The sequence below is a fragment of the Actinoplanes sp. NPDC020271 genome, from assembly GCF_044388125.1.
Classification (GTDB): domain Bacteria; phylum Actinomycetota; class Actinomycetes; order Mycobacteriales; family Micromonosporaceae; genus Actinoplanes.
The window spans coordinates 1-115,343 of record NZ_JBIRWQ010000003.1 but is presented as its reverse complement, the minus strand read 5'-3'; the positions used below and the strand labels follow the sequence as shown (position 1 = coordinate 115,343).

General features: G+C 70.9%; 102 protein-coding genes (1 of these 102 running past the window's edge). 66 read left to right on the top strand and 36 right to left on the bottom strand.

Translation table 11 applies throughout. The features are described from left to right. On the top strand, positions 1–517 hold the 3' portion of the coding sequence (locus ACH442_RS07865; protein WP_396337182.1) for a RecX family transcriptional regulator. 488 nt of this gene lie to the left of the window's left edge; only the last 517 of its 1,005 coding nucleotides appear in the window; its start codon lies off the left edge, out of view; the stop codon is at positions 515–517. Between the two features lie 1,496 nt (positions 518–2,013). Then, positions 2,014–3,738, top strand: a complete 1,725-nt coding sequence (rny, locus tag ACH442_RS07860; RefSeq protein WP_396337181.1) for a ribonuclease Y — start codon at positions 2,014–2,016, stop codon at positions 3,736–3,738. A 250-nt stretch (positions 3,739–3,988) separates the two neighbouring features. Here the strand turns inward: rny and ACH442_RS07855 are convergent, their stop codons facing one another. The 4 genes from ACH442_RS07855 to ACH442_RS07840 all read right to left on the bottom strand — a co-directional run bounded on the left by ACH442_RS07855 (position 3,989) and on the right by ACH442_RS07840 (position 7,391). Then, entirely contained in the window at positions 3,989–4,846 is an 858-nt protein-coding gene (locus ACH442_RS07855) for an amino acid ABC transporter permease (RefSeq protein WP_396337180.1), read from the bottom strand. 73 nt (positions 4,847–4,919) lie between these two features. After that, entirely contained in the window at positions 4,920–5,576 is a 657-nt protein-coding gene (locus ACH442_RS07850) for an amino acid ABC transporter permease (RefSeq protein ID WP_396337179.1), read from the bottom strand. Positions 5,577–5,640: 64 nt separating this feature from the next. Beyond that, positions 5,641–6,579, bottom strand: coding sequence for a glutamate ABC transporter substrate-binding protein (locus ACH442_RS07845; RefSeq protein WP_396337178.1), 939 nt, complete (start codon positions 6,577–6,579; stop codon positions 5,641–5,643). Between the two features lie 68 nt (positions 6,580–6,647). After that, positions 6,648–7,391, bottom strand: coding sequence for an amino acid ABC transporter ATP-binding protein (locus ACH442_RS07840; RefSeq protein WP_396337177.1), 744 nt, complete (start codon positions 7,389–7,391; stop codon positions 6,648–6,650). 135 nt (positions 7,392–7,526) lie between these two features. Between ACH442_RS07840 and ACH442_RS07835 the strand changes: the two genes are divergently transcribed. The 3 genes from ACH442_RS07835 to miaB all read left to right on the top strand — a co-directional run bounded on the left by ACH442_RS07835 (position 7,527) and on the right by miaB (position 12,081). Then, on the top strand, positions 7,527–7,982 hold the full coding sequence (locus ACH442_RS07835) for a hypothetical protein (protein ID WP_396337176.1): 456 nt from the start codon (positions 7,527–7,529) through the stop codon (positions 7,980–7,982). A gap of 120 nt (positions 7,983–8,102) precedes the next feature. Then, positions 8,103–10,511, top strand: coding sequence for a carbohydrate binding domain-containing protein (locus ACH442_RS07830; RefSeq protein WP_396337175.1), 2,409 nt, complete (start codon positions 8,103–8,105; stop codon positions 10,509–10,511). Between the two features lie 82 nt (positions 10,512–10,593). Further along, on the top strand, positions 10,594–12,081 hold the full coding sequence (gene miaB, locus ACH442_RS07825) for a tRNA (N6-isopentenyl adenosine(37)-C2)-methylthiotransferase MiaB (protein WP_396337174.1): 1,488 nt from the start codon (positions 10,594–10,596) through the stop codon (positions 12,079–12,081). Positions 12,082–12,133: 52 nt separating this feature from the next. On the opposite strand, the gene ACH442_RS07820 is transcribed toward miaB, so the two are convergent. After that, positions 12,134–13,030, bottom strand: coding sequence for a LysR family transcriptional regulator (locus ACH442_RS07820; protein WP_396337173.1), 897 nt, complete (start codon positions 13,028–13,030; stop codon positions 12,134–12,136). Between the two features lie 55 nt (positions 13,031–13,085). Between ACH442_RS07820 and ACH442_RS07815 the strand changes: the two genes are divergently transcribed. From ACH442_RS07815 to ACH442_RS07805, 3 genes are read left to right on the top strand one after another with little or no spacing between them, the layout of a single operon-like run. Continuing rightward, positions 13,086–14,075, top strand: coding sequence for a threonine/serine dehydratase (locus ACH442_RS07815; protein WP_396337172.1), 990 nt, complete (start codon positions 13,086–13,088; stop codon positions 14,073–14,075). Positions 14,076–14,122: 47 nt separating this feature from the next. Further along, positions 14,123–15,898 (top strand): NAD-binding protein, encoded by a 1,776-nt coding sequence (locus tag ACH442_RS07810; RefSeq protein WP_396337171.1) that lies wholly within the window; start codon positions 14,123–14,125, stop codon positions 15,896–15,898. A gap of 46 nt (positions 15,899–15,944) precedes the next feature. Then, positions 15,945–16,445, top strand: coding sequence for a hypothetical protein (locus tag ACH442_RS07805; RefSeq protein WP_396337170.1), 501 nt, complete (start codon positions 15,945–15,947; stop codon positions 16,443–16,445). On the opposite strand, the gene ACH442_RS07800 is transcribed toward ACH442_RS07805, so the two are convergent. Further along, complete coding sequence (locus ACH442_RS07800; RefSeq protein WP_396337169.1) at positions 16,376–17,407, bottom strand: SCO2521 family protein; 1,032 nt, start codon at positions 17,405–17,407, stop codon at positions 16,376–16,378. The genes ACH442_RS07805 and ACH442_RS07800 overlap by 70 nt on opposite strands. Before the next feature lie 213 nt (positions 17,408–17,620). Here ACH442_RS07800 and ACH442_RS07795 point away from each other — a divergent pair, with 213 nt between their 5' ends. Both ACH442_RS07795 and ACH442_RS07790 read left to right on the top strand, forming a co-directional pair. Continuing rightward, positions 17,621–17,758: a hypothetical protein gene (locus tag ACH442_RS07795; RefSeq protein WP_396337168.1), complete on the top strand. Its 138-nt coding sequence runs from the start codon at positions 17,621–17,623 to the stop codon at positions 17,756–17,758. Further along, a complete protein-coding gene (locus ACH442_RS07790; protein ID WP_396337167.1) occupies positions 17,755–21,954 on the top strand; it encodes a HEAT repeat domain-containing protein in 4,200 nt (1,399 codons plus the stop codon). Before ACH442_RS07795 ends, ACH442_RS07790 begins: the two co-directional genes overlap by 4 nt. On the opposite strand, the gene ACH442_RS07785 is transcribed toward ACH442_RS07790, so the two are convergent. From ACH442_RS07785 to ACH442_RS07770, 4 genes are all read right to left on the bottom strand, one after another. Continuing rightward, a complete protein-coding gene (locus ACH442_RS07785) occupies positions 21,920–22,849 on the bottom strand; it encodes an SCO2522 family protein (RefSeq protein WP_396337166.1) in 930 nt (309 codons plus the stop codon). The genes ACH442_RS07790 and ACH442_RS07785 overlap by 35 nt on opposite strands. 74 nt (positions 22,850–22,923) lie before the next feature. Then, positions 22,924–23,844, bottom strand: a complete 921-nt coding sequence (locus tag ACH442_RS07780) for an SCO2523 family variant P-loop protein (protein ID WP_396337165.1) — start codon at positions 23,842–23,844, stop codon at positions 22,924–22,926. Further along, positions 23,844–25,868: an SCO2524 family protein gene (locus ACH442_RS07775; protein ID WP_396337164.1), complete on the bottom strand. Its 2,025-nt coding sequence runs from the start codon at positions 25,866–25,868 to the stop codon at positions 23,844–23,846. The genes ACH442_RS07780 and ACH442_RS07775 overlap by 1 nt, the downstream gene beginning before the upstream one ends. Before the next feature lie 281 nt (positions 25,869–26,149). After that, positions 26,150–27,361: a DUF349 domain-containing protein gene (locus ACH442_RS07770; RefSeq protein WP_396337163.1), complete on the bottom strand. Its 1,212-nt coding sequence runs from the start codon at positions 27,359–27,361 to the stop codon at positions 26,150–26,152. A gap of 179 nt (positions 27,362–27,540) precedes the next feature. On the opposite strand from ACH442_RS07770, the gene miaA reads away from it, so the two are divergent. Together miaA and dapF are read left to right on the top strand one after the other, a co-directional pair. Continuing rightward, positions 27,541–28,452, top strand: a complete 912-nt coding sequence (miaA, locus tag ACH442_RS07765; RefSeq protein WP_396337162.1) for a tRNA (adenosine(37)-N6)-dimethylallyltransferase MiaA — start codon at positions 27,541–27,543, stop codon at positions 28,450–28,452. 8 nt (positions 28,453–28,460) lie between these two features. Further along, positions 28,461–29,315 (top strand): diaminopimelate epimerase, encoded by an 855-nt coding sequence (dapF, locus tag ACH442_RS07760; RefSeq protein ID WP_396337161.1) that lies wholly within the window; start codon positions 28,461–28,463, stop codon positions 29,313–29,315. 353 nt (positions 29,316–29,668) lie between these two features. Here dapF and ACH442_RS07755 read toward each other — a convergent pair whose 3' ends face one another. Further along, positions 29,669–31,129, bottom strand: coding sequence for an NAD-dependent malic enzyme (locus ACH442_RS07755; protein WP_396337160.1), 1,461 nt, complete (start codon positions 31,127–31,129; stop codon positions 29,669–29,671). A gap of 151 nt (positions 31,130–31,280) precedes the next feature. Between ACH442_RS07755 and hflX the strand changes: the two genes are divergently transcribed. Then, a complete protein-coding gene (gene hflX / locus ACH442_RS07750) occupies positions 31,281–32,693 on the top strand; it encodes a GTPase HflX (RefSeq protein ID WP_396337159.1) in 1,413 nt (470 codons plus the stop codon). 103 nt (positions 32,694–32,796) lie between these two features. Then, positions 32,797–34,659, top strand: coding sequence for a hypothetical protein (locus ACH442_RS07745; RefSeq protein WP_396337158.1), 1,863 nt, complete (start codon positions 32,797–32,799; stop codon positions 34,657–34,659). 291 nt (positions 34,660–34,950) lie between these two features. Here ACH442_RS07745 and lexA read toward each other — a convergent pair whose 3' ends face one another. Next, the gene (gene lexA, locus ACH442_RS07740; RefSeq protein WP_396337157.1) at positions 34,951–35,715 is read right to left on the bottom strand and encodes a transcriptional repressor LexA; all 765 of its coding nucleotides are present in this window, start codon (positions 35,713–35,715) and stop codon (positions 34,951–34,953) included. 687 nt (positions 35,716–36,402) lie between these two features. Between lexA and nrdR the strand changes: the two genes are divergently transcribed. Next, positions 36,403–36,924, top strand: coding sequence for a transcriptional regulator NrdR (gene nrdR / locus ACH442_RS07735; RefSeq protein WP_396337156.1), 522 nt, complete (start codon positions 36,403–36,405; stop codon positions 36,922–36,924). A 41-nt stretch (positions 36,925–36,965) separates the two neighbouring features. After that, on the top strand, positions 36,966–39,848 hold the full coding sequence (locus tag ACH442_RS07730) for a vitamin B12-dependent ribonucleotide reductase (protein ID WP_396337155.1): 2,883 nt from the start codon (positions 36,966–36,968) through the stop codon (positions 39,846–39,848). 46 nt (positions 39,849–39,894) lie between these two features. On the opposite strand, the gene ACH442_RS07725 is transcribed toward ACH442_RS07730, so the two are convergent. Continuing rightward, entirely contained in the window at positions 39,895–40,416 is a 522-nt protein-coding gene (locus ACH442_RS07725) for a hypothetical protein (protein ID WP_396337154.1), read from the bottom strand. A 127-nt stretch (positions 40,417–40,543) separates the two neighbouring features. Here ACH442_RS07725 and ACH442_RS07720 point away from each other — a divergent pair, with 127 nt between their 5' ends. Then, the gene (locus ACH442_RS07720; protein ID WP_396337153.1) at positions 40,544–41,722 is read left to right on the top strand and encodes an MFS transporter; all 1,179 of its coding nucleotides are present in this window, start codon (positions 40,544–40,546) and stop codon (positions 41,720–41,722) included. 612 nt (positions 41,723–42,334) lie between these two features. Here the strand turns inward: ACH442_RS07720 and ACH442_RS07715 are convergent. Together ACH442_RS07715 and ACH442_RS07710 are read right to left on the bottom strand one after the other, a co-directional pair. Then, positions 42,335–43,240: an alpha/beta fold hydrolase gene (locus ACH442_RS07715; RefSeq protein WP_396337152.1), complete on the bottom strand. Its 906-nt coding sequence runs from the start codon at positions 43,238–43,240 to the stop codon at positions 42,335–42,337. Next, positions 43,237–43,824, bottom strand: a complete 588-nt coding sequence (locus ACH442_RS07710) for a hypothetical protein (protein ID WP_396337151.1) — start codon at positions 43,822–43,824, stop codon at positions 43,237–43,239. Before ACH442_RS07710 ends, ACH442_RS07715 begins: the two co-directional genes overlap by 4 nt. Before the next feature lie 145 nt (positions 43,825–43,969). On the opposite strand from ACH442_RS07710, the gene ACH442_RS07705 reads away from it, so the two are divergent. Continuing rightward, positions 43,970–44,524: a hypothetical protein gene (locus tag ACH442_RS07705; protein WP_396337150.1), complete on the top strand. Its 555-nt coding sequence runs from the start codon at positions 43,970–43,972 to the stop codon at positions 44,522–44,524. Positions 44,525–44,553: 29 nt separating this feature from the next. Here ACH442_RS07705 and ACH442_RS07700 read toward each other — a convergent pair whose 3' ends face one another. Then, positions 44,554–45,243: a metal-dependent transcriptional regulator gene (locus ACH442_RS07700; RefSeq protein ID WP_396337591.1), complete on the bottom strand. Its 690-nt coding sequence runs from the start codon at positions 45,241–45,243 to the stop codon at positions 44,554–44,556. Between the two features lie 128 nt (positions 45,244–45,371). Between ACH442_RS07700 and ACH442_RS07695 the strand changes: the two genes are divergently transcribed. Together ACH442_RS07695 and ACH442_RS07690 are read left to right on the top strand one after the other, a co-directional pair. Continuing rightward, on the top strand, positions 45,372–46,556 hold the full coding sequence (locus ACH442_RS07695) for an acetoin utilization protein AcuC (RefSeq protein WP_396337149.1): 1,185 nt from the start codon (positions 45,372–45,374) through the stop codon (positions 46,554–46,556). A 5-nt stretch (positions 46,557–46,561) separates the two neighbouring features. Then, entirely contained in the window at positions 46,562–49,108 is a 2,547-nt protein-coding gene (locus tag ACH442_RS07690; RefSeq protein WP_396337148.1) for a GNAT family N-acetyltransferase, read from the top strand. A 5-nt stretch (positions 49,109–49,113) separates the two neighbouring features. Here ACH442_RS07690 and sigB read toward each other — a convergent pair whose 3' ends face one another. Beyond that, positions 49,114–50,067 carry an RNA polymerase sigma factor SigB gene (gene sigB / locus ACH442_RS07685; RefSeq protein WP_396337147.1) on the bottom strand — a complete coding sequence of 318 codons (954 nt, stop codon included), beginning with the start codon at positions 50,065–50,067 and terminating at the stop codon, positions 49,114–49,116. 234 nt (positions 50,068–50,301) lie between these two features. Here sigB and ACH442_RS07680 point away from each other — a divergent pair, with 234 nt between their 5' ends. After that, positions 50,302–51,087, top strand: a complete 786-nt coding sequence (locus tag ACH442_RS07680) for a sporulation protein (RefSeq protein ID WP_396337146.1) — start codon at positions 50,302–50,304, stop codon at positions 51,085–51,087. 38 nt (positions 51,088–51,125) lie between these two features. Then, positions 51,126–52,433: a phospholipase D-like domain-containing protein gene (locus ACH442_RS07675; RefSeq protein ID WP_396337145.1), complete on the top strand. Its 1,308-nt coding sequence runs from the start codon at positions 51,126–51,128 to the stop codon at positions 52,431–52,433. Here ACH442_RS07675 and dtd read toward each other — a convergent pair whose 3' ends face one another. Together dtd and ACH442_RS07665 are read right to left on the bottom strand one after the other, a co-directional pair. Continuing rightward, positions 52,434–52,856: a D-aminoacyl-tRNA deacylase gene (gene dtd, locus ACH442_RS07670; RefSeq protein WP_396337144.1), complete on the bottom strand. Its 423-nt coding sequence runs from the start codon at positions 52,854–52,856 to the stop codon at positions 52,434–52,436. It lies immediately after the preceding gene. A 36-nt stretch (positions 52,857–52,892) separates the two neighbouring features. Next, positions 52,893–53,231 (bottom strand): hypothetical protein, encoded by a 339-nt coding sequence (locus ACH442_RS07665; protein WP_396337143.1) that lies wholly within the window; start codon positions 53,229–53,231, stop codon positions 52,893–52,895. Positions 53,232–53,472: 241 nt separating this feature from the next. On the opposite strand from ACH442_RS07665, the gene ACH442_RS07660 reads away from it, so the two are divergent. From ACH442_RS07660 to ACH442_RS07595, 14 genes are read left to right on the top strand one after another with little or no spacing between them, the layout of a single operon-like run. Continuing rightward, on the top strand, positions 53,473–55,416 hold the full coding sequence (locus ACH442_RS07660; RefSeq protein WP_396337142.1) for a methyl-accepting chemotaxis protein: 1,944 nt from the start codon (positions 53,473–53,475) through the stop codon (positions 55,414–55,416). A gap of 2 nt (positions 55,417–55,418) precedes the next feature. Further along, entirely contained in the window at positions 55,419–56,969 is a 1,551-nt protein-coding gene (locus ACH442_RS07655) for a chemotaxis protein CheW (protein ID WP_396337141.1), read from the top strand. A 4-nt stretch (positions 56,970–56,973) separates the two neighbouring features. Beyond that, positions 56,974–58,020: a chemotaxis-specific protein-glutamate methyltransferase CheB gene (cheB, locus tag ACH442_RS07650; protein ID WP_396337140.1), complete on the top strand. Its 1,047-nt coding sequence runs from the start codon at positions 56,974–56,976 to the stop codon at positions 58,018–58,020. A gap of 15 nt (positions 58,021–58,035) precedes the next feature. Beyond that, positions 58,036–58,650, top strand: coding sequence for a HEAT repeat domain-containing protein (locus tag ACH442_RS07645; protein ID WP_396337139.1), 615 nt, complete (start codon positions 58,036–58,038; stop codon positions 58,648–58,650). Further along, positions 58,650–59,519: a CheR family methyltransferase gene (locus ACH442_RS07640; RefSeq protein ID WP_396337138.1), complete on the top strand. Its 870-nt coding sequence runs from the start codon at positions 58,650–58,652 to the stop codon at positions 59,517–59,519. The genes ACH442_RS07645 and ACH442_RS07640 overlap by 1 nt, the downstream gene beginning before the upstream one ends. Continuing rightward, positions 59,519–59,899 (top strand): response regulator, encoded by a 381-nt coding sequence (locus tag ACH442_RS07635; RefSeq protein WP_396337137.1) that lies wholly within the window; start codon positions 59,519–59,521, stop codon positions 59,897–59,899. The genes ACH442_RS07640 and ACH442_RS07635 overlap by 1 nt, the downstream gene beginning before the upstream one ends. Beyond that, complete coding sequence (locus ACH442_RS07630) at positions 59,896–62,274, top strand: chemotaxis protein CheA (RefSeq protein WP_396337136.1); 2,379 nt, start codon at positions 59,896–59,898, stop codon at positions 62,272–62,274. The genes ACH442_RS07635 and ACH442_RS07630 overlap by 4 nt, the downstream gene beginning before the upstream one ends. Further along, on the top strand, positions 62,255–62,530 hold the full coding sequence (locus ACH442_RS07625) for a hypothetical protein (RefSeq protein ID WP_396337135.1): 276 nt from the start codon (positions 62,255–62,257) through the stop codon (positions 62,528–62,530). Before ACH442_RS07630 ends, ACH442_RS07625 begins: the two co-directional genes overlap by 20 nt. Continuing rightward, positions 62,527–62,898: a response regulator gene (locus tag ACH442_RS07620; protein WP_396337134.1), complete on the top strand. Its 372-nt coding sequence runs from the start codon at positions 62,527–62,529 to the stop codon at positions 62,896–62,898. The genes ACH442_RS07625 and ACH442_RS07620 overlap by 4 nt, the downstream gene beginning before the upstream one ends. Positions 62,899–62,933: 35 nt before the next feature. Beyond that, a complete protein-coding gene (locus ACH442_RS07615; RefSeq protein WP_396337133.1) occupies positions 62,934–63,980 on the top strand; it encodes a methyl-accepting chemotaxis protein in 1,047 nt (348 codons plus the stop codon). Positions 63,981–64,009: 29 nt separating this feature from the next. Further along, on the top strand, positions 64,010–64,273 hold the full coding sequence (locus tag ACH442_RS07610; RefSeq protein WP_396337132.1) for a hypothetical protein: 264 nt from the start codon (positions 64,010–64,012) through the stop codon (positions 64,271–64,273). Further along, positions 64,270–64,788, top strand: coding sequence for a GAF domain-containing protein (locus ACH442_RS07605; RefSeq protein ID WP_396337131.1), 519 nt, complete (start codon positions 64,270–64,272; stop codon positions 64,786–64,788). The genes ACH442_RS07610 and ACH442_RS07605 overlap by 4 nt, the downstream gene beginning before the upstream one ends. A gap of 4 nt (positions 64,789–64,792) precedes the next feature. Next, positions 64,793–65,368, top strand: a complete 576-nt coding sequence (locus tag ACH442_RS07600) for an HhH-GPD-type base excision DNA repair protein (RefSeq protein WP_396337130.1) — start codon at positions 64,793–64,795, stop codon at positions 65,366–65,368. Between the two features lie 59 nt (positions 65,369–65,427). Then, on the top strand, positions 65,428–65,802 hold the full coding sequence (locus ACH442_RS07595; protein WP_396337129.1) for a DUF3099 domain-containing protein: 375 nt from the start codon (positions 65,428–65,430) through the stop codon (positions 65,800–65,802). A gap of 337 nt (positions 65,803–66,139) precedes the next feature. Here ACH442_RS07595 and ACH442_RS07590 read toward each other — a convergent pair whose 3' ends face one another. Next, positions 66,140–67,108 (bottom strand): carbohydrate kinase family protein, encoded by a 969-nt coding sequence (locus tag ACH442_RS07590; protein WP_396337128.1) that lies wholly within the window; start codon positions 67,106–67,108, stop codon positions 66,140–66,142. 12 nt (positions 67,109–67,120) lie between these two features. Next, the gene (locus tag ACH442_RS07585; protein WP_396337127.1) at positions 67,121–68,071 is read right to left on the bottom strand and encodes a pseudouridine-5'-phosphate glycosidase; all 951 of its coding nucleotides are present in this window, start codon (positions 68,069–68,071) and stop codon (positions 67,121–67,123) included. A gap of 116 nt (positions 68,072–68,187) precedes the next feature. Here ACH442_RS07585 and ACH442_RS07580 point away from each other — a divergent pair, with 116 nt between their 5' ends. The 4 genes from ACH442_RS07580 to ACH442_RS07565 all read left to right on the top strand — a co-directional run bounded on the left by ACH442_RS07580 (position 68,188) and on the right by ACH442_RS07565 (position 72,492). Next, complete coding sequence (locus ACH442_RS07580; protein ID WP_396337590.1) at positions 68,188–68,412, top strand: DUF3039 domain-containing protein; 225 nt, start codon at positions 68,188–68,190, stop codon at positions 68,410–68,412. A 7-nt stretch (positions 68,413–68,419) separates the two neighbouring features. Further along, positions 68,420–69,034 carry a trimeric intracellular cation channel family protein gene (locus ACH442_RS07575; RefSeq protein ID WP_396337126.1) on the top strand — a complete coding sequence of 205 codons (615 nt, stop codon included), beginning with the start codon at positions 68,420–68,422 and terminating at the stop codon, positions 69,032–69,034. 99 nt (positions 69,035–69,133) lie between these two features. After that, the gene (locus ACH442_RS07570; protein WP_396337125.1) at positions 69,134–70,864 is read left to right on the top strand and encodes a DEAD/DEAH box helicase; all 1,731 of its coding nucleotides are present in this window, start codon (positions 69,134–69,136) and stop codon (positions 70,862–70,864) included. Positions 70,865–70,914: 50 nt separating this feature from the next. Beyond that, the gene (locus ACH442_RS07565) at positions 70,915–72,492 is read left to right on the top strand and encodes a diguanylate cyclase domain-containing protein (protein ID WP_396337124.1); all 1,578 of its coding nucleotides are present in this window, start codon (positions 70,915–70,917) and stop codon (positions 72,490–72,492) included. A 481-nt stretch (positions 72,493–72,973) separates the two neighbouring features. Here the strand turns inward: ACH442_RS07565 and ACH442_RS07560 are convergent, their stop codons facing one another. Further along, positions 72,974–73,216, bottom strand: a complete 243-nt coding sequence (locus ACH442_RS07560) for a hypothetical protein (protein ID WP_396337589.1) — start codon at positions 73,214–73,216, stop codon at positions 72,974–72,976. A 244-nt stretch (positions 73,217–73,460) separates the two neighbouring features. Continuing rightward, positions 73,461–75,017: an RNA polymerase sigma factor gene (locus ACH442_RS07555; RefSeq protein WP_396337123.1), complete on the bottom strand. Its 1,557-nt coding sequence runs from the start codon at positions 75,015–75,017 to the stop codon at positions 73,461–73,463. 251 nt (positions 75,018–75,268) lie between these two features. Between ACH442_RS07555 and ACH442_RS07550 the strand changes: the two genes are divergently transcribed. Then, on the top strand, positions 75,269–76,090 hold the full coding sequence (locus ACH442_RS07550) for an inositol monophosphatase family protein (protein ID WP_396337122.1): 822 nt from the start codon (positions 75,269–75,271) through the stop codon (positions 76,088–76,090). 65 nt (positions 76,091–76,155) lie between these two features. On the opposite strand, the gene ACH442_RS07545 is transcribed toward ACH442_RS07550, so the two are convergent. Next, complete coding sequence (locus tag ACH442_RS07545; RefSeq protein ID WP_396337121.1) at positions 76,156–76,704, bottom strand: LytR C-terminal domain-containing protein; 549 nt, start codon at positions 76,702–76,704, stop codon at positions 76,156–76,158. A 347-nt stretch (positions 76,705–77,051) separates the two neighbouring features. On the opposite strand from ACH442_RS07545, the gene ACH442_RS07540 reads away from it, so the two are divergent. Beyond that, positions 77,052–77,348, top strand: coding sequence for a DUF4193 domain-containing protein (locus tag ACH442_RS07540; protein WP_067689470.1), 297 nt, complete (start codon positions 77,052–77,054; stop codon positions 77,346–77,348). Between the two features lie 89 nt (positions 77,349–77,437). Next, positions 77,438–78,268, top strand: coding sequence for a hypothetical protein (locus tag ACH442_RS07535; protein ID WP_396337120.1), 831 nt, complete (start codon positions 77,438–77,440; stop codon positions 78,266–78,268). Here ACH442_RS07535 and ACH442_RS07530 read toward each other — a convergent pair. Further along, complete coding sequence (locus tag ACH442_RS07530) at positions 78,234–78,731, bottom strand: DUF3093 domain-containing protein (RefSeq protein WP_396337119.1); 498 nt, start codon at positions 78,729–78,731, stop codon at positions 78,234–78,236. The genes ACH442_RS07535 and ACH442_RS07530 overlap by 35 nt on opposite strands. Positions 78,732–78,822: 91 nt before the next feature. Here ACH442_RS07530 and dut point away from each other — a divergent pair, with 91 nt between their 5' ends. From dut to ACH442_RS07510, 4 genes are read left to right on the top strand one after another with little or no spacing between them, the layout of a single operon-like run. Then, on the top strand, positions 78,823–79,275 hold the full coding sequence (gene dut / locus ACH442_RS07525) for a dUTP diphosphatase (protein ID WP_396337118.1): 453 nt from the start codon (positions 78,823–78,825) through the stop codon (positions 79,273–79,275). Between the two features lie 30 nt (positions 79,276–79,305). Continuing rightward, a complete protein-coding gene (locus ACH442_RS07520; RefSeq protein ID WP_396337117.1) occupies positions 79,306–79,953 on the top strand; it encodes a DUF3710 domain-containing protein in 648 nt (215 codons plus the stop codon). 25 nt (positions 79,954–79,978) lie between these two features. Next, positions 79,979–80,356 (top strand): OB-fold nucleic acid binding domain-containing protein, encoded by a 378-nt coding sequence (locus tag ACH442_RS07515; protein WP_396337116.1) that lies wholly within the window; start codon positions 79,979–79,981, stop codon positions 80,354–80,356. Then, positions 80,353–81,111: a DUF3159 domain-containing protein gene (locus ACH442_RS07510; protein WP_396337115.1), complete on the top strand. Its 759-nt coding sequence runs from the start codon at positions 80,353–80,355 to the stop codon at positions 81,109–81,111. The genes ACH442_RS07515 and ACH442_RS07510 overlap by 4 nt, the downstream gene beginning before the upstream one ends. Here the strand turns inward: ACH442_RS07510 and ACH442_RS07505 are convergent. After that, entirely contained in the window at positions 81,108–81,779 is a 672-nt protein-coding gene (locus tag ACH442_RS07505) for a potassium channel family protein (RefSeq protein ID WP_396337114.1), read from the bottom strand. The genes ACH442_RS07510 and ACH442_RS07505 overlap by 4 nt on opposite strands. 1 nt (position 81,780) lies before the next feature. Then, positions 81,781–82,446 (bottom strand): potassium channel family protein, encoded by a 666-nt coding sequence (locus ACH442_RS07500; RefSeq protein ID WP_396337113.1) that lies wholly within the window; start codon positions 82,444–82,446, stop codon positions 81,781–81,783. Positions 82,447–82,560: 114 nt separating this feature from the next. Between ACH442_RS07500 and ACH442_RS07495 the strand changes: the two genes are divergently transcribed. After that, positions 82,561–84,606: an APC family permease gene (locus ACH442_RS07495; RefSeq protein WP_396337112.1), complete on the top strand. Its 2,046-nt coding sequence runs from the start codon at positions 82,561–82,563 to the stop codon at positions 84,604–84,606. Positions 84,607–84,782: 176 nt separating this feature from the next. Further along, positions 84,783–86,063: a class I SAM-dependent RNA methyltransferase gene (locus ACH442_RS07490; protein WP_396337588.1), complete on the top strand. Its 1,281-nt coding sequence runs from the start codon at positions 84,783–84,785 to the stop codon at positions 86,061–86,063. A 587-nt stretch (positions 86,064–86,650) separates the two neighbouring features. On the opposite strand, the gene ACH442_RS07485 is transcribed toward ACH442_RS07490, so the two are convergent. Then, entirely contained in the window at positions 86,651–87,520 is an 870-nt protein-coding gene (locus ACH442_RS07485; protein ID WP_396337111.1) for a bifunctional 5,10-methylenetetrahydrofolate dehydrogenase/5,10-methenyltetrahydrofolate cyclohydrolase, read from the bottom strand. A gap of 459 nt (positions 87,521–87,979) precedes the next feature. After that, positions 87,980–89,380, bottom strand: a complete 1,401-nt coding sequence (locus tag ACH442_RS07480; RefSeq protein ID WP_396337110.1) for a cation:dicarboxylate symporter family transporter — start codon at positions 89,378–89,380, stop codon at positions 87,980–87,982. A 147-nt stretch (positions 89,381–89,527) separates the two neighbouring features. On the opposite strand from ACH442_RS07480, the gene dxs reads away from it, so the two are divergent. From dxs to ACH442_RS07450, 6 genes are all read left to right on the top strand, one after another. Continuing rightward, positions 89,528–91,456 carry a 1-deoxy-D-xylulose-5-phosphate synthase gene (dxs, locus tag ACH442_RS07475; RefSeq protein WP_396337109.1) on the top strand — a complete coding sequence of 643 codons (1,929 nt, stop codon included), beginning with the start codon at positions 89,528–89,530 and terminating at the stop codon, positions 91,454–91,456. A gap of 162 nt (positions 91,457–91,618) precedes the next feature. Further along, positions 91,619–92,944: a PQQ-binding-like beta-propeller repeat protein gene (locus ACH442_RS07470; protein ID WP_396337108.1), complete on the top strand. Its 1,326-nt coding sequence runs from the start codon at positions 91,619–91,621 to the stop codon at positions 92,942–92,944. Between the two features lie 23 nt (positions 92,945–92,967). Further along, complete coding sequence (locus ACH442_RS07465) at positions 92,968–94,314, top strand: PQQ-binding-like beta-propeller repeat protein (protein ID WP_396337107.1); 1,347 nt, start codon at positions 92,968–92,970, stop codon at positions 94,312–94,314. A gap of 10 nt (positions 94,315–94,324) precedes the next feature. After that, positions 94,325–95,614, top strand: coding sequence for a hypothetical protein (locus ACH442_RS07460; RefSeq protein ID WP_396337106.1), 1,290 nt, complete (start codon positions 94,325–94,327; stop codon positions 95,612–95,614). Between the two features lie 47 nt (positions 95,615–95,661). After that, entirely contained in the window at positions 95,662–96,324 is a 663-nt protein-coding gene (locus tag ACH442_RS07455) for a response regulator transcription factor (protein ID WP_396337105.1), read from the top strand. A gap of 44 nt (positions 96,325–96,368) precedes the next feature. Then, a complete protein-coding gene (locus ACH442_RS07450; protein ID WP_396337587.1) occupies positions 96,369–97,553 on the top strand; it encodes a sensor histidine kinase in 1,185 nt (394 codons plus the stop codon). Between the two features lie 11 nt (positions 97,554–97,564). Here the strand turns inward: ACH442_RS07450 and ACH442_RS07445 are convergent, their stop codons facing one another. The 4 genes from ACH442_RS07445 to ACH442_RS07430 all read right to left on the bottom strand — a co-directional run bounded on the left by ACH442_RS07445 (position 97,565) and on the right by ACH442_RS07430 (position 103,587). Then, positions 97,565–98,518: a hypothetical protein gene (locus ACH442_RS07445; RefSeq protein ID WP_396337104.1), complete on the bottom strand. Its 954-nt coding sequence runs from the start codon at positions 98,516–98,518 to the stop codon at positions 97,565–97,567. Between the two features lie 108 nt (positions 98,519–98,626). Continuing rightward, on the bottom strand, positions 98,627–100,690 hold the full coding sequence (locus tag ACH442_RS07440; protein WP_396337103.1) for a 3-hydroxyacyl-CoA dehydrogenase NAD-binding domain-containing protein: 2,064 nt from the start codon (positions 100,688–100,690) through the stop codon (positions 98,627–98,629). Then, complete coding sequence (locus ACH442_RS07435) at positions 100,687–101,883, bottom strand: thiolase family protein (protein WP_396337102.1); 1,197 nt, start codon at positions 101,881–101,883, stop codon at positions 100,687–100,689. The genes ACH442_RS07440 and ACH442_RS07435 overlap by 4 nt, the downstream gene beginning before the upstream one ends. 411 nt (positions 101,884–102,294) lie before the next feature. Then, a complete protein-coding gene (locus ACH442_RS07430; RefSeq protein ID WP_396337101.1) occupies positions 102,295–103,587 on the bottom strand; it encodes an HRDC domain-containing protein in 1,293 nt (430 codons plus the stop codon). Between the two features lie 176 nt (positions 103,588–103,763). Here ACH442_RS07430 and ACH442_RS07425 point away from each other — a divergent pair, with 176 nt between their 5' ends. Beyond that, positions 103,764–104,864 (top strand): trypsin-like peptidase domain-containing protein, encoded by a 1,101-nt coding sequence (locus ACH442_RS07425; protein ID WP_396337100.1) that lies wholly within the window; start codon positions 103,764–103,766, stop codon positions 104,862–104,864. 312 nt (positions 104,865–105,176) lie between these two features. Here the strand turns inward: ACH442_RS07425 and ACH442_RS07420 are convergent, their stop codons facing one another. Beyond that, entirely contained in the window at positions 105,177–105,749 is a 573-nt protein-coding gene (locus tag ACH442_RS07420; RefSeq protein WP_396337099.1) for a DUF3000 domain-containing protein, read from the bottom strand. A gap of 82 nt (positions 105,750–105,831) precedes the next feature. Between ACH442_RS07420 and hemE the strand changes: the two genes are divergently transcribed. From hemE to hemQ, 3 genes are all read left to right on the top strand, one after another. Further along, positions 105,832–106,863, top strand: a complete 1,032-nt coding sequence (hemE, locus tag ACH442_RS07415; RefSeq protein WP_396337098.1) for a uroporphyrinogen decarboxylase — start codon at positions 105,832–105,834, stop codon at positions 106,861–106,863. A 199-nt stretch (positions 106,864–107,062) separates the two neighbouring features. After that, a complete protein-coding gene (hemG, locus tag ACH442_RS07410) occupies positions 107,063–108,508 on the top strand; it encodes a protoporphyrinogen oxidase (RefSeq protein ID WP_396337097.1) in 1,446 nt (481 codons plus the stop codon). Beyond that, positions 108,505–109,206, top strand: coding sequence for a hydrogen peroxide-dependent heme synthase (gene hemQ / locus ACH442_RS07405; protein ID WP_396337096.1), 702 nt, complete (start codon positions 108,505–108,507; stop codon positions 109,204–109,206). Before hemG ends, hemQ begins: the two co-directional genes overlap by 4 nt. 446 nt (positions 109,207–109,652) lie before the next feature. On the opposite strand, the gene ACH442_RS07400 is transcribed toward hemQ, so the two are convergent. Then, positions 109,653–110,099, bottom strand: a complete 447-nt coding sequence (locus ACH442_RS07400) for a GNAT family N-acetyltransferase (RefSeq protein WP_396337095.1) — start codon at positions 110,097–110,099, stop codon at positions 109,653–109,655. A gap of 83 nt (positions 110,100–110,182) precedes the next feature. Between ACH442_RS07400 and ACH442_RS07395 the strand changes: the two genes are divergently transcribed. The 4 genes from ACH442_RS07395 to ACH442_RS07380 all read left to right on the top strand — a co-directional run bounded on the left by ACH442_RS07395 (position 110,183) and on the right by ACH442_RS07380 (position 112,384). Then, complete coding sequence (locus ACH442_RS07395; RefSeq protein ID WP_396337094.1) at positions 110,183–110,437, top strand: isoamylase early set domain-containing protein; 255 nt, start codon at positions 110,183–110,185, stop codon at positions 110,435–110,437. Between the two features lie 63 nt (positions 110,438–110,500). Continuing rightward, positions 110,501–111,109, top strand: a complete 609-nt coding sequence (gene wrbA, locus ACH442_RS07390) for an NAD(P)H:quinone oxidoreductase (RefSeq protein WP_396337586.1) — start codon at positions 110,501–110,503, stop codon at positions 111,107–111,109. A gap of 13 nt (positions 111,110–111,122) precedes the next feature. Continuing rightward, the gene (locus ACH442_RS07385; protein ID WP_396337093.1) at positions 111,123–111,920 is read left to right on the top strand and encodes a thymidylate synthase; all 798 of its coding nucleotides are present in this window, start codon (positions 111,123–111,125) and stop codon (positions 111,918–111,920) included. Beyond that, a complete protein-coding gene (locus ACH442_RS07380) occupies positions 111,917–112,384 on the top strand; it encodes a dihydrofolate reductase (RefSeq protein ID WP_396337092.1) in 468 nt (155 codons plus the stop codon). Before ACH442_RS07385 ends, ACH442_RS07380 begins: the two co-directional genes overlap by 4 nt. Here the strand turns inward: ACH442_RS07380 and msrB are convergent. After that, positions 112,370–112,774: a peptide-methionine (R)-S-oxide reductase MsrB gene (msrB, locus tag ACH442_RS07375; protein WP_396337091.1), complete on the bottom strand. Its 405-nt coding sequence runs from the start codon at positions 112,772–112,774 to the stop codon at positions 112,370–112,372. The genes ACH442_RS07380 and msrB overlap by 15 nt on opposite strands. A gap of 63 nt (positions 112,775–112,837) precedes the next feature. On the opposite strand from msrB, the gene ACH442_RS07370 reads away from it, so the two are divergent. From ACH442_RS07370 to ligD, 3 genes are all read left to right on the top strand, one after another. Next, positions 112,838–113,323, top strand: a complete 486-nt coding sequence (locus ACH442_RS07370; RefSeq protein WP_396337090.1) for a hypothetical protein — start codon at positions 112,838–112,840, stop codon at positions 113,321–113,323. A gap of 100 nt (positions 113,324–113,423) precedes the next feature. Beyond that, entirely contained in the window at positions 113,424–114,131 is a 708-nt protein-coding gene (locus ACH442_RS07365) for a hypothetical protein (protein ID WP_396337089.1), read from the top strand. An 89-nt stretch (positions 114,132–114,220) separates the two neighbouring features. Continuing rightward, positions 114,221–115,252 (top strand): non-homologous end-joining DNA ligase, encoded by a 1,032-nt coding sequence (gene ligD, locus ACH442_RS07360; protein ID WP_396337088.1) that lies wholly within the window; start codon positions 114,221–114,223, stop codon positions 115,250–115,252. The last annotated feature ends 91 nt before the right edge of the window (positions 115,253–115,343 follow it).

Here is a 115,343-nt window from a genome sequence, read left to right as displayed (position 1 = left end):
CGCGCGGGAGATCTGCCTGCGCCAGCTGGCGGCCCGTCCACGCACCCGGGCCGAGCTGGTCAGGGCGCTGACCCGCAAGGAGATCTCCGAGGAGGTCATCGCCGAGGTCCTGGACCGGTATGACGAGGTCGGCATCATCGACGACGCGGCGTTCGCCCGGGCCTGGGTGTCCAGCCGGCATCACGGTCGCGGTCTCGCCCGCCGTGCGCTCGCCAACGAGCTGCGGCAGCGCGGGGTGGACGCCGAGGTGGCAAGCGAGGCTCTGGAGTCCGTGGACGACGAGTCGGAGGCGGAGACCGCCCGGGCTCTCGTCGACCGCAAGCTGCGCACCGCGACCGGCACCCCGGAGGCGGTCTTCCGGCGGCTCGTCGCCATGCTCGCCCGTAAGGGCTATCCGGCCGGCATCGCCATCCGTGCGGTGAAGGACGCTCTGGCCGCCCGCGACGCGGAGGCCGCCGAGTTCGCCGACAACGTGGATGCCGACGCGCTGGCCGATCAGTCTGACCCGCTCTCCTGAGAGCGCGTGGAGCCCCGGTCGATGACGCGAACCCGACCACACTTCACTCACCCGGGCTATGTGCACGTTCCCACCCGTATGAGCAAAGATTGTCCATGGTTGCGCTTCGTAACAAGTGCCCGTGAGCGGAACGAAACCGATCCCGATCCTCTCGGACCCGGCCAAGCCGGCGCCCGCCACTGCGTCCGCGACCCCGGGCACCCGATGCCGGGCCGCGGCGAGCCCATCGGCACGGTGGCTTTGGTCACGTTCGCAAGCCTTCAGGCCGGTATAGTCCTGATCTGAGCCGGTCCACCCGGCTTCGCGGAGAACCTCCGAATTGCCGTCGGTAAACCCGGTGATCATCACGCTCGGTGGACCCGCCGCCCGCCGCCCGGGGCGCGAAACAGTGGCTTGGGGGCCGGCTCCAGAAGTGCCCGATGTTACGGCACGTCGGAAATATCCGGGCGTTATCGTGAGCTGGGCGTAAGCGGGTCTGTGCCCTACGTCCTATCCGCTGCCGAATCATGAGTCCTTGACCGAAGCGGTACTTGCGACCTAGCCTCGCGTTACACAAGGTTTGCTCGACCATCGCAAGCAACACACACAACATAGATCGCATTACATTACGGCATCACTTGACGGGTTCGCCCGCCGCCGGATGCCGCAGACGTCGCCTACCGCTGACCGCGCGGCAGGGCGGTGATACATAACAGCGGTCGACCCCACAACTCCACACACTCTGATCCGATGCCATCAGCAACCGACCCGATGCGGGCCGCGACGGGGCCTTGACGACCGACAGATCGCCTAAGGCATTGTCACCCTCCGTCAACAGTGGGCCGCAAAATCGCAAGGTTGCAAGGGTGCAGAACGGCGAGTGACGCCATCGGTAGCCGCGGAACTCACGGCACCGGCCGGGGTCGCGATCCGTCGAGCACCGACCAGGCAGGCTTCGGACCGGGCAGAGCGGATCGGCCTCCACCGACCAGCCAGGCGGACCTCCGCAGGGCCGGCCGATCAAAGGTCGAGGCCAACCGAGGCTCGAGGCCGACAAAAAGGTCGAGGCTGACCAGAGGCCGAGGCCGGCCAAAGGTCAAGGCCTGGGCCGGCCGAGGGTCCGGACTGACCAGAGGTCAGCCGGGACGACCCGAGGCCGACGGCCGGCGACCGCCCCGCCCGGACCCCCCGAAGCCAGCGGGGAGCCCCCGAGTAGGAACGCCCCACCAGGGCGAACCCGCCCGGGCACTGAAGGCAAGCCGGAAACGGCCGCCCCGGCGCACGAAAAGTGCCGTGGCGACCCCGACGACACCTCCATAAAAGCGGACCCAGAGGAACGACGCCGTACCGGAATCCCGGTCCGGAAGCCGGAACCGGCGGCAACCGGCCTCTCCGAGAGGCGAAGCTGGTAGTCGTTAGGGCGGAGCGTGTGAGCCGGTCATCTGCCTTGGTCGGGCATCCCGCAGAGAGCCCGCGCGCGTGCACACCGCGCCGGCGGCGAAGGGAGACGCGGCGAGATGGCCCCCCAGTACTGGGTGCTCGTAGTAGCGATCGTCGTGCTCGCCGTGTCGATGATTGTCGGCCTGACGCTGGGCGCCCGTGCGCTGCGTCAGTTCCGGACCGACCGGCAGGACGCCCAGGATCGGCAGGATCAGGAGGTCGGCGTCGCTCAGGCGAAGGTCGCCGACGCGAACGCCAAGGCCGCCACGGTGCGCGCCGAGGCGGCTGCCGCGAAGGCCGAAGCCGCCGCCGCCCGGGCCGAGGCCCGCCGGGTGCTGGAGAACGCGCACAGCGAGGCCGACACGATCCTCGAGCACGCCCACCGTCAGGCCGAGGCCGATGTCGAGCAGCTGCGCACCGCCGCCCGCCGGTCCGGGGAGCGCGAGATCGCCCTGCTCAATGCCACGGTGAAGGAGCAGGCGGCGGAGGTCGAGCGCCGCGCCGCCCGGATCGACGAGCGGGAGCGGCTGCACTCCGAGGAGGTCGAGCGGCTGGTCGAGCGGGAGCGCCGGCTCGGCACGCTGGAGTCGGAGCTGACCAAGCGCGAGGCGATTCTCAAGAACCGTGAGGCCGAGATCGAGGCCGCGGAGAACACCAAGCGCCGCGAGCTGGAACGCATCGCCGGCCTCACCGTCGACACCGCCCGGACGGAGCTGATCGAATCGATCGAGGGTCAGGCGAAGCGCGAGGCCGCGATCCTGGTCCGCGACATCGAGCAGGACGCGCGGAACACCGCGGACACCCGGGCCCGGCACATCGTGGTCGACGCGATTCAGCGGATCGCCAGCGAGCAGACCGCGGAGAGCGTGGTCAGCGTCCTGCACCTGCCGAGCGACGAGATGAAGGGCCGGATCATCGGCCGCGAGGGCCGCAACATCCGGGCGTTCGAGTCGACCACCGGCGTCAACCTGATCATCGACGACACCCCGGAGGCGGTGCTGCTCTCCTGCTTCGACCCGGTCCGCCGCGAGGTCGGCCGGCTCACGCTGGAGAAACTGGTCCTCGACGGCCGGATCCACCCGCACCGGATCGAGGAGGTCTTCGACAGCGCGAAGAACGAGGTGGAGCGGCTCTGTGACCGCGCCGCCGAGGAAGCGCTGGTCGACGTCGGCATCACCGACATCCACCCGGAGCTGACCAAGCTGCTGGGCCGTCTGCGCTACCGGACCAGTTACGGCCAGAACGTGCTCAAGCACCTGGTCGAGACCGCCCACATCGCCGGGATCATGGCCGCTGAGCTGGGGCTGGACACGAAGACGATGAAGCGCGCGGCGTTCCTGCACGACATCGGCAAGGCACTGACCCACGAGGTCGAGGGCAGTCACGCGCTGATCGGCGCCGACGTGGCCCGCAAGTACGGCGAGCACGAGGACATCGTCCACGCCATCGAAGCGCATCACAACGAGGTGCCGCCGCAGACCATCGAGGCGGTGCTGACCCAGGCGTCGGACGCCTGCTCGGGCGGGCGTCCGGGCGCCCGGCGGGAGAGTCTCGAGGCGTACGTCAAGCGTCTGGAGCGGATCGAGGAGATCGCCGGCGGCAAGCTCGGCGTCGAGAAGGTCTTCGCGATGCAGGCCGGCCGCGAGATCCGCGTCATGGTCCGCCCCGACGACATCGACGACATCGGCGCCGCGGTCCTGGCCCGCGACGTGGCCAAGCAGATCGAGGAGGAGCTGACCTACCCCGGCCAGATCCGGGTCACGGTCGTCCGCGAGTCCCGGGTGACCGAGTTGGCCCGCTAAAACCCTCAAAATCCAGATTTAGTACGACGGGTGCCAAGCCCCCGCGCCCCGGACGACGCGCCCGTGCCCCGACTCCCGTGACAACGCGAAGTTCAGGGGGGCTCACAACGCCCGCGTCACTCACCCGCGAGCGCCGGCCCACCCTGTCAGCTGGCTCTTCGGGGCGCCTCACCGGCCCGGAAGAGCGCCCCGGACAGCCAGCCCAGCCCGGTGAGCCGGCTGCCAGAGGTGCCTGAAACCCGCCGGGTGTCTAAACCTGCCGGTCCACGTCGTTCACGGGGAGCGGCTTGGCCGCGGTCGTCCGCACCCGCGTCAACCGCCGCTGCAGCCACCACGCGAAGATCGACAGCAGTCCACAGATCCCGATGTAGATCGCCGCCACCACGAGGTACGCCGGCACGTACGGGAACCCGAACGCCAGCCGCCCGCCGATCGTCTTCCCGACCGTCAGCAGCTCCGGGTACGTGATGATGAACCCGAGCGCGGTGTCCTTGAGCAGCACCACGATCTGGCTGACGATGGCCGGCAGCATCGACCGGATCGCCTGTGGCAGCAGGATCATGCGCAGCATCTGCCCCTTGCGGAGCCCGATCGCGTACGCCGCCTCGGACTGCCCGCGCGGCACCGCGTTGATCCCGGCCCGGAAGATCTCGGCCAGCACCGACCCGTTGTAGAGCGTCAGACCGACGACCAGCGCCCACAGGTTGCTGATCGACCAGCCGTACTGCAGGGGCACGTAGTAGCCGAAGAAGATCAGGACGAGCAGCGGGATGGCCCGGAACAGCTCGACCACACCGGTCGACGGCGCCCGCAGGATCCGGTGGTCGCTGAGCCGCCCGGCCGCGAAGACCGCCCCGAAGAGCAGCGCCAGCACGGCCGCGATCCCGGCCGCCTTGAGTGTCGCCAGCAGGCCGTTGAGCAGTTCCGTCTGCACGGCCTGGTACTCGAACTGGGCCCACCGCCGGTACTCGAACTGCCCGGTCTCGTTGAACCGGTAGATCACCCAGGCGATCAGCGCCAGGATCCCGACCGTGGCCAGGACACCGATGATCAGATTCCGCCGCTTGCCACGCGGGCCGGGCAGGTCATAGAGAACCGAGGAGCTCATCGTGTCACCTCCGCTTCGCTCCGGCGTCCCGATGAGTTGATGACTGTGTTCATGGATTCGCTCGCAAGCTCGCTCATCGGGTCACCGCCAACTTGCGCTCGAGGACCCGCTGCAGCACGACCAGCGGAGTGATCAAAACGAGGAAGCCGATGACGATCCAGAGCAGCACGTAGAACTGCGGCTCGCCGAACTCGGCCATGTAGGCCGGGATGGCCCCGGCCTCGACCACCGAGAAGCCGGCCGCCACGGTGGTGTTCTTCAGCATCGCGATCAGGACGCTCATCAGCGGCGGGACCATCGCCCGCAGCGCCTGCGGCAGCACCACCTGGGTGAGCACCTGGGCGAAGGAGAGGCCGAGGGCCCGGGCCGCCTCGGCCTGCCCGGGGGCAACCGTGTTGACGCCGGAGCGGACCACTTCGCAGATGAAGGCGGCGGTGTAGACGGTGAGCGCGACCGTCGCGGCGGTGAAGTAGTCGAAGTTGATGTCGAGCTTCGGGGCGGCGAAGACCAGGAACGCGAAGACCAGCGTCAACGGCGTGTTGCGCACGATGTTGACGTAGGTGGCGCCGAACCAGCGCAGCGCCGGGATCGGCGAGACCCGGAACGCGCCGAGCAGGACGCCCAGCATCAGGCAGCCGACGGCGGCGATCAGGAACAGTTTCACCGTGTTGCCGAAGCCGTGGGCGAACAGGCTCCAGTGGTCCGTCAGTACGTGCAGGAAGTCCGACATTCCCCGTCCCTTGTGAAACGGCCGCGGCCGGGCGGTGGCCCGGCCGCGGTCACAGCGATCTGGATCAGTACCGCTCGAGGGTCGGCGGCGTGGCCGGCGAGCCGGACTTGCCCAGCGTGCCGTCGTAGATCTTCTGCCAGGTGCCGTCCTTGAAGGCGGCCTCCAGCTGGTTGTTGACGTAGTCGCGCAGTGCCTTGTCGTCGTGCGACAGGCCGATGCCGTACTTCTCGGTGCTGAACGGCTGGCCGACGACCTTCAGGTCGGTCGAGTTCTGCGCGGCGTAGCCCTTGAGGATCGCGTCGTCGGTGGTGACCGCGTCGACCTTCTTGTCGAGCAGCTGCGAGACGCACTCGGAGTAGGTCTTGAACTCGACGATGTTCTCCGGCTCGGTCAGCTTCTCGTCCTTGACCCGCTGGATCGGGGTCGAGCCGGTGGCCGAGCAGACCTTCTTGCCCTTGAGCGTGTCCTTGCCGGTGATCGCCGACTCGTCCTTGCGGACCAGCAGGTCCTGACCGGCCACGAAGTACGGCCCGGCGAACGCGACGTCAGCCTTGCGCTTGTCCGTGATCGAGTAGGTGCCGACGTAGTAGTCGATCTCCCCGCCCTTGATCGCGGTCTCGCGGTTGGCCGACGGGATCTCCTTGTACTCGATCTTCGCCGGGTCGACGCCCAGCTTGGACGCGATGTACTGGGCGATCTCGATGTCGAAGCCGCAGCGCTTGCCGGCGGTGTCCTTGTAGCCCAGGTTCGGCTGGTCGAACTTGACGCCGATGACGACCTTGCCGGCCGACTTGATCTTGTCGAAGGTGGGGCTGCCGGCGACCGCCGCGGCGGTGTCCGCCGTGAAGGTCGTGCCGGAGGACTTGCAGGTGTCCGAGATCGGTGCGGCGCCGCTGGCGCCACTGTCACCGCTGGCCGTCGGGGTGCCCTCCTTGCCGCACGCGGTCAGCGTGAAGGCGAATGCCGCAGCGGTGGCGAACACCGCTACCCGCTTCATGCCCATGATCAACTCTCTCCTCTGCATCCAGTGGTGACTGGAATCGGCTTGGGGGCCGGTCAACGGGGGATTACTCAGTGCGTCAAGATCTTGGAAAGGAAGTCCTTGGCCCGGTCGCTCTTCGGGTTCGCGAAGAACTCGGCCGGGGGCGCCTGCTCGACCAGCTGGCCGTCGGCCATGAAGACCACGCGGTTCGCCGCGTGCCGGGCGAAGCCCATCTCGTGGGTGACGACCACCATGGTCATCCCCTCCTTGGCCAGCGACATCATCACGTCCAGCACCTCGCCCACCATCTCCGGGTCGAGCGCACTTGTCGGCTCGTCGAAGAGCAACGCCTTGGGCTGCATCGCGAGGGCGCGGGCGATCGCGACGCGCTGCTGCTGGCCACCGGAGAGCTGGGCCGGGAACTTGTCCGCCTGGCTGGCGATGCCGACCCGCTCCAGCAGCGACATCGCCCGTTCCCGGGCGACGGCCGGCTTCTCCTTGCGGACCTTCACCGGCCCGAGCATCACGTTCTGCAGGATGGTCTTGTGCGCGAAGAGGTTGAACGACTGGAAGACCATGCCGACCTCACTGCGCAGCCGGGCCAGCGGTCGGCCCTCGGCGGGCAGCGGCCGGCCGTCGAACGTGATCGTGCCCGAGTCGATCGGCTCCAGCCGGTTGATCGCCCGGCAGAGCGTGGACTTGCCGGAGCCGGAGGGTCCGATCACGACGACGACCTCGCCGCGCTCGACGGACAGATCGACATCCTGCAGCACGTGCAGTGGACCGAACCACTTGTTCACGTTTTCGAGAACGATCAGTGCCTCGCCCGTCACTCGTGTCCACTCCGCTCGTCAGGTACGTCGTTGGCAGACACAGTAGGGGGACATCGGTATCGGAAGGTGACGAGATTGGTCACGGAGCGGTAACGCAGCCATCGCAGGGCGAAAGGTACGGGAAAGATGACAGGTATGGCTGGCCTCTGGAACTGGTCCGCCGCCGGGCTGATCGAGCCCGAGCGCGTACGGAATGCCCTGGCAGGCGCACTGGAGACGCCGGTGACGGAGTTGCCCATGGGTGTGCCCGGCGGCCTGCTGTGCGACGTGTATCACGTCGGTGGCGACTTTCCGACACTGATCGACGTATTTCTTGCTCCCGACGAAATTGCCGAGGAGACGGTTGCCAGCGCGGTGGCAGTTCGGCTAGGCGTCTCGCTGCTGCTTCCCGACGACACCCTCAACCCCACCCGGTACGTGCTGGCCGAGCCGGACGGGACGCTGCGGGCCGTCCACGTCGACGAGGAGGAGACCGACGACGGCGTCGAGCGGCGGCACGCCCGTCCGTGCACCGGCGCCGACCCGGCCTGTGCCACCGGGCCCGGCTGTGGCCGTTCCCGGTTCGATCCGGGCCGCCCCGCGGCCGCCTGAGGAAAGTTAACTCCCGGAGTACTCCGCGTGAAAGTACCGTCCACGACGGACATCGTTTGACCTGCGTACAAGCTATATCGTGCCTGATCCGGCACAGATTCCATTGCTATAAGTCACTGCGTGAGATCATTCTTGCGGGCCACGGCATCCGTGGCTCTTCTCAGCACCGTTCTCCTCATTCCGAGCACCCCGGCCCCGGCCGCGGCGAGCAGCGCCACCCGCCTGCCGGCCAACCCCGGCTTCGAGTCCGGCCTCACCTCGTGGACCGCCGACAGCGGCGCGGCGACCGCGACCACCACCACCGTCCACAGCGGCTCTGGCGCTCTGCAGATCACCGACGCCAGTACGACCACCGGCGTCAGTGTCCGCGGTTCGGCCCTCGCCGTGGTGCCGGGCGAGCGGCTCACCGCCGGCATCTGGGTCAAGCAGGCCGTGGCCGGCGCCGGCGGCTTCCTCTACCTGGAGTTCCGCCGCGCCGACGGCTCCCGCACCACGCCGGTGCTGTCCCGGGCGGCCGCCTCGTCGACCGCCTGGCAGCAGCTGACCGTGACCGGCGACGCGCCCGACGACGCGGTGACCGCGAACGTGCTGGCCTACTCCAGCCTGGCCGGCTCCGGCACGACGTACTGGGACGACGCGACCGTCAGCGCGCTGCCCGCGCCGCTGCGCAAGGTGCCGAACGCCGGCTTCGAGGAGCAGCGCGACACCGCGTACCCGACCCAGTGGGCGACCGACAAGACCGGCGTCAGCCTGGTGCGGGACGCGTCCGCGTTCGAGGGTGACACCGCGGTCCGGATCACCGACAACAGCACCACCGACGCCGTCTCGGTGCTCAGCAAGGCCGTGCCGGTCGCGGTCGGCGAGACGATCACGGCGTCGGCCTGGGCGAACCCGCTCAGCGGCGAGGGCGCGACCCTCTATCTCGAGTTCCGGGACGCCGGCGGCGACCGGCTCGGCGCCACTACTGCCGGCCCCGGTTCCGCGGGGAGCGGCTGGCAGCGGGTGAGCGTGACGGCCACCGCCCCGGCGTCGACCACCACGCTGACGGTGCGGCTCTACAGCCTGCTCGGCTCGGAGGGCACCACCACCTGGGACGACGTACGGCTGCGGTCCAGCGCGGACACGTCGTACGCCCCGGCGCTCGCGGCCGGCCAGCCGGTGCTCTTCGCCGGTGACCAGCGGATCGAGTCCTACACCGGGGTGACCCACCAGGTTTTCGCGGGCACCAAGGCGAACACGACCGGCATCGTACTCGGCAAGGGCACCGCGGCGTACACCGCGAACCCCCGCTGCAGCTGCACGGTTCTGCCCGGCGGGACCGGCGAGCCGAAGTGGAAGCTGTGGTTCTCCGGCAGTCCGCAGGACGGGCTCAACGCCGGCTACGCGACCAGCGAGGACGGCTTGACCTTCCAGCACGTCGCGATCGTCACCGGCGCCCCGTCCCTCGGCGGCGTGGTCGCGAATCCGGCTTGGACCAGCGGCAGCGGCGTGCCCCGCTACTTCGGCCTCGCCAAGCGCACCACCACCTCCGGCAACCAGTACTACTGGGTGCAGTCGGCGGACGGCATCGCCTGGACCGAGGTGCCGGACTCGACGCCGCTGGCCGGCTTCGACGTGGCGAACGTGACCTACGACCCGATCGCCGGGCTCTTCGTCGCCCAGATCAAGAAGCACCTCAGCATTCCGCTCGGCCCGCGCACCACCTGGGTCTCCACCAGCACGAACTTCGTGCGGTGGAGCACGCCGCGCCCGTCGTTCGCGACCGACGGACTGGACGACGAGCTGATCACCGGCGCGGGCCGGCACGGGCAGACGCCGTGGAGCGAGGTCTACGGCATGCCGGCGATCCGTTACGGCGACCAGTACCTGGGTACGCCGTGGATCTTCGACATCACGTACAGCCCGAACCGGGACGACGGCGACAACGGCCCGGACAAGGGCCGCGGCCACCTGGAGCTGGCCACCTCGCAGGACCTGGTCAACTGGAGCCGTCCGAGTCGCGGTGACCTGGTCACGCCCGGTGCGGCCGGCAGCTGGGACTACGGCTTCCAGCTCGGCGGCACCACGCTGACCACCGTGACCACCGCGGCCGGCGAGCGGGAGACCCGGTTCTACTACGGCTCGTTCGCGGGCGAGCACAGCTGTTCGGCGGCGAACGTCACGGCCGGCGACTGCACCTACGCCGCGGGCAACTCCAACGTCGGCATGGTCTCCTGGCCGGCCGACCGGTTCGCCTCGTTCCACGGCGCCGGCACCGTCACCACCCGCCCGCTGACCCCGGCCGGGTCCACGCTGACGGTCAATTACGCCCCGGGCGCCGGCGGCGACAACCTGAAGGTCGAGGTGCTCGACACCAACGGCACCGTCATCCCCGGGTACGGCGCAGCGGCCGTCACCCCGATCACCACGGACGCCAAGGCGCCGGGCGTCCAGGTCACCTGGGGTGCGAACACCACGCTGCCGAGCGGCCGGATCCGGCTGCGCTTCACCCAGACCGGTGGCGATCTGTTCGCCTTCACGGTGAACTGAATCCCTGAGTGATCGGGCGGGTGGTCACGGCCACCCGCCCGATCCGTTTCCGGAGCGGATGGCAGTACCCTGGTCAATTGCCATGACTACCGAGATGCAGGGCACCCCGCGCACCTACGACGTGCGCACCTACGGCTGCCAGATGAACGTGCACGACAGCGAGCGGATCTCCGGCCTGATGGAGGACGCCGGCTATGTGCGCGCCGCTGACGCCGACGCGGCTGACGTGGTCGTCTTCAACACCTGCGCGGTCCGGGAGAACGCCGACAACCGCCTTTACGGCAACCTCGGCCACCTGCGCCCGACGAAGGTGAAGAACCCGGGCATGCAGATCGCGGTCGGCGGCTGCCTGGCGCAGAAGGACAAGGGCGACATCGTCAAGAAGGCGCCCTGGGTCGACGTGGTCTTCGGCACGCACAACATCGGCTCGTTGCCGGCCATGCTCGAACGGGCGCGGCACAACGAGGAGGCGCAGGTGGAGATCCTCGAGTCGCTCGAGGTGTTCCCGTCCACGCTGCCCACCAAGCGCGAATCGACGTACGCGGGATGGGTCTCGATCTCGGTGGGGTGCAACAACACCTGCACGTTCTGCATCGTCCCGTCGTTGCGCGGCAAGGAGAAGGATCGCCGCCCGGGCGACATCCTGGCCGAGGTGCGCGCGCTCGTCGCCGAGGGTGTGTCCGAGGTCACGCTGCTCGGGCAGAACGTGAACTCCTACGGCGTCGAGTTCGGTGACCGGCTCGCCTTCGGCAAGCTGCTGCGCGCCTGCGGCGAGGTGGCGGGCCTGGAGCGGGTGCGGTTCACCAGCCCGCACCCGAAGGACTTCACCGACGACGTGATCGCCGCGATGGCCGAGACGCCGAACGTGTGCCACTCGCTGCACATGCCGCTGCAGTCCGGCTCCGACCGTGTGCTCAAGGCCATGCGCCGCAGTTACCGCCAGGAGAAATACCTGGGCATCATCGAGAAGGTCCGCGCCGCCATGCCGGACGCCGCGATCACCACCGACATCATCGTCGGCTTCCCCGGCGAGACCGACGAGGATTTCGAGCAGACCCTCGAGGTGGTCCGCCAGGCCCGTTTCTCCAGCGCCTTCACCTTCCAGTACTCGAAGCGCCCGGGCACCCCGGCCGCGACGATGGAGGAGCAGATCCCCAAGAAGGTCGTCCAGGAGCGTTACGAGCGCCTGATCGCCCTCCTCGAGGAGATCACCTGGGCCGAGAACAAGAAGCTCGTCGGCGAGAAGGTCGAGGTCCTGGTCGCGGTCGGCGAGGGCCGCAAGGACGAGCGCACCGGCCGGATGAGCGGCCGCGCCCGCGACGGCCGCCTGGTCCACTTCGACACCGGCTCGCTCCGGCCGCGCCCCGGCGACATCGTCGAAACCGTGATCACCTACGCCGCGCCGCACCACCTGAACGCCGACGGCGCCCCGCTCAGCCACCGCCGCACCCGTGCCGGCGACGCCTTCGAGGCCGGCATCACGCCGAAGCTCAAGGGCGTCTCGCTCGGCCTGCCGACGATCGGCGTCCCGGCCCCGCTGCCCCCGGCCGCCGAGGGCTGCGCCCTCTGAGCGGCATCAACCGGCCCGGCGTTCCGGCGCCGGGCCGCTGCCACCTCAGGTTTCAGGCGATTTTCCCGTACGAGGGTGAGCCCGCGACCGTCCGCAGCTGACGCAACAGGGCGCCGGTCCCCGGTGGATCGGGCGGATCACCGTAGGCCGCCGCATAGACTTTTCGGCTCGTCGCGGGCAGCTGCACCGTGCGTACGCCCGAATTGTGGTGTGCGGCAAGCGCGAGCCAGGGCAGAACCGTGACCCCCAAGCCGGCCGCGACCAGCGCCTGCACCGCGACGTAGTCGTCGGTGGTGAAGCGGATGTCCGGCTGGAAGCCGGCCGCCGCGCACGCCCGCAGCAGCTCTCCCCGGCAGCGCTCACACCCGGAGATCCAGGGCCGGTCGCGATGGTCGGCGAGCGTGTCGCCGGTCCACCCGGCCGGCGTCACCAGGTGCAGCGGCTCCTCCAGCAGGAGTTCGTGTCGCAGGCCCTCGAGGTCCGGCGCGGGCTCGTCCGGATAGGCGAACATCAGCGCGACCTCGACCTCGCCGTTGCGCAGCAGCCGGACCGCCTCGGGCGGCTCGGCCTCGGAGAAGCGCAGGTCGACGCCGGGATGCGCAGCGGCGAACCCGGCGGCCGCGGCCGGCACGAACGTTCCCAGCGCGGACGGGAACGCGGCGAGCCGCACCCGGCCCGAGCGCAGCCCGGTGTGCGCCGCGAGCTCCGCCTCCGCGGCGTCCAGCCGGCCCAGGATCTCCTCGGCGCGCTCGGCCAGCATCCGGCCCGCGTCGGTGAGCCGGATGCCGCGCCCGGCGCGCTGGGTCAGCCGGCTGCCGGTCTCCGCCTCCAGGCGTGCGAGGTGGTGGCTGACCGAGGGCTGGGCGTAGTGCAGCGCCTGCGCGGCGGCGGTCACGGAGCCGTGCCGGGCGACCGCGACCAGCACTCGGAGACGGGACACGTCGAGCATGGCGGCAACCTATCAACGCAGTCTATCGCTCCGCCAGGAATCCGGCATTGGACCGATGAGTCCTGCCGGGCCGACGATCGACGGCATGGAGTTGACCTTCGCCGACATCCGCGCCGCGCACGACGTCGTCCGCCGGCACCTGCCGCCCACGCCACTGTGGAACCACCCGCTGCTGGACCGCGCCCTCGGCACGACCGTGCTGGTCAAGCACGAGAACACGCAACCGGTCGGCGCGTTCAAGGTGCGCGGCGGCCTGACCCTGCTCGACGCCATGCCGGCGCACGAGCGGGCCCGCGGCACGGTCACCTGGTCCACCGGCAACCACGCGCAGTCGATCGCCTACGCCAGCCACCTGTACGACGCGCCGTGCACGGTCGTCATGCCGTCGACCGCCGGCCCGTCGAAGGCCGCCGCGGTCGAGGCCCGGGGCGGTCGCGTGGTGCTGACCGGCGACACCCTGGAGGACGCCCAGCAGCACGCCGGGAAATTGGCCGCCGAGACCGGCGCGCGGCTGGTCAGCCCGGGCGACACCCCGGAACTGCTGGCCGGGGTCGGCACCCTCTACCTGGAGATCCTCGAGAAGGCCCCGGCCGTGGACACGATCGTCGTCCCGGTCGGCAGCGGCACCGGCGCGGCCGCCGCCTGCCTGGTCACCGCGGCCCTGGCCGCGGACTGCGCGGTGATCGGCGTGCAGTCGGCCGCGTCACCGGCCGCGCACGACTCGTGGCGCGCCGGCGAGCCGCTGGCCCGTCCCAACCGGACCTCGGTCGCCGGGCTGGCCACCGGCCGCGGTTACGCCCTGCCGCAGCGGATCATGCGGGCCGGGCTGGCCGACTTCGTGCTGGTCGGCGACGACGAGATCGGCGCGGCGCGGCGACTGCTCGCCACCGCCGCGCACACCCTGGCCGAGGGCGCCGGGGCGGCTGCCGTCGCGGCCGTGCTGAGCCGTCCGGACCTGTTCGCCGGCCGTTCCGTCGCGGTGGTCTGCACCGGTGGCAACGCCGACTCGGCCGAACTGGGCACACTGGTCGATGGCCGGGAGTGATTGCCTCGTGACACACTGAAGGCCGTCGACGTGCTGCCGAGGTGACGATGGCCAACTTTCCCCGGGCGCCGCTGTCGTCCTGGAGTGAGCAACGCCAGCCGGGCGTGACCGCGACCCGTGTGCTGTTCACCCTGGCCGGCCTGACCGCGCTGGTCCTGGGATACGTCGGCCTCGATCAGTACCTGGCGACCGCGTCCGACCCGCACAGCCGCGACCCGCTCAACCTGACCTACAACACGCTCCAGCTCTTCGTGCTCGGGTCGGATCCGCTGCAGGACGCGGTGCGCATCCCGCTCGCCCTGCAGATCGCCCGGTTCGTCGCGCCGGCCGTCACGCTCTACGCGCTCTTCGAGGCCGGACGGGTGCTGCTGGCCACCGAGATGCGCCGCTGGCGGGCCCGCCGCGCCCGCGGCCACGTCGTGGTCTGCGGGGACACCGCGGTCGCCCGCACCCTGGCCGAGCGGCTGCACCTGGCCGGCCGCCGCGTCGTGCTGGTCCGGACCAGACCGATCGGCCCGCTGGAGCTGCGCAGCCACGGCCTGCTCGGTGTGGAGGGCGACGCCCGCGAGCCCGACGTGCTGCGCGGCGCGTCGGCGGGGCGCGCCGCGGTGATCTACGCCTGCACCGAGTCGAGCGCGATCAACCTGGCGATCGCCGCCGGCGCCGCCCGGGTGGCCGGTGAGGGCCACCGTGACCTGGCGATCTACGCCCAGATCCACGAGCCCGACTGGGCCCTCACCCTGCAGGCCCGCCGCCTCGGGGTGCCCGACGTGCGGGCGCAACGGCTCGACTTCTTCCAGATCGACCAGCTCGCCGTCCAGGTGCTGCTGGCCCAGCAGCCACTGACCGCCCGGACCGACGAGGTGCCCCGGGTGCTGCTCGCCGGCGACTCGCCGCTGATCCGGGCGATGCTGATCGAACTGGCCCGGCACTGGCGGCTGCGGCGGGGCCGGCCCGGCCGCCGGATCGAGGTGGACTTCGTCGCCCCGGACGCGACCCGCTTGCTGGAGCGCATCGCCCGGCGCCATCCCGGGCTGCGCGACGACTGCCGTGTCACGCCGTACGAGTCGACCGTCGAAGACCTGCTCGCCGACCGCCCCGACCTGCGCTACGACCGCGCTTTCGTGTTCTTCGCCGACGAGAAGTACGGGTTGCAGCTCGCCCTCACGGAGTACCGGTTGTGGCACCGCGTCGCCGGTGACGTGGTGGTCGCCGTCGAAGGCCTCGCCGACTTCGCCGACGCGTTCAGCCCGAAGCACCCACCACCGCTGCTGGACCCGCTCAACGGCCGGCTCAAACTGTTCTCCCCGGCCGCGGCCGGCTGCGACCCGGAACTGATCGCCGAGGACCTCGCCGAGCGCCTGGCCCGCCTGATCCACGAGCGGTACATGATCGCCGCCGGCCCGGCCGGTGACGACCGGCCCGCCGTCCTCTCCTGGTCCGACCTGCCCGAGTCGCTGCGCCGGTCGAACCGCTTGCAGGCCGCCGACATCGGTCCGAAACTGCACCAGGTGAACTGCGCGATCGTGCCCAGCGACGGCTCGGGCGACGTCTTCCGCTTCCGCGACGACGAGATCGAGTCCCTGGCCCGCCGCGAGTCGCGTCGCTGGATCGAGGCGACCCGGGCCGAGGCGCGGGAACGGGGCGTGCCGGTGCCCCCGCAGGCGGCTCGCTATGTGCGCGACTGGGAGGATCTGCCGGACGACGGCCGCGAGAAGTGTCGAGCGGCAATCCGTGACATTCCGGACATTCTAGGCGAGGCTGGCTTTCAGGTCGTCCGCTTGGCGGAGACTGGAACGACCCGGGCACTGTTCCCGGCATGAACCGACCGCATCATGATCAGAACGCCGACGGCGGCAAGGGGGAACGATGATTCGCATCGGGGTGACGGGCCACATCGGGCTCGAACCGTCTTCCCATCGCCTGATTCACGCGGCGATCAAGGCCGAGTTGCGCCGGCACCGCCGGGTCCACGGGGTGACCTGCCTGGCCGACGGTGCGGACCGGATCTTCGTCCGGGCGATCCGAGCGTGTCGCGGCACCTTCGAGGCGGTGTTGCCGGTGCCCGAGATAAGCGCCGCCCCGGAAGAGGATCCCGTTCTGCGTGAGCTGATCAAGCGGGCCACCGACGTCACGCGGATCACCGTGCCGGGGCCGCCCGAGTTGTCGTACGAGGCGGCCAGCCGTGAAGTGGTCGACCGCTGTGACCTGCTGCTGGCCGTCTGGGACGGCAGCACGGCCGGAACGCGCGGCGGCACCGCCGAGACGGTGGCCTTCGCCGAGGCCTGCGGCAAGCGGGTTCAGCGCATCTGGCCCGACGGCGCCCGCCGGTTACCCATGTCGCCCGCGGTCCCGGTTCTGGTCGGCTGACTCAGGCCCCGCTGCTCGGCGTGGCCGTTCGACGAGGCCGGCGGCTGACGGTGGGCGAGCCCGGCCAGCGCGATCTGATCCCGGATGCGGGTCGTGGTCGCCGCCCACTGCGGGGTGAAGCCGGGCCGCCGGTCCAGCGCCGCCCAGATCGGCACCAGGTGGTCGGGAACGTGGGCGGCCGGCATCCACAGGTGCAGAAGATGCTCCACGATCGGGCGCAGCCGCGCCGACCGGATCTCCGGGTCGCGGCTGAAGGCCAGCGCCGAGGTGAGGTGCGCGGTGACCGTCGACAGCAGCCAGTCGTGCAGCGCCAGGTCGCCGCAGAGCGTCACGACGGCTTCCAGATCGTCGTCCGGGACCCGCAGCCGGACGGTGCGCAGCTCGTCCGAGACGAGCGTGAACGTCGCGCTGATCGTGGAGATGTCCTTGTCCAGCTCGGCCGTCCAGCGCAGCCGGGTGCGCTGAGCCAGGACCGGTGGCAGGTTGTCGAGCGACCGGGACCGCTGGACCAGATCGAGCATCCGCCCGGCGATCGCCTGCATCTCCACCGCCTCGGCCTGGTGCAGGCCGGTCAGCACCCCGTTCTCGACGTCCTTGTCGTCGAGCTTGCCGATCGCCTCGATCTGGCCGGGGCTGGCCAGATAATGCGACCAGGACGGGTGGCGGCGGGACTTGCGGGCCTTGGCCGTGTACGCGAACGCGGAGCCCTGGGCCACGTGGCCGCCGACGACGACGGCGCGGGACACCACCGTGCCGATGCCCCGGGTCTGCCGGCCGGTGGTGCTCGGCAGCTTGCAGTCCACACCCTCGAGCCGGTCGGCCGAGACGGAGCGGGCGATCGGGCGCTCGATCGAGTGGACGACGTCGTCGGGCCCGAAGGCGAGCACGGCGCGGACCGATCGGCGTGACATCGCGGCGGAGTGCTGCAACAGTCCGGTCTGGACCTCACCGAAGGCCAACATCGTTCCTCCGCGTACGGCGTTGTGTGCCGGGCAAGCGGCCGCCGTTTACCCGTTTCTTATCCTGACGGCCCCGTAGGGTGCCAGGCAAATCCGCGGCGCCGCATGTCTCGCGGCGGACCGTCCGCGGAAGAATAGCGGGAGCGTCGCCGCGCTTGTCGGATGCCACGATTCCAGGCAGTTCTACGTCCGGGAGTCACCCGCTAGTGTCATGTAGTGACCGTTGTCGACATCGATGCCCGCAGCCCCGGCCGGGGCGCTCGTGGCTCGATGGCGCCGTCGGCCGTGGCCCTGGCACGCGCCGCCTACGCTGAGGCCTCGGTGAGCCGCCCCGGCGACGGGAGTGACGGGTGACCAGCGCCTACATCTCAGCCACGTTCAAGGACCTCGAGTACCAGCGCGAGGCGATCCGCAATGTCCTCATGCAGTTGCACGTGGACATCCGCATGATGGAGGGGTATGTCGCGGATTCCAGCGCGCCCCTCGCGCGCTGCCTGGCCGACGTCGAGGCATGCGACATCTACATCGGCATCTTCGCCTGGCGCTACGGCTACCAGCCGCCGAAGCAGACGAAGTCCATCACCCACCTGGAGTACGAGCAGGCCGTCGCCACCGGTAAGACGTGCCTGATCTTCCTGCACGACGAGGACGCCTCCTGGCCGGTGTGCTACGTCGACCGCGGCGCCGACTCGGATCGCGTCGCCGACCTGCGCCGGGTGCTCCAGCGTGACCGGACGTGCAGCTACTTCGACACCATCGACAAGCTCAAGCTGGAGGTCTACATCGCGGTCAGCGCGGTGCTGACGACCCGGCGCCGGTCCCGCCGGGCGCCCCGGGCCCTGGTGAGGTCGCACCCCCGGGTGCCGACCGGGCTCAGCCCGGACGTGACCCAGCGCTACTTCGAGCGCATCTCGCAGCAGTACGGCACGCTCGTCTGGGACGCCCTGGTCGAGGAGGTCCGGTCGGGCAACGCGGCCGAGCTCGCCGACGTCTTCGTCGAGCCGTTCGTCCAGGCCGACCAGCGGTCCGGGCCCGGTCCGGGCACGCCGATCGCCCCGGCGGAGAGCTCGCTCGACCGCGGTGACCTGGCGATCTCCTGGCCGGCCCGCCCGGTGCTGGACGTGCTCGGCGCGGAGCCGGAGAAACGGCTGGTCCTGGTCGGCGACGCCGGCACGGGTAAGTCCGCCGTCGTGCGCTACCTGACGCTCGGGCTCGCCCGGGCGCACGCCGACGACCGGCTGGCCGGGCTGGCCGGGCATCTGCCGGTCATGATCGAGCTCCGGTCGTACGTGGCCGCGCTCGACGCCGGGCGCTGCACCGCCTTCTCGGAGTACCTGGTCGGCCGGGCCGCCCGCGACGGCTACCAGGAGGAGCCGGACGGGATCAACCGGCACCTGGCCCACGGCGACCCGGCCGTGGTCGTCTTCGACGGCCTCGACGAGATCTTCGACCGCCACCGCCGGGAGGAGATCGCCGGGCAGATCGCCACGTTCGCCGCGAGCTTCCCGCACGCCCGGGTGGTGGTGACCGCCCGGTCCGCCGAGCACTCCCGGCGAGCGCTGTCCCCGGCCGGCTTCACCCATTACACCCTCCAGCCGTTCGCCGAGGAGCAGACGATCGAGTTCCTGCACCGCTGGTACCGCTCGGTGCCCGGCGCGGAACCCTCGGAGGCCGTGCTGAAGGGCGACTCGCTGGTCAGCGCGATCCAGCGCCTGCCCGAGCTGAGCGAGCTGGCCGGCAACCCGATGCTGCTGAGCATCCTGGCCGCCGTCGACCGTCCGCGGATGTTGACCAAGCAGCGCTGGCGGCTCTACGAGCAGGCGGCCCGCACCCTCGTCGAGGCCTGGGACGACACCCGTGAGCTGCGCCCCACGTCCGACCGGACGCGGGTGCTGCGCGGCTCGCAGAAGCGGGAGCTGCTGCGCCGCCTCGCCTTCGACGTGATGTCGGAGAACGTGCCCACCGACGGCGGCTACCTCAGCGGTGAACAGCTCCAGCGGGTCTTCGCCGGGTATCTGATCGAGGCGTACCAGACGCCGGCGAGCGAGGCCGACAACGTGGCCGCCTCCATGATCGAGCAGCTGTGGCAGCGCAGCTTCATCCTGGTACGCCGGGGCGCCGACGACTACACCTTCGCCCACCGCACGTTCCTGGAGTTCTTCTGCGCCTGGTCGATCTCCCTGCGGTTCCAGGGCCACGACTCCACGGTGGAGGAGCTGCGCACGCTGTTCCGGGAGCGCTGGACCAATCCGGGGTGGCGGGAGACCCTGCGACAGGTGGCCGGCCGGCTCAAGTCGCAGGCTCGCGCCGGTGAGCTCATCGAACTGCTCGTCGAGGTGGATCAGGGCTGGACCGCGTTCGTCGAGTCCGGCGAGGGGCGCGTCGGGCCGGACGCGGACCCGCCGTGGAACCTGGCCCTGGCCGTGCAGTGCCTGGCTGCGGTCCGCCCGCTCGCGCCCGCCCGGCGCGCGGCCGAGCTGGCGTTGCGCCACGTCGTCAGGCTCATCGAGTACTGCGTGGCGACCCAGGACCCGGAGCACGCCGCCCTGCTGGTCGACGAGATCATTCCCGCGGTGGAGGAGATCGGCCCGGAGTGGCCGGGCCGCGAGGCCTACATCGAGTGGTACCGGGCCACCGGGATGACGATCGTGGCCAACCCGGCAGCGGCCGCGGCCGCCCGGATCATGGCACTTCTGGCCCTCCCGGCCGAACAGGTCGAGGGCCTGTTCGCCGCCCGGATGACGCCGGAGGCCGACGTGCGGGTCGTCTGCGCCGCGGTGGCCGCGCTGGGCGAGTTGATCCACAAGGCGGTGCGCCGCGACGTCCCCGAGGAGGTCGAATCGGCCGCGGGCCCGCTGATCGGAGCCTCCGGCGATCCCCGGGCGGTGGTCCGGCTGGCCGCGGTGCAGGCGTTGGGCGAGCTCGTCGCGGTGCACCAGGGTGCCCGCGAGGTGGTCCTCCGGGCGGCCGAGTTCGACCGTTTCTCCGAGGTGCAGCTGTCCGCCGTCCAGATCATCGGCGATCGGCTGCACGCCTCCCCGGAGGCCATGCGGGTCCTGCTGGCCTGCCGGTCGCCGCAGACGCAGACGTCCGGCACGGTCCGGGCCGCCGCGCTGCGTGTCCTGGCCCGGGGCCGCCAGCTGTCGCCCGACGTGGAGCGGATTCTGGTCGATGCCTGCGGCTCCGACCCGGCGCCCGAGGTCGTGGAGACCGCGGCCGGGCTGCTGCTGCCCCGCGCCGACGGCGGGATCGAGGCCCGTGAGCTGCTCATCCAGCGGCTGGAGGCGGACGCCGACGCCCGGGTGCGCCGGGTCGCGGTCCGGCTCCTGGCCCGCACCGGCCCGGCCCGGGTGCTGCTCGACCGGGTCCGCAGCGATCGGGACGGCGGCGTGATCCGGTATGCCGCCGCCGCGCTGGCCGGCCGGGGCGCCGAGTTGCGTACGCGCCTGTCCCAGACGCTGGTCAAGCGGCTGAACACCGAGCCGGACGAGGTGGTCCGGCTGTCCCTCGTGCGGGCGATCGGCGAACTCTGCGCCGAGGTGCCCGGGGCCGAGGACGTCCTCGCCCAGTTCGCCGTCGGCGACATCGAGCCGACCGTGCGGCAGGCGGCGCTGCAGACGATGCCGAAGCCGGCGGGGAACGGGCGGCGCCGGGCCCTGCTCGGGCAGATCCTGCGGACCGACAAGGCCCCCTCGGTCAGCCGGGCGGCCGTCGAGATCCTGGCGCAGGACACCGATCCGGCGGTCATCCCGATGCTGGCCGAGGCGGCAGCCGAGGGCCGTGATCTGGACACCCGGCTCGGAGCGCTGCACGGGCTGGCCGGCCGGACCCTGCCGGACGAGGTGGGGGAGCGCCTGCTCGGGCTGACCGGTGCCGGCAACCACCCGCAGATCCGGTTGACCGCCCTGCGGGCACTGATCCTCGCGGTGTGCCCGGGCGTCGATCGTTCGGCGGTACTGCTGGACCGTCTCGCCGAGGACGCGGTGGACGAGGTCTTCGCCGCGGCGGCCGACGCGGCGCTCGCCGACGCCGCGATCCGGGAACGCGCCTGGCGGATCATCGCGGATCGCGCGGAGAGGGACTCCTCCGCGGAGATCCGCGCGCTGGCAGTGTCGCGGCTCGGATCCGCCGGCACTCACCCTGGCGCGAGCGAAGTGATCCGGCGGGTGCTCCGCCGGGACCCGAAGCCGGCCGTGGTCGCCGAGTCCGCCCGCTCAGCCGCCGAGCTGGGCCTCGCCGACGGCGAGAGTCTCCTGCTGAACCGGATCGACGACCCGGACCAGCTGATGCAGCGCGCCGTCGTGGAGGCGGCCGCGCTGTGGGTGGCCGACGGCGAGCGGATCCGGAACGCGCTGCTGGCCCGGGCCCGATCGGCCCGGGGCGCAGCGGTCCGCCGGGCCGCCGTCACGTCACTGGCCGCGGTCGTGCATCTCCCCGAGGTGCACGCTGTCCTGACGGAGTGCCTCCACGACACCGACCTGCGGGTCAAGGACGCGGCTCGTGCCGTCCTGGAGATCAATCCCCGGTGGAAGGAGCATCCCACTCGTTGATGAAGGCGTAATCGATACGGTTGAGGATGTCCGCGGACAGGGTGATGCCCTCGTTGTCGGCGCGGGTGATGAGGTCCCGCCCGGCGTAATCGTCGATGCGCACGCGCTGCAGCACGGTGCGGGCCGCCAGCTCGACCTCCATGAACCCGGCCGGGAGGATGGAGACGGTCCGGTACGCACAGAACGGCCTCGGCCGTGGGGTCATCTGGATCACCGGAGGCATCTCGGCCCAGGTGTCCGGATAGGTGCTGATCGAGACCGGCTGCATCAGCCCCGCGTTCTTCGGCCGGATCAGGCCGAGCCGCAGGAGCTGCCAGACCGCGGCCAGGAAGGCGCAGGACCACTTGTCCCGGTCACGGATCTCCACGTCGACGAAGACGGAGTGCCGGGCGGCCGCGGTCTGGATCGGCGGCTCCCACGCCGACATGGCCAAAGCGGGAGCCGCACTGACGTTGGGTGACCGTTTGCCGTTGGAGAGCCAGCCGCTCTCCTTGACCGTCGGACGCGCGCCGGTGGTGCCCGGGTGCGGTTCCGGAACGATCTGTTCGAAGACCTTGCGTGCGAGGCTGACGCCTTCCATCTCGGCGCAACTCGACTCGCGCGCGATGTAGTCGATGGTGAGGTTGTTCAGCTCCGCCGCTCGCAGGACCTTCTTGATGATCTCCTCGGGGCCGCCGAGCTGGCTGAAGTAGTCGTCGATCAGGAAGCAGGTGCTGATCCGCTGGGCGTTCCGGCCCGAGCCGGCATTCCCGGTGATCGCCTTGAACCACGGCTCGACGTTGGCGAAGTAGTCGACGAGGTAGTTCTCGTCGGCCAGATCCTCCATGTAGAGGTGGCCCAGCTCGAGGGAGGTATGGGACAGCGCGACCGAAGGGGCTGGCTTCTCCGATGTCATCGTCTCTTCGTAGTCGACCTCGACCGAGGCCGGCATGCCAGCGCCCGACCGCGCTGTGGAAGAGAAAGCTGTCGTCATAGGATCCCCCAGGCAGCGTCATCGACGAGGCGCTCCGCCAGCGCGTTGAACGCGTTCCTGGTTTCCTCGTTGGCGATGCCCTTGGCTACGTCGCTGTCAGTGATGAGTTGCTCTTGCCATTGGAGCACGGGGTCCAGAGGGATGGATCCCAATAGCAAATTCTTGCCGACCTGGCTCTCTCCTGCCAATCCGGCCAGGCGTGTATTGCACTGTCTGAGCCAACTCCCCTGCGCGGCCGTCAGCCCGCGCTGCGTCGAGGACGCCGGATCGATCACCGCCGTGCGCACATAGCGAAGATTCGCCCTGAACTGCTCGGGGTCGTGACCGTACTCCTTGGCGCTGCCCAGTAGCCCTCGCGGGCCGTTCACCAGACCACCGGCCGCCATCACGTGCTGACGCGTCCACCGGTGGAAGACCAGCCATCGACTCTGGACGTTCTGCATCTGGGGCATCGCCGTCACCTTGAGCGCGGTTTCCACGGCCAGGTTGCGGCCCGCGCTGAGGTCGACGATGCAGAGCTTGAACTCGGACTTGAGCTGGAGGAAGAGATCGAGGCACTGAGCCGTCAGGTCCTCGCTCCGGTTCTGGAAGTCGCTGCCACCGAGATCACCGGGAAGCAGGACGAGACGTCCGGCGCTGTCCGGGCGGTCACGGACGGCCTTGCTGTCCGTGTCGGTCCACACGTCGATCCGCTCCGGGCTGGGAACGTGATGCAACAGGTACCGGTGGAGTCCCGAGCCACTGTCGGTGCCGGTCTCGGCCCGTTCGATACCGAAGATGGCCCCGGCCGTGGGCGAGCCGAAGTCGAAATCGACGTAACAGACGTCATTTCCCTGCAGTGCGCTGCGGTACAGCAGGTTGCAACTGGTCACGGAGCGACCCGTGCCGCCCTTGTCGGACGCGGCGAAAACAAACATCAGGAGACCACACTGTCGGATTCTCGGGCGGCGTTGAGTTCATCGAGCAATGTCAGAACGGTCATGCAGAGAGCTCCGGCCGTTCCGGGCCGGCTGGTGACCAGAGTCCGCGCCCGCTGGAGCTTGATGCGGATCTTGGTCAGTACGTCTTTCTCCTGCTGACTGGCCCCGAAGGAACCCCTCATCAGCTCGGTGTCGTACAGATGCTCGGCTTCGGACAGCAGGCGCTCGGCCTCGCGCACCTGCTGATCGTCGACGAGTGGTTCCTGGCTGACCAGGTTGGCGGTGCTGATGAGGCACTGGATCACGCGTTCGGTGTAGTACCAGGAGGGCTCGGTGAACTCCTCGAGACCCTCGAAGACGTTGGCCGGCTGATCCCACAGGCGGGCGCCCCGGCCCGAGGCGAGTCGCCGGCGGGTGAGGTGATCCCACACGCGGTCGGCCAGGTTCAGCAGTCTCGCGCGCTCCTCCACGTCGTGGAGCAGGCCACCGATCATGATGCTGCGCTGGAGGAGCAGGGAGGCGAACTCGCCGATCCGCCACACCTGCTTGGACTTGCTCTCCGTCGCGTCGTCCGGCACCTCTGTGGCCTCCGGTGGCGGGCTCGCCGATGCGTCCTGATCAGCGGCCGCACTGCCATCGTTCTCCGGTTCCGGTTCTGGTTCCGGCTCCTCGAGCACCACCTCGAGGCCGGGTGCGTGCAGCCGGATCCCGGAGTCGCCGGGCCGGTGCTGCCGGGTCACCCGGCCCTCGTTGGCGAGGTCGGCGAGGACGGCGCCGATCCGGATCAGGTCGGCGTCCGACCCGCGGCGCCGGACCAGGTCCTTCACCACGATCGAGGTCACCAGCAGCGTGTAGTACTCACTGCGCTGGAGGTCGGTGGTCTGCCAGGGCGGATCCTCGAGGGGCCACTGGCCGCCGTTGCCGAACGTCGCCACGGTGGCCCAGTAGGTGAGGGTCAGGTCCCAGCGGAGCTGGAGTGCGCGGGCGAGGCGCTGCTGCTCCGAGTTCAGTAGACCGAGCACCCGGGTACGCTCGGAGAAGAGGTCCTCGATCGCGTCGACCGCGACCACGGTGAAGTACAGGTACGGCTTGTTCTCGGCGACGCCCTCCGGCTGGTTGCCGATGTTCTCGATGCCGTCGATGACCGGCCGGTACTCGAACAGCTTGCCGGCCGGGCCCTGGAGCTTGATGGTGTTGTGCGTTTCCTTCAGCTCGGACGCCGGCTCCAGCGCGATGGCCGGCGCTCCCCGGACGATCCCCCACGACCAGCCGCACTCGAACAGCTTGGTGCTGCCCTGCAACCGGCCGGTCTGGCCGGACCCGATGAGCACCTCGTTGAACGATGCGATGGTCTCCTGCAGCGAGGCTCGGAAGTCGCTGATCACCTGCCGCGACGGCTGGCCGCCCTTGTTCAGCGTCTTGACCAGGATCCGCCCCGGCTCGCTGGAGGCCTCGAAGACGTGGGTGGAGAAACTGCGGAGCAGCCCGACCATGGCCGCGGTGAGCCTCACGCTGGCCAGCTGCTCCAGCTCGCGCAGTCTCGCCCGCAGCTCCGGGCCGGTGACGGCCTGCCGGAAGATGCGGACGAAACCGATCGTCGACAGGGACAACGTCACCGAGATGGCGAACGAGTCCACGATGTCGCGGCTCATCTGACTCTCGTTCAGCTGACCGCCGTCGTCGCTCTGGAAGTAGCTGCCGCCACCGAAGACCGGCCGGCCGTGAACGTCCATGTAGCGCTTGAAATAGGCGGTGGCGATGTCCACCAGCCGCTGCGGGATGTCCTGCTCGTTGCCGAGCAGGGCCAGCGCGTCCACCATCTCGATCGCCGTGGTGTTCGGACGGTCCAGTGCGAACGTCGGCACCTTCGTCGCGGGCAGCAGGATGCAGAGCAGTTGCTCCGCGTCACTGATGGAGTTCGAGCCACCCCGGCCGCCCCACTGCCACGTGTCGTTGCGCCACGAGGCCGCGACGGTCGCCTTCCAGGTCGCCAGCAAGTGCTGTCGCGGTTCGATCCTCACCGGTCGTACACCACCATCTCTGCGGACGGGCCCGAGGGCGACAGGACGCTCATTCTGCCCGCCGAGAATCGATACGGAAATGCCCGACCGTCCGGTTCATGATCAAAAGGAACCGAAAGTCGTGTGTTTCGGGTTGATGCCTCGGTGCCCGGCTGGCCCTCCCATCATGGCGCATCCGTCAAATAAACCGAGAACCTGGCGGGTGGGTCGCGACCTCGTTGGTGGGAATGCGAAAAGGGCGGCGGATCGATAGATCCGCCGCCCTTTTCGGTCGATTTGCGTCAGCTGGCCTGCTCCGCCAGAGCCAGGAACTGCTTCTTGGAGGCGAGCGCCTGCTCCGCCTCCTTGATCCGGCGGTTGTCGCCGGCCGCCTTGGCCCGCTCGAGACGCTGCTCCGCCTCGGCGACCTGGTCGCGCATCTGGCGCAGCAGCGGGTTGTCCTGCGGGCTGGTCTTGCGCCAGGCCGAGTCCATGGCGACCCGGATGCGCTCCTCGGCGGCCCGCCAGCGGCGGTCGAGCCCGGCGGCGGCTTCGCGCGGCACCCGGCCGGCGTCGTGCCACGCGGCCTGCGCGTCACGCAGCTTGTTCTGCGCGCCGCGGGCGTCCGCGTCGACGTCGACCGCTTCCAGCTCGGCCAGGATCGCCTGCTTGCGCTCCAGGTTGCCCTGGTATTCCGCGTCGCGGGCGGAGAAGACCTCGCTGCGCCGGGTGAAGAACGCGTCCTGCGCGGCCCGGAACCGTTCCCAGAGGCGCTGCTCGGCCTCCTTGGCGGCGCGGGGTGCGGCCTTCCACTCGGCCATCAGCTCCTTGAGCCGGTTGGCCGTGGTGTTCCACTCGTCGGAGCCGGAGATCGCCTCGGCTTCCTTGACGAGCTCCTCCTTGGCGGTCTGGGCCTGCTTGCGCTGCCCGTCCAGGGTGGCGAAGTGCGCGCCCCGGCGCCGGGTGAAGCCGTCGCGGGCGGCGGCGAACCGCTTCCACAGCTCACCGTCGGTCTTCTTGTCGACGCCGCGGATCGTCTTCCACTCGTCGAGGATCTCCTTGAGCCGGTCGCCGGCCGACTTCCAGCCGGTGGCCTCGGCGGCGAGCTTCTCCGCCTCCTCGACCAGCGCGGTCTTGCGGGCGAGAGCTTCGGTCCGGGCGACCTCGCGGGCGGCTTTGGCCTCGCCCGCCTTCTCGTCCGCGAGGGCGGACAGTTTCTCCAGCCGGGCGGCGAGACCGTCGATGTCACCCACCACATGGGCCTCGTCGAGCTGCGTGCGCAGACGCTTGACGCTGCTCAGCGAGTGGGCCGCATCCGCGGCGCCGGACTTGAGGCGAGCCTCGACGAGGTCGACCTCGGTCACCAGATCCTCGAAGCGCCGGGCGAAGTGGGCGAGGCCCTCCTCAGGCGTCCCGGCCTGCCACGAGCCGACCACCCGGTCGCCCTCGGCGGTCTTCACGTACACGGTGCCGTCGGCATCCACGCGCCCGAAGGCAGTCCAGTCGGTTGTCATGAGCTCATCCTCGTTCTCCCGGCGCCGTCGGACCACTCCGGTCCCCGGCCACCGCCACAGCGCAGCGAAGTGCCAACCTTCTCAGTGGCATTCTTTCTCGCGCATTGTCACAGGTCCAACCCGGTCAGGGGAAAGCTCCCACCGACGACCGTGACACAACCTTGTCCTACGGTTGCTTTGTGCCGTCGAGTCCGAGTCTCCGCGTGGTCACCGTCGTCGGCCCGACCGCGGCGGGAAAGTCCGCGTTGAGCATCGCCCTCGCCCAGGAACTGGGTGGTGAGGTGATCAACGCGGATTCGATGCAGCTCTACCGCGGGATGGACATCGGGACCGCGAAGCTGACCGTGGCCGAGCGTGCGGGCGTGCCGCACCACCTGCTCGACATCTGGGACGTCTCGGTCACCGCCGCGGTCGCCGAATATCAGGCGCTCGCCCGGGCCGCGATCGACGACATCCTCGCCCGGGGAAGGGTTCCGCTGCTGGTCGGCGGCTCCGGGCTGTACGTGCGGGCGGTCCTGGAGGAGTTCGAGTTCCCCGGCACCGATCCGGAAATCCGGGCGCGCCTGGAGGCGGAGCTGGCCGAGGCCGGCCCGGCGCCGCTGTTCGCCCGGCTCGGCGAACGTGACCCGGTCGCCGCCGCGAAGATCCTGCCGTCGAACGGTCGCCGGATCGTCCGCGCTCTCGAGGTGATCGAGTTGACCGGGCAGCCGTTCACGGCGGCGCTGCCCGATCCGCGACCGCATTACCCGTCGGTGCAGATCGGCGTCGACCGGGACGCGGCCGAGCTCGACGAGCGGATCGCGCTGCGGGTCGACCTGATGTGGGCCGCCGGCCTGCTCGACGAGGTGCGTGAGCTGGACAAGGCCGGCATCCGGGACGGGCGGACGGCCTCCCGGGCGCTCGGCTACCAGCAGGCGCTCGCCGAGATCGACGGGGAGTTGACCGAGGCCGCGGCCAAGGCGGACACGGTCCGCGGCACCCGCCGGTTCGTCCGGCGGCAGCGTTCCTGGTTCCGCCGCGACCGGCACATCACATGGCTGGACGGTGGGTCACCGACGCTCGTGGCCGATGCCCTGACTCTTGCGCGATGATGGACCGCGTGTTTTTCACCAAGGGCCACGGCACCTCGAACGACTTCGTCATCCTCTCCGACCCGGACGGCGAGCTGGAGCTGACGCCGGCGCTGGTCGCCGCGCTCTGCGACCGGCGGCGCGGCATCGGCGGCGACGGCGTGCTGCGGGTGGTGCGCGCCGCGAAGCACCCGGCGTCGGTGGAGCAGGCGGCCGAGGCCGAGTGGTTCATGGACTACTGGAACAGTGACGGTTCGATCGCCGAGATGTGCGGCAACGGCGTCCGGGTCTTCGCCCGTTACCTGGTGGAGAACGAGCTGGCCACGGCCGGCCCTGCGGGCCTGCCGGTGGCGACCCGCGCCGGGATCATGCACGCCGTGGTCCGGGCCGACACTATTTCGGTACGGATGAGCACCCCTCGCGTGTTCGCGGCCAGCACCGCCACGGTGGGCGCGCTGACCGTTCCCGGCATCGCCGTCGACTGCGGCAACCCGCACCTGGTCTGCGGCCTGCACGACGGTGTCGCCCTGGGTGGTCTCGACCTGACCACCGCCCCGATGGTCGACAAGGCGCTGTTCAGCGCCGGGGTGAACGTCGAGTTCGTCGAGCCCGCCGAGGATCTGGAGGGGCGGGACCGGCACGTGAGCATGCGGGTGCACGAGCGTGGCTCCGGCGAGACCATGTCCTGCGGCACCGGCGCGCTCGCGGTCGGCGCTGTCGCCCTGCGCGAGGCCGGGCTCACCAGTGGTTCCGTCGCGGTCGACGTGCTCGGCGGCCGCCTCGTGATCACCTGCGACGACGAGGGCGCGTGGTGGCTGGCCGGCCCGGCCGTGCTGGTCGCCTCCGGCGAGATCGACGTCGCCGCTCTCCCGCTCCCCGCCTGACCGCCGCCGTTGCGGCTGACTCTCACCGTGGTCGTGGAGCAGGAACGACCACGGTGAGAGTCAGCCGGGGACCGGAGCGCGGCCGTGACCGGACCAACCGCCGATCTTGCGGACTGAGCCGAGTGGGACCCCGCGGCCGGCTCGAACCCCCTGACGGGACCGGGGCCGTGGACGGGTTTGTTGCTCTGAGCGGGACCACCCACGGACGTCGCCCTTGCGGGCCTCGCGTTCTGGGCCGGCCACGGCCCTGCGAGGCCCGGAAGGGTCCCCGCGGGAGCGGCGGAGAAGGACCACAGCGGACGTAGGACATGAAGGTCTTGACTTTGATCTTCATGTCCTACGTCCGCGACGGATCAGAAGATCCCCTCGGGTGCCTTGTCGAGCTCGGATTCCGGGGTCGCGGCCGGGTTGGCCGGGGCCGGGACGCCACGGACGACCGCGCGGATGGCCGCCGCGACCGCCGGGGTGACCCGGGGGTCGAACACGCTGGGGATGATCACCGTGGGGTTGAGCTTGTCCTCACCGACGACGTCGGCGATCGCCCGGGCCGCGGCGAGGGCCATCTCCTCGGTGAACTCCTCGGCGGCGGCGTCGAGCATGCCGCGGAAGACGCCGGGGAACGCCAGCACGTTGTTGATCTGGTTGGGCTGGTCGGAGCGGCCGGTGGCGACGATAGCGGCGTGCTTGCGGGCCTCGCGGGGGTCGACCTCCGGGTCCGGGTTGGCCATCGCGAAGACGATCGACTTGTCGGCCATCTTGGCGATGTCGTCGCCGGTGAGCAGGTTCGGCGCGGAGACGCCGATGAAGACGTCGGCACCGGCGATCGCGCCCGGCAGGTCGCCCGAGTAGTTCGCCTTGTTGGTGTGGTCGGCCAGCCACTGCATCGACTCGTTGAGGTCGGGCATGCCGCGATGCAGGGCGCCCTTCCGATCGTAGGCGATGATGTCGCCGACGCCCTGGCGCATCAGCAGCTTCATGATCGCGGTGCCGGCCGCGCCCGCGCCGGAGACGACGACCTTGACGTCCTGCATCCGCTTGCCGACCACACGCAGCGCGTTGGTGAGCGCGGCCAGCACGCAGATCGCGGTGCCGTGCTGGTCGTCGTGGAAGACCGGGATGTCGAGCTGCTCACGCAGCCGCGCCTCGATCTCGAAGCAGCGCGGGGCGGCGATGTCCTCCAGGTTGATGCCGCCGTAGGCCGGGGCGATGGCCTTGACGATCTTGACGATCTCGTCGGTGTCCTGGGTGTCCAGCACGACCGGCCAGGCGTCGACGCCGCCGAACCGCTTGAAGAGCGCGGCCTTGCCCTCCATCACGGGCATCGCCGCGGCCGGGCCGATGTTGCCCAGACCCAGCACGGCTGAACCGTCGCTGACCACGGCCACCGTGTTGCGCTTGATGGTCAGCCGGCGTGCGTCGGCCGGGTTCTCCGCGATCGCCATGCAGACCCGGGCAACCCCCGGAGTGTACGCCCGGGAGAGCTCGTCGCGGTTCCGCAGAGCGACCTTCGAGTTCACCTCGATCTTGCCGCCCAGGTGCAGGAGGAACGTGCGGTCGGAGACCTTGCGCACATCGACGCCGTCCTGGTCCTCGAGCTGCTTGACGACCTGATCGGCGTGCGCCGAGTCCGCGGTGTCACAGGTGAGGTCGACGACGACGTGGCTGGGGTCGGAGTCCACCACGTCCAGGGCCGTCACGATCGCACCTGCCTCGCCGACGCAGGTGGTGAGGCGGCCGATGGACGACGCGTCCGCGGTAACGGCGATGCGGATCGTGATCGAGAATCCTGCGCTCGGCAGGCGGGTGGTCACCACGGTGTTCCCTCCGACGTTGGTGGGTGAGCAAAGGAATTGTCGCTCGATCGGGATGATCGATTGCTTTGCGGTGGTTACTCATGAGTCAGCCCCGGTTATGTGGATGCGCTCGCTCTCGTGACGTGCCACGATCGGGCGTAGGAGGTCACTTTTGCGAAACACGTACCAGACACCCGTTCTTGACGAGCCGGATCTGACTACCGGCGATCTCGAGCTCGAGGAGCGGCACTCGCTCAGGCGGGTGGCCGGTCTCTCCACCGAGCTCACCGACATCACCGAGGTCGAGTACCGGCAGTTGCGACTCGAGCGAGTCGTCCTGGTCGGCGTCTGGACCGAGGGCAGCGTCGACGACGCGGAGAACTCGCTGACCGAGTTGGCCGCGCTCGCCGAGACCGCTGGGTCCCAGGTCCTCGAGGGCCTGATCCAGCGGCGCCGGCAGCCCGACGCGGCGACGTTCATCGGCCGGGGCAAGGTCGACGAGCTGCGTGACGCGGTCATCGCCAGTGGCGCTGACACCGTCATCTGCGACGGCGAGCTGTCACCGTCCCAGCTGCGCAACCTGGAGCAGCAGGTCAAGGTGAAGGTGGTCGACCGGACCGCCCTGATCCTGGACATCTTCGCCCAGCACGCGAAGAGCAAGGAGGGCAAGGCCCAGGTCGAGCTGGCCCAGCTGCAGTACCTTCTGCCGCGACTGCGCGGCTGGGGTGAGTCGCTGTCCCGGCAGGGCGGCGGCGCCGGCGGTGGTTCCGGTGGCGGCGGCGTGGGCACGCGCGGTCCCGGTGAGACCAAGCTGGAGACCGACCGCCGGCGGATCAATCAGCGCATCGCCAAGCTGCGCCGGGAGATCAAAGCCATGCGGACGGTACGGGAGACCAAGCGCTCCCGCCGGCAGGCCAGCGGCACGCCCGCGGTGGCGATCGCCGGTTACACCAACGCCGGCAAGTCCAGCCTGCTCAACCGGCTGACCGAGGCCGGGGTCCTGGTGGAGAACGCGCTGTTCGCCACGCTGGACCCGACCACCCGGCGCACCTCCGCGGAGGACGGCCGGGTCTACACGCTCTCCGACACCGTCGGGTTCGTCCGGCATCTGCCGCACCAGATCGTCGAGGCGTTCCGCTCGACGCTGGAGGAGGTGGCCGAGGCCGATCTGGTCGTGCACGTCGTGGACGGCTCGCACCCGGACCCGGAGGGTCAGGTCAGCGCGGTCCGCGAGGTGCTCGGTGAGGTGGAGGCCGATCGGGTCCCCGAGCTGCTCGTCATCAACAAGATGGACGCGGCGGACGAGGAGACGGTTCTCCGGCTCAAGCGGGCCTGGCCGGACGCGGTGTTCGTCTCCGCGCGCAGCGGCTCGGGCATCCAGGAGCTGCGCGCGGCCATCGCCGAGCGGCTCCCGCGGCCGGCGGTCGATCTGCGGATCCTGTTGCCTTACTCACGTGCCGATCTGGTCGCCCGGGTGCACCGGACCGGGCAGGTGCTGCAGTCCCGTCATCTCGACGACGGTACGGAGATGCAGGTCCGGGTCGACGAGCGGCTGGCCGCCGAGTTGGAACCCTTTGGTTGCTGAGAGTTACCTGTGCCCAGGCACGAAATCAGACACCTGGTGACCTTTGACCAGGGTTGATCCACGCGTTACACCGTTGGGTGACGCCGCATGCGACACTGTGCGGATGCGGCGTCTCGTGTTCTCCATCGTGCTGGGTGTGGGCCTGGTGGCGATTGGTGGCACCGGCGCGTTCGCCGCTGACCCGACGCCGACGGCGACGGTCAGCGCTAAGGCGACGCCCGGTAGGCAGATCTGTCAGATCAAGGACAAGAAGCTCGACGAGCTGTCCGGCCTGGTCGCCACCAGCACCGGCTTCATCGTGATCAACGACAGCAGCTTGGAAGACGCCAAGAAGAAGATCTTCTTCCTGGACAAGAAGTGCACCATCAAGAGCACCAGGAATTTCGCGAGCCCGCCGCGTGACACCGAGGACATGATCCTCTCGTCCGACCAGAAGACCTTGTGGATCGCCGACACCGGTGACAACGAGGTCCTCAAGGCCGGTGACGTCCGCACGTCGGTGGTGCTGTGGAGCATGCCGCTCACCGGTACCAAGGACGCGACGATGCACCGGTTCACCTACCCGTCGGGGGACCTGCACGACGCCGAGGCGCTCCTGCTCGACGGTGACGGCACGCCGATCATCGTGACCAAGGAACTGGGCAACGCCTACATCTACAAGCCGGCCGCCGCGGTGAAGAACGGGGACGCCGCCGTTCCGCTGAAGCGGGTCGGCGAGCTGGCACTCCCGGCCACCGAGACCACCAGCAACCCCTTCGCCAAGATCTTCAACCGGGTGATCACCGGTGGGTCGGTCGCGCCCGGGGGGAAGAAGGTCGTGCTCCGGACGTACACCGACGCGTCCGAGTGGGACGTGACGAACGGCGACGTGCTCGGAGCGCTGAAGAACAAGCCGCGCACCACGGGCCTGCCGAACGAGACGTTCGGCGAGGCGATCTCGTACAGCGCGGACGGCAAGACGTTCTACACCGTGTCGGACCTGAACGGTGAGGACAACGTCGACAACTGGATCCTGCAGTACACGCCGGCCACCGAGGTCGCGGTCGTCTCCAAGAACCAGGCGGGCGACGGCGCCGCGGACGCCTCGTGGTACTCGAACCTCAGCATCGGCGACATCACGAAGCTCGTCGGCGGAGTCGGCGTCATCGGCCTCCTGCTCGTCGCGGTCGGGGTCATCGGCATCGTCCGGTTCCGTAAGCGGAACCCAGCCGGGCTGGCGGTCGACGAGGCACCCAGCGGCGGCATCGACAAGGACGCGCCGGAGACCGAGTTGATCGGCGTGGGCAGCGGTGCTGCCCTCGGCGGCGGTGGTGGCGGCCCGGTGTACGGCGCGAAGAACGGTGGCGGGCAGCAGCCGCGGCCCGCCGTGTACGGCGGTGGCCCCGGCCCCGGCCCCGGTGGCCCTGGCCCCGGCCCCGGCCCCGGTGGCCCTGGCCCCGGCCCCGGCCCCGGTGGCCCGGGTGGTAAGTCCGGTGGCGGTCCGAGCGGCGGGCAGTACGGCCGGCCCGCCGGTGGTCCGGGTGGCTCCGGCGGTGGTCAGCCGCCGCGTGGGCCGCAGCGGGGTCCCGGCGGTCCGCAGCAGAAGCCGCAGCAGAAGCCGCAGCAGCGCCCGCAGGGACAGCCGGCCCGTTCGCAGCCGCAGCGGGGTGCCCCGCAGCAGCAGCCTCCGCGTGGCCCGCAGCCCCCTCGTGGCCCGCAGCCGGCGCGTGGTCCGCAGCAGCCGCAGCGTGGACCGGGTGGTGGGCAGCAGCCGCCGCGCGGTCCCGGTGGTGGGCAGCAGCCGCCGCGCGCTCCCGGTGGTGGGCAGCAGCCTCCCGGCCGTGGTGGTGGCGGTGGTGGTGGCGGGGTCTATGGCGGTCAGCCGCGTCCGCCTCAGGGTGGTGGGCAGCAGCCGCGCCAGGGCGGGAACTATGGGGGCGGGCGGCCGCCCCAGGGTCGCGGTGACGGCGGGTTCGACCGCCGCTGATCCTCTGAACTGAACGGCAGGCCGGTGCCCTTCGCGGGTGCCGGCCTTTCCGCGTCCTGACCCGGGCCGGCAGCGGCGGGGTGTCGGCCCGGCTGGTTCGTTGTTCGGGGAGTCGGATCACCATGGTGAGAACCAGGTCCGGGGGTGCGGCGCGCCGGGGCCGGGAGCAGTGGTTCAGCTCGTGCGGTGAGTGGCTGCCCATGCGCTCGGCGCGGCCGGACCCGGAGGGACAGCCGCGCCGCGGCGCGTGGGGACGGGCGTGGGCTCGCCACGAACTCCCCCGGAAGGGTTTCAGACGCGGCGCAGGACCGCGACCACCTTGCCCATGATCGTCGCGTCGTCACCGGGGATGGGGTCGAACGCCGGGTTGGCCGGCATCAGCCAGACGTGCCCGTCACGCTGCCGGTAGCTCTTGACCGTCGCCTCGCCGTCGATCATGGCGGCCACGATGTCACCGGCCTCGGCGGTGGGCTGCTGGCGGACGACGACCCAGTCACCGTTGCAGATCGCGGCGTCGATCATCGAGTCGCCCTTGACCTCGAGCATGAAGACCTCGCCCTCGCCGACCAGCTCGCGCGGCAGCGGGAAGAACTCCTCCACGGACTGCTCGGCGAGGATCGGGCCACCGGCGGCGATCCGGCCGACCAGCGGCACGTAGGCCGGCTGCGGCCGGGCGGCCCGCAACGTCTCGTCGTCGACCAGCTCGCCGGGGGAGCGGACGTCGACGGCGCGCGGACGGTTCGGGTCGCGGCGCAGGTAACCCTTGGTCTCCAGGGCCTTCAACTGGTAGGCCACGCTGGAGGGGGAGACCAGGCCGACGGCCTCGCCGATCTCCCGCACGCTGGGCGGGTAACCGTATTTCTCGCCCCACTCGCGGATGAACTCGAGGATCCGCCGCTGGCGGGCGGTCAGATCGTTGGTGACGGGCTCGGTCACGCTGCCGACGGCTGTCACCGAGCGCAGCTGCGGAGCGTCGGCGGAACGAGCCCGGCCCGGTGTGCGGCGGCGAATGGCGGCGTCCTGCCTGATCGGTTGCTTGCGGTCGTCGGTCGACACGTCCGCCCTCCCTGTCGGCCAGTGCCTTGTCGGCACGTGGTGCGTCGCGGAGCCGGACGCGCCGTGGGGATGGCGTTTGTCCGGCTGACCCCTCTTGACAGGAAACCGTAGTGGGCGGGTCCGACATATTCAAACATCTGTACGAGGTTTCACCGGCGTGTCGCCCCGGAAGACTGGATTTTCGTACTCCCGTTCTGATACACCGTCGTACGGGCGTTCTATCGAACGCGTGTCCGAGAGAGGGGAACGTGTCATGGTGGTCACCGGTGGGGCTCGGCACACGGCGCCGCCCCTGCGACTGACCCGGCGTGGCCGAGTGGTCCTTCTCGGTCTCTTCTTCGCGTTGGCGGCCCTCGCGAGTGTTGTCCTGTTCGCGACTGCCTCGCACGGCTGACCGTGCGGCAAACGGTTTCTCGACGCGCCCGGTGATCGTGCCGTCACCCCAGCGTGTTGAGGTGCAGAATACGGCGCGTCGGCATGTCTTCGAACTTGCATCGGCGTCTGCCGCGGCATAGCGTCTTCCCCAACATCTAGTGGTTACAGAGATGTAAGTCGTCCACAGGTTGGGTTTCTCCTCCCCGGTTTTCCACAGGTTCGGCCACAGCTGCGCGATGGTTGAGATCATGGCGTGGCTGCGTTTCGGCGTGTCTGGATATCGGCCGGGGCGGGGTGGAGGGGGAGATCGCGGTGCGTTGCCCGTATTGCCGGCACGCCGACTCGCGGGTCGTCGACTCGCGGGAGGCCGACGACGGTCAGCTGATCCGTCGTCGTCGGTCGTGTCCTGAGTGCGGCAAACGCTTCACCACGGTCGAGGAGGCGGTGCTCGCGGTGGTCAAGCGCAGCGGCGTCACCGAGCCCTTCAGCCGGACGAAGATCATGAGTGGGGTCCGCAAGGCCTGTCAGGGCCGGCCCGTCGACGAGGACTCGATCGCGCTGCTCGCGCAGCGGGTGGAGGAGGCCGTCCGGGCTCGCGGGGCCGCGGAGATTCCGAGCCACGAGGTCGGTCTGGCGATTCTCACGCCTTTGCGTGAACTCGATCAGGTCGCCTATCTGCGGTTCGCCAGCGTCTACAAGTCCTTCGACTCGCTCGACGAGTTCGAGCGGGAGATCGCCGCGCTCCGCGACACGCCGCCGGTCCGCGAAGCCGGGACGCGACACGCTGTCGCGCCGCGGTCCACGACAGCGCGTCTTCCCAAGCCCACTTCCTGAGCTACACCTGTCAGCGGTACTACGAGGGGGAGCACATTCTTATGGCCGGAGACGGCGTCACAGCGGGTCGCCAGCGCAGCCGGGCGAGCGCGAACGGCAGCAACGGTGCGGCGGCCGGGGGGCTGCGCGTGGAGCGGGTGTGGACGACGGCGGGCGTCCACCCGTACGACGAGGTCGAGTGGGAGCGCCGCGACGTCGTCATGACGAACTGGCGGGACGGCTCGATCAACTTCGAGCAGCGCGGCGTCGAGTTCCCGGGGTTCTGGAGCGTCAACGCGGCGAACATCGTCACGACGAAGTACTTCCGGGGTGCGGTCGGCACGCCCGAGCGGGAGACGTCGCTGCGCCAGCTGATCGACCGCGTGGTCCAGACCTACCGCAAGGCGGGCGAGGAGTTCGGCTACTTCGCGAGCGCGGCTGACGCCGAGGTCTTCGACCACGAGCTGACCTGGATGCTGCTGCACCAGGTGTTCAGCTTCAACTCGCCGGTCTGGTTCAACGTCGGCACCAAGTCGCCGCAGCAGGTCAGCGCGTGCTTCATCCTCTCCGTGGACGACTCGATGGACTCGATCCTCGAGTGGTACAAGGAGGAGGGCCTGATCTTCAAGGGCGGCTCCGGCTCGGGCGTCAACCTGTCCCGCATCCGCTCGTCCAAGGAGCTGCTGTCGTCCGGGGGAACGGCGAGCGGCCCGGTAAGCTTCATGCGCGGCGCCGACGCCAGCGCGGGCACCATCAAGTCCGGTGGCGCCACCCGGCGCGCGGCCAAGATGGTCATCCTCGACGTGGACCACCCGGACATCGAGGAGTTCGTCTCGACGAAGGCGCGCGAGGAGGACAAGATCCGCGCGCTGCGGGACGCCGGCTTCGACATGGACCTGGGCGGCGCCGACATCGTCTCGGTGCAGTACCAGAACGCCAACAACTCGGTGCGGGTCTCCGACGAGTTCATGAAGGCGTATGAGGAAGGCGCCGAGTTCGGTCTCCGCGGCCGGCTCAACGGCGAGGTCATCGAGACCATCGACGCCAAGAAGCTGTTCCGTGACATCGCCCGGGCCGCCTGGGAGTGCGCCGACCCCGGCCTGCAGTACGACGACACCATCAACGACTGGCACACCAACCCCGAGACGGGCCGGATCACCGCGTCCAACCCCTGCTCGGAGTACATGTCGCTGGACGATTCGTCCTGCAACCTGGCCTCGCTGAACCTGATGAAGTTCCTCAAGGCCGACGGCGGCTTCGAGGTGGAGAAGTTCGTCAAGAGTGTCGAGTTCATCATCACCGCGATGGACATCTCGATCTGCTTCGCCGACTTCCCGACCGAGCGGATCGGGATCACCACCCGGGCGTACCGGCAGCTCGGCATCGGTTACGCCAACCTCGGCGCGCTGCTGATGGCCTCCGGCCTGCCGTACGACTCCGACGGTGGCCGCAGTGTCGCCGCCGCGATCACCTCGCTGATGACCGGTACGGCGTACCGGCGTTCCGCCGAGCTGGCCGGCGTCGTCGGGGCGTACGAGGGCTACGCCCGTAACGCCGACGCGCACCAGCGCGTGATGCGCAAGCACGCCGCCGCCAACGACGAGGTCCGCGCCCAGGGCCCGGTCGCCACCGAGATCCTCCGTGAGGCCACCAAGCAGTGGAAGAACGGCAACAAGATCGGTGAGAAGCACGGCTGGCGCAACGCCCAGGCGTCGGTGCTCGCCCCGACCGGCACCATCGGCCTGATGATGGACTGCGACACCACCGGCATCGAGCCCGACCTGGCCCTGGTCAAGTTCAAGAAGCTGGTCGGCGGCGGTTCCATGCAGATCGTCAACCAGACCGTCCCGCGCGCGCTGCGCCGCCTCGGCTACCCCGAGGAGCAGGTCGAGGCGATCGTCGAGCACATCTCCGAGCACGGCAACGTGGTGGACGCGCCCGGCCTGAAGACCGAGCACTACGCGGTCTTCGACTGCGCCATGGGCGAGCGGTCGATCGCCCCGATCGGCCACGTCCGGATGATGGCGGCGGTGCAGCCGTTCATCTCCGGCGCGATCTCGAAGACGGTCAACATGCCGGAGTCGGCGACCGTCGAGGAGATCGAGGAGATCCACTACCAGGGCTGGAAGCTGGGCCTGAAGGCGCTCGCGATCTACCGCGACAACTGCAAGGTCGGCCAGCCGCTGTCGGCGGGCAAGACCGCCAAGGCCGCCGCCCCGGCCGCCGTCGAGGAAAAGACGGTCGAGAAGGTCGTGGAGAAGGTGGTCGAGTACCGCCCGATCCGCAAGCGCCTGCCGAAGAAGCGCCCCTCCGAGACGGTCTCCTTCTCGGTCGGCGGCGCGGAGGGCTACCTCACCGCGTCGTCCTACCCGGACGACGGCCTCGGCGAGGTCTTCCTGAAGATGTCGAAGCAGGGCTCGACCCTGGCCGGCGTGATGGACGCCTTCTCGGTCGCCATCTCGATAGGCCTTCAGTACGGCGTCCCGCTGGAGACGTACGTCAGCAAGTTCACCAACATGCGCTTCGAGCCGGCCGGTATGACCGACGACCCGGACGTGCGCATGGCGTCCTCGGTGATGGACTACATCTTCCGTCGCCTGGCGCTGGACTTCCTGCCCTACGACACCCGCGCCGAGCTGGGCATCTTCACCGCGTCCGAGCGCACCGCCCAGGCGCAGGCCGAGGCGCAGGCCGAGGCGGCCGCGGCCGACCTGGCCGTGACCAACATGGCCGAGTCGGCGCCGTCCGCGTCGATCGTCACGGTCGCCGAGGTCAAGGCCGCGACCACTCCGGAGAAGAAGGCCGGCTCGTCGACCGAGGTCCTCGAGCTGGTCACCGGGCACGCCGCCGACGCGCCGCTCTGCTTCACCTGCGGCACGAAGATGCGCCGCGCCGGCAGCTGCTACGTCTGCGAGGGCTGCGGCTCGACCTCCGGCTGCAGCTGATCGGGTCGTCGTGTGACGGGCGGTGCGCCGCGAAGCGCACCGCCCGTCAGCGCTTGTCGCGCAGCCACACGCCGAACTCGACCGCGGTCCGCACCCCGTCCTCCAGCACCGCCCGGTAGATGTCCCATCCGCAGACCTCGTCCGGGTACTCCGGCCGCTGGTGCCATATCGTCTTGATCGCCAGGATCGCCTGCCGCTCCTCGTCGGACAGTCGCCCGGCCAGCTCCCGGTGCCAGTCGCTGACGTCGGCGTGGTCGTCGTGGAGCCAGATCGACAGGTCGACGCGCCACTCGCCGAGCGTGATCGTCACGTGGTAGCGCTCGTCCCGCTTCTCCCCGCCGCGCTCGTCCCGGTAGGCGAAACCGGTCACGCCCGGGATCGTGACCGCTTTGCCGAGCAGCGCCAGCACGTCGGCCGGGTTGAACTGCGGGCCGCCGAGCAGCATCACGTCGAGCTCGCGCCAGACCATCAGCCCGGACACGTAGCTGCCCGTGGGGACGATCGGCCCCAGCGGCTCCAGCAGCTTCAGGACGGACTGTGCCTCCGCCTGCAGTTCCTCGGGCCGCATGTCGCTCTCCCTCCGGTTTCCGCCGATGCGCCGATGCCCATTGTGGGGCGTGCCCGGAGCGCGCTCGCTCCCGGCCCTACGGCGAATGCCCGGTGACCGGGGCGGCTTTAACGTGTAAGTTGAGCTGGTGAGCAGCGTTGACGTCGCACCCTCCCGGGTGAACTCGGCCAAGATCGCGGTGGGCGTCACGTTCGCCATGAACGGCCTGGCCCTCGCCGGCTGGCTGTCCCGCGCCCCCGCGATCCGGGACGGCCTGGAACTCTCCGTCGCCGGTTTCGGCCTCCTGCTGCTCTGCATGTCCGGCACCTCGGTCGCGTCGATCCCCCTCGCGGGCCCGCTGGTGCAGCGCTTCGGCCCGGCCCGCGCGGTCCTGATCGCCAGCATGGCCGAAGCGTTCGGCCTGGCCCTGCTCGCCACCGCGACCCTGCTCAGCTCGGTCCCGCTGGCCGGGATCGCCCTGCTCTTCTGCGGCTTCGGCACCAGCACCTGGGACGTCGCCATGAACGTCGAGGCCGCCGACGTCGAACGCCGCATCGGCCGCACGATCATGCCCCGCTTCCACGCCGGCTTCAGCCTCGGCACGGTCGCCGGAGCCGGCGTCGGCGCGGCCGCCTCCGCCGTCGGCGTGCCGATCTGGGTCCAGCTCTACGTCACCACCGTGATCGTCGTCGCCGTCCAACTCGCGGTCGTCCGCCGCTTCCTCCCGCACGTCGAACCCGAGCCCGGCACGAAACCGGCGATGACCGCCGGCCAGGTCTGGCGCGAACCGCGGACGATTCTGATCGGCCTGATCCTGCTCGGCTTCGGCTTCACCGAGGGCAGCGCCAACGACTGGCTCGCCATCAGCCTCGTCGACGGATACCACGCCGGTGACACGCTCGGCGCCATCGGCTTCGGCGTCTTCGTCACCGCGATGACTCTCGGTCGCATGTATGGCGGCGCCGCCGCCGACCGCTGGGGCCGCGTCCCGGTCCTGCGCCTGACCGCGGTCTCCGCCGCCGCCGGCGTCCTGCTGGTCGTCTTCGGCGGCTCGATCGAGTTCGCCCTGGCCGGAGCGCTCCTCTGGGGGCTCGGCGCCTCGCTCGGCTTCCCGATCGGCATGAGCGCCGCCGCCGACGACCCGTTGCACGCCGCCATGCGCGTCTCGGTCGCCGGCTCCATCGGTTACGGAGCGTTCCTGGCCGGGCCGCCGCTGATCGGCTTCCTCTCCGAGCACTTCGGGATCCTGCACGGCCTGCTCTGCGTCTTCGGCGCTCTGCTGCTGGGCCTGGCGGCCTCCCATGCCGCCAAGCCGCTCCGCGCCTGAATCTGCGCCGAACGCCGCCGTGTCCGCTTCTGATCGGACCCTTTGAAGATCAACTTCAAGATCTTCATGTCCTACGTCCGCTGTGGTCCTTCTCCGCCGCTCCCGCGGGGACCCCTCCGGGCCGAGCAGGGCGCAGGGCGCCCAGAACGCTCACCCTCCAGGGCGACCTCCGTGGCCGGTGGCGCTCACCCCGAAAACCCCTCGCTCCAGTCGCCCCTGATTCACGCCTGCCCACCCGCGCGGGCTCATGCCGACCCGCCCCTCGCGTCCGCGTCCGCCCGCCGGGGGCGCCGTTCCACGTTGACAACAGCTCTGTGGCGAGGCCGGCTCCTGGTGAGTGGCGCAGCGCGGTGGTGGCGGAGCGGCCAGTGTGATGGTGGTGAGGCGGCGCGTCCAGTGAGGCGGAGCGTGGTGGTGAGGCGGCGGGCGGCCGGTGAGACAGAGGGCGGGTGAGGCGGCGGGCGTCCGGTGAGGCGGAGCGTGGTGGTGAGGCGGTGAGCGGCTGGGCGAGGCAGATCGTGTGGTGAAGCGCCGAGCGCCGTGGCGGGAGTGCGGCCGAGCGGTGGGCGGCGGGTATGGGGTGTGGCCGCGGTGGGCAGCAGCGGAGACGGGTCAGCGGTGTTCGCTGAGGAAGCCGGTGATGAGGGACGCCAGCTGGGCCGGCTGCTCGGCCACCATCGCGTGTGACGCCCCGGCCAACTCGTGGTGGAGCAGACCCGGCGCCGCCTGGGCCTGTGCCAGCAGGAAGCGGCGATGAGCCGCATACAGCTCCGCGAACGGCTCCTGTTCCGGCAGCGACCGAGTCGCCAGCACGAGCAGCGCCGGGCAGGTGATCGCGGCGTAGACCGGGGTCAGGTCCAGCGAGTTCAGCAGTGCGCGCAACTGGGTGGTGGTCTCGAACGACGGGCGGAACGTGGCTCGTCCGTCCTTGCCCTGGATCACGTTGCGCCGGAAGCCTTCGATCCACACCTTCTCGTCGGCGCCGAGGTTGCGGGCGACGGTCCGCTGACGGTCGACCAGGGCGGCCAGTTCTGCGGAGCCGACGGTCTGGCCGGCGGCGGCTTCCACCATGTCGAAGGCCGCAGTGAGTCGTTCCAGTTCGGCCGCGGCTCGCTCCGTGCCGAGGCCGGGGAGCTGGGCCGGATCGTTGGGCGGCGGGTTCCCGTCGAGGCTGATCACGCCGGGTGACTCCGGGTGGCGCTCGCCCCAGTAGGCGGCCAGCATCCCGCCGAGGGAGTGCCCGACGACCGCGGGCCGTTCCAGTTCGAGCTCGACGCAGACCGCGGCCAGGTCGCCGAGCGCGGCGTCCCAGCTCCACGGGCCGTCGGCGGATCGGCCGTGCCCGCGCAGGTCGACGGTGACCACGCGATGGTGTGGTCGTAACGCCCGGGCGAGCGTGGTCATGTGCGCCAGGTTGCCGCCGGCGCCGTGCACGAGGAGCAGCGGGGGCTGCTCACCCCCGAAGTCGCGGACGGCGATCTGCACGTTCCCCACGTCGACAAGACTGTCGTGAATCATTGGCCCTCATCGTCATCGTCGAAGTTGTCGGCGAGGCGTTCCGCCTGCCGCCCGTGGCCGAAATCCTCGGCCACGCGAATGTCGTCGGCCGGCCCCGCGAAGTCGGCCGTCAAGCCCGGGCCGGGAGGCGATTGACCGGCCGCCAGCAACCTCGCCCGCACCGCGCTGACCGGCACCCCACCGTCGGGGTGCCGTGGCAGCTTGCCCCGCCGCACCAGGTCGTGCACCCCTTGCCGGCTGATGCCGAGCATTGCCCCGGCCATCGCCAGTGACACCGACTCGGCGAACGGATGCCCGACCCGCCGCGCCACCGCCTGCCCGAGCGGCGTCCGCCACCACTCCACCGGCGGCGCGAACGCGTGGTCGTCGGGGTAGAGCGTGCCGATCAGTCGCGCGAGGACGTGCACCGCCTCCGGCCCGGGGCCGGACGAGATGACGAACGCCCAGTCCAGCGCCTGCCGGTGGAGTCGCCGCCGCACTTCCTCCACGCTGTGGTGGCCGTCGAGCAGGATCTCCAGCGGGTCGGTCAGGCGGATGTCGAGCAGTCTCACGATCTGCTCGGCCAGTGCCTCTGTCTCCCGCATGCCCCGATCCTCCCGCTACTTGACAAGCCCCGTCAAGTAGCGTGCGACGGACCACACGATCACGGTCCGTACGCGAAGAAGTTCCGGCTTCCGTCAGGCGCCTCCCGGGCAATAAGGTGTGCCCCGAAACCCGGGAGGAGCCCTCGTGCGTAGAGTCGGAGCCGCGCTCGGCGTCGTCGCGTTGCTCGCCGTCTCCGGCTGCAAGGAGAAGGCGGAGGCAACCGTCGAGGAGCCGCCTCCGGTCACCATCGAGGTGGCTCCGGCCGCGTCCGCGGGTGGCGCCTGCATCCTCTGGGACTGGGCGTTGATCAAGGAAAAGGTCGGGGTCGACTTCTCCGTGGCGGCGTCCGGCCAGGTCGACGACACCTCCACGTGCGTGGTGCAGACGGTGGAGGCCTCGTGGCCGGACCTGTCGATCTCCGTGGTCGACCAGACGAAGGCGGACGCGAAGATCTTCATGGCGACCCGGGCGCCGAAGAAGTCGGTCGCGCTCAAGGGGCTGGGCAAGGCCGGCTATCGGCTGAACACCGCGGCGGGCTCCGGGCACGGCCCGTCGGTGGAGATCGGCTGGCTGAGTGAGGCCGCCCAGCTCCAGACGTTGAGGTTCACCTTCGCCAAGGGGGCGTCGAACTCGGCCGTGACCAGGATGAACAGCGGCCTGCTGGAGCTGGCCAAGGCGATGGACACCACCGACGGCTGAGAAGCCGCCGGCGGTTCACCGGGCAGGAGCTAACGAGCGGCGACGAACACCCGGGACGCCACCTCACGCGGCAGCCGGATCTTGTCGCCGGACTTGTCGATGGTGACCCCGTCCCGCTCCTGGGCGACCGTCACGGTCGTCCCCGGGTCGATGCCGGCGGCGTGCAGCTGGCGCAGCACGTCCGCGTTCGTCTGGACGCTCTCACAGATGCGGGACACCACGACGCTGCCGGTCAGCCCGGGGAACGCCAGGTTGCGCTCGCCGTGACCGAGCGGGTCGGTGCTGTCGTCCTCGAGCAGGCCGAGCCGCTCCAGGCCGGGGATCGGATTCCCGTACGGCGAGCGGGTGGGCTTGTTCAGCAGCTCGTAGACCCGGCGCTCGACCGAGTCGCTCATCACGTGTTCCCACCGGCACGCCTCCTCGTGGGCTTCTTCCCACGGCATGCCGATGACGTTGACCAGTAGTAGTTCGGCAAGGCGGTGCTTGCGCATGACGGAGACGGCGGTGCTCCGCCCCTCCTCGGTCAGCACCAGGTGACGGTCACCCTCGACGGTGAGCAGACCGTCCCGCTCCATGCGGGCGACCGTCTGACTGACCGTGGGGCCGCTCTGGTGCAGGCGCTCGGCGATGCGAGCCCGAAGCGGAGGCACGCCTTCTTCTTCGAGTTCGAGAATGGTCCGGAGATACATCTCGGTGGTGTCGACAAGGTCGTTCACGATGCGGTCCTCCCAGCAGCGATGTTACCGCGCGGCGGGGGGTTGACATCCGCCCCGAGCAAGTGCCAGGAGACCCTACCGGAGGAGGCGCTACGAGTGCCTCCCCAGACACCCCGTGGGAGCATGTCGCCATGGCGGACGAAACGACGGCGGTGGTCTGGGACCGGGCCCTTCTCGACTACGACATGGGTGACCATCCGTTGAACCCGGTCCGGGTCGAGCTGACCATGGCGCTCGCCCGCGACCTGGGCGTGCTCGATCGTCCCGGTGTGCAGTTGATCACCCCGCGCCCGGCGACCGAGGCCGAGCTGACCCGGGTGCACCGGGAGGACTACCTGGACGCGGTGCGCCAGGCCCCGATCGATCCGTTCTTCCTCGGCTGGGGGCTGAACACGCCGGACAATCCGGTTTTCGACGGCATGCACGACTCGTCGGCGCGGATCTGCGGCGCCAGTATCGCGGCCGCCGAGGCGGTCTGGCACGGCTCGGCCCGCCGCGCGGTGAACGTGGCCGGCGGCCTGCACCACGCGATGCCGGCCCGGGCGGCCGGCTTCTGTGTCTACAACGATCCGGCGGTGGCGATCGCCTGGCTGCTGGACCACGGCGCGCAGCGGGTGGCCTACATCGACGTGGACGTGCATCACGGCGACGGGGTGCAGGCGATGTTCTACGACGATCCGCGGGTGCTGACGGTCAGCGTGCACGAGACGCCGCTGGCGCTCTTCCCGGGCACCGGTTTCTGCGACGAGACGGGCGGGCCGGGCGCCGAGGGCACCGCGGTGAACGTGCCGTTGCCGCCGGGCACCGGTGACGTGGGCTGGTTGAAGGCGTACCACGCGGTGGTGCCGTCGGTGGTCCGGGCATTCGCCCCGGAGATCATCGTGAGTCAGTGCGGGGCGGACGCGCACCGGCTGGACCCGCTGGCCGACCTGATGCTGTCGGTCGACTGTCAGCGCGCGGCCTACGTGGCGATGCGCGAGCTGGCCGACGAGCTGTGCGGCGGCCGCTGGGTGGCACTCGGCGGCGGTGGTTACGCCCTGGTCGAGGTCGTGCCACGGGCGTGGTCACACCTGCTGGCGGTGGCGACCGGCGCGCCGCTGGACCCGTCGACGCGTACCCCCCTGTCGTGGCGGAAGATGGCGACTGAGCGACGGCCGGGCGCCGCTGTCCCCGAGACGATGGGCGACGGCCCGTCTCCACCAGCGCAAACGTGGTCGCCGGGCACCGAGGACGACCCGGTCGACCGCGCGATCATGGCGGCTCGCCTGGCGGTCTTCCCGCTGCACGGGCTCGACCCGCACGACCCCCGGGACTGAGACCGATGGAGCGCAGCGCAGACGTCCTGCTGGCCGACGGCAGTGCCGTGCACCTGCGGCAGATCCGTCCGGATGACGCCCCGGCGATCGTGGAGTTCCACTCCCGGATGAGCGACCGCACGCGCTATCTTCGCTACTTCTCGCCCTATCCGCGCATTCCGGAGCGGGACCTGCAGCGGTTCGTCAACGTCGACCACCGGGACCGGGAGGCGTTCGTCACGGTCGCCGCCGACGGCCGTATCACTTCCGTCGGGCGGTACGAACGTCTCGGCCCCGACTCCGCGGAGGCCGAGGTCGCGTTCGTCGTGGAGGACGCCCAGCAGGGCCGGGGGATCGGGTCGGTGCTGCTGGAGCATCTGGCCGACGCCGCCCGTGACCACGGCATCCGCCGGTTCGTGGCCGAGGTCCTCCCGGAGAACGGCGGGATGCTGCGCGTTTTCGGTGACTCCGGTTACCAGGTGCAGCGCCGGTATGCCGACGGCGTGGTCCACCTCGGGTTCCCGATCGCGCCGACCGAGAAGTCGCGGGAGGTGCAGGAGTCGCGGGAGCACCTGACCGAGTCACGCTCGATCGCCCGGCTGATCGCCCCGCGCGGCATCGCCATCTACGGCGCCAGCGCGAGCGGGCACGGGATCGGCGCGGCGATGCTCGGCAATCTGCGGGACGGGGGCTACACCGGCGCGGTCGTGCCGGTGCACCCGTCGGCGGAGCGGGTGGCCGGGCTCACGGCGTACCGGACGGCGTCCGATGCCGGAACCCCCGTCGACCTGGCCGTGATCGCCGTGCCGGCCGAGCAGGTCGGGGCGGCCCTGGCCGACGCGGCGTCGGCGGGCGCCGGCGGGGTGGTGATCGGCTCGGCCGGGTTCGCCGAGGCCGGCGCGGAGGGCGCGGCCCGGCAGCGGCAGTTGATCGAGACGGCGCACGCGGCCGGTCTGCGGGTGGTCGGCCCGAGCAGTTTCGGGATCGCCAACACGGATCCGGCGATCCGGCTGAACGCGACGATGGCGCCGCGGCTGCCGGCGGCCGGGCGGGTCGGGTTCTTCGCGCAGAGCGGCGCGCTCGGGGTGGCGCTGCTCGCCGAGGCGGACCGGCGCGGGCTGGGACTGTCGAGCTTCGTCTCGGCCGGCAACCGCGCCGACGTGTCCGGAAACGATCTGTTGCAGTACTGGCGGGACGACCCCGGCACCGACGTTGTCCTGCTCTACCTGGAGACGTTCGGCAACCCGCGCAAGTTCGCCCGCCTGGCCCGCCGGATGAGCCGGGTCAAGCCGGTCGTCGCGGTGGCCTCGGCGACCCGCCCGCCCGGTCTGGCCGGTGATCTCCCCGGCCCGGACGCGCACGCGGTCACCGCCCTGTTCGCCCGTTCCGGGGTGATCCGGGTGGACACCGTGCAGGAGCTCTTCGACGTCGGCATGCTCCTGGCCCACCAGCCGCTGCCGGCCGGTCGCCGGGTGGCCGTGGTCGGCAACTCGTCGGCGCTGGCCGCGCTGGCCGAGGTCGCGTGCCGGGCGGCGGGCCTGGTCGTGGCCGAGGGCTACCCGCACGACCTGAGCCCGATGGCCTCCGCGCACGACCTGGCCGACGCGCTCGCCGACGCCGCGGTCGACGACCGGGTGGACGCGCTGGTCGTGGTCTTCGCCCCGGTCGTGCCGGGTCAGCAGCTCTCCGAGGAGGACGCGGATTTCGCGGCGGCCCTGGCCAGCGTCGCCCTCGCGGGGGAGAAGCCGACCGTCGCCACGCTGGTCTTCGGCAAGGTCCCGCCGCGCGTCCCGGTCTACATGTCGGTCGAGGAGGCGGTCCGCGCCCTGGCGCGGGTCGTCAACTATGCGGAGTGGCTGCGTCGTCCGCCCGGTCAGATGCCGGCGCTGTCCGGAATTGATCCCGCCGCCGCAGAGTCCGCCTCATCCGCCACGGAACTGCTGACGGCGTACGGGATCGAGGTCGTCCCCTCGATCCTGGCCGCGGACGCCGACGAGGCGGTCGCGGCCGCCGACCAGCTCGGATACCCGGCCGCGCTCAAGGCTGCGGGTGGTGGCCTGCGCCATCGCATCGACCTCGGTGCGGTTCGCCTCGCTCTTCAAGATCAAGACGATTTGCGTACGGCCTATGCCGACCTCGCCACCACCTTCGGCCCCGAGGTCCTGGTCCAGACGATGGTCGCCCCCGGCGTCGCCTGCGTCGTCGAGGTGGTCGAGGACCCCGCCTTCGGCCCGGTCGTCGGCTTCGGTCTCGGCGGGGTCGCCAGTGAGCTGCTCGGCGACCTCGCCTGGCGCGCCGCCCCGCTCACCGACCGTGCCGCCGAGGCGCTGGTCGACGAGCCGCGGGCGGCGCCGCTCCTGCACGGTTACCGCGGTTCGACGCCGGTCGACCGGGCCGCGCTGATCGATCTGTTGCTGCGGGTCGGCCGGCTCGCCGACGAGCACCCGCGGGTGCGATCGCTGCTGCTCAACCCGGTGCTGGCCCGGCCCGGCGGCTTCTCCGTGCTGCACGCGGCGGCGGAAATAGGCGAGCCCGGCATCCGTCCGGACACCGGGCCCCGCCGATTGAACTAGGAGGATCAGACCGCGTACGCCTCGAGGCGGGACGCCCGCTCCGGGTCGCGCAGCTTCAGCATCGTCACCTTCTCGATCTGGCGGATGCGCTCGCGGCTCAGGCCGAACTCGCGGCCGACCTCGTCGAGGGTGCGCTGCCGGCCGTCGTCCAGGCCGAAGCGCAGCCGGATCACCGCCGACTCCCGCTCGGAGAGGGTGGCCAGCACGATCTCCACCTCGCTGCGCAGTTCGCCCTGCGAGACGCCCTCACCGGGCTGGTTCGGGTCGACCGCGGCGACGAAGTCACCGAGCGCGCTCTCCCCGTCCTCACCGACGGCCTGGTCGAGGCTGACCGGCTCACGGTCGTACGAGATGAGCTCGATGACCTGGAACTCCGGCACCGCCATGGCCACGGCGATCTCCGCGACGCTGGGCTCGCGGCCGAGCTGGGTGGCCAGGTCGCGCCGGGCCCGCACCATGCGGTTGACCTGCTCGACCATGTGCACCGGGATGCGGATGGTGCGGGCCTGGTCGGCCATCGCGCGGGTGATCGCCTGGCGGATCCACCACGTCGCGTACGTCGAGAACTTGTAGCCCTTGGTGTAGTCGAACTTCTCGACCGCGCGGATCAGGCCGAGGTTGCCCTCCTGGATCAGGTCCAGGAACGCCATGCCGCGACCGGTGTAGCGCTTGGCGATGCTGACGACCAGTCGCAGGTTCGCCTCGAGCAGGTGGTTCTTCGCGGCGCGGCCCTCGGTGATGATGACCCGCAGCAGCGGCGCCAGCTCGTCGCCGGCGGCCGGGAGCTTCTCCTCGGCGTAGAGGCCGGCCTCGATCCGCTTGGAGAGGGTGACCTCCTCCACCGCGGTGAGCAGGCGGGTGCGGCCGATGCCGTTGAGGTATGCCCGGACCAGGTCGGCGGAGACGCCGCGCTCGTCCGTCGCGTCGAGGTCGGCCTGCGGCTCGACTTCGTCCGTCATGCTGTCCTCAACCGTCGCCTTCGTCGTCTCCAGGCTCACTGGAAGCCCCTCCCCGTTTGTCGTGCCTGCCAGCCACTTCCGTGCCGGTGACGTGAAGCTTCGTCGCAGGCGCGTTAAGCGGAGGTGAGGCCAGCGTCCAGGTGGCATGAATCAGGGAGAACCCTGACGTCGGCAAGCCGACAAGCCTGGGTGAAACGGACGATCATTCTTGTCGTACGGGGCTAATGTGCAGGCGTGGTCTTCAAGCGGATGCTGCAAGCGCTCGGTGTCGGTGGTCCTTCCGTCGACACCGTCCTGACCAATCCCAACTGCCGTCCCGGCGGCTTTCTCGACGGCCGGGTCCACGTCGTCGGGGGCGACCACGCGGTCGACGTGGAATATGTCGCGATCGGCCTGATGACGCGGGTCGAGGTGGAGAGCGGCGACAACGAGTACCAGACCAATCAGGAGTTCCATCGTCAGCGGCTGACCGGCTCGTTCCGGTTGGAGCCGGGCGCGCGGCACGAGGTCCCGTTCCGGTTCGAGGTGCCCTGGCAGACGCCGATCACCGAGGTGTACGGGCAGCGCCTGCACGGCATGACGATGGGTCTGGCCACCGAGCTCGAGGTGGCCCGCGCCGTCGACAAGTCGGATCTGGACGCGGTGCAGGTGCATCCGCTGCCGGCTCAGGAGCGCATCCTGGAGGCGCTGCTGCGGCTCGGTTTCCGCTTCCACAAGGCGGACGTGGAGCGCGGCCGGGTCTACGGCGTGGAGCAGGAGCTGCCGTTCTATCAGGAGATCGAGTTCCACCCGCCGGCGCAGTACGCGAGCGGCATCAACCAGCTGGAGCTGACGTTCCTGCCCACGCCTCGCAAACTGCAGGTGGTGCTGGAGCTGGACAAGCGCGGTGGTCTGTTCACCGAGGGGCACGACGCGTTCGGCAGTTTCGACGTCGACTACGCCACCGTGGATCAGGTCGACTGGACCACTCAGCTCGACGACTGGCTGCGCCAGTCCGCCCGGCGTCGCGGGATCTTCTAGTATTCCCCTGTTTTTCATTCACAGGGGGGAATATTTAGATGCGTAGGTTATGGACCGCGCTGGTGTCGCTGGCGGTCGTGGGGGTGGTCGCGGTCGTGCCGTCCCCGGCGACGGCCGCTGAGCCCGACCCGGTGATCGGGGGCGCCGTCTTCAACAATCCCTCCGGGGCCGTCTCCGCGCAGTATGCGATCTACCAGCAGATCGCCCGGATCGTCGACCGGGTGCCGGCGGGCGAGACGATCCGGATGTCGTGGCTCGACTTCAACAACCCGGTCGCGGCCGGTCAGGCCGACACGACGGAGGTGCCGAACCTCGTCGAGCGGCTGAAGACGGCGCACCAGCGTGGCGCCAACGTGCAGATCATCCTGAACTACGGGTCGTACGACGACGCCGCCGGCAACCGGATCTACCCGGGCCTGGCCCTCGCGAACGAGTTGGGCACGGACGCCTCGGCCCCGTCCTTCGTGATGTTCTGCCGGGACGGCGCCGGCTGCATCGCCAAGCAGCCGTCCTACGGGGTGCTGGCCTACAACCACAACAAGTTCCTGCTGGCATCCCGGATCGTGCTCAACGGCGGCGCCTCGGTGAGCAACGTGACGTTCCAGTCGTCGGGCAACCTGACGACCTGGGACGCCGACACCGCGTACAACAACTCGATCACCTGGAGCGAGGCGAGTTCGTACGCCAACTACGTGACCTACTTCAACGACCAGAAGAAGTACGGGCCGCTGGCGACCGGTGACGAGGACTACTACCACGTCGGCTCGACCAACGACGTGTACAAGACCCACTTCTTCCCGCGGGCGTCGACCGACGGGAACGGGGGACAGACGTCCACCGACACGATGATCTCGGTGCTGAACTCGGTGGCGTGCTCGTACAAGGGCACCTCGGACGGGCTCACCCACCAGACCGACATCCGGGTGGTGATCTGGGGCTTCTCCCGTACCGAGCTGGCCAAGAAGCTGGCCGCCCTGGCCAAGGCCGGTTGCTGGGTGGACGTCGTTTACGCCGGTGGTCCCGCGAACAACCCGTACGCCTACACCAGCGAGAACGTGGTCAACGCGCTGAAGGCCGGTGGCGCCAGCCTCGGGCTGCACAGCTGCGCGGTGTCGTTCGACGGCCGGACCCTCAAGCCGCACAGCAAGTACATGCTGATCGACGGTCAGTACGACGACGACCAGATCCCGCGGGTCTTCACCGGCAGCGCGAACTACACGTTCTCCTCGCTGCGGGGTGCGGACGAGACGATCGTCCGGGTGCGCAGCGCCGACCTCCACCGCCAGTACCTGACGAACTTCTACAAGGTCCGGGACACCTGCAGCGGCAAGATCGCCCCGTCCTGATCAGAGTTCCAGCAGGATCGTGCGCGGTCCGACGTTGACGCTCTCCACCAGCATGTGCGCCCGGAAGCGGCCGGTCTCGACGGTCGCTCCCCGGGCGCGCAGTGCTTCCACGTACGCCATGACCAGCGGCTCGGCGACCTCGGCGGGCGCGGCCGCGTTCCAGGTCGGGCGACGGCCCTTGCGCGCGTCGCCGTACAGCGTGAACTGGCTGACGACCAGCAGCGGCGCGTCCACGTCGGAGGCGGACCGCTCGTCGTCGAGGATCCGCAGCTCCCACGTCTTGCGGGCCAGCTCGGCCGCTTTCGCCGGGGTGTCGTCGTGCGTCACCCCGACCAGCACGAGCAGCCCGTCGGTGATCTTCCCGATCACCTCGTCGTCCACCGTGACGCTCGCCCGGCTGACCGTCTGCACCAGTGCCCGCATGTCGCCTCCCGTCCGCCCGCGACGGTAGCCGACGGCTCAGCCGGCCTGGTCGCTGGTGTACTCGTCGGCCGGCGTGCGCAGCGCGCCGGTGGTGGCGTCCCCGGTGGTCGTCGGCGCCACCCCGGGTCCGGTCCGTGGACGGTTCGGGAAACTGGCGGGTCCGGCGGTGCCACCGGTCGTGGTCATCACGCCCTCGCCCGCCGGTCCGCCGTTGCGCAGCTCTTCCGGGTCGGTGTCCGCGCTGATCGTGCTGGACAGCCCGGGGTCCGGGTCGCCGCCCCGCTCCTCGCGGTAGCTGTTCGGTTCGCGCAGCGCCTCCGCGGCGTAGTCGCTCCCGGCGATCTCCTCTTCGACGCTGTGTCGTGAGTCGCTCATGTGCACCTCCGTGTCGGATCGTCCCCGAATGCCCACGCCGCGCCGGCCGAAACCCGGTGGAGATCCACTTAAGTACGTCAATAGCACGTCGGTGCCCCACGGTTCGGTGTCAGGATTTGCCAGGTCGGAGGCGGTTTCGAGCCCGGCGACCCGGCCGGGCGGCGCGCCCTGCGATCGAGGTGGAACTGGTCCCGCGCGCCTTCTGCGCCGGACCGACCGGACTCAGACGGGAGAATCACCCATGCCCCTCACCAGCACCAGCGGAGGGCGTACCACCGAAGCCACACGCCCGGCGCGCCCGGCGCCCACGTCCGCCGCCGCCCGCCCGGCCCGGGGCGCCGCGGACAACGACGCGACCCGCCGCCAGGCCCGATCGGTGGCCAAGCAGCAGCAGGCGGCCGAGCGGATCGCGGCGGCGACCGCCGAGATCTCGGCCCAGAACGCCGAGGCGGCCGAGGCGTCGCGTCAGCTCACCGAGTCGATGCAGCAGATCGCCGCGGGCGCCGAGGAAGCCTCGGGTGCGACCCAGCAGAGCCTGGCCGCGATGAACCAGATCGAGGACCGGGTCGGCCGGCAGGAGTCGACCACGCGTCAGGTGGCCGAGCTCAGCCAGGCGCTGCAGGTCCTGCTCAACGAGACCCGCAACGGGATCAACGGCCTGCTGGCCAACGTCGATCAGGCCTCCAGCCGGCAGACCGAGTCGGTCGTCACCATCACCGAGCTGGAGAAGCAGGCCGACGAGATCGGCGAGATCGTCAAGACCGTCGCGCACATCGCCGACCAGACCAACCTGCTGGCGCTGAACGCGGCGATCGAGGCGGCTCGCGCCCGCCAGCACGGCAAGGGCTTCGCGGTGGTCGCCGACGAGGTGCGGACGCTCGCCGAGACCAGCGAGCGCAGCGCCCGGCAGATCCGCGACCTGATCGACGAGGTGCGCAACAGCGTCACCGAGATCGCCGCGGCCGTGCAGGGCTCCGCCGAGACCGCCAAGGGCGAGGTGGAGAAGGGCAAGACGATCACCAGCCAGCTGGAGACCGTCCGGGCCGACATGGGCACGATCATGACCGGCGCCACCGAGATGGCCGCCACCGCCCAGCAGGCCATGCGCGCGGCCGGCAGCGCCAAGCAGCGCTCCGAGGAGATCGCCGCGGCGGCCGAGCAGCAGTCCGCCGCCTGCGAGGAGTCGCTGCAGACGGTCGGGCAGCAGACCCAGGCACTGCGGCAGAGTGAGCAGGCCGCCGAGGCGCTGGCCGAGGTCTCCGAGACCCTGCGCAGCAGCACCGACATCGCCAAGAGCGCCGAGGACGTGGCCTCCACGGCGGAGGAGCTGTCCGCCGCGGTGGAGGAGATCAACCGCGCCGCCACCCAGATCGACACCGCGATCAAGGAGATCAACACGGGCGCCCGGACGGCCGCCGAGAAGGGTCAGCAGACCGCTGAACTGGTCAACGGTATCGAGCAGGGCGCTCAGCTCTCGGCCGAGCGGGGCGGCGCCGCGGTGGAGCGCGCGGACGCGATCCTCGAGGTGCTCAGCACCAACAAGGAGGCTGTCGACTCGATGATCGAAGCGATCGGCCGGGCCGCCCGCGAGGGCATCGACAACGTCCGGAAGGTCACCGAGCTCGAGCAGATCTCCCGCCGGATCGACAAGATCGTCGACGCCATCGCCAACGTCTCGATCCAGACCAACATGCTCGCGGTGAACGGCTCGGTCGAGTCGGCCCGGGCCGGCGAGTTCGGCAAGGGCTTCGCCGTGGTCTCCACCGACATCCGCAACCTGGCCCGGGACTCGGCCGACAACGCCGACCGGATCAAGGACCTGGTCAAGTCGGTGCAGGACCGGATCGTCGAGGTCCGCGGTGACCTGGAGGAGACCAGCCGGCAGGCGCTGGCCGAGGTCGAGGCGGCCAAGGCGACCACGTCGCGGCTGGAAGAGATCGAACGGGACATGCAGCAGGTGCGCAGCGGCAACGAGGAAGTCCGGGAGTCGGCTCAGGAGATCGCCAAGGTGCTCGGCGAGGTGAAGATCGGCCTGGAGCAGATCTCCGCCTCCGCCAACGAGGCCGAGCAACTCGCCGGGCAGGCCGCCACCGCCGCGCGGGAGCAGGCCCAGGGTGCCGAGGAACTGGCGGCCGCGGTCGAGGAGATCGCCGCGCTCGCCGACGAGCTGCAGAACGCGAGCTGATCATGGACGACATCGAGCTGGACGAGGAGGGCGAGTCCTCCGACTACGTCACCTTCGACATGGTGGGGGAGCGGTACGCCTTCCCGATGCGCCGGGTCCAGGAGATCATCCGGATGCCCTCGGTGGTGAAGGTGCCGCTCGGCCCTCCGTCCCTGGAGGGGCTGGCGAATCTGCGTGGCCGCGTCCTGCCGGTGGTCAACCTGCGGCAGTGCTGCGCGATGGCGCACGCCGACCACGACGAGACGACCCGGGTGATCGTGGTGGACGGCGGGGTTCCGCTCGGTTTCGTGGTGGATCGGGTGGCTAGCGTGATCAGCATCGACCCGTCGGCCCTGGAGTCGGCCGAGGCGGTGCAGTCCACAGTCCGCTCCGACGTGCTGGTCGGGGTGATCAAGTCGGATGACGGCGAGATGACCACGGTCCTCGACGTGGACCAGCTGATCGGCACGCAGTTCGCCCGCCTGGCCGAGAAACGTGGTGGCGGCGGCCGGGACGCGGCGACGCCCCGGGTGGCCGGCGAGCCGGGTCCGGAGACGGAGTCGGACGACACGCTGGAGCTGGTCAGCTTCGCGGTCGAGGGCCAGGAGTACGCCCTGCCGATCGACCAGGTGCAGGAGATCGTCCAGGCGCCGGAGTCGGTCAGCCACGTCCCGAACGCGGGCAGCCAGGTGCTCGGCGTGATCGACCTGCGCGGCCGGCTGCTGCCGGTGGTGAGCATGCGCCGGGTCTTCGGCTTGCCGATCACGCCGCTCGAGCCGCAGAACCGGATCGTCGTCGTCTCCCTGACCGACGGCGTGGTCGGTGTCGTGATGGACACCGTGCGCGAGGTGCTGCGGGTGCCGCACCAGTTGGTCGCCCCGCTGCCCGGGGTGGTCGCCGGTGAGGGCCGCAAGACCGAGGTGGAGTCGGTGTGCCGGCTCGAGGACGGCAAGCGGCTGGTCTCGGTGCTCAGCGTGAACCGGATGTTCGACTCGCCCGAGGTGCGCGACGAGCTCGCCGAGTATCGGGACGACGACCAGGAGGCGATCATGGGCAGGCCCGGTGAGGTGGACGACGGCCGCGGCGACGAGGAGCTGTTCGTCGTCTTCCGGCTCGACGACGAGGAGTACGCCGTCGACGTCGACGCGGTGCAGGAGATCATCCGGGTCCCGGAGGCCCTGATCCGCGTGCCGAAGTCCTACAGCTTCGTGGAAGGCCTGGTCAACCTGCGCGGCACGGTGCTGCCGGTGGTGGACCTGCGGACCCGGCTCGGCCTGATCCGCACCGAGCGGGACGAACGGCAGCGGATCGTGGTGCTGATCATCGGCGGGGTCCGGACCGGTTTCATCGTCGACTCGGTGGCCGAGGTCGCCCGGGTCGGCCGCAACGTTCTCGAACCGGCCCCGGAGCTCTCCGAGGAGCAGGCGCGCGTGGTGTCGCGGGTCGCCAACCTGCCCGACCAGCAACGGATGCTGCTGCTCGTACAGGTGGATCAGTTGCTCGCGGCCGAGCAGGCCGTCGCGGCGGCGGGGCTGTGCGAGAACGTCGTCGACGAGGCGCTTGCCGGGGTCTGAGGCAATGGCGACATCGGTACTGGTGGTCGACGACTCGGCGCTGATGCGCCGCGCCCTCAAGGGGATGCTGGCGGATGCCGGCGACTTCGAGGTGCACACGGCCCGCAACGGGGTGGACGCGCTGGAACAGCTGGAACGCGTCCACCCGGACGTGGTCACGCTCGACGTGAACATGCCGGAGATGGACGGGCTCACCTGCCTGGCCAAGATCATGGAAAAGCAGCCGACCCCGGTCGTCATGGTCTCCTCGCTGACCGAGCACAACGCCCTGGTCACCCTCGAAGCGCTGCAACTGGGCGCGGTCGACTACGTGCCCAAGCCGGGTGGCACGGTCTCGCTCAACATCGACGAGGTCTCCACCGAGCTGGTCAGCAAGGTGCGCGGCGCGGCCCGGGCGAAGATCAAGAAGTCCACCGGGCTGTCCCAGCGGATCAAGGCGGGCGCTCCACCGGCGCGCGTGGACCGGCCGAGGACCGGCACGGTCGACCTCGTCCTGATCGGCTCCTCCACGGGCGGGCCGGCGCTGCTGTCCGACCTGCTCCCGCAACTGCCCGGCACGCTGGCCGCGCCGGTCGTGGTGGCCCAGCACATCCCGGCCTCGTTCACCGCGCCGCTGGCCCGCCGGCTCGACGAGACCTGCGCGCTGCGAGTGCACGAGGTCGACCGGATCATGACGGTCCGCCGCGGCAACATCTACATCGGCCGGGGCGGCGCCGACGTCCTGGTGGCGCGGCGCACCGACGGCATGATCGTGAAGTCCGCGCCGGCCGCCCCGGAGTACCGCTGGCATCCCAGCGTGGACCGGATGGTGCAGTCGGCCAGCCGCTACGTCGACCCGCAACGGCTGGTCTGCGTGCTGCTGACCGGCATGGGCGACGACGGCGCCACGGAGATGGCCGCGGTCCAGGCCGCCGGCGGGCGAACCATCGCCGAGTCGGAGGAGACCGCCGTGGTCTGGGGCATGCCCGGTGAACTGGCCCGCCGGGGCGGGGCCACCGAGGTGCTGCCCGCGTACGAGATCGCCGGTCGCCTGGCCGACTGGGTGCGCTGAGAAGGGTTGAACATCATGGGACTGGTCCGCAAACAGGCCCCCGAGCCGGAGGCGACACGGACGCTCGGCCCGGACGAACTCGTCCGGCAACTCGACGACCCGGACCCGGAGCGCCGCCGCGAGGCCGCGCTGGACCTGACCGGTGTGCCGGACGCGATCCCCGAACTGCTGGCCCGGGCCGGGCTGGAGACCGAGCCGCGGGCCCGCGACGCGGTGCTGACCACGCTCGCCGGGCACGACACCGAAGCGGTCGCGGCCGGGCTGGCGGTGCATCTGGCCAGCGACGACGCCGGGCTGCGGACGGCGGTGGCGGAGGCGCTGGCCACCATGCCGCGGTCGGTGCCGGCGCTGCTGCCGAGCCTGACCTCGGCGCCGGACCACGACGTACGCGTGATGACCGCCATGGTCCTCGCCGACCTCCCGGATCCGGCCGCGCGTGACTGGCTGATCCGGATGATCAGCGAGGACGACCATCCGAACGTGGTGACCGCCGCGATCGACGCGTTCCTGCCGGCCGCCACGCCGGAGCACGCGCCGGTCCTCGAAGCGGCCGCCCGGCGCTTCCCGGACGACCCGTTCCTGCAGTTCACCGTCCGGGCGGCGCTGCCCCGGCTGGCCGGTACGGCGTGATGGCGGGCCCGGCCACCACCGGCACCGGCCTCAGCGACGCCGACTTCGTCCGGTTCACCGAGTACTTCTACAAGCGCACCGGCATCCACTTCACCACCGGCAAGCGCTACTTCGTCGACAAACGGGTGGAGACGTGCATCCGCGAGTCGCCGTACGACACGTTCGCGTCCTGGTTCGCCGCGCTGCGGATGGACAAGCCGGACATGCTCCAGGAGCTGATCAACCAGCTCACCGTGAACGAGACGTACTTCTTGCGCGAGGACTACCAGTTCGACGCGATGCTCAGCACGGTCCTGCCGAAGACCCTCGCCGCGCGGGGTGGACCGGCGCGGATGACCGGCCCCGTCAAGATCCTGTCGTTGCCGTGCTCGACCGGTGAGGAGCCGTACTCGATCGCCCTGCGCCTCCTGGAGGAATGGGACCAGATCGACCACGTGGACGTCGAGATCCACGGCGCCGACATCGACAGCGAGGTGCTGGCCAAGGCGGCCCACGCCAGTTACGGCGAACGGTCGCTGTCCCGGGTGCCCAAGCCCTGGGTGAACAAGTACTTCACCCCGGTCGGCGGCGGCCGTTTCCAGGTCGACGAGGGCATCCGCAGCGCGGTGACGCTGCACAAGATGAACGTCTGCGACACCGCGGCGATGCGCGCGTTCCGCGACTTCGACGTGATCTTCTGCCGCAACGTGCTGATCTACTTCGACGAGCTCTCCAGCCGCCGGGCCGCCGAGAACCTCTACGGCGCGCTGCGCCCCGGCGGCTACCTCTTCCTCGGGCATTCCGAGTCGATGAGCCGGATCTCGCCGATCTTCACGCCGACCCGCCTGCCGGAGGGCATCGTCTACCAGCGACCGACCGGAGCGAAGTGATGACCCGAGTTTTGGTAGTGGACGACGCCGCGACCGTGCGGCTCTATCACACCAGCCTGCTCCAGGAAGCCGGCTTCGAGGTGGCCGAGGCGGCGAACGGCCTGGAAGCCGTCGAGGCGGCCATGACCACCCCGTTCGACCTGTTCGTGGTGGACGTGAACATGCCGAAGATGAACGGCTACACCTGCGTGGAGACGCTGCGGTCGGAGACCGTCGGGACGGCCGCGCCGGTCCTGATGATCAGCACCGAGGACCGGCCCGGCGACGCCGACCGGGCGTACCAGGCCGGGGCCAACCTCTACCTGGTCAAACCGGTCGACGCCGAGCGCCTGGTCCGGGTCGCCACCATGCTCACCGCGGGAAAGGGCCCGGCGGCATGAACCCGTTGCTGGCCCAGTTCCTCGCGGAGGCGAACGACCTGCTCGCCTCGGTCGACGACGGGCTGCTGCAGCTCGAACGCAACCCCGGCGACCCGGAGCTGGTCAACGAGGTGTTCCGGGCCGCGCACACGTTCAAGGGCTCGTCCGGCCTCTTCGACTTCCCCGAGCTGACCCGGCTCACCCACGCCGCCGAGGACCTGCTGGACGCGGTCCGCGGCGGCCGGTTGGCACTCGACTCCGGGATGGCCGACGACCTGCTGGCCGCGTTCGACCTGATCCGCGGCTGGCTCGCGCACGTCACCGCGCACGAGCGCCTGCCCGCCACGGCCGGCCAGGACGCGGCCGGCCTGATCACGAAACTGCGGGCCCCGCTGGGCGGCGAGCCTGCGGCCGCCGAACAAGGTCAAGAGCCTTCCGCCGTACGCCGGATAGATCCACCCCCGGAATGGCTCGCGCATCTCGGCACGGAGTGGCTGATCGAGACCGCCGGATGGCTGACCACCACCGCGTCCACGCTGCGCTTCCTCCGTTACGTGCCGGACCAGGACTGCTTCTTCCGCGCCGAGGACCCGCTGCACCTGGTCCGCCAGGTGCCCGGCCTGGACCGGATGGTGGTGATCCGCCCCGACGAGTGGCCGTCGCGCGAGGAGTACGACGAGTACACCTGCATCCTCTCCTTCGTCGTCGCCACCCGAGCCTCCGCCGGTGAGCTGGACTACCTGCTCCGCTACGTCCCCGACCAGGTCAGCATCGTCGAGCTGGACGGCGCGGCGATCAACCGGCACCTGGACGGCGAGGACGCCGAGGACCTCGGGACGGTCCCGGAGGTCGTCGCCGCGGATGCGCTGCACGTCGACGCCCGGCTGGCCGCCGACGCCCGGGCCGTGCTCACCGCCGCGCACCGCACCCTCGCCGTCGGTGAGCCGACCGGCACCCAGTTGCTCGCCCTGATCGGCTCGGTCACCTCGGCCGCGGCCGCCCTCGGCGTCCCGCTGGACCTGACCGGCGCCGACCAGGACGCGGTGAACGCCGCCGTCGAGGGTGTCCTCGGCCATGCCCCGGTCGAGCCGGCCGCCACCCCGCCGGCTGTCGACCCGCCGGTCATCCCGGCGCTGGCCGCCCCACCGGCGGCCGGGCCGGCGGCGGAGCCCACCGGTCGCGCCGACGACCCCGGCGGGCAGGTCGGCACCCGGGTGCTCAAGGTCGACCAGGAGAAGGTGGACCGGCTGATGGAGCTGGTCGGCGAGCTGAACGTGGCCAAGAACGGGCTGACGTTCCTGGCCGCCGCGGCCGAGGAGGAATTCGGCAGCCGGGCGCTCAGCCGCCGCATCAAGGACCAGTACGCGGGTATGCACCGGATCGCCGAGGAACTGCAGGCGGCCGTCATGGACGTCCGGATGCTGCCGCTCTCGGTCGCCTTCGGCCGCTTCCCGCGCCTGGTCCGCGACCTGAGCCGGCGTCTCGGCAAGACCATCGAGCTGATCACCGAGGGCGACGACACGATGGCCGACAAGGACGTGATCGAGGCGCTCGGCGACCCGCTCGTGCACCTGGTGCGCAACAGCCTCGACCACGGGATCGAGACCTCGGACGAACGGGCCGCGGCCGGGAAACCGGGCACGGCGCGGCTCACCCTCGCGGCGGTCGCCGACGGGGACGCGGTACTGGTCGAGGTCTCGGACGACGGACGGGGCGTGGATCCCGCACGGGTGAAACGCAAGGCGTACGAGAAAGGCCTGATCTCCGAGGAGGAGCTGGAGTCCCTGAGCGACACCGAGGCGGTGGACCTGGTCTTCCGGCCCGGGTTCTCGACCGCCGACCAGATCTCCGACCTCTCCGGCCGCGGTGTCGGGATGGACGCCGTCCGGGCCAGCGTCGAGAAGCTCGGCGGCACCGTGACCATGCGCTCCGAGCTGGGCAGTGGCACCGTCACCCGGCTGCGGCTGCCGTTGTCCATGGCGGTCACCCAGGTGATGGTGGTCAGCGTGGCCGGCCAGCGCTTCGGTGTCCCGGTCGACCTGGTCGTGGAGACCGTCCGGGTGCCGGCCGCCGAGATGGGCCGGGTCCTGCACCAGGAGGTCGTGGTGATGCGCGGCGAGGTGGTGCCGGTGATCGACCTGGCCCGGGCGCTGGAGATGCCCTGGGAGCCGGCGCAGGACCGGGACCGTGCGGTGCTGATCGTGTCGGTCAACGGGCAGCGGGTCGGCCTGCTGGTCGAGCAGTTCCACCGCGAGGTCGACGTGATCCTGAAGCCGATGGAGGGCCTGCTCGCCTACGCCGACGAGTTCTCCGGGACCGCCCTGCTCGGTGACGGCCTGGTCCTGCTGGTGCTGAACCTGAAGGAGGTGCTCGGCCTTGCCGCTCGAGCTGCATGACGAGAACGCCAGCCTGATCGGGGTGGTGACGGTCGACGAGGTGGAACAGCTCGTCGGCTGGTTGCGCTCCAGCCGGCGCCCCCGGGTCAGTCTTCGCCGATGCAACCATCTGCACACCGGCGCACTCCAAGCCCTGCTTCTTTTCCGTCCGAAGATTTCTGCAGCACCGAAAGACGCCTTCCTGGCGACCCAGGTGCTGCCGCTGCTCACCGGAGCCGGCGGCGAGACAAGCCGACAGGGGACCGAACCGCCATGACCACCGTGATGCTCGTCGACGACTCCGCCACCATGCTGATGAGCCTGAAGTCGATCCTGACCAAGGCCGGTTACGCCGTCGAGACCGCCGCCCACGGCAAGGAGGCGCTGGACAAGCTCGGCAAGGGGCTCAAGCCGAACCTGATCATCAGCGACGTCAACATGCCGCAGATGGACGGGATCACCTTCGTCCGTGAGGCCCGCAAGTCTCCGGGTATGCGGTTCACGCCGATGCTGATGCTGACCACCGAGTCGGAGCAGTCGAAGCGGGCCGAGGCGAAGACCGCCGGGGCCACCGGCTGGCTGGTCAAGCCGGTCGGGCCGGACCAGCTCCTCGGCGTGATCAAGCAGGTGCTGCCCGGCGCCTGACGGCCCCGTCCCCCCTTGTACAACGGAGGTTTCGCATGCCCAGCCTTCTCCGCAGGCACCCGCCGGCTCCGGACGACTCGGAGCAGCGGGGCGTACGGGGAGACGTCGTGGCCGAGGCCCTGGAGCCGATCCCCGCGTACTGCGAGGTGATCGACGGTCATGTCAAGGACGTCATCGACCAGACCGGCGAGGCCGCGCAGGCGATCATCCAGCAGTTGGTGAAGGTCGACTCGCTGGCGGAGGTGATGGCCGGCGACGTGTCGCAGCTCGCCGGCACTCTCTCCCGCACCGAGAAGGAGCTGGGTCAGGTCAGCTCCTCCAACGACCAGCTGGTCGGGCGTCTGATCGCGTACTTCCTCTACCGTGACCATCAGATCCGCGCCCTGGTCGACCAGATGCGCGACCTCAACCAGCACGTCACCCAGATCGAGCAGGTCAGCCGGGCCACCAACATCCTCGCCCTGAACGCGATGATCGAGGCGGTCCGGGCCGGTGACGCCGGTGAGGGCTTCTCGGTCGTCGCCGACGAGGTGCGCAAGCTGGCGCACCGCTCGTCGGAGGCGGCGCAGGGCATCGGCAGCAGCATCGCCGACCTGACCGCCAAGCTCGACTCGGTGCTCTCCGACGACACCTCCTTCGACCGCGCGCAGGAGTTCCCGGTCGACGACGAGGACACCGCGATGACCCGGCGGCTGGGCGGCATCGCCAACGCCCAGCGCGAGATGTCGGAGATGGTGACCGGCATCCTGCGGGACACCATCCAGGCCGCCCGGCAGGTCCAGAACAGCTCGGACGTGCTGGTCTCGGAGACGACCGGAGCGGTCGGTCATGTCCAGTTCCAGGACATCAGCCGCCAGATGTTGGAACATGTGGCGGAGGCGGTCGCCGACGTGCGACGGCAGGCCGAGACCGTCGCCGGGTACGCGCGGGGCGAGATCAGCGGCGAGACGGTCCGGGAAGGTTCCATCAACGTCGAGGACCTGCGGTCCAAGCACGTGATGGCCCGGCAGCGCTTCACCCATGCCGCGCAGACCGGCACGGCCGAGCAGGACGCGAACGAACCGTTAATCGAACTGTTCTGAGCAGGGGAAGAGGCCTCACGATGGCTCGCATGGAGGACTACGGCCACGAGGCGCCGACCGAGAAGGACGCCATCAAGGCCTTCGCTGACCTGGTCGGCCCGAGGACGGCCGAGGGGCTGTGGGGCCTCGCCGTGCAGTCGCTCGGCCTGCAGCGGCCGGTCACCACCCCCGCCGACCTGCGCCGGGTCGCCGAGCACGTGATGGAGGTGGGCGAGCTGAGCCGGGTCGCCGGGCGCTCGTTGAAGGTGCGGCTCATCACGTACGAGGCGCTGGCGCGGACGGTCACGTCGTGAGGCTCCCGCAGTATCCGCAGCTGTCCGACCGGGGCCGGCTGCACGAGATCGCCCGGCTCGGCCTGGATCGGGAAGAGCACCGCCCCTACCTCACCGAGGTGGTCGACGAGGTCGCCGAGCGGCTCGGCACCCCGTTCGCCGTGCTGGACGTCCTGCTCGACGACGCCCAGGTGTTCCTGGCCGGGCACGGGCCGATGCCGCCCTGGATCGCCGAGGTGGGCGGCACCCCGATCGAGTGGGCGTTCTGCACGCCGATGCTCGAGCACCGGGAGTCGCACGTCGTCGACGACTTCACCACCGAGCCCGGATACTGCACGAACCCGCTGGTCACGGTGGAAGGTGTGCGGTCGTACATCGGTGCGCCGCTGATCTCCTCGGCCGGCTTCGTGCTCGGCGGTCTTTGCGCCATCGACGTGCGCCGCCGCGACTTCGACGACCGTGACCGGCGCTATCTCACCGACATGGCGGTCCGGACGGTCCGCCGCATCGAGGACCGGGCCGAACCGGCATCATGACGGCATGAGTTTCTCCCTGCCCATCCCGGCCGACGCCAACGCGCTGCTTGACCGCAGCCCGCTGGCCGTGCTGCTGGGGCTCGTCCTGGACCAGCAGATCACCATGGAGAAGGCGTTCACCTCGCCGCTCGTGCTGGCCCAGCGGCTGGGTCACGAGCCGACCGCCACCGAGCTGGCCGACTTCGACCCGGAGGCACTGCTCGAGCACTTCGCGACCCCGCCCGCGCTGCACCGCTTCCCGAAAGCGATGGCCGCCCGGGTCCAGGAGGTCTGCCGGGTCATCGCCGATCAGTACGACGGCGACGTCGAGGCCCTCTGGCGGGACGCGCCCACCGGCGCCGAGCTGTACAAGCGGATCTTCGCCCTGCCCGGCTTCGGGAAGCAGAAGGCGCAGATCTTCGTCGCGCTGCTCGGCAAGCAGATCGGCGTCCAGCCGGCCGGGTGGCGCGCGGCCGCCGGTGGCTACGGCGACGAGGGGGCGTACCGGTCGGTCGCCGACATCGTCGACGACGAGTCCCTGACCAAGGTCCGGGAGTACAAGAAAGCCGCGAAGGCAGAGGCCAAAGCCGCAAAAAGTTAGGCCGAGTGGCCGGTCGGCCCGAACCGGTGCGAGGATGGCGGGGTCGGACGGAGACCCCTGTGAAGAAGCCGCCCTCGGTGGTGATCACCGATGCCGCACGCAGCCCCGGTGACCAGCTCCGCAGCCGTGAGGTTCGCTACGTCACGATGATGGGCGCCCGCGTCGGCTGCCTCATCACGGGCGGGGTGCTGGTCAGCCTGAACGTGCCACTGCTGCCGCTGTGGCTCACCCTCTGCGTCGCCGGCATGGTGCTCCTGCCCTGGATGGCCGTGCTGATCGCCAACGACCGCGCCCCCAAGACGAAAGCGGAACGGGCCGCCGACGCCGCCGCCCGCGAGCACCGTCAGCGGGCGCTCGCCGACACGCCCGACGAGCCGGCCGGCGAGCCCGTCACCATCGACGCCGAGATCGTCGATCCCGGCAAGACCCATTGAATTCTTCATGTCCTAGCTCCGCTGTGGTCCTTCTCCGCCGCTCCCGCGGGGGCCCTTCCGGTCTGAGCAGGGCGCTGGGCGCCCAGAACGCTCAGCCCTCCAGGGCGGCCTCCGTGGCGGGGCACGGTCAGAGCAACAACCCCGTCCACGGCCCTCGCCAAGCGACCATCGGTCCCATCGCGTCCGCCCGTCGACAGGCCCGAACGCGCCACCGGGTCCCGCCCGTCGGTGTCCGCGAGGTGCGCGGTGGGCCACCGCCCGCGCCCCGCCCCGGCCGGCTCATGACCATGCTGAGAGCCGGCCGGCCGGCGCGAGCCGCGCGGTGGCCCGGTGCGGGTCAAACGGGGCGGGCGCCGAGGTGCTGGACGGCTTCGGCGCCGAGGGTGGCGCCGGCGGCCAGGGCGGTCCCGGGGTCGGCGCCGGCGAGCCAGGCGGACAGCAGACCGGCCGCGAAGGCGTCCCCGGCACCGGTGGGGTCCTTCACCGGGACGTTTGGGGCCGGGGCGGACCAGGACGACCCGTCGCGCGACGCCCACACCGCGCCCGCGGCGCCCTGCTTCACCACGGCATGCTGGACGAACCCGGTCAGCCGGGCCGCCTGCGACGACGGCGACCCCGGCCCGGCGAGCACGTCGGCCTCGTCGGCGTTGCACAGGAGCAGGTCCACACCGCGTACCCAGGCAAGGAAAAGCTCGGCCCCCGCATCGCGCAGGGGGGCAGCGGAGGCCGCGTCGACGCTCACCGTGAGTCCCTGATCCTTCGCGGACGCGAGGGCCGCCAGGCCCGCGGGCCGTGACCCGGCGTGCAGCAACGGGTACCCGGAGAGGTGCAGGTGGCTGCCGGGCGGCCCGGCGGCGATCACCGCGGTCACGTGCGCCGGGTCGAGCAGCAGGCAGGCACCCCGATCGGTGATCATCGTGCGTTCGCCGGCGCCGGTCAGCACGACGACGCTGCCGGTCGCCGCCCCGGCCCGCACCTGAACCGCGTCGGCCACGCCGGCCGCGACCAGCTCGGCGACGCGATCCCGCCCGGCCTGGTCGTCGCCGACCGCCGCGACCAGCTGAACCCGGCCCGGCGCGACCCGGCTCGACCGGGTCCGGCCCGGCTGAACCATGCCCGGCGCGGCTTGGCCCGGCTCGGCCCGGTCCGGGGTGAGCTGGGTGGCTCGGGCCAGCCAGGCGGCCGTGTTGGCCGCCTGGCCGCCGCCGCTCACCCGGATGGCGGCGGCGGTGTCCGAGCCGGGCCGGATCGGCCCGTCGTGCTCGACCAGCACGTCGGTGACCAGGTCACCGACGACGACGATCACGGACGCCACGGCTCAGGCCGGCACGGAGAAGCCCAGCGGCGCGGCCGTCCCGCTGTTCTCGGCCACCGCGATCCTGGCGGCCAGGGCGGCGTTGCGCAGGATGATCCGGACGTTGGTGGCCAGGCTCTGCCCGTCGGTGCTGGAGTGGAAGTGCGCCAGCAGGAACGGCGTGACCGCCTTGCCGGTGACGCCCTGCTCGGCCAGGAGCGCCAGCCCCGATTCCAGGGTCCGGTCGTGCAGCGCCGGGTCCAGCTGCTCGTCCGTGGGCAGCGGATTGGCCAGGACCAGCGCACCGGTCGTCACGTCCTGGTCGCGGCGGGCCCGGATGAAGTCGGCGACCTGCTCCGGCGAGTCGAGCTGCCAGTCCACGTCGAAGCCGCCGTCGGTGATGAAGAAGCCGGGGAAGCGCTTCGTGCCGTAACCGGCCACCGACACGCCCAGCGTCTCCAGCCGCTCCAGCGTGGCGCCGACGTCGAGGATCGACTTGACCCCGGCGCAGACCACCACGATCGGGGTGCGGGCCAGCGCGGTCAGGTCGGCGGACTCGTCGAACGTGAGGTTCGCCTCGCGGTGCACCCCGCCCAGGCCACCGGTGGCGAACACGCCGACCCCGGCCGCGGCGGCGACCGCGCTGGTGGCGGCGACCGTGGTCGCGCCGTCGGCCCGCTTGGCGGCGGCGATGGCGAGGTCCCGCACGGAGAGCTTGGCCACCTCACCGGCGAGGGCCAGGTGCTCGATCTGGGCGTCGTCGAGGCCCACGATCAGCTCGCCGCCGATCATGCCGATGGTGGCGGGGACCGCGCCGTTGTCCCGGACGGTCTGCTCGATCTCGCGCGCCACCCGCAGATTGTCCGGGTGCGGCAGCCCGTGCGAGATGATGGTGCTCTCCAGGGCCACGACGGGGCGGCCGTCCCGGCGGGCACGGGTCACGTGCTCGCCGTAGCGAATAGCGAAGTCAGTCACGTCGACCAACGTTACGGGCCTGGGCAGCGCCGTTGTCGTTGGACCGGTCAGGCGTGAGGTGCAAGACTTGTCGGCTGGAGCTTTCTCCAAGCCTGAACTTTCCTCCTGAAGGGCAGATACCCGTGAGCACCCAGATCCTGGAGCGTCCGGAGACCAAGGACGCCGACACCGGTCCGGAGATGTTCCACTACGTGCGCAAGGAAAAGATCGCCGAGAGCGCGGTCATGGGCACCCACGTGGTCGCCCTCTGCGGTGAGACGTTCCCGGTCACCAAGACGCCGAAGAAGGGCTCGCCGGTCTGTCCGCAGTGCAAGGAGATCTACGAAGCCATGAAGGCCTGATCGAGGCGTGACGGGCGGATTCGGCCTGCTCGTCGCGGATCTGATCGGTGTGGCGGTGTTCGCCGCCGCGGGCGCCTCGGCCGGCGTCGCGAAACGTCTCGACCTGTTCGGGGTGGCGTTCGTCGGCTTCGCCTCCGCGCTGGGCGGTGGCATCCTGCGCGACCTCACGATCGGTGCGGTCCCGCCGCTGGCCTTCGCGGACTGGCGGTATGCGGTGACCGCGGTGCTCGCCTCGGTCGCGGTGTTCTGGCTGCACCCGAGGCTGAACCGGGCGCGGCGGACGGTGCTCGTCCTGGACGCCGCGGGCCTCGGCCTGTTCACCGCGACGGGCACGATGAAAGCGCTGGCGGCCGGGGTGCCGCCGGTCGGCGCGTGCCTGCTGGGGATGCTCACCGCGATCGGCGGTGGCCTGACCCGCGACCTGCTCACCGGGGAGATCCCGATCGTGCTGCAACGTGACGTCTACGCGATGGTCGCCCTGGGCGGGGCGATTCTCGTCACCATCATGCAGCGGTTGGGCTACACCGGCCTCATTCCGCTGGTCGGCGCCGCGGCATTGATGACCGGGGTGCGCCTGCTGGCGCTCTACCGCCGCTGGTCGGCGCCCGTGGCGGTGCCGTAACCCGCGATCGCACCCGTCCGTGGCTATGCTGGAGCCTCGCCTCCGCGACCTCTGCCGCGGAGGTTTTTCCATGGACTGCTTGAAGGGATCACCGGAGCTTTGAGCCCGTCTGTGCCGAACCTGGAGACCTTCCCGCCCCTGCGGGCGTGGCAGCGCAAGGCGATGGTGGAGTACCTGCGCCGCCGTTCCGAGGACTTCATGGCCGTGGCGACGCCCGGCGCCGGCAAGACCACGTTCGCCCTGCGCCTGGCCGCGGAGATGCTGACCGACGGCACGGTCGAGGCGGTGACCGTGGTCTGCCCGACCGAGCACCTGAAGACCCAGTGGGCGCAGGCCGCGGCCCGGGTCGGCATCCAGCTCGACCCGAAGTTCCGCAACGCGGACATCCACTCGTCGCGGGACTTCCACGGCGCGGTGGTGACCTACGCGCAGGTCGGCATGGCCCCACAGGTGCACAAACGGCGCACCATCACCCGGCGCACCATGGTCATCCTCGACGAGATCCACCACGCCGGTGACTCGCGCAGCTGGGGCGACGGGGTCAAGGACGCGTTCGAGCCGGCCGAGCGGCGCCTGCTGCTGACCGGCACCCCGTTCCGGTCGGACGAGAACCCGATCCCCTTCGTGCAGTACGAGCGGGGCATGGACGGGATCCAGCGGTCGAAGGCGGACTCCGTCTACGGGTATGCGGACGCGCTGAAGGACCGGGTCGTGCGGCCGGTCATGTTCATGGCGTACTCGGGGGAGACCCGCTGGCGCACCAACGCCGGTGACGAGCTGGCCGCCCGCCTCGGCGAGCCGATGACCAAGGATCTGATCGCGCAGGCGTGGCGTACCGCCCTGGACCACCGCGGCGACTGGATGCCCCAGGTGATGCGCGCCGCCCACAACCGGCTCCTGCGGGTCCGCGAGGGCATGCCGGACGCCGGTGGCCTGGTCATCGCCAGTGACCAGACCGCCGCCCGGGCGTACGCGAAGCTGCTGCACGACCTCACCGGCGAGTCCCCGACCGTGGTCCTCTCCGACGACGACGGCGCCTCGGGGCGGATCGCCGAGTTCGCCGCCTCCGACAAGCTCTGGATGGTCGCCGTCCGGATGGTGTCCGAGGGCGTCGACATCCCGCGCCTGGCTGTCGGGGTCTACGCGACCAGCGCCTCCACCCCGCTCTACTTCGCCCAGGCGATCGGCCGGTTCGTCCGCTCCCGCCGGCCCGGCGAGACCGCCACCGTGTTCCTGCCCAGCGTGCCGCACCTGCTCGGGCTGGCCAGCGAGATGGAAGCCGAACGCAACCACGTCCTCGGCGCGCCCAAGGAGAAGGACGGGCTCGACGACGACGTACTGGAGCGGGCGCAGAAGTCCGAGGACGCGATCGGCGACCTGGACAAGCAGTTCGAGGCGCTCTCCGCGACCGCCGAGCTGGAGCAGGTCATCTACGACGGCGCGGCGTTCGGGCTGCCGGCCCGGACGGGCACCGCCGAGGAGGCCGACTACCTGGGCCTGCCCGGGCTGCTCACCCCGGACGAGGTCTCGATGCTGCTGAACAAGCGGCAGTCCGAGCAGATGGCCGCGCAGAAACGGCAGGAGGCGGAGACGGCCCGGAACGCTCCCGAGCCGCCGCCGGTCGAGAAGATCGTGCCGATGAGCGCGGGGGAGCGCCGGGCCACCCTGCGACGCCAGCTGAACACGCTGGTCGCCGCCCACCACCATCGGACGAACCTGCCCCACGGCAAGATCCACGCCGAGCTCCGCCGGCTCTGCGGCGGCCCGCCCAGCGCGCAGGCCACGATCGAGCAGCTCGAGGAGCGGATCGCCACGATCCAGACGCTGTAGTTCTCTCGCATCGCCCCTCCGCCGGTCGATAGGTTTCCGGGGAGGTGCAGATGCGGGAGATCACGCAGCACGCGGTACGCCTGCTGGAGCGCGCGCAGACCGGCGATCCGTCCGGTGCGCAGGCCGCGGCCGAGACCGTCCTGCGGGCCGTCACGGGTGATCTGGTGGACGGGCCCGCGTGCATGCACTTCGTCCGGGTCGTCGCGCACATCGCGCGCTCCGACCCCCGGGGCGCGATCGCCGCGGTCGAGCCGATGCTGGTCGCGGCGGCTCGCGAGGGCAACGGCGGGTGGCAGGCGTGCGCCCTGGCCAGCCGCGCCTGGCAGCGGCTGCGGCTGGGCGAGCTCGACGCCGCCGAGCACGACCTCGACGGCGTCCTGCACGACCTGGTCGCCGCGGAGATGCTCGCCGCCGGCGAGGCCGATCCGGTGGCCGCGGTGAACTCCCGGGTCGCGGTCGCCATCGGCTACTACGAACTTCGGCTGTACGAACTGGTGGAACCACAATTCCGCGGCGCCTACGAGATGAGCGCCGCGGACGGCGGATGCAACGGCAACCGCGCCATGTGGCTGATCAACCTGGCCGAGATGCACCTGCGCTGGGCGCTCGAGCTGTACCAGGTCGAGCGGGTGGACGAGGCGGAGTCGCACACCACGGAGGCGGAGCGGTACGCCGTCCGGGCCGCCGACGAGGTCTCGGGTGACGACGCGGCCGTGTGGCGCGACAACGCCCTGCTCTACGCCGCCTGCGCCCGCGCTGACCGGCACGACCCGGCCGGCGCCGCCGTCGACATCGAGTTCTACACCCGGCACCTGCAGAAACGTGGTTTCACGCCGGAAGCGCTGGCGCTGAGCCGCCCGTTCCACGGGGTGGCGCTGAAACGCTCCGGTCACCCGGATGCGGCCCTCGCCGTCCTCGCCGAGGCAGCCGCGGACCTGCCACCGGACGCGGACTGGCTGATCGCCGCGAGCACCCACCGGACCCGGGCCGTGCTCCTGGCCCACCTCGGGTCGACGGACGCCGCCGCCACCCTCGCCTACGGGGACAACCTGGCCGGGGCCTTGTGGCGGCAGCGGCTCAGCACCCTGCACGCCGCCCGGACCATGCACGACCTGGCGGTACTACGCCGTCAGCACGAGCAGGTGGCCCGCGCCGCCGACCTCGACCCGCTGACCGGCATCGCGAACCGGCGCGCATTCGACCGGGCGGTGGAGCTCGCCGCAGGCCGGGCCGGCACGGTCGCGGTCCTGCTGGTCGACACCGACAAGTTCAAGGTGATCAACGACACTCGCGGGCATGCCGCGGGCGACGAGGCGCTGCGGGCGATCGCCGCGGCACTGGCCGCCGAAGCCGGGCCGGGCGACCTGGTCGCGCGACTCGGCGGTGACGAGTTCGCGGCCCTGCTCGCGGACGCCGGAACCGCCGGCGCGGTCGCATCCCGGATGGTCCTGGCCGTCCGGGACATCCCCGACTGCATCGCCACCGTGAGCGTCGGCATCGCCCTGGGCCCGTCGGCCGACCTGACGGAACTGCTCTCGCAGGCCGACGAGGCGATGTACCGCATCAAGCGCCGCGGCGGCGACGGCGCCGAACTCCACACCCCCCGCCCCACCACCCAAGCCGCCTGACCCCGGTTCCGGCTGCGCGGCGGCGACAGTGACCAACCGCCCATCTCGCGGCCTCCGGCGGGCGGGACTCCGCGGTCCGCTCGAGCCCGTCGACGGGCGGCCGGGGGCGGACTCGCCTGTCACCGGCCGGCTGCGGCGGGGCCTCGCCCGTCACCGGCCGGCCGCGGCGGGCACGCCCGCCGACGAGCGGCTGCGACGGGACCAGGGACGTGGTCGGTGCGGAGGCTGTGGGCGGGTTCGGGGTTTTTGAGCGGGACCACCCACGGACGTCGCCCTTTCGGGTGTCGCGTTCTGGGCCGCCCGCGGCCCTGCGAGACCCGGAAGGGTCCCCGCGGGAGCGGCGGAGCGGGACCACAGCGGACGTAGGACATGAAGATCTTGAAGTTGATCTTCATGGTGAAGGCAGCGGGCATGCTGAAGGGGCGCCTCTTGCGAGGCGCCCCTTCACGCGTCTTCAGTTTTGGGGGACCGCTGTTTGCCGTTAGTTGCTGGAGTTCGACATCATGGTCGCGCCGCGCCAGGTGAATTCCGGATCGGCGGAGAACTGCACCGCGATCTTCACCAGGTCCTCGGCGTACCGGTTGGCGTGGTGGCCACAGAAGACCAGGTCACCGCCACCAGCCAGGGTCAAACGGAGCTTCCCTGCTGCATTGCAGCGGTCGCACCGTTCATCGGCTGCTGTGCCGGCCAGGCTTCCCGCCGGCGGCGTGAGAGTCGGGGTCATCGCCTTCCTCCTCTGTTCGTCACCGATGAACATGTTCCTCGGCTACTGCTCACACATCGTGCAACACCCTGCACCCTTGCAGCCTTCCCAGAGTGCCCCGGGGGGACCGAGGTCACACCGGTTCCGCCTAGTGTGCCGTGATCCCAGGGTGCCACGTCAACGATCACTTCTGCACAACGGTCTGATCACCACCCGTTGATGTACGGGTGGTGACCAAACGGACACGTAATGTTGACTGAAAGTCCTAGTCGAGGTAGTCGCGCAGAACCTGCGACCGCGACGGGTGCCGCAGCTTCGACATCGTCTTGGACTCGATCTGGCGGATCCGCTCACGGGTCACGCCGTAGACCTGGCCGATCTCGTCCAGCGTGCGCGGCTGACCGTCGGTCAGGCCGAACCGCAGCCGGACCACGCCCGCCTCCCGCTCGGAGAGCGTCTGCAACACCTGCTGAAGCTGGTCCTGCAGGAGCGAGAAGGAGACCGCGTCGACCGCGACGACCGCCTCGGAGTCCTCGATGAAGTCACCGAGCTGGCTGTCGCCCTCGTCACCGATCGTCTGGTCCAGCGAGATGGGCTCACGCGCGTACTGCTGGATCTCCAGCACCTTTTCCGGCGTGATGTCCATTTCCTTGGCCAGCTCCTCCGGGGTGGGCTCGCGGCCCAGGTCCTGGAGCAGCTCGCGCTGGATGCGGCCGAGCTTGTTGATGACCTCGACCATGTGCACCGGGATGCGGATGGTGCGGGCCTGGTCGGCCATCGCGCGGGTGATCGCCTGGCGGATCCACCACGTCGCGTACGTCGAGAACTTGTAGCCCTTGGTGTAGTCGAACTTCTCGACCGCGCGGATCAGGCCGAGGTTGCCCTCCTGGATCAGGTCCAGGAAGGCCATGCCGCGACCGGTGTAGCGCTTGGCCAGCGAGACCACGAGTCGCAGGTTCGCCTCGAGCAGGTGGTTCTTCGCCCGCTCGCCGTCCCGGTTGATCCACTTGAGGTCGCGCTCGAAGTTGCGCTCGAGCGACTCCTCACCCTCCTCGGCGGCGCGCAGGCGCTCGGCGGCGTAGAGGCCGGCCTCGATGCGCTTGGCCAGCTCGACCTCCTGCTCCGCGTTGAGCAGCGGGACCTTGCCGATCTGCTTGAGGTAGGCGCGGACCGAGTCGGCCGAGGCGGTCAGCTCCGCGTCGCGGCGGGCCTGCTTGAGGGCCTCGGACTCCTCGTCGTCCCACTCGAAGTCGCCGTCGGTGGCCGAGCTGGCGGCGTCGGCCGCGGCGGCGGCGACGACCGCGGCCGGCTCCTCGACCACCACGTCCTCGATCTCGGCGGCGAGCTCCTCGGGGTCGATCTCCTCGCCCTCGGGGCCCTCCTCGCCGGGCTTGGCGGCCTTGGCCGGTGCGGCCTTGGCAGTGGTGGCGGCCTTCTTCGCCGGAACCGCCTTGGCGGCCGCGGCAGTGGCCTTGCGAACCGGTGCGGCCCCGCCGGCGGACGGCGCGGCCTGCTTCGGCGCGGGCGCCGCCTTCTTCACCGGGGCGGCCTTGGCGGTGGTCGCCTTCGACGCCGGGGTGGCGGAGCGGGCGGCCGCGACCTTGGGACGGCGGGTGCTGACCGAGCCGTCGACGACGACGGTGATCCCGGCGTCGACGAGACCGCGCAGGATCTTCTTGGCCTGGGCCGGGTTGACGGCAGCGGACTCCAGCGTGTGCGCGACCTGGGCCGATGTGAGCTGCCCGCCCGCACCCTGAGCATGGGTGATCAAAGCCTCGGTGAGAGAGCGAACGTCGGCACCGTTCTGGTGGGCTTCTGTCACGAATGACCTTCCGGAGGCGATGAGTTTGGGCACGGCCGTTCCAGCGCAGCACGCGGGGGCGAGTCTCGCCGGAGTCGATTTGGGAGCCCCCGGGTCACAGAGCGTCCCGCAGTGAGCGACTGTGAAGCGTGGGCAGGGGTGAATTGTAGCGCCGTCTTACGAGATCCTCCCCCCGCAGCACGCCGCCGGGGGCCGACGACCTCGTCGGAGACGCTCCGGGCAAGAATCGTATCGGCGGAAAGGACCCCAACGTGAGCGAGATTTCTCCGGGCTCGTCGCCCGAGGAGCTGCTGTCGATCGCCGTCCGGGTGGCCCGCGAGGCGGCGGCCACCGCACGCCGGACGCGGGACGAGGCAATCGGGGACGTGCAGACCAAGAGCACCGACACCGACGTCGTGACCGCGGCCGACAAGGCGGTCGAGCGTCAGGTGGTGGAGGCGTTGCGCGCCGAGCGGCCCGGCGACACGGTGCTCGGCGAGGAGTACGGGGGCGCTCAGGACGCCGCTCCGGGCGCGGTCCGGTGGATCCTCGACCCGATCGACGGCACGGTCAACTACCTCTACGGGCTTCCGCAGTACGCGGTCTCGCTCGCGGCCGAGGTCGCCGGTGAGGTGGTGGCCGGCGTGGTGCGCAACGCGGCCACCGGCGACGAGTGGACCGCGACCAGGGGTGGCGGCGCGTGGCGGGACGGGCGGCGGCTCACCTGCTCCACGGAGACGTCGCTGGGGCAGGCGCTGGTCGGTACCGGGTTCGGCTACGACCCCCGCCGGCGGGCGCATCAGGGCCGGGTCCTCGCCCAGATGATCACCCGTGTGCGGGACATCCGTCGCTTCGGCGCGGCGTCCCTCGACCTGTGCCTGGCCGCGGAGGGCAAACTGGACGCGTACTTCGAGAAAGGTCTCAACTTGTGGGATCACGCGGCCGGTGGGCTGATCGCGGCCGAGGCCGGGATGATCGTGACCGGCCTCGACGGCGCGCCGGCGGGACCGGAGATGGTGCTGCTCGCGCCACCGGCGCTGCACCAGGAGCTGCACGACCTGCTGGCGGAGGTGGACGCCTCGGGTGGGCCGTGAAAGCCGCTCAGCGGGCTTCTGAGGGGCGGGGGCGGGCCGTGGTCACGGCCGGTCGCCCGTACGCCTCAGTCGTCCTCGGGTTTCTTGGTGGCCGGCTTGACGCAGGCACCGGGCGGGAGGGTCGGCTCGCCGATCTCGACGAGCGACTGGTTGACCTCGGTGGTGGTGGCCAGGGACTGGAACTTGCTTCCGATCACGATCTCGACCACCGCGCCCTTACGCTTGGCGTTGTAGACCATGTCCGACTGAGCGAGGAAGTACGCCTGGACGAGCTGGGCCTTGCCGACCGCGTCCGGGCCGAAACGGATCTCCGCGACGCCCTTGTACTTCGTCTTGCTGACGCCGGGGTCCTGCACGCCGAACCGCCGGTTCTTGAACTCCGTGGACACACTGTCCGCCAGACCCTGCTGGGCGGTGCCGTTGAGAACCTTGAGCGTCACCTCGGCGGGGTCGTCCGGCAGCTGGATGTCGGCCAGCGGGGCGCCGTCGGGGCAGTCGGCGCCGCTCGCGACGTCGCCCTGCTTGTCGCGGACCAGGGCCACGACGACGAAGACGATCGCGGCCACGGCGAGCACGCCGACGACGACGAGCGCTCGGACGCGCGCAAAGCTCATGGGGTTGGCTCCAGGGTCGAACGGCAGGTCCCGGTGCGGTCGCCGGGCCTGTCGAGAGGTTAACGTCTGTCCGCCCGGCACGCGGAAACCGGGAATGCTTCCGGCGTGCCGACGATGATCCAGAGGCTGGTACCCCTACTTTGATGTCGCCTCAGTCACATCGGGAACAATGTGCCGCCAGTGGGCGTACAACTCTGCCGCAACAGCGGTAAGGTTCCGCGCTCGCCAGGCCCCGTACTCGATGTTTGAGCGAGTGTCAGAAATCGTCTGGCGGAACCGGGAACCGAAACCATGCCCTTGGCGTTACTAACGCCAAGTGACACATCGATACAGGAGAGTGAAGACCGATGGCCACCGACTACGACGCCCCGCGTCGCGATGAGGTCGACCTCGGCGAGGACAGCCTCGAGGAGCTGAAGTCCCGTCGTGCTGACTCCCAGTCCGGCTCGGTGGACGTGGACGAGGTCGAGGTTGCGGAGAGCTTCGAGCTGCCCGGCGCCGACCTCGCCGACGAGGAACTGACCGTCAAGGTTCTGCCGATGCAGACCGACGAGTTCCGCTGCTCGCGCTGTTTCCTCGTGCACCACCGCAGCCAGCTGGCGACCGAGCGGAACGGGGAGCTGATCTGCCGCGAGTGCGCCTGACCCGGCGCGCTCGCGCGCGGATCGACACGGGGTTTGACCTGGATGCGGAACCGGGCACAGTACCGGTGACGACGACGGGGAGGACGACGATGAGTGAACCGGACCGCGTGATCGGCTCGGAGCCGCCCGTGATCGGCGCCGACCCGATGGAGACACCCGCCGAGGCAGCCGCCGACGCGGACCTGGGCCGCACCGTGGCGGCCCTCACCGCGGACGACCTGGAGCCGTCCGGCCGGCGCCGCCTGCTCGGCCGACTCGTGGGTGACGTGCGCCGTCGTGGCGTGGGGCAACTGTTCAAGCCGAGGGCAGCCCTGCGCTGGATGGCCGACGTGGTCGCCGACGTGGCCCCGCACGTCCCGGTGCGTTCCGGGGAGACGCTGCGCCGCCACTTCCCGGAGATGGACGACGACGCCCTGGCGGACCGGCTGATCCGCAACGCCGCCCGGGCCACGGCCGGGGTGGGTGCGGCCGGCGGCGGTGTCGCCGCCGTCGAGTGGGCCGCGGCGCCTGCCCTGCTCTCCGCGCCCGTGCTGCTCTCGGCCGAGACGATCGCCGTCGTCGCGATCGAGATGAAGCTGATCGGCGAGCTGCACGAGGTCTACGGGGAGCCGATCCCCGGCAACGGCACCGAGCGTGCGCTCGCCCTGATCCAGGCCTGGGCCGGCCAGCGCGGGATCAACCCGCTCGTGCCCGGGACCGGGGTGGGCAGCGTGCTGAGCACCGCCGCCCGCGGCGAGCTGCAGAGGACGCTGCTGCGCCGCTTCGGCCGCAACCTGACTTCGATGGGGCCGATGCTGACCGGGGCCGCGGTCGCCGGTTACCTCAACCGGCGGGCCACCCGGACGACCGGCGAGAAGGTGCGCGACGACCTGCGCAAGCGGGCGCTCAAGAGGCCTGAGCGGCGCGCTCTCGACGGCTGACCTCGAGCAGGAGGGTTGCCAGCTCGACCGGCCGCCGGGTGCTGATCACCCAGAAGGGTGTCGGGTCGGCCGGGTCGTCGAGCAGGACCTGCACGGCCGTGCCGATCCACGGGCGCTGGACGACGAAGGCGTGCGGGTGCGCGCCGACGCCCAGCGCCTCGCGCTTGCCGGCCGGGTCCAGGGCGACCACGCCGGAGATCACCGAGACCGGCAGACGCGCGTCGTCGACCAGGAACTCACCATCCCGGACGGCGACACGCAGCCGCCCGAGGGGCAGGATCAGCACCAGTGAGAGCGGCAGCAGAACCGCGTACGGCAACCAGGCGGGGAGATCGGGCACGCCCAGGGCCAGCTCGGTGGCGAGCACAGCGCCGGTCACCAGGGTCACGGGCCACGCCCACCACGGCAGGCCGAGGCGTTCCTGATAGGTCTCCGCGGTGCGTTCCGGGGGCTGGGGTGTCACCCTCGAAGGGTACGGCGTGCCTCCGCTGCGAGGCGCGGCAGGATGGCAGGGTAGGCACCGACTCAGGCCGTACCGATGTGAGGAATTTTTCTTGACCGACGTAGTCATCGCGGTCCGGCGGCTCGACCCGGATCTGCCGCTGCCCGCCTACGCGCACCCGGGCGACGCCGGGGCCGACCTGGTCGCCGCCGAGGAGGCGGAGATCGCCCCGGGCACCTGGGTCAAGGTCCGGACGGGCATCGCGGTCGCCATCCCCGAGGGTTTCGTCGGGCTGGTCCACCCCCGTTCCGGCCTGGCCGCTCGGCTGGGCGTGACGGTGCTCAACGCGCCCGGTACGGTCGACGCCGGTTACCGTGGCGAGATCCTCGTCAATCTGATCAACCACGACCGGGAACGGTCCGTGAAGATCTCCCGTGGCGACCGGATCGCCCAGCTCGTCGTCCAGCGGGTGGAGCGGGCGGTGTTCCACGCGGTGGACACCCTCGACGACACCTCGCGCGGCGCGGGCGGGCACGGTTCGACCGGCGGCCACCAGGCCCTCTGAATTCTTGAGACGTAGGAAAGGCTGGCAGTGATGTTCTCCCGTAAGCGCGGAGGCGCCAAGCACGTACGCGCGGCCGACGCGCCGCCCTCCACGGCGCTCGCCCAGAGCCTGGCGGCCGACGGGGACACCCCCGCACCCGAGTTCGGCCCCTGGGACCTCAGGCACGCACCGAGCGACGTGCAGCGGCTCGACCTGGGCAGCCTGCAGATCCCGGCGATCGAGGGCGTCGAGGTCCGGGTCCAGGCGAACCCGGACGGCGGCATCGAGCAGGTCGTCCTGGTCGACGGCGAGAGCGCCCTGCAACTCGGGGTGTTCGCGGCGCCGCGGACCGAGGGCATCTGGGACGAGGTGCGTGAGGAGATCGCCTCCGCGATGGGCGCCGACGGGGTCCAGCCCCGCGAGGTGACCGGGCGGTACGGTACCGAGCTGCTCGCCCGGGTGAACACCCCGGACGGCCCGGCCGACGTGCGGTTCGTCGGGGTGGACGGCCCGCGCTGGATGGTCCGGGCGCTGTTCCAGGGCGCGGCGGCGGCCGACCCGTCCGCCGAGGGTGTGCTCGGGGTGGCGCTGGAGGGTCTGGTCGTGGTCCGCGACGACGAGCCGCGGCCGGTCCGCGAGCCGCTGCCGCTGCGACTGCCGAAGGAAATGGCCGAGCAGAACCCCGCACAGCAGGTTTGACCCCCGATCGGGTTACCGTGAACTCATGACCACCGACGAGCGCACCGGCTTTCGCCGGTTCCTTGACCGGTTGACCGCGACCGACTCCGAGCTGGATGCCCAGGAGCTGCAGCGGGACTCGGCGAAGTGCGGCGCCATGCCCGCCGGCCAGTGCCGGCGGGGCCAGGTCGTTTCGGTGTCCGGGCGACTGCGCACCGTGGCGTACACTCCTCGCACCAACCTGCCGACCTTGGAGGCCGACCTCTGGGACGGCAGTGACGTGGTCACGCTGGTCTTCCTGGGCCGCCGGTCGATCGCCGGCATCGAGCCCGGGCGCCAGCTCACCGCGCGCGGCCGGATCGCGATCCGGGACGACCGCAAGGTCATCTACAACCCGTTCTACGAGCTGGAGGCGCCGCGGTGACACCCGGCAACGAGCCGCGCCACGTGGCGCACGAATCCGTCGGGGAGCGGCTCGCCGAGGAGGTCGTCGAGGAACTCGACCTCAAGCCCGAGGACGACGAGGAGCCGCTCCCGCCGCTCAGCGAGCAGATCGCCGAGCAGTTGGGCGGGGTGCGCGGGCTGATCGAGTCGAGCATCCCGGTGCTCGCCTTCGTGCTCTTCAACGTGCTGTTCGGCGAGTCGGTGATCGGTCTGGAGAAGCGCACCGCGCTGCTCTGGGCGATCATCGGCTCGGTCGGCTCGGCGGTCGCCATCGGCGCTGTCCGGCTGGCCCGCAAGCAGCCCGTCCGGCACGCGGTGAACGGGTTGTTCGGCATCGCGCTCGGTGCCTGGCTGGCCTGGCGCAGCGGCGACGCGAAGAACTTCTACCTGCCGGGCATCCTGCTCACGTTCGGGCAGGCCGCGGTGCTGCTGGTGTCGGTGGCGTTCCGGAAGCCGCTGATCGGTTACGCCTGGGGCATCATGGCCAACAAGGGCAAACAGGACTGGTTCGGCAACGCCCGGCTGTTCCGCGCCTTCCAGTGGCTCACCCTGTTGTGGGTGGTGTCGCTGGCGGCCCGGGCCGGCCTCCAGTTCTACCTGTGGAAGCTCGGCGAGGCGAACGCGCTCGGGGTCGTCCGGATCCTGATCAGCTGGCCGATCTACGCCGCGACGTTCGCCTTCACCGCCTGGGCCATCCACCGCATCAACTCGGCCCCGAAAGAGCAGGCCGACTAGTCGGCCGCGGTGCTGCCCAGCACCACCGCACGGATCTGGTCCTCCACCTCCGCGGTGCACACGAAGATCAGCTCGTCGCCGGCCTCCAGCGGGTCGTCCGGGGTCGGCACCACCACGCGCTTGCCGCGCAGGATGGCGACCAGCGCGGCGTCCCGCGGCATCGGCACCGAGCGCAGCGGCTGCCCCTCGTAGGGCGCGTTCCGCGGCAGAGTGATCTCCACCAGGTTGGCCTCACCCTGCCGGAACGTCATCAGCCGGACCAGGTCGCCGACCGTCACCGCCTCCTCGACCAGGGCGGCCATCAGGCGCGGCTTGCTGACCGAGACGTCGACACCCCACTGGTCGGTGAAGAGCCACTCGTTCTCCGCCCGGTTCACCCGGGCCACCACCCGGCCGACCGCGAACTCGGTCTTGGCCAGCAGCGACACCACCAGGTTGGCCTTGTCGTCGCCGGTCGCCGCGACCACCACGTCGCAGGACGCGACGTCGGCCTCCTCCAGGCTGCTCAGCTCGCAGGCGTCGGCGAGGATCCACTGCGCCTCGGGCACCCGCTCCGGGCAGAGCTGGCGCGGCTGCTTCTCGATCAGCATCACCTCGTGACCGTTGCCGATCAGTTCCTGAGCGATGGAGCGGCCCACGTTGCCGGCTCCCGCGATGGCGATGCGCATGTCAGTGCCCCTCGTTCCCGGCGCGCCCGGCGATGTCCACGACCTTGTTCATGGTCTCGTCGGTGACCAGCATGAAGACCTGGTCACCGTCCTGCAGCACGGTGGACGGCTGGGCGAGCGCGCCCATCCCGAACCGCATCAGGTAGGCCACCCGGGCGCCGGTGCCGTCCTCCAGCGCCTTCACCGACCGGCCGACCCAATCGGAGTGCAGCGGCACCTCGACGATGCTGACCACGCTGGTCGGGTCGCGGAAGACCTCGTTGTGGCTCTCGGGCACCAGCAGGCGGAACATCCGGTCGGCGGCCCAGCGGATGGTGGCGATCGTCGGGATGCCGAGCCGCTCGTACACCTGGGCGCGCTTGGCGTCGTAGATGCGGGCCACCACGCGGGAGACGCCGAACGTCTCGCGGGCCAGCCGGGCCGAGATGATGTTGGAGTTGTCACCGCTGGAAACCGCGGCGAAGGCGTCCGCCCGCTCGATGCCGGCGGCCCGCAGCACGTCCCGGTCGAAGCCGATCCCGTTGACCGTGATGCCGCCGAAGTCCGAACCCAGACGCCGGAACGCGTCGGCGTTCTGATCGATCACGGCCACCTGATGGCCGCGCGCGTCGAGGTTCTGCGCCAGCGTGGAGCCGAGGCGACCACACCCCATGATGACCACGTGCACGGTTCGTGCCCTCCCCGATCGCCTGCCGTCGAAGATGAGCGTCCCATGCCGCTCTGGCGCACGGTGTCCGGGGCGGGCAACGGGCACAGACGTGCGGCCGTACCCTTGGCAACCGTGGCAAGTACCACCTCCCTAGCCAAGCGGCTGCTCCTCGGCCGGCCGTTCCGTTCGGACAAGCTGCAGCACACGCTGCTGCCGAAGCGGATCGCCCTGCCGGTGTTCGCGAGCGACGCTCTCTCCAGCGTGGCCTACGCGCCGGACGAGATCCTGCTGACCCTCTCGATCGCCGGGGCCAGCGCCTTCGCGATCTCTCCCTGGGTGACGCTCGCGGTCGCGGTGGTGATGGTGACCGTGGTCGCCAGCTACCGGCAGAACGTGCACGCCTACCCCTCCGGCGGTGGCGACTACGAGGTGGCCACCGTCAACATCGGCCCCCGGGCCGGTCTCGGCGTGGCCAGCGCGCTGCTCGTCGACTACATCCTCACGGTCGCGGTGTCGATCTCGTCGGGGGTCAGCAACCTCGCCTCGGTGCTCCCGTGGGACTCGATCGGCACCCACAAGGTGGAGATCGCGGTCGGGGCGGTGCTGCTGCTGACCGCGCTCAACCTGCGCGGGCTGCGCGAGTCGGGGACCGCGTTCGCCGTGCCGACGTACCTTTTCATCTTCGTCATGGTCGGGATGATCCTGACCGGGCTGTTCCGGGTCTTCGTGCTCGGCAACGATCTGCGGGCGCCCAGCGCCGGGCTGACGATCACGGCCGAGGAGAGCCACCTCACCAGCTTCGCCTTCGTGTTCCTGCTGTTGCGGACGTTCTCCTCCGGCTGCGCGGCGCTGACCGGGGTCGAGGCCATCTCCAACGGCGTGCCCGCGTTCAAGCCGCCGAAGAGCAAGAACGCGGCGACCACGCTGCTGCTGCTCGGCGGTATCGCGATCGTCATGCTGTTCGGCATCGTCTCGCTGGCCCGGCTCACCCACCTGCAGTACGTCGAGGACCCGGCCACGCAGATCATCTCCGGCCCCGCGGCGTACGAGCAGAAGACCGTGACCGCCCAGCTCGCCGAGACCGTCTTCGGCCACGGCTCGTGGCTGGTCGTGCTGGTCGGCGGGATCACCGCGCTGATCCTGTTCCTGGCCGCGAACACCGCGTTCAACGGATTCCCGGTGCTCGGCTCGATCCTCGCGCAGGACCGTTACCTGCCGCGCCAGTTCCACACCCGCGGCGACCGGCTGGCGTTCAGCAACGGCATCGTCTTCCTGGCCGGCGCCGCGATCGTGCTGATCGTCGCGTTCCAGGCCGAGACGACCCGGCTGATCCAGCTCTACATCGTGGGCGTCTTCGTGTCGTTCACCCTGTCGCAGGGCGGCATGATCCGGCACTGGAACCGGCTCCTCAAGATCCAGCGGGATCCGGAACGCCGGCGCCGGATGATCCGTTCGCGGGTCATCAACGCGTTCGGCATGGGTCTGACCGGCGCGGTCCTGATCGTCGTGCTGATCACCAAGTTCCTGCTCGGCGCGTGGATCGCGATCGCCGCGATGATCGTGATCTACGGCCTGATGCTCGCCATCCACAAGCACTACACCCGGGTCTCCGAGGAACTGCTGCCGACCGAGGAACGTCCGGTGCTGCCGTCCCGCAACCACGCGGTGATCCTGGTCAGCAAGGTGCACCAGCCGACGCTGCGGGCCGTGGCCTACGCCCAGGCGACCCGGCCGGACACGATCACCGCGGTCACCGTGAACGTCGACGACAAGGACACCCGCGCGATCCAGGGCGAGTGGGAGCGGCGCGAACTACCGGTGCCGCTGACCGTCATCGACTCGCCGTACCGGGAGATCAGCAAGCCGATCATCGACTACGTCAAGAGCGTGCGCCGGGCCTCGCCGCGTGACGTGGTGACGGTCTTCGTCCCGGAGTACGTGGTGGGTCGCTGGTGGGAGAATCTGCTGCACAACCAGAGCGCGCTGCGGATCAAGGGGCGACTGCTCTTCGAGCCCGGGGTGATGGTCACCAGCGTGCCGTGGCAGCTGCGGTCCAGTCAGGACCGGGACCTCGACCGGCTGGACCGGGGACTGAGCCGGGCGCCGGCTCGGGGGCCGCGGTTCCACCCGGTCGAGGCGAGGACCGCTCCTGATCAGAATGGTGACGAGGATTCGTGACATCCGCTGATTTCTCCCCTTCGGGGGGTCACACCGACGCGCGCGGGGCCGGCACTGACGAGCGCGGGGCCGGCACTGACGAGCGCGGGGCCGGCGCTGACGAGCGCGGGGCCGACTCGGATGCGGCTGCCACGGTCGCCGGCTCCGCCGTACCCAAGCAGGCTTTTGATCCGGAAATTCCGGCCGGCTCCCCGGCGGAGGATCTCGTCGAGGGCGACCGGATCGAGCTGACCGTCGGCGCGCCCGCGCACGGCGGCCACTGCGTCGCCCGGTTCGGCGGCCCGCACGGCCGGGTCGTCTTCGTGCGGCACGCGGTGCCCGGCGAACGCGTCACCGCGGAGATCACCGAGCGGCACCGCGGCTACCTGCGGGCCGACGCGATCGAGATCCACGAGGCCTCGCCGGACCGGGTCGAGGCGCCCTGCCGCTACGCCCATCCGGGCGGCTGCGGTGGCTGCGACCTGCAACACGTCCACGCCGACGCGCAGTTGCGGTGGAAGACGCAGGTGGTCCGGGAACAGCTCGCCCGGCTGGCCGGGCTCACCCCCGAAGATCAGGACAAGATTTTCGTACGCGTCGAGCCCCTCCCCGGCGGCCTCCTGAACTGGCGGACCCGGGTGCGGTACGCCGTCGACGCGCTCGGCCGCCCCGGCCTGCTCCAGCACCGGTCGCACCAGGTCGTCCCGATCGATCGATGCCTGATCGCCCACCCCGCCGTCCAGGAGCTCGACCTGCTGTCGCGGACCTGGCCGGAGTCGGCGGCCCTCCAGGCCGTCGCCTCCGGGAACGGTGACGTGGCCGCGTTCGAGCGCCCGGCCGGGACGTCGGGCTCGGCCGGCGGCGATCCCACCGACGAGCCGGGCGGGGGCAAGCTCGTTGCGCTCTCCGGCCCGGCCCGGCTCACCGAGGTGGTCGGCGACCGCCGGTGGGAGACGTCACCGGAAAGCTTCTGGCAGGTGCACCCGGAGGCCGCGGCCACGCTGACCGCCGCGGTGCTGGAGATGCTGCGGCCGGCCGAGGGCGAGGTCTCGTGGGATCTCTACGGCGGGGCGGGCCTGTTCGCGGCCGCTGTCGCCGAGATCACCGGCGCGCGGACGACGATCGTCGAGTCCTCGCCGCTCGGGGTCGCCGCGGCCCGGGCCAATCTGGCCGACCTGCCGCACGTCGAAGTGGTGCAGGCCGCGGTCGAGACCGCGCTGAGCCGCCGCCGGATCACCGCGCCGGTCGATCTGATCGTGCTCGACCCGCCCCGGGCCGGGGCCGGCGCCCGCGTGGTCCGCGGCATCGTGGCGGCGTCGCCGCGGGCGGTGGCCTACGTGGCGTGCGACCCGGCGGCGCTGGCGCGGGACGTGAAGACGTTCCGGTCGCTGGGGTGGGAGCTGGCGCAGTTGCGGGCGTTCGACTGCTTCCCGATGACGCAGCACGTGGAGTGCGTGGCACTGCTGCTTCCGGCATAGCCGCTTTCGTGATTCGACCGCGCCTCGCACTCGGCCGAATCGCGAAACCGGGCCTGGGTTCTGCCCTGCGGTTCATGCGGAGCTGCGGCGTGGCCCAGCCGGCGCTCGGCGACGTCCGGGCAGAGGTCGCGTACCGGTGTTGTATGGGGCCGGCCACCACCGGGACCTCGCCTCGCTCCCACGTGATCCGCGAGTCAGAACCCAGCGGCGTTCGCGGTGCTCCGCGGCGACCTTCATGAAGTGGTCGAGGGCATCCCGCGTACGGATCAAGTCCTCGATGTGCATCGAGACGCCGCGCCTGGCCCGGTGCACTGATCATGAACCCGGTGCTGCCGATGGGGCCGGAGCAGACCGGGCTGAGCGAGGCCCAGGAGTGGCTCGGGCTCGGGGCCGACCTGATCAGTTTCGGACGGGCGTACATCGCGAACCCGGACCTGGTGGAGGGCTGCGCCTCGGGGCACCGCTGGCCCCGGTCGACGAGGCGACGTGCTACCAGGGCGGCGACGCGGGTTATCTCACCCGTCCCACCTACCGGCACGCCGCCTGACGGGGCTCGCGCGGCTGACACCGCACGAGCCGTCACCCGCTCAGGGGTTGGCGCGCTCCGCCGCGACCACCGCGTTCCGGAACAGCATCGCCACCGTCGTCGGACCGACCCCGCCGACCCGTGGCGTGATCGCCCCGGCGACCGAGGCGCACGACTCGTCCACGTCCGGCAGCAGGCGGCGGCCCTCGTAGCGGACCCCCGCGCCGATGACCGTGGCGCCCGGCTTCACGTGCTCCGGCTGGATGATGCCGGGCACGCCGGCCGCCGCGATCAGGATCTCGGCCCGAGACGTGTACCGCGGCCAGTCCTTCACCCCGGTGTGCACGACGGTCACGGCCGCGTTCGCGGTCGGCCGTTTCTGCGCCAGCAGCATCGCGAGTGGCCGGCCCAGCGTGGCCCCGCGACCGAGAATGACCACCTCTCGGCCGGAGATCTCGATGCCGTGGTGGGCGAGGAGCGCCTCGATGCCGGCCGGGGTGCAGGGCAGCGGGCCGGGCAGCCCGACGGCGAGGCGACCCATGTTGAGCGGGTGCATCCCGTCGACATCCTTGTCCGGGTCGAGGGTCTGCAGCGCCGCGTCGTAGTCCAGGTGGGCCGGGATCGGGTACTGAATGAGGACGCCGTGCACGTTCCGGTCGTCGTTGAAGCCGGCGATCACCTTCAACAGGTCGGCCTGGGTGACGGTGCCGCTCAGGTGCTCGTGCGGCGACTCGAAGCCCAGCTCGGCGGCCTGCTTCTGCTTGATCCGGATATATCCGGCGCTGGCGTCGTCGTCCCCGACCAGGATCGTGGCCAGGCTCGGCTGCACACCCCGGGCCTTCAGCTTGGCGACCCGCTCGCGGACGTCGGCCAGAACGGCCTCGGCGACAGGCGCGCCGGGCAGGAGGCGGGCGGTGTTCTCGCTGGTCATATCTTTGCTCCTCGGCCGGGAGCCCAGGCGGTCGACTCCCGTGAACGAGCTCCCCGATGGTTCGACCATCCCCGAGCCGCCAGTCGCTGCTTGCCCTCCAGGATGCCCGACGCGACCGGCCGCCGAGGCATCGGGGTCAGGACCCATCAAGATCAAATTCAAGAGCCTGATGTCCTGCGTCCGCTGTGGCCGAGGTCCGCCGCTCCCGCGGGGACCCTTGCGGGTTTCGCAGGGCCGTGGCCGGCCCGGAACGCGAAACCCACAAGGGCGGCCTCCGTGGGTGGTCCCGCTCCACCCGAGAACCCGTCCACCGCCCCGCTCCCGTCGCGGCCGCCCCGGCGAGCCGCCCGGCGGCCGGCGCCACGTCGGGCCTCGCACGTCGCCCGGCGCGGGGAGCGGTCGCTCCTGGCCGGGAGGGTCGGTCGGCTACGCGGCGCGGGGGAGTAGGCCGGCCCTGAGTCAGGAGGGCTCGGTGGGCCTCGGGATCGGGCCGAAGGACGTGGCCGGCGTTCCTGCCCCCGCAGGGGTGGCCGGTTCGGTGGGGTGGGCGCCGTGGGGGTCGTCGTCGAAACTGGACTCGTCGAACGGGGCCCGGCCGGAGAGCACCCGCTCCGCCTGTTCCCGGTCGATCTCCCGGGTCCACGTGCCGACCAGGACGGTCGCGACCGCGTTCCCGGCGAAGTTGGTCAGGGCCCGAGCCTCGGACATCAGCCGGTCGATGCCGACGATCAGGCCGACGCCGGGGACCAGGTCGGGCCGGTGGCTCTGCAGGCCGCCGGCGAGCGTGGCCAGCCCGGCGCCGGTGACGCCGGCCGCGCCCTTGGACGCCACGATCATGAAGAGCAGCAGCCCGATCTGCTGGCCGACGGAGAGCGGCTGGTCCAGCGCGTCGGCGATGAACAGTGACGCCATGGTCAGGTAGATCGCGGTGCCGTCCAGGTTGAACGAGTACCCGGTGGGGACGACGATGCCGACGACCGGCCGGCGCACGCCGAGGTGGCCCATCTTGGCGATCAGCCGGGGCAGCGCCGACTCGGACGACGAGGTGGACAGGATCAGCAGGAACTCGCGGGCCAGGTACCGCAGCAGCCGGAAGATCGACACCCCGGCGGCCAGGCGGAGCAGCAGCCCGAGCACCACGAACACGAAGATCGCACAGGTGAGGTAGAACCCGACCATGATCGCGGCGAGGCTCTTGAGCGCGTCGAAGCCGGTCGCGCCGACCAGTGCGGCCATCGCCCCGAACGCGCCGACCGGGGCCAGCCACATGATCATCGCGAGGATCTTGAAGACCACCCGCTGGGCCAGTGCGACCGCGGCGATCACCGGCTCGCCGCGGTCGCCCAGCGACTGCACGGCGAAACCGACCAGCAGCGCCACCAGCAGCGTCTGCAGCACCTGCGTGCTGGTCAGCGCGGAGATCAGCGTGTCCGGGATGATCCCGAGCACGAAGTCGACGCCGCCCTCGGCGGTCTTGCTGACCTGGGCCGTGCCGGTCTTGGCCAGTTCCTGGCTCAGGTGCAGCCCGGAGCCGGGGTGCAGGATGTTGCCGACCACCAGCCCGATCGCCAGCGCCACGGTCGACATGATCAGGAAGTAGCCGAGCGCCAGGCCGCCGACCCGGCCGACCTGGGCGGCGCGCCGGATCGAGCCGACGCCGAGCACGAGAGTGCAGAAGATCACCGGGGCGATCATCATCCGGATCAGGTTCACGAATCCGGTGCCGAGCGGCTTCAGTTCGACCGCGAAGTCCGGGAAGGCGAAGCCGACGGCGATCCCGAGGGCCATCGCGACGAGCACGGCGAGGTAGAGGAAGTGGCTACGGTCCCGGCGCCGCGGGGCCTCGGCATCGACAGACATGCATCGACGTTACCCTTGGTGGTGACCTGAATCACAGGACAATCGCCGACCTCCCCCGGTCGGGGAATGTGGAGGTGCTGTGGAGGATCGCGGCCTGACCGTTCGCTCCAGGCGCGGTCGCGCGTCACCCCGATAGACTCGTGCCTCATGAGCGACTCCCCCTCGACCCCGGCCGGCCTGCTGACGACCATCACCACCCCGGGTGATCTGAAGCGACTGACCGCGGAGCAGCTGACCCTGCTCGCGGCCGAGATCCGTGACTTCCTGGTGACCAAGGTGTCGAAGACCGGCGGCCACCTCGGCCCCAACCTGGGGGTCGTCGAGATGACCCTCGCCCTGCACCGGGTCTTCGACTCACCACGCGACAAGATCCTCTTCGACACCGGCCACCAGGCGTATGTGCACAAGATCGTCACCGGCCGCCAGGAGGGCTTCGACCTGCTGCGCCGGCGCGGTGGCCTGACCGGTTACCCGAGCCAGGCCGAGAGTGAGCACGACCTCATCGAGAACTCGCACGCCTCCACCGCCCTCTCCTACGCCGACGGCCTGGCCAAGGCGTTCACCCTGCGTGGTGAGGATCGGCACGTGGTGGCCGTGGTCGGTGACGGCGCGCTGACCGGTGGGATGTGCTGGGAGGCGCTCAACAACATCGCCGCCACGAAGAACAAGCTGGTCATCGTGGTCAACGACAACGGCCGGTCCTACGCGCCGACGATCGGCGGCCTGGCCGACCACCTCTCCACGCTGCGGCTCAACCCGGGCTACGAGAAGGTGCTCGACCTGGTGAAGGACGCGCTGGGCCAGACCCCGGTGGTCGGCAAGCCGGTCTTCGAGGTGTTGCACGCGGTCAAGCGCGGCATCAAGGACGCGGTCAGCCCGCAGCCGATGTTCGAGGATCTCGGCCTGAAGTACATCGGGCCGGTCGACGGCCACGACCAGCAGGCGATGGAGTCCGCGCTGCGCCGGGCGAAGGGCTTCAACGCGCCGGTCATCGTGCACGCGGTCACCCGCAAGGGCTACGGCTACCGTCCGGCCGAGCAGGACGAGGCGGATTGTCTGCACGGCCCGGGCAGCGCCTTCGACGTGGAGACCGGCAAGCTGCTGGCCGCGCCGTCGCTGAAGTGGACCAAGGTCTTCGCCGACGAGCTGGTCAGCATCGCCGACGAGCGCCCCGACGTGGTGGGCATCACGGCCGCGATGGCCGAGCCGACCGGCATCGCCGCTCTCGCGAAGAAGTATCCCGAGCGGACGTACGACGTGGGCATCGCCGAGCAGCACGCCGCGACCAGCGCCGCCGGCCTGGCGATGGGCGGCCTGCACCCGGTCGTCGCCGTCTACGCCACGTTCCTGAACCGCGCTTTCGACCAGGTCCTGCTGGACGTGGCGATGCACAAGCTGCCGGTCACGTTCGTGCTGGACCGGGCCGGCATCACCGGTCCGGACGGCCCGAGCCACTACGGCATCTGGGACATGAGCGTCTTCGGCGCCGTCCCCGGCCTGCGGATCGCCGCGCCGCGAGATGAGGCCACCCTGCGCGAGGAGCTGCGTGAGGCGATCGCGGTCGGCGACGGCCCGACGATCCTGCGCTTCCCGAGCGGCGCGGTGGCCCCGGACACTCCGGCCGTGCGCCGGGTCGGCCCGGTCGACGTGCTGCGTGAGGGTGAGAAGAAGGACATTCTGCTGGTCGCGGTCGGCTCGTTCGCCGGTCTGGGCCTGGAGACGGCCGAGCGGCTGGCCGAGCAGGGTTACGGCGTGACCGTCGCCGACCCGCGCTGGGTCCGCCCGGTCCCGGCCGAGCTGACCGCCCTCGCCGCCGAGCACCGCCTGGTGGTGACGGTCGAGGACGGCATCCGCGCCGGTGGGGTCGGTGACGCGGTGGCCGCCGCGCTGCGCGACGCCGGGGTGCACGTGCCGCTGCGCGACTTCGGGGTGCCGGCCGGCTTCCACCCGCACGGCACCCGCGCCGAGATCCTCACCTCGCTCGGCCTGACCGCGCAGGACATCGCGCGCGACGTGACCGAGTGGGTGTCCCGCCTGGACGCCGGCGACGCCGTGGAGGAGCAGCCGGCACTCTGACCCGAGCGTTCTGTCCGGGCGCCGGCGCGGCTGCGGAAGCAGCCGACGATCTGAACTGAGCGTTCTGAACTGAGCGTTCTGTCCGGACGCCGGCGCCGCGGTGGGGAAGCAGCCGCCAATCTGACCCGAGCGTTTCCGTTATTCAACCGTTAAATTTGGTGGATGGGTGCGGAAGCGTTCGCCGAGCCCGTCGTCATCGACCTCGGGAGCGGTCACGGTGCGCTGGAGGGCGGTTATGACCGCTCCTGGCGGTCCACCGTGCCGCGTTGGTTCACGCCGGTGCTGCTCGCCGTCCTGCTGTTGATCAGCTCGTCGGCGTCGGCGGCTCCGGTGCGTCCGCCGTTCACCTCGCTCCTGCGGATCCCGCTCGGTCCGGCCGATCCGTACCTGATCACCGCGACCGGGCGGCTGCTGACCCAGACCAACGGCCAGATCACCGCGTACGACCTGGGCAGTGGGGCCCTGCGCTGGCAGGCCGGCCGGTCCACCCCGGTCTACCGGCTGCGCACCGGCCACGGCCTGGTGCTGATGCAGCCGTGGACGACGAGCGGCGCCGCGGACGGCACCACCGCGATCTCGACGGCGACCGGCGCCCGGGTGTGGGACAACCCGCGCAGCGTGATCACGATCGCCGGCAGCGACGTTCTGCTCGCCGTGACGGGGACGCGCAGCCTCTCCGGCACGAACCGCCGGGTCCAGGGCCTGATCGAGGTGCTCGACCCGGCGAACGGGGTGCCCCGCTGGCAGGTCCGGGTGCCGTCGACCGCGGTGGTGCTGGGTGTGCCCGGGCCGGCCGGCAATGGCGCGCGGATGCTGATGGTCCGCGACGACCGGACCGCCCGCCTCTTCGACCTGACCGACGGGCGCGAGATGAACGTCCGGGATCTGCCGGCCGCCAACTACGGCCCGGAGAACCCGGTGGTGAGCGGCGGGGTGGTGCTGCTGCGGCATCCGGGGCCGTCCGGCATGGAGGTCTCCGCCTACGACCCGGCCACCCTTCGTGAGTTGTGGACCAAGCCCGCCGACGGCACGTTCGAGGTCCGTCCCTGTGGCGTGCTCGCCTGCTTCCTCGGGCAGGACGGCGTGCACGCGGTCGAGCCGGCGACCGGGGACCTGCGCTGGCAACGCCCGGGCTGGCAGTCCGTCACCGAGCGCGGCTCGGCGCTGCTGGCCTACCCGGACACCGACATCAGCCGGCCGGTCGGCCTGGTCGACAGCGCCACCGGCCGGGTGCTGGTCGGGCTGCGCGGGTGGCTCCCGCTGGCCGGGGCGAACAGTTCCGGCGAGCTGCTGGTCACCCGGGAGGTGCCGCCCGGCGCGCGTACCATGGTCGCCGTCGCCGACCAGGAGTCCGGCCGGCTGCGCCCGATCGCCGTGCTGCCCGCCGGCACCGGGGACTGCGAGGCCGCGCCGGGGCGGCTGGTCTGCCGGTCGACGACCGGTGAGCTGGTGGTGTGGGCCTACGACGAGGCGGCGGGCGTGGGCTGACCGCGTACCGGGAAGGGTGTCGTGTGACGTTGATCGAGCTGGACCGCGACGCCTCGCTCGACCCGCCGCCGGCCTCGCGTCCCCCGATCTCCGCCTACCGTCGCACCGGTCTGGGGCTCGCCCTGGTCCTGCTCGCGGTCCTCGGCGGCGCGGCGCCCGAGGCCGGCATCCGCTGGCACTACCTCGGCGCGATCAGCTCCACCCTCAGCGCGGACACGCCGGTCGAGCTGGCCGGCGGGCAGATCTACACGGTCGACACCGGCGGGACGGAACCGGCCGTCACCGCGTGGAGCCCGGAGTCGCCGCCGGCCCGGCTGTGGACGACCCGGCTGCCGGTCGGCACGCAGAACGGGGTGGTCCCGGCCGCGTCGGTGACGATCCGGCGTGCCGGTGACGTGACGCTGCTGACCGCCGGGGTCGCGACCACCGCGGTCGACGCGGCCACCGGGCAGGTCCGCTGGTCCTCGCCGATCGCGGTGACGGTGCTGCCGGGCAGCGGCATCGGCGTCAGCGTCGACCGGGTGTTCCGCCCCGGCACGGTCTACGACCAGGAGTCCGGCGACCCGGGCCCGCTCTACTTCTCGGCCACCGGCGAGCCGCACACCGAGCCGCCGCTGCGCACCGACGTCCGCGGGCTGGACCTGAGCGACGGGCGGACGCTGTGGACCGTCGCCCCGGGCGGTTCGGTCACCGTCGACCAGGTGCCCGGCGACGACCCGGCCGTGCTGATCACCTCCTCCGCGCGGCTCACCCTGGTCGGTGGCGACACCGGGAGACCGCTGCGGGAGGTGGAGCTGCCGCAGTTCGACGGGCACGGCCCGGCCAGCGGTTCGCTGCTCGGCGGCGTCGCGCTGATCAGCTACCAGAACCCGGGCCGGCAGGTCGCCTTCGACGCCCGCACGCTGCGGCAGCTGTGGTCGCGCACCGTGCCGGAGCTGGTCGCCGACCCGGTCGACTGCCAGGGCGTGCTCTGCGACGGCGAGCACGGTGACCTGCGGGTGCTCGACCCGGGCACCGGGAAGGCCCGCTGGCGTGTCCAGGAGGACGTCGACCTGGCCGTCCGGGCCGGGTATGTGCTGGAGACCGACGCGGCGTCCGGCGAGCCGGTGCGGCTGACCGACCCGCACACCGGGGCGACCCGGGTCGATCTGAGCGGCTGGACCCAGGGCGTGGCCGGGGCGGCCGACGAGCCGCTGGTGCTGCGCCGCCGGGACAAGGGCGGCCAGGCGTTCGCGGCGGTGGTGCCCGGGCACGCCGAGATCCACCGGCTCGGCGTGGTCGCCACCGGGTTGGGGGACTGCGAGTCGGACGGTCGGTACCTGGTTTGCCGGTCGTCCGGCGGGCTACGCATCTGGGCGTACCGCATCTAATTTGTTGGTTGTGTCAGAGGGATTGATAGACCTCGGTGTGGTGCCCGGCGAGCCGGTGGCGGTCCCGCCGCCTCCGCGGCGTCATCGCCGGCTCCCGTTCGCGCTCGTCGCGGTGGCGCTGCCGGCGCTGCTCGGCGGGGCGGTGCCGGTGCCGCGGCCGGCGCCGCCGGTGACCGTGCCGGCCTCGATCGACAGCCGGGTGCTGGTCCGGGAGAACCGGCTCTTCGTCGTCGACGCCGGGCGACCGGTCGGTGACCCGGAGAAACAGCGGCTCATCCGGGCCTACTCGCTCCCGGACGTGCGGCCGCTGTTCCAGCAGGCGGTGACCGTCACCGGGGAGATCATCGACGTCCGGCCGGTCTCGGACACGCTGATGCTGGTCGAGCAGCGCAGCTTCACCGGCGCCGCGCGGAGCATCATCGCGATCCGGCCCGGCACCGCCGAGCCGCTCTGGCGGCAGGACGGGGTCCTGGTCGGGGTCGCGCCCGGCGGGCCGGCGGTGTTCGGCTCGGACGGCTACATCGGGGACGACGTGAACACGCCGGTCGAGTGGAGCGGGGTGGACCTGACGACCGGTGCGACCCGGTGGACCGTCCGGAAGGCGTCCGGCGAGCGGGCGACCCCGGACACCTGGAACGGCGACCCGCGGCGGCTGTTCCTGCTCCGGGCCGGGCGGTTGACCGCGTACGACACCCGCGACGGCGCCGTGGTGACCGAGGTGGCGCTGCCCGGGGAGTTGCCGGTCACGTCCGCGCTGTGGCCGCTCGACCGACGGCTCCTGGTGAGCAGCGACGCGACCGGCGCGACGATCTACGACACCGCTTCCGGGCTGGTCCCGTCGGTGCACACCGCCACGAGTCTCAGCGGCTACCTGAGCGCCTACGACTGCGGGGAGCTGATCTGCGCGTACGCCCTGGGCGGTGGCCTGACCGGGCTGGACACCCGGACGCTGACGAAGGTCTGGGCGGTGGAGAACGCGGCCTACTCGATGTGGGTCGCCGGTTACGTGTTCGCGTTCGATCCGGGCGCCACCCGTCCCCGGCTGCGCCGTTCCGACCCGGTGACCGGCCGTGCCGCCGGCCAGATCGACGGCTGGCAGCTGGCCGCCGGGGACCCGGGGACGCTCCTCGTCCGGCACAAGGACGGCGACCGGGTCTGGTTCGGCGCGCTGGATCCGGTCCGGATGCGGGTCCGCCCGCTCGTGGCGGCCGAGGGCATCACCGACGAGTGCCTGGCCGAGCGCGAATCCCTGGTCTGCCGCAAGATCGACGCCGGCGTCGGGGTTTGGCGGCTTCGGTAGCCTTCAGCTACGGCCGCCGGGGCCGGGCGGTGGTACGGAGGTCTGCGATGCGCGTGCTGGTGGTGGAGGACGAGCGGACGATGGCCGACGCGATCGCCCGGGGGCTGCGTCGGCACGGGATGGCGGTCGACGTGGCGTACGACGGCCTCGAAGGTCATGAGATGGCCTACGTCACGCGGTACGACGTGGTCGTGCTCGACCGTGACCTGCCCGGCATGCACGGCGACGAGATCTGCGCCGCGCTGGTCGACTCCGGCGCACTGACCCGGGTCCTGATGCTGACCGCCAGCGCCTCGGTCGCCGACCGGGTCGAGGGCCTGCAGCTGGGCGCCGACGACTACCTGCCGAAACCGTTCGCCTTCGACGAGCTGGTGGCCCGCGTGCAGGCGCTGGGCCGGCGCGCCACCCCGCCCGCCCCGCCGGTCTTCAGCGTCGGGAACCTGGTGCTCGACCCGGGCCGCCGCGCGGTGACCCGCGGCGAGTCACCGGTCGACCTGACGAACAAGGAGTTCGGCGTCCTGGAGGTGCTGCTGAAGGCGAGCGGCGCGGTGGTGTCGAGCGAGGAACTGCTGGAGCGCGTCTGGGACGCGAACACCGACCCGTTCACCACCACGGTCCGGGTGACCGTGATGACCCTGCGGAAGAAGCTCGGGGATCCGCCGCTGATCGAGACGGTCGTCGGCGCGGGCTACCGGGTCGTGGAGAGTTGACCGTCTACCAGGGGCAGCAGCAGGGCCAGCCGCAGCGGCCGGGTCTGCTGCGCCGGCTGGCCCGGCCCACCCTGCGGTTGCGGCTCACCCTGCTGAACGGGATTCTGCTGGTCGCGGCCGGTGCGGTGCTGGTGGTGCTGGCCTGGCTGCTGGTCGACGAGTCGCTGCACCCGGCCGACGAGCTGCGGGCCGGTTCGACGGTGACGCTCAACGACGGCAGCGTCCGGGAGGCCCGCGCCTGGCAGACCCGGACCATCGACGCGGCCTCCGACCAGCTGCTGGTCAAGGGGCTGAGCGCGCTGGTGGCGATCGGCATCATCGGCATCGCCGGGGGATACCTGGTGACCCGGCGGGCGCTGCGGCCGCTGCACACGGTCACGCAGACCGCCCAGCGGCTCGGCGAGGAGACGCTGGACCAGCGGATCCGCTACGCGGGGGCGGACGACGAGGTGGCCGAGCTGGCCCGGACGTTCGACGCGATGCTGGACCGGCTGGCCGAGGCGTTCGAGTCGCAGAAACGGTTCGTCGCGAACGCCTCCCACGAGCTGCGGACCCCGCTCGCCGTGATGCGCACCGAGATCGACGTGACACTCAGCGACCCCGAGGCCGACCTCGCGGAGTACCGGCGGATGGCCCGGGTCGTCCGGGACGCCTCGGCCCGGGCCAACGGGCTGGTCGACGCGCTGCTGGTGCTCGCCCGCTCGGAGGCGCAGTCCGGCCGCCGGCTGGTCCGCAAGGTGCCGGCCGACCTGGCGACCAGCGCCTACAACGCGCTGTCGGCGGTCAAGGACGAGGCCGAGCGGATGCGGCTGGAGATCACCACCGATCTCGCGGCGGCGCCCGTGGTCGGCGACCCGAGCCTGCTGGACCGGCTGGCCGGCAACCTGATCGAGAACGCGATCCGCTACAACCACCTGCTCGGCCGGCTGTGGCTGCGCACCGCGTCGGTCGACGGGCAGGCCCGGCTGATCGTCGGCAACACCGGTCACGAGGTGGAGCAGGCCGAGGTGCCGGGGCTGTTCGAGCCGTTCCGCCGGGGCGGCTGGGAGCGGACCGGGTCACGAGGCTCCGGGCTGGGGCTCTCCATCGTGCGGGCGGTGTGCGACGCGCACGGCGGCACGGTCTCGGCGATCGCCCTGGCCGACGGCGGGCTGGAGGTCACGGTCTCGCTCCCGGCCGCGGCCACCACCCCGGTGGTGGCCGCGACCGCCAGCGTTCCGCGCGTGTAGGCCCCGGGGGCTTACTTGACCTGCTCCATCTGGGCGCGCAGCTTCGGGAACTCGGCCTTCGCCTTGCCGGCCGACGAGTAATACCACACCAGCATGCCGACGCTGCCGTCGTCGGACCAGACGCAGACGGCCAGGTCGATCCCGGACGTCTCGCTGTTGCCGCACTTGGCCGACCCGCCCAGCGACCCGGGGTCGACCTCGGCCACGTCGTCCACCGCGAGCCCGGTCAGGCTCATGTTGGTGAAGTTCTTGTCGAGCTCCAGCTGCGGGTTGGGGATCGGGGCGGCGACCGCGATCGCCATCACCATGTTCTTCTTCGCCGGGGAGCCGTAGAACGCGCCGAACGACTTCGTCGCCCCGGGGTAGGAGGTCAGCAGACCGTCCTCCATCGTCTCGGTGACGGCGTTGAACTCCTTGGTGTCCAGTTTCGCCCGGCCGCCGAGGGTCTTCGGCTCGACCACGGTGATGTCACCGGCCGGCGCGGCGGTGCTGCCGGTGGTGCTCTCGGTCCGGCTGCCCGTGGTCGGGTCCGCGTCGGCCGACGTGGTCGTCGCGTCCTTGCTGTCGTCGTGGGCCATGCCGATCACGACGAGGCCGCCGACGCAGAGCACCAGCACGATCGCGATCGAGACGAGCACGATCGGGAGCGTCCACTTCTTCTTCGGCGGCGCCGGGGGGATCGGGGCGAACTGCGGCTGCTGCGGGAAGACCGGCTGACCGTACGGCTGACCGTAGGGCTGCGGGGGCTGCTCGTAGGGCGACGGGGGCGCACCGTACGGCTGCTGGGGGTAACCGGCCGGCGGCTGCGGCGGGTAGCCCGGCGGCTGCGCCGGGTAACCGGGCTGCTGCCCGAACGCCGGGGGGAAGGGCTGGGTCGGTGGGAGCGCGGGGGCCGGATCGGGCCCGGGCACGTTGGGGTTCGGCGCGCCGGAGAAGGGCGGGCCCGAGTACGGGTCTTGCGACATCGACGGACTCCAGGATCAGGGGTAACGCGCCGCAGCCTATCCGCGCGGTGTGACAAAAAGCGACGCCCCCACCCGGATGACGGGCGGGGGCGTCGGGTGAATCACGCTCTAGGAACGGCGTACGTCCGCCAGGCCCGGCGGCAGGAAGCGCTTCCCGGTGACCTGCTCGGCGACCCCGCTGCGGTCCAGGTACGGCGTGATGCCGCCCAGATGGAACGGGTAACCGGCCCCGAGGATCATGCACAGGTCGATGTCCTGGGCCTCCGCGACCACACCCTCGTCGAGCATGATCCGGATCTCCTCGGCCAGCGCGGCGAGCGCCCTGGCCCGCACCTCGTCGCCGGTGAGCACGGTGTCACCGACCTCGAGCAGCTTGACCACCTCGGCGTTGATCTCGTCGTCGACCAGCAGCGGCAGGCCGGCGTCGACGATGCGCCTGAGGTTGGGGCTGTCCACGTACCGGTCCGGGAAGGCGCGGTGCAGCGTCTCACCGACGTGGTAGGCGACCGCCGGCCCGACCAGCTGCAGCAGCGCGATCGGGCGCATCGGCAGGCCCATCGGGTCGAACGCCTCGTTCACCACCTCCAGCGGGGTGCCGGCGTCGACCGCCTTGAACACCTCGCTGGTGAAGCGGGTCAGCACCCGGTTGACCACGAACGCCGGGGCGTCCTTGACCAGCACCGAGGACTTCTTCAGCTCCCGGCCGACCGCGAACGCGGTGGCCAGCGTGGCGTCGTCGGTCTTCTCGCCCCGGATGATCTCCAGCAGGGGGAGGACGGCGACCGGGTTGAAGAAGTGGAAGCCGACGACCCGCTCGGGGTGCTGCAGGTCGGCCGCCATCTCGGTGATCGACAGCGAGCTGGTGTTGGTGGCGAGGATCGCCTCCGGCTTGACGATTCCCTCGAACTCGGCCCAGATCTTCTTCTTGAGCTCGAGGTTCTCGAAGACCGCCTCGATCACGAAGTCGGCGTCGGCGAAGACCGACTTGTCGACCGAACCGCTGATCAGGCCGCGCAGCTTGGCCGCGGTGCCCTCGTCCAGGCGGCGCTTGCCGACCAGCTTGTCGATCTCGCCGGTCACGTAGGCGACACCCTTGTCGACGCGCTCCTGGTCCAGGTCGGTCAGCACGACCGGGACCTGCAGGCGGCGCAGGAAGAGCAGGGCCAGCTGGGACGCCATCAGGCCGGCGCCGACGATGCCGACCTTGGTGACCTTGCGGGCGAGCGACTTGTCCGGCACGCCGACCGGGCGCTTGGCCCGGCGCTGGACCAGGTCGAACGCGTACAGGCTGGCGCGGGCCTCGTCGCCCATGATCAGGTCGGCGAGAGCCTCGGTCTCGGCCGCGGTGCCGTCGGAGAACGACGCCTCCTTGGCCAGGGCCAGCAGCTCCAGCGCCTTGTTGGCCGACGGGACCGCGCCGTGCAGCTTCTCGTCCAGCTGGTTCTTGGCGAACCAGAGCACGCCGTCCCACATGTCCCGGTCGATCTCGGGACGCTCGACGGTCACGTCGCCCTTGACCACGCCGGCCGCCCAGGCCAGCGAGTCCTCCAGGAAGTCGGCCGCCTCGAACAGCGCGTCGGCGACACCCAGCTCCTTGGCCTGCTTCGGGCGCAGCGTCTTCTGGGTCAGCGGGTTCTGCAGGATCACCTGGGCCGCGCCGGGGATGCCGATCAGGTTCGGCAGCAGCTGGGAGCCGCCCCAGCCGGGGATCAGGCCGATCGCGACCTCGGGCAGGCCGAGCGCGGCCGCACCGGTCGACACCGTGCGGTAGTGGCAGTGCAGAGCGACCTCGAGGCCACCGCCGAGGGCCGCGCCGTTCACGAACGCGAACGTCGGGATCGTGCTGTCCTTCAGCCGCGCGAAGACCCGGTGACCCAGCTCGCCCAGCTCGACGGCCTGCTCGCGGGAGGCCAGCAGCGGCATGCCGGTGATGTCGGCGCCGACACAGAAGATGTACGGCTTGCCGGTGATCGCGATGAACGCCGGGTCCGCCGCGGTCGCCGCGGTGATCGCCTCGTCCAGCGACTTCAGGCCGGCCGGTCCGAAGCTGTTCGGCTTCTTGTGGTCGAAGCCGTTGTCCAGGGTGATCAGCGCGACCGGCTTGTCCAGCCCGGGAACCCGGACGGAACGCAGGAGGGCCTTGGTCACGACCTCGTTCGGGTTCTCGATCACTTGTCGAAGCCTTCCCAGTTCGGGTTCTCCCAGATCACGGTGCCGCCCATGCCGATACCGATGCACATCGCGTTGATGCCGTACCGCACCTCGGGGTGCTCGGCGAACTGCCGCGCCAGCTGCGTCATCAGCCGCACGCCGGAGGACGCGAGCGGGTGACCGATGGCGATCGCGCCGCCCCACGCGTTGACCCGCGGGTCGTCGTCGGCGATGCCGTAGTGGTCGAGCAGCGCCAGCACCTGCACCGCGAACGCCTCGTTCAGCTCGAACAGGCCGATGTCGTCGATGGTCAGGCCGGCCTTCTTCAGCGCCTTCTCGGTCGACGGGATCGGGCCGTAGCCCATGATCTCCGGCTCGACCCCGGCGTAGGCGAACGACACCAGCCGCATCGCCACCGGCAGGCCCAGCTCGCGGGCGGTCGCCTCGTCGGCCAGGATCGCCGCGGTGGCGCCGTCGTTGAGCCCGGCCGCGTTGCCGGCGGTGACCCGGCCGTGCGGGCGGAACGGGGTCTTCAGCGTGGCGAGCTTCTCCAGCGAGGTCTCGCGCGGCGCCTCGTCGACCGTGGCCAGGCCCCAGCCCAGCTCGGCGCTGCGAATGGCGACCGGGACCAGGTCCGGCTGGAGCTTGCCGTCGGCATACGCCTTCGCGGTCTTCAGCTGCGAGTTCAGCCCGAAGCGGTCGGTGCGCTCCTTGGTGATGTGCGGCAGCCGGTCGTGCAGGTTCTCCGCCGTCGAGCCCATGACCAGGGCGGACGGGTCGACCAGCTTCTCGGTGAGGATCCGCGGGTTCGGGTCGGCGCCCTCGCCCATCGGGTGCCGGCCCATGTGCTCGACCCCGCCGGCGATCGCCAGGTCGTAGGCCCCCATCGCGATACCACCGGCGACGTTGGTCACCGCGGTCATCGCGCCGGCGCACATCCGGTCCACCGCGTAGCCCGGGACCGTCTTGGGCAGCCCGGCCAGCAGCGCCGCGGTCCGGCCGATGGTCAGGCCCTGGTCGCCGGTCTGGGTGGTGGCCGCGATCGCGACCTCGTCCACCCGGTCCGTCGGGAGCTGGGGATTCCGCTTGATCAGCTCTCGGATGCAGCGGATCACCAGGTCGTCGGCGCGGGTCTCGGCATACATGCCGCCCGCTTTGCCGAACGGGGTGCGGACGCCGTCGACGAAGACGACCTCGCGTACTTCACGGGGCACAGCAAGCCTCCAATGCGGGCGTGAACCCAGAACGTGAGACGAATGCTACTCGTGGGTAACTAGCGGGTGCCAGAGCCTTGCCGAAATGTCACAGCGCGGTTTCGTCGTCGCTCAGAAGATCAAGGTCAAGGGCTTTTGGTCCCAGGTCCGCCGGGGTACCGACCGTCGCTCCCGCGGGGACCCTCCCGATCCGAGCAGGGCGCGGGGCGCCCAGAACGCTCAGACCGGAAGGGCGACGTCCGTGGGTGGTCGCGGTCGGACCGCAGCCACGGTTACGGCTCACCGGGTCTTCGCGAAACGCCGCCGGTGCCGAGTCAGCTGATTTGCCGCCGCGGCAAATCAACTGACTCCGCACCGATTACCAGACGTTTTGCGCGGAGCGAAGCGGAGCAAGCAGACCCGGCAAGCAGGCTATTCAGCCGGCAGGACGGCGGCGAGCTGGCCGGCGATCAGGCCGACCTGCCAGTTGCGGGCGCCGAAGCCCCGCAGCGTGTCGCTGACCGTCTGCGCGCTGATGTCGTCCGGCGGGGACCAGGCCAGGCGGCGGATGTAATCCGGGCTGATCAGGTTCTCCGGGGGCAGGCGGTGCGTCTCCGCGGTGCCCACCACCACGGCCCGGCAGCGGGCGAGCCGGGCCGCCGCGACCGGGTCGCGTTCGGCCCAGCGGTGCGGCGGAGGCGGCCCCTCCACCGGCTGGTTCACCGGCAGCGCGTCGTCCGGCAGCGCCCGGGCCTGGTCCAGCGCGTCCAGCCAGATCCGCGCGAGGCGGCGCACCGAACGGCCGCCGAACCCGGGGATGGCCAGCAGCGTGCGCTCGTCCTTCGGATCCGCCTCGGCCGCGGCCACGATCGCCGAGTCGGGCAGCACCCGGCCCGGCGCCGAGTCACGACGGGCGGCGACACTGTCCCGCGCGTACCAGAGCGCGCGCACCCGGGACTGGGCCCGCGCACCGCGCACCCGGTGGATGCCGGACGTGCGGCGCCACGGGTCGGCGCGGACCCGGGGCGGCCGGTCGGCACCGGCGACCAGCGCGGCGAACTCCTCCGCGGCCCAGGCCGCCTTGCCCTGCCGGTCCAGTTCGGCGGCGAGCAGGTCGCGCAGGTCGGTGAGCAGTTCCACGTCCAGCGCCGCGTACGTCAACCAGGAGTCCGGCAGCGGCCGGGTCGACCAGTCCGCCGCCGAGTGGTGCTTCTCCAGCGAGAAGCCGAGCAGGTTCTCGGTGAGTGCGGCCAGGCCGACCCGTTCGTACCCGGCCAGCCGCGCGGCCAGCTCGGTGTCGAACAGCCGGCGCGGCCGCATCCCCAGCTCGGCCAGGCACGGCAGGTCCTGGCTGGCGGCGTGCAGCACCCACTCGGCGTCGGCCAGGGCCGTGTCCAGGGTGCGCAGGTCGTCCAGGGGCAGCGGGTCGATCATCACGGTGCCGGCGCCGGCCCGGCGCAGTTGCACCAGGTAGGCGCGCTGGGTGTACCGGTAGCCGGAGGCGCGCTCGGCGTCCACGGCGACCGGGCCGGTGCCCGCGGCCATCCGGGCCACGATCTCGGCCAGCTCGGTGGCACTCTCCACGGGAGCAGGGGTGCCGTCGCGAGGTGCTGTCAGGGGAACAGCCTCGGAACCGCCAGAACTCGGGTCGGGCGGCACGTCGTGCGGTCCGTCCCCTGCTGGCTCTGGCGTGTCCCGACGGCGCAGGGGTGTTTCGTCGGTCACTCCGTAACCGTACGGGGGTTACACCCTCGCCGTGCGCAGCCGGGTCCCGGCGCGCCGATTTCTCGATCGACTTCCGGCCCGGTTCTCATATCTCACGCACAGCTTCCGGGTTCAACCATTGCGCGTTCCGGTCCGTATACCCGGGTGCCACGCCGAGACACCGGGAGGCCGTGCGGATGACCGCCACCTACGAGCCCTTCGTCCCCGCCGGCTCATCAGAGCCCGGCCGGGACCGTTACGCCGCGCGGCGGGAAGAGCACTACGACGATCGCTACCAGGACCGTTACGGCGATCAGCGGCCGGACCGTTACGGCGATCAAGGGCCGGACCGTTACGGCGACCAGCGGCAGGACGACGGTTACCGTCAGGCGGAGGATCCCTGGGCGGCCCCGCAGCAGCCGGCCTGGGCGCAGCCGCAGCCGGCGTGGCAGGAACCGGAACCGGCTCCGAGCTGGGCCGAGCAGCCGCAGGCGACCTGGTCCGCCCCGGCCTACGTACCGCCGGCCTACGAGGCTCCGGCCCCGCAGCCGGCTTCCCGCGCCGCCGGGCTCTCCGGCCGCACCAAGCCGATCGTCTTCGGACTGGTCGCGGTCCTGCTCGCCGTCGTCGGCTGGCAGGCCTACCGGATCGAGTCGGTGATCAGCGCCAACGACGCGCTGACCTCGGCCGAGAAGGACCGCAACGCCGAACTGGAGAAGGCGCTCACCAACGTCTTCGACCCGGAGGCCATCTCGACCGCGTCGCTGCCCAGCGTCTTCCGGGTCCGGGCGGGCGACTTCACCGGCACCGCGTTCTCGGTCGGGACCAAGGCCGCGAACGGCACCGCCAACCTGTTCACCAACTTCCACGTCGTCGAGTCGATCTTCAAGGCCGGCAACAAGTCGGTCACGCTCGAACGCGGGAACACGAAGATCAACGCGACGATCGTCAAGGTCGACGAGGACAAGGACCTCGCGCTCCTCGTCGCCAAGAAGACGATCAAGCCGCTCGCGGTCTTCACCGGCACGGTCAAACCCGGTCAGCCGGTGGTCGTGGTCGGCGCGCCGCTCGGCCTCGACGACACCGTCACGCAGGGTGTGATCAGCGCGTACCGGCAGGACGACGACGGCCCGACGATCCAGTTCGACGCGCCGATCAACCCCGGCAACTCGGGCGGCCCGGTCGTCAACGCCGGCAAGCAGGTGGTCGCGCTCGCCACGGCCAAGGCCCGTGACGCCGAGGGCATCGGCCTCGGCATCGACATCAAGACGGCCTGCGACACGTTCAAGGTCTGCTAGCTCATACCGCCCGGCCCGACAGCCCCGCGCGACCCCTCGCGCGGGGCTCGCCCGTCTCGTGGCCCTGGGGTACGCGAGCCCCGCCGCTGGTCGCCCTCCCGGCCGCGCCTCCGGCCCCGGGCCGATTCGGGGCGGCTTGCGCTCGGCGGGCGGGGGACCGGACCGCGCGGATGGTCGCCGGGCGGGCCGGCACCGGGATCGGGTCGCGGGCCTGGACCAGGGCGGGTGGGTGCGGTCGGGGCGTTGCCCGGGCGTACTGCGGCCAGGGAGAACGAGGGAAAGGGCTCGGCCGGCGGCAGCGTGCCTGGTTCTTCAGGAGGCCGGGGCGCGGTGGCGGTCGGTGAGCGAGGAGACGCCGGGCGGGGGCAGGCCGGCCGTGGAGGCGAGCATGGCGCACCAGCCGCGCAGGTGGGCGGCGAAGTCGTCGGAGGTCGGGGTCCAGGAGGCGCGGACCTCGAGGTCGGCGGTGGGGGCCGGACCGGCGAGCTCGCCGAAGCGGGTGGAGGCGGTCTCGGTGACCGTGCCGCCGATCGCCGTGTAGGACGCCGAGAACTGTTCCAGCGCGTCGGTCAGCCAGGTCCAGGCGACCGCGGGGAGCAGCGGGTCGGTGGCCAGGTCGGGTTCGAGCTCGGCGGTGACCAGGGTGACGAGTCGCAGGTCGCCGCGCCACTGGTCGTGGCCGGCCGGGTCGTGCAGGAGGATGAGGCGCCCGCTGGCGACCTCGTCACCGGAGCGCAGGACGGTGGCGCTGAGCGCGAACGAGTACGGCGCGAGCCGCTGCGGCGCGGCGATCTCCTCGAGCAGGATCTCGGGCCGTGGCGAATCCGCGCGCAACGCGGCCACCGCTCGGGTGAACGCCTCGGGAACAGCGGAGGGGGACGCCATGGGGGAAGAGTATGCCGATCTACGCCCCGGCTGCCTTCGCCGCGCCGCCGGGGCTTCCTCACTCACGTGGCACGATGACCCGGTGACCGTTCTCGAAGATTCCGCTTTCGTCCGTGCCTGTCGGGGTTTGCCCGGTTCGCACACTCCGGTCTGGTTCATGCGGCAGGCCGGGCGCTCGCTGCCGGAGTATCGGAAGATCCGCGAGGGGATCCCGATGCTGGAGTCGTGCCGCCGGCCGGAACTGGTCACCGAGATCACCCTGCAGCCGGTCCGCCGGCACAACGTGGACGCGGCGATCCTCTACAGCGACATCGTCGTGCCGATCGCGGCGGCCGGCATCGACCTGGACATCGTGCCCGGCACCGGCCCGGTCGTCGGCACGCCGGTGCGCACCGCGAAGGATCTGGAGCGGCTGCGGCCGATCACCGCGGACGACGTGGACTACGTCGCCGAGTCGGTGCGGCTGCTCGTCGCCGAGCTCGGCGCCACCCCGCTGATCGGCTTCGCCGGGGCGCCGTTCACGCTGGCCAGCTACCTGATCGAGGGCGGTCCGTCGAGGACCTACCTCAAGACCAAGGCGATGATGTACGGCGAGCCGGAGCTCTGGGACGCCCTGATGTCCCGCCTCGCCGGCATCACGCTGTCGTTCCTGCGGACGCAGATCGACGCCGGGGTCAGCGCGGTGCAGCTCTTCGACTCGTGGGCCGGCGCGCTCTCCGAGGCCGACTACCGGCGCCACGTCATGCCGTACTCCGCGGATGTGCTGCGCGGCCTGCTCGACGCCGGCGTGCCGCGGATCCACTTCGGGGTGGGTACGGCCGTGCTGCTGGAGGCGATGGGCGAGGCCGGCGCGGACGTCGTCGGCGTCGACTGGCGCACCCCGCTGGACGTGGCGACCAAGCGCATCGGCCCGGACCGCGCCGTGCAGGGCAACCTGGACCCGGCGATCCTGTTCGCCGGGTGGGACGTGGTCGAGCGTGAGGCCCGGCGGGTGCTGGAGCAGGGCCGGTCCGCGCCGGGGCACGTGTTCAACCTCGGTCACGGCGTGATGCCGGAAACCGACCCGGACGTCCTGACGCGACTGACCGCCCTGGTGCACGAAGTCACTGGATAACCGGGCCTGCCCCTCCGCCCGGCGGCGTTTCGCCCCGGACGGTCGGCGTCGAGGGCACTGAGGACGACCACGCTTCGCTTGGCATTCTCGGCGCCTGTCGACGCCGACGGGCGAAATGCGCTCCGGCCGCGTTGGCCCCCGAGCGGGGCCAGGACAGGCGAGTGACTTCCGGCCCTGGGCGGCCCGGGCGGCATCACACATGCTGACCCCCGCTGGGCGAGCGGCGGTGCGGCCTGGGAGGGTGGAGAGCGTGCGGAAGCGGATCGCGGTCATCGGTGGAGGCATCGCCGGCCTTGCGGCTGCGGTGCGCCTGCGAGATGTGACACCCGCGGACACCGAGATCATCGTGTACGAGCAGGGCGGCGCCCTCGGCGGCAAACTGCGCACCGGCGAGCTGGCCGGGGTGACGGTCGAGCGCGGCGCCGAGTCGTTCCTGAACGGTGCTCCCGACGGCGGCGAGTCCGCGGCGGTGACGTTCGTCCGCCGGGTCGGCCTCGGTGACGCGCTGGTGCACCCGGCCGCCCAGCCGGCCGCGCTGGCGATCGGCGGGAAACTCGCGCGGGTCCCGGCCGGCACCCTGGTCGGCGTCCCCGGCGACCTGTCGGCGCTGGACGGCGTGGCCTTCCCCGACGAGGATGCGGACGCCGACGACGGCCGTCCGCTGCTCGCCCCGGGTGCGGACGTCGCGGTCGGCGAGCTGGTCCGCGCCCGCTACGGCGCGGAGGTGGTGGACCGGCTGGTCGACCCGATGCTCGGTGGCGTCTACGCCGGGCGGGCCGACCGGTTGTCGCTGCGCGCCACGATGCCGCAGCTCGCCCGCACCGCCGAGACCGAGCACACGCTGCGCGGGGCGGTCCGGGCCGCTCAGGCGCTGAGCAGACGTACCCCGGGCCGGCCTGTTTTCGCGGCCGTCGACGGCGGGATGAGCCGGCTGATCGGGGCGGCGGCGACCGCGGCCCGCGCCCGGATCAGCCTCGGGCTGCCGGTGCGGGAGATCGTGCGGGCCGGGGACCGCTGGCACCTCGTGCTCGGCCCCGCCCCCGAGCCGCAGGCCGACGACGTCGACGCCGTGATCCTGGCCGTCCCGGCGAAACCGGCGGCCCGGCTCCTGACCGCGGTCGCGCCCGAGGCCGCCGCCGCGATCGGCCAGTTGGAGTATGCGAGCGTCGCCCTCGCCGGCCTGGCCCTCCCGCCCGGCACCACGCTGCCCGAGCTGTCCGGCTTCCTGGTCCCGCCGGGCGAGGGCACCCTGGTCAAGGCGGCCACGTTCTTCACCCGCAAATGGCCGCACCTGGCCGGGCCGGAATCGCCGGTGATCGTACGGGCGTCGCTCGGCCGGGCCGGTGAGGAGGACCGGTTGCAGCTCAGCGACCAGGCCCTGCTCGAGATCGCGCACCGGGAGCTGAGCGAGCTGGCCGGCGTGGACCTGCCGGAGCCTGTCGAGTCGTGGATCCAGCGCTGGGGAGGCGGCCTCCCGCAGTACGCGCCGGGCCACCCCGACCGGGTCCGGGCCGTGCGTGAGGCGCTGCCGCCGGGCCTGGCCGTGGCCGGGGCGGCGCTCGACGGCGTGGGCATCCCGGTGTGTGTGGCCAGTGGCGGGGCGGCGGCCGACGATGTGAGCATTTACCTGGAGGCAAGTGCATGAGTGAGCAGACGAACGCGGCTCGGATCAACGAGTTGAACGCCACGATCCGGTACACGATGTGGTCGGTCTTCCGGGCGTCCAGCCCGCTGCCGGCGCTGCGCGACGAACTGGCCGGCGAGGTCGACACGCTCTTCGAGCAGCTCGCGGCGAAGGATGTGACGATCCGCGGCACGTACGACCTGTCCGGCCTGCGCGCCGACGCGGACCTGATGATCTGGTGGCACTCCAGCGACTCGGACGCGCTGCAGGAGGCGTACTCGCTGTTCCGCCGCACCGCGCTGGGCCGCCACCTGACCCCGGTCTGGTCGCAGATGGCGCTGCACCGGCCGGCCGAGTTCAACAAGAGCCACCTGCCGGCGTTCCTGGCCGGGGAGGAGGCGCGGCCGTACATCTGCGTCTACCCGTTCGTCCGCTCCTACGAGTGGTACCTGCTGCCCGACGCCGAGCGCCGCGACATGCTCGCCGAGCACGGCCGCCAGGCCCGCGGCTACCCGGACGTGCGGGCCAACACGGTCGCGTCGTTCGCGCTGGGCGACTACGAGTGGATGCTCGCGTTCGAGGCCGACGAACTGCACCGCATCGTCGACCTGATGCGCGACCTGCGGGCCTCCCGGGCGCGCCGGCACGTCCGCGAGGAAGTGCCGTTCTACACCGGCCGCCGCCGCTCGGTGACCGAAATCGCCGCTTCTCTCCCCTGATCACCTGAAGATCAACTTCAAGATCTTCAGGTCCTGGGTCCGCTGTGGTCCGGACCGCCGCTCCCGCGGGGACCCTTCCGGTCCTCGCAGGGCCGTGGCCGGCCCAGGACGCGAGGCCCGCAAGGGCGACGTCCGTGGGTGGTCGCGGTCAGGGCGACAAACCCGTCCACGGCTCCCGCCCCGGCACTGGTCCCGTCCCGGCTTCCGTTCTGGCTTCCGTTCCGGCTCCGGTCCCGTCACAGCCGCCCGTCGAGCGGCTGGTGGGGCCGGAGAGCCCGGCCCGTCGAGCGGCTGGCGCGGGCCGCGGAGTCCCGCTTGCGGCCGGGTCTGGTGCGGCGGCGGGCTCGCGGGGTGTTCTCGGGGCGCGCTGCGGCCGGGACCACCTGGGTGGTCGCGGACTTTCGGACGGCGGGCGGCTCACGGGCGTACGGGAAAAGGGTGTTCGGTCAGATTTTCCGGGTCATGGGGGTGTGGGGGATGCCGTCCTCGACGAACTCCGGGCCGGAGGGGACGAAACCGAACTTCGCGTAGAAGTCGACCAGGTATGACTGGGCGTCGAGAACCGCCGGGCGATGGCCGATGATCTCCAGCGCGTGGGTCATGAGGCGGCCGGCCAGTCCGGAGCCGCGGGCCGACTTGGCGGTGACGACCCGACCGATGCGTTCCGTCCCATGGTCATCGAGAATCCGCAGATAGGCCCGAATCTCCCGATCGCGGGAGAACCATAGGTGTCGGGTACCGGGTTCGGTGTCGCGGCCGTCCAGGTCGGGGTAGGCGCATTCCTGCTCCACCACGAACACGTCGCTCCGTAGTCGCAGGATGTCGTAGAGCGTGGCGGCGGTCAGGTCGCGGAACGAGGCCGCGCGGAACTCGTCGTGCTGCTCAGGGTGCATCGGGACAGCGTAGAGCGGCGCGTCGTCACCGCGTTGCCGGTCCCGCTGTTGTAGTGATGGGGCTACGGCCTGTGGAGGACGCCATGATCAAGCGCAGCAAACTGTTCGGCAACAAGACGCGGGTGACCTTCACCCTCCCGGCGGACGAGCCGTCCGGGGTGGTGAGCGTGGTCGGCACCTTCAACGACTGGCAGCCGGGCAAACATGAGCTGCAGGTACGCCGCAACGGCACCCGGACGGTGAGTGTCCCGCTCGACCCGGGGGAGTACCAGTTCCGGTACCTGGCCACCGGTGGTGTCTGGTTCGACGACCCGGAGGGCAGTGAACTCCGCCTATAAACGTTTCCCGGACCCGTCGCGGGGGATTTGCTGGTGCTGGCAATATCCTCTGACGAAGGGCACATCGTGGCAGACGTCAAGCTGGCGATCATCTACTACTCGGCTACCGGCACCGTGCACAAGATGGCGCAGAGGTTGCAGGAGTCGGCCGAGAAAGCCGGCGCCGAGGTACGCCTGCGGCAGGTGACCGAGCTGGCCCCGGCCGAGGCGATCGCGTCGAACGCGGCGTGGAGCCAGCACTTCGACACCACCAAGGACGAGCCGCGGGCGACCGCGGACGACGTGGTGTGGGCGGACGCGGTGCTGTTCGGCACACCGACCCGGTACGGCAACGTGACCAGCCAGCTCAAGCAGTTCATCGACACGCTCGGCCCGCAGTGGGCGCAGGGGCAGCTGGCGAACAAGGCGTACGCCGGGTTCACCGCGTCGATGACCGAGCACGGCGGGCAGGAGTCGACGCTGCTGGCGCTCTACAACACGATCTATCACTTCGGTGGCGTGGTCGTGGCGCCCGGTTACACGGATCCGCTGAAGTTCGCCGACGGCAACCCCTATGGCGTCTCTCACGTCACCGGCGGGTCGAACGACGCGCCGCTCACGGACGTGCAGTTCGCCGCCCTCGATCACCTCGCGCGCCGCATCGTGCAGATCGGCGGCAAGCTCCGGGCCTGATAAAAAGGGGGCCATGGCCGTCGACACGCAGTACGAAGATCTTCTCCGGCGGGTGCTGGAGACCGGGACGCCGAAGGGCGATCGGACCGGGACCGGCACCCGCAGCCTCTTCGGCGAGCGCCTGCGCTACGACCTGTCCGAGGGCTTCCCGCTGGTCACGACGAAGCGGGTGCATTTCAAGTCGATCGCGGTGGAGCTGCTCTGGTTCCTGCGCGGGGAGACGAACGTGCAGTGGCTGCGGGACCAGGGCGTGACGATCTGGGACGAATGGGCCGCGCCTGACGGTTCACTCGGCCCGGTCTACGGATACCAGTGGCGATCGTGGCCCACCCCGGACGGTCACGTGGACCAGATTGCCGACCTGCTCGACACGTTGCGGAAAAATCCGGACTCGCGCCGCATGATCGTCTCGGCGTGGAACGTGGGACAACTGGACGAGATGGCGCTCATGCCGTGCCACGCGATGTTCCAGTTCTACGTCGCCGACGGCAGGCTGAGCTGCCAGCTCTACCAGCGCAGCGCCGACCTGTTCCTCGGCGTGCCGTTCAACATCGCGTCGTACGCGCTGCTCACCCGCATGATCGCCGACCAGGTCGGGCTGATCCCGGGCGACTTCATCTGGGTCGGCGGCGACTGCCACATCTACGACAACCACGTCGAGCAGGTGACCGAGCAGCTGAGCCGGGAGGCGTACCCGTTCCCGGCCCTGCAGATCGCGCCGAAGCCGAGCCTCTTCGACTACGAGTTCGCGGACTTCACGGTGGTCGACTACAAGCACCATCCGGCGATCAAGGCGCCCGTCGCGGTATGAGCGTGCATCTGATCTGGGCGCAGGCGCACCGCCGGGTGATCGGCGCCGCGGGCGACATCCCGTGGCACGTGCCCGGCGAACAGGCGATCTTCAAGGAACGGACCCGGGGCGCGACCGTGGTGATGGGGCGCGCCACCTGGGACTCCCTGCCGCGCCGGCCGTTGCCCGGGCGCCGGAACGTGGTGCTCACCCGGGACGCTTCGTGGACGGCGGACGGGGCTGAGGCCGTACCGAATCCGGATCTGATCGTCGAAGACGATTTCTGGGTCATCGGAGGCGCGGCGATCTACGCAGCTTTCCTGCCGGTCGCGGACCACATCGTGCGCACGACGATCGATCTGGACGTGGAGGGCGACACCTACGCCCCCGAGCTGGGCCCGGAGTGGAAGGTGACCGCCTCCACCGGGTGGATCACCGCGTCGAACGGGATCCGTTACGTGGTCGAGGACCTATCGCGGGTCTAGCTTGATCGACAGGCTGTTCACGCAGTGCCGCGTGTTCTTGGCGGTGAAGCCCTCACCCCGGAACACGTGGCCCAGGTGCCCGTCGCAGCGAGCGCACCGGATCTCCACCCGCACCATCCCGTGCGTGCGGTCCTCGATCTCCTTGACCGCGCCCGGGATGGCGTCGTCGAACGACGGCCACCCGCAGTGCGAGTCGAACTTCGTCGAGCTCGGGTAGAGCTCGGCGCCGCAGCCGCGGCAGTGATACATCCCCTCGGTCTTGGTGTCGACATACTCCCCGCTCCAGGGGGCCTCGGTGCCGGCCTCGCGGAGCACCCGGAACTCGGCCGGGTTGAGCCGGACCCGCCACTCGTCCTCGGTGGTGGGCAGGGTGGTCTCTTCAATCGCCATGCCGTCAAAGGTACGTCGCACCACCGGTGCGGCGGCGTTTGCGCCGAAGCCGTTGAGCCGTCTATGGACGCCGCATCTCCCACGTTCCGGCCGACCTTCCAGCAGGCATTCGGCCACGGCCTGTACCTCGGTGCGCTGAGCGCCGTGGCGAGCGTCACGACGGGGGTGATCGCGACCGTTCTGTGGGCCGGTGCGGTGAGCCTGCCGGGCTGGTCGTGGGCGGTGCTGGTGCTGGCGCCGCTGATGCTCGGGATCGCGATGGGGATCATGACCGGGCGGCGGACCGGGGTCGAGGTCGGGAACCGCGAGATCCGTACGTCCTCGTTGCTCGGCGAGGGCGAGGTGCCGTGGAACCAGGTGGTGGACCTGCGCGCCGAGCGCCGCGGCCGGCGCAACGTCGTCTCGGTCTACCTCGACTCCGGCGCGAGTGTGCAGCTCACGGCGCCGTACAGCGGGGGACTCTTCGCCGCTGACCCGCAGTTCGAGCTCAAGGTGTTTGCTCTGTCTCATTTGTGGCGTAGTCACCGATTCGGTGGACTTCCGGGGTGATGACGCGCCGAAGATCCTTTTCCGGTAAAACCGGCATTTCCGGTTAAGCTCGCGTGAGACGATGCAAATGTACCTAATAGCAACAGAACGGATACTCCTCATGAGCTTAGTTCGTCGGCTGGCCCTGGGTCTCCCCGCGGCCGGTGTCACCGTCTTCGCTGCGCTCGCCGTCTCCTGGCCGGCTCTCGCCACCGGTGCTGCCCCGGCCGCCACCGGCGTGGCCCCGGCCGCCTACCCGGCCGTGACCGCCAGCCCGGACCGGGGCAGTGCCGGCTACGGGGCCGAGCAGCCGGCCACCACGGCACCGACCGCGACCGTCGTCGTGACCACGCCGCCCGCCGCGACCACCGCGCCGACGACCACCGCAGTGGCCACCACCGCGCCGGCCGCCACCACCGCAGCGGCTACCACCGCGCCGGCCGCCACCACCGCGCCTGCTGCTGCGTCGCCGGCCGTTTCGGTGGCCGCTACGGGCGGGGCTGCGGCCGGCCCGGACACCGTGGGTGGCACCCGTGGCCACGCCGGCTACGGCGGCGTGTCGCCGACCACCGGGAGCAGCGTGTCGCCGACCACCGGGACGAGCGTGTCGCCGACCGGCGGAGCGCAGTCCGTGCCCGGTGGTGGCGTCGACCACGAGACCGTCCCGTCGCCGACGTCGAGCAAGTCGGTCACCGTCAAGGGCGGCGTCAGCTCCGGCTCGCTGCCGTTGACCGGCCGGCCCGTCGGTGCCACGATCGCGGTCGGGGTGCTCCTGGTGGCCGGTGGCGTGGGCGCGCTCTGGTCCACCCGCACCCGGAAGACAGCCTGACCCGCCTTGATTCACACTGTGTCCGATTTGCGAGGGTCACCCGGCTTTGTCGGGTGACCCTCACCTTGTGCGTGGCATAGGGTCGGTACATGCCGAAAGCCGCTGCGGAAGAGCACCAGATCGCCGGCCACACCGTGCGCCTGAGCAGCCCCGACAAGGTCGTCTTCGCCGAACGCGGCTACACCAAACGGGACGTCTTCGAGTACTACCGATCGGTCGGCGACGGCATCCTCCGCGCCCTGCGGGACCGGCCGACCACCCTGCAACGCTTCCCCGACGGTCTCGACGGCGAGGCGTTCTTCCAGAAGCGCATCCCGACCCGCGGCGTCCCCGACTGGATCCACACGGCAAAAATCACATTCCCCAGTTCCCGTACGGCCGATGAGCTCTGCGTCGCCGACCTGGCGCACGTCGCATGGGCCGCCCAGATGGGTACCGTGGTGTTCCACCCGTGGCCGGTCCGCGGAGCCGAGCCCGACCACCCCGACGAATTGCGCATCGACCTCGACCCGCAGCCCGGCCTCACGTTCACCGACGTGACCGCCGCAGCCGGTGTCGTGCACGAAGTGCTCGACGAACTGGGCTGGGTCGGCTACCCGAAGACGTCCGGCGGGCGAGGCGTGCACATCTACGTGCGGATCGCCCCACGGTGGGACTTCGTGCAGGTCCGGCGGGCCGCGATCGCGCTCGCCCGCGAAGTGGAACGGCGCAACCCGGGCGGGATCACCACCGCCTGGTGGAAAGAAGAACGCGGACAGAAAGTGTTCCTCGACTTCAACCAGATGGCCCGCGACCGGACGATCGCCTGCGCCTACTCGCTGCGCGCCAACCAGCGGGCCACCGTGTCGACGCCGATCACCTGGGACGAACTGGGTCAGGTCGAACCGGACGACTTCGACCTGCGGACCGTCCCCGAACGCATCGCGAAGCTCGGCGATCCGCACGCGGCGATCGACGACGTGGCGCATGACCTGACGGTGCTGCTGGAATGGGTGGAGCGGGATGAACGGGACGGGCTGGGGGACATGCCTTATCCGCCGGACCATCCGAAGATGCCGGGGGAGCCGCCTCGGGTCCAGCCCAGCAAGATGAACCGGGCCAACTGGGAGCCCGGCTCCTAGGCCGTGTTTCGTAGGGCGCCGATGTTGCGGCGTGGCGGTGATCGATAACTGAAGAGGTCTCCGGTATTTGGTTCAAGCGACCAAGCCAGAA

Coding starts and splice junctions, on each gene's coding strand:
- ACH442_RS07395 (WP_396337094.1), top strand. CDS start 110,183: ATGATCAAGCGCAGCAAACTGTTCGGCAACAAGACGCGGGTGACCTTC.
- ACH442_RS07540 (WP_067689470.1), top strand. CDS start 77,052: ATGGCCACCGACTACGACGCCCCGCGTCGCGATGAGGTCGACCTCGGC.
- ACH442_RS07810 (WP_396337171.1), top strand. CDS start 14,123: ATGGCCAACTTTCCCCGGGCGCCGCTGTCGTCCTGGAGTGAGCAACGC.
- ACH442_RS07645 (WP_396337139.1), top strand. CDS start 58,036: ATGGGACTGGTCCGCAAACAGGCCCCCGAGCCGGAGGCGACACGGACG.
- ACH442_RS07545 (WP_396337121.1), bottom strand. CDS start 76,704: ATGAGCTTTGCGCGCGTCCGAGCGCTCGTCGTCGTCGGCGTGCTCGCC.
- ACH442_RS07770 (WP_396337163.1), bottom strand. CDS start 27,361: ATGACAACCGACTGGACTGCCTTCGGGCGCGTGGATGCCGACGGCACC.
- ACH442_RS07535 (WP_396337120.1), top strand. CDS start 77,438: ATGAGTGAACCGGACCGCGTGATCGGCTCGGAGCCGCCCGTGATCGGC.
- ACH442_RS07745 (WP_396337158.1), top strand. CDS start 32,797: ATGCGGCGTCTCGTGTTCTCCATCGTGCTGGGTGTGGGCCTGGTGGCG.
- ACH442_RS07565 (WP_396337124.1), top strand. CDS start 70,915: ATGCGGGAGATCACGCAGCACGCGGTACGCCTGCTGGAGCGCGCGCAG.
- ACH442_RS07630 (WP_396337136.1), top strand. CDS start 59,896: ATGAACCCGTTGCTGGCCCAGTTCCTCGCGGAGGCGAACGACCTGCTC.
- ACH442_RS07635 (WP_396337137.1), top strand. CDS start 59,519: ATGACCCGAGTTTTGGTAGTGGACGACGCCGCGACCGTGCGGCTCTAT.
- ACH442_RS07660 (WP_396337142.1), top strand. CDS start 53,473: ATGCCCCTCACCAGCACCAGCGGAGGGCGTACCACCGAAGCCACACGC.
- hemG (WP_396337097.1), top strand. CDS start 107,063: ATGCTGACCCCCGCTGGGCGAGCGGCGGTGCGGCCTGGGAGGGTGGAG.
- ACH442_RS07655 (WP_396337141.1), top strand. CDS start 55,419: ATGGACGACATCGAGCTGGACGAGGAGGGCGAGTCCTCCGACTACGTC.
- ACH442_RS07425 (WP_396337100.1), top strand. CDS start 103,764: ATGACCGCCACCTACGAGCCCTTCGTCCCCGCCGGCTCATCAGAGCCC.
- ACH442_RS07715 (WP_396337152.1), bottom strand. CDS start 43,240: ATGATTCACGACAGTCTTGTCGACGTGGGGAACGTGCAGATCGCCGTC.
- miaB (WP_396337174.1), top strand. CDS start 10,594: ATGACTACCGAGATGCAGGGCACCCCGCGCACCTACGACGTGCGCACC.
- ACH442_RS07470 (WP_396337108.1), top strand. CDS start 91,619: ATGGGTGCGGAAGCGTTCGCCGAGCCCGTCGTCATCGACCTCGGGAGC.
- ACH442_RS07400 (WP_396337095.1), bottom strand. CDS start 110,099: ATGCACCCTGAGCAGCACGACGAGTTCCGCGCGGCCTCGTTCCGCGAC.
- ACH442_RS07690 (WP_396337148.1), top strand. CDS start 46,562: ATGGAGCGCAGCGCAGACGTCCTGCTGGCCGACGGCAGTGCCGTGCAC.
- ACH442_RS07420 (WP_396337099.1), bottom strand. CDS start 105,749: ATGGCGTCCCCCTCCGCTGTTCCCGAGGCGTTCACCCGAGCGGTGGCC.
- hemQ (WP_396337096.1), top strand. CDS start 108,505: ATGAGTGAGCAGACGAACGCGGCTCGGATCAACGAGTTGAACGCCACG.
- rny (WP_396337181.1), top strand. CDS start 2,014: ATGGCCCCCCAGTACTGGGTGCTCGTAGTAGCGATCGTCGTGCTCGCC.
- msrB (WP_396337091.1), bottom strand. CDS start 112,774: ATGGCGATTGAAGAGACCACCCTGCCCACCACCGAGGACGAGTGGCGG.
- ACH442_RS07620 (WP_396337134.1), top strand. CDS start 62,527: ATGACCACCGTGATGCTCGTCGACGACTCCGCCACCATGCTGATGAGC.
- ACH442_RS07455 (WP_396337105.1), top strand. CDS start 95,662: ATGCGCGTGCTGGTGGTGGAGGACGAGCGGACGATGGCCGACGCGATC.
- ACH442_RS07615 (WP_396337133.1), top strand. CDS start 62,934: ATGCCCAGCCTTCTCCGCAGGCACCCGCCGGCTCCGGACGACTCGGAG.
- ACH442_RS07785 (WP_396337166.1), bottom strand. CDS start 22,849: ATGACATCGGAGAAGCCAGCCCCTTCGGTCGCGCTGTCCCATACCTCC.
- ACH442_RS07365 (WP_396337089.1), top strand. CDS start 113,424: ATGAGCTTAGTTCGTCGGCTGGCCCTGGGTCTCCCCGCGGCCGGTGTC.
- ACH442_RS07820 (WP_396337173.1), bottom strand. CDS start 13,030: ATGCTCGACGTGTCCCGTCTCCGAGTGCTGGTCGCGGTCGCCCGGCAC.
- ACH442_RS07780 (WP_396337165.1), bottom strand. CDS start 23,844: ATGTTTGTTTTCGCCGCGTCCGACAAGGGCGGCACGGGTCGCTCCGTG.
- ACH442_RS07640 (WP_396337138.1), top strand. CDS start 58,650: ATGGCGGGCCCGGCCACCACCGGCACCGGCCTCAGCGACGCCGACTTC.
- ACH442_RS07370 (WP_396337090.1), top strand. CDS start 112,838: ATGGACGCCGCATCTCCCACGTTCCGGCCGACCTTCCAGCAGGCATTC.
- ACH442_RS07835 (WP_396337176.1), top strand. CDS start 7,527: ATGGCTGGCCTCTGGAACTGGTCCGCCGCCGGGCTGATCGAGCCCGAG.
- dtd (WP_396337144.1), bottom strand. CDS start 52,856: ATGCGGGCACTGGTGCAGACGGTCAGCCGGGCGAGCGTCACGGTGGAC.
- ACH442_RS07560 (WP_396337589.1), bottom strand. CDS start 73,216: ATGACCCCGACTCTCACGCCGCCGGCGGGAAGCCTGGCCGGCACAGCA.
- ACH442_RS07445 (WP_396337104.1), bottom strand. CDS start 98,518: ATGTCGCAAGACCCGTACTCGGGCCCGCCCTTCTCCGGCGCGCCGAAC.
- ACH442_RS07805 (WP_396337170.1), top strand. CDS start 15,945: ATGATTCGCATCGGGGTGACGGGCCACATCGGGCTCGAACCGTCTTCC.
- ACH442_RS07710 (WP_396337151.1), bottom strand. CDS start 43,824: ATGCGGGAGACAGAGGCACTGGCCGAGCAGATCGTGAGACTGCTCGAC.
- ACH442_RS07815 (WP_396337172.1), top strand. CDS start 13,086: ATGAGTCCTGCCGGGCCGACGATCGACGGCATGGAGTTGACCTTCGCC.
- ligD (WP_396337088.1), top strand. CDS start 114,221: ATGCCGAAAGCCGCTGCGGAAGAGCACCAGATCGCCGGCCACACCGTG.
- sigB (WP_396337147.1), bottom strand. CDS start 50,067: ATGACGGACGAAGTCGAGCCGCAGGCCGACCTCGACGCGACGGACGAG.
- ACH442_RS07520 (WP_396337117.1), top strand. CDS start 79,306: ATGTTCTCCCGTAAGCGCGGAGGCGCCAAGCACGTACGCGCGGCCGAC.
- ACH442_RS07505 (WP_396337114.1), bottom strand. CDS start 81,779: ATGCGCATCGCCATCGCGGGAGCCGGCAACGTGGGCCGCTCCATCGCT.
- ACH442_RS07600 (WP_396337130.1), top strand. CDS start 64,793: ATGAGTTTCTCCCTGCCCATCCCGGCCGACGCCAACGCGCTGCTTGAC.
- ACH442_RS07610 (WP_396337132.1), top strand. CDS start 64,010: ATGGAGGACTACGGCCACGAGGCGCCGACCGAGAAGGACGCCATCAAG.
- ACH442_RS07695 (WP_396337149.1), top strand. CDS start 45,372: ATGGCGGACGAAACGACGGCGGTGGTCTGGGACCGGGCCCTTCTCGAC.
- ACH442_RS07480 (WP_396337110.1), bottom strand. CDS start 89,380: ATGTCTGTCGATGCCGAGGCCCCGCGGCGCCGGGACCGTAGCCACTTC.
- ACH442_RS07725 (WP_396337154.1), bottom strand. CDS start 40,416: ATGCGGCCCGAGGAACTGCAGGCGGAGGCACAGTCCGTCCTGAAGCTG.
- ACH442_RS07800 (WP_396337169.1), bottom strand. CDS start 17,407: ATGTTGGCCTTCGGTGAGGTCCAGACCGGACTGTTGCAGCACTCCGCC.
- ACH442_RS07485 (WP_396337111.1), bottom strand. CDS start 87,520: ATGACCAGCGAGAACACCGCCCGCCTCCTGCCCGGCGCGCCTGTCGCC.
- ACH442_RS07515 (WP_396337116.1), top strand. CDS start 79,979: ATGACCACCGACGAGCGCACCGGCTTTCGCCGGTTCCTTGACCGGTTG.
- ACH442_RS07385 (WP_396337093.1), top strand. CDS start 111,123: ATGGCCGTCGACACGCAGTACGAAGATCTTCTCCGGCGGGTGCTGGAG.
- ACH442_RS07380 (WP_396337092.1), top strand. CDS start 111,917: ATGAGCGTGCATCTGATCTGGGCGCAGGCGCACCGCCGGGTGATCGGC.
- ACH442_RS07850 (WP_396337179.1), bottom strand. CDS start 5,576: ATGTCGGACTTCCTGCACGTACTGACGGACCACTGGAGCCTGTTCGCC.
- ACH442_RS07845 (WP_396337178.1), bottom strand. CDS start 6,579: ATGGGCATGAAGCGGGTAGCGGTGTTCGCCACCGCTGCGGCATTCGCC.
- ACH442_RS07855 (WP_396337180.1), bottom strand. CDS start 4,846: ATGAGCTCCTCGGTTCTCTATGACCTGCCCGGCCCGCGTGGCAAGCGG.
- ACH442_RS07730 (WP_396337155.1), top strand. CDS start 36,966: ATGGCCGGAGACGGCGTCACAGCGGGTCGCCAGCGCAGCCGGGCGAGC.
- ACH442_RS07665 (WP_396337143.1), bottom strand. CDS start 53,231: ATGAGCGACTCACGACACAGCGTCGAAGAGGAGATCGCCGGGAGCGAC.
- cheB (WP_396337140.1), top strand. CDS start 56,974: ATGGCGACATCGGTACTGGTGGTCGACGACTCGGCGCTGATGCGCCGC.
- ACH442_RS07675 (WP_396337145.1), top strand. CDS start 51,126: ATGCGTAGGTTATGGACCGCGCTGGTGTCGCTGGCGGTCGTGGGGGTG.
- dxs (WP_396337109.1), top strand. CDS start 89,528: ATGAGCGACTCCCCCTCGACCCCGGCCGGCCTGCTGACGACCATCACC.